The 113,360-nt window shown below is 45.3% G+C and carries 124 protein-coding genes, 1 other RNA gene, 2 pseudogenes and 1 riboswitch (1 of these 128 cut by a window edge); of the genes and pseudogenes, 89 read left to right on the top strand and 38 right to left on the bottom strand.

The features are described from left to right. Positions 1–88, bottom strand: the beginning of a protein-coding gene (gene metA, locus ABDB98_RS10195; protein WP_060962495.1) for a homoserine O-acetyltransferase MetA. The gene continues 818 nt to the left of window position 1, outside the view; only the first 88 of its 906 coding nucleotides appear in the window; it begins with the start codon at positions 86–88; the stop codon falls past the left edge of the window. Between the two features lie 282 nt (positions 89–370). On the opposite strand from metA, the gene ABDB98_RS10190 reads away from it, so the two are divergent. The 11 genes and pseudogenes from ABDB98_RS10190 to ABDB98_RS10140 all read left to right on the top strand — a co-directional run bounded on the left by ABDB98_RS10190 (position 371) and on the right by ABDB98_RS10140 (position 9,955). Next, entirely contained in the window at positions 371–853 is a 483-nt protein-coding gene (locus ABDB98_RS10190; RefSeq protein WP_016936690.1) for a glutathione peroxidase, read from the top strand. Then, positions 850–1,330: pseudogene (locus ABDB98_RS10185) on the top strand (HD domain-containing protein). The gene ABDB98_RS10190 and the pseudogene ABDB98_RS10185 overlap by 4 nt, the downstream one beginning before the upstream one ends. 68 nt (positions 1,331–1,398) lie before the next feature. Further along, positions 1,399–2,532, top strand: a complete 1,134-nt coding sequence (locus ABDB98_RS10180; protein WP_438420091.1) for a conserved virulence factor C family protein — start codon at positions 1,399–1,401, stop codon at positions 2,530–2,532. Between the two features lie 258 nt (positions 2,533–2,790). Then, positions 2,791–4,467: a dihydroxy-acid dehydratase gene (gene ilvD, locus ABDB98_RS10175; protein ID WP_016936688.1), complete on the top strand. Its 1,677-nt coding sequence runs from the start codon at positions 2,791–2,793 to the stop codon at positions 4,465–4,467. Positions 4,468–4,549: 82 nt separating this feature from the next. Then, positions 4,550–4,984, top strand: a complete 435-nt coding sequence (locus ABDB98_RS10170; RefSeq protein WP_060962498.1) for a BrxA/BrxB family bacilliredoxin — start codon at positions 4,550–4,552, stop codon at positions 4,982–4,984. Positions 4,985–5,023: 39 nt separating this feature from the next. Beyond that, complete coding sequence (locus ABDB98_RS10165; protein ID WP_438420090.1) at positions 5,024–5,794, top strand: class I SAM-dependent methyltransferase; 771 nt, start codon at positions 5,024–5,026, stop codon at positions 5,792–5,794. 264 nt (positions 5,795–6,058) lie between these two features. Then, positions 6,059–6,667: a YpjP family protein gene (locus ABDB98_RS10160; RefSeq protein ID WP_060962500.1), complete on the top strand. Its 609-nt coding sequence runs from the start codon at positions 6,059–6,061 to the stop codon at positions 6,665–6,667. Between the two features lie 100 nt (positions 6,668–6,767). Next, a complete protein-coding gene (locus tag ABDB98_RS10155; protein WP_438420089.1) occupies positions 6,768–7,562 on the top strand; it encodes a thymidylate synthase in 795 nt (264 codons plus the stop codon). Continuing rightward, positions 7,559–8,044, top strand: a complete 486-nt coding sequence (locus ABDB98_RS10150) for a dihydrofolate reductase (RefSeq protein ID WP_016936684.1) — start codon at positions 7,559–7,561, stop codon at positions 8,042–8,044. The genes ABDB98_RS10155 and ABDB98_RS10150 overlap by 4 nt, the downstream gene beginning before the upstream one ends. Positions 8,045–8,065: 21 nt before the next feature. After that, positions 8,066–8,686 carry a lysophospholipid acyltransferase family protein gene (locus ABDB98_RS10145; RefSeq protein WP_438420088.1) on the top strand — a complete coding sequence of 207 codons (621 nt, stop codon included), beginning with the start codon at positions 8,066–8,068 and terminating at the stop codon, positions 8,684–8,686. A gap of 118 nt (positions 8,687–8,804) precedes the next feature. Then, positions 8,805–9,955 (top strand): IS3 family transposase gene (locus tag ABDB98_RS10140; protein ID WP_438420087.1). Its coding sequence is split into 2 segments (ribosomal slippage): positions 8,805–9,078 and positions 9,078–9,955, totalling 1,152 coding nucleotides; the frame shifts between segments, so codons are not numbered across the junction. Between the two features lie 60 nt (positions 9,956–10,015). Here the strand turns inward: ABDB98_RS10140 and trhA are convergent. Both trhA and ABDB98_RS10130 read right to left on the bottom strand, forming a co-directional pair. Continuing rightward, positions 10,016–10,654 (bottom strand): PAQR family membrane homeostasis protein TrhA, encoded by a 639-nt coding sequence (gene trhA, locus ABDB98_RS10135; protein ID WP_016936682.1) that lies wholly within the window; start codon positions 10,652–10,654, stop codon positions 10,016–10,018. Positions 10,655–10,669: 15 nt separating this feature from the next. Next, the gene (locus ABDB98_RS10130) at positions 10,670–11,656 is read right to left on the bottom strand and encodes a sigma 54-interacting transcriptional regulator (RefSeq protein WP_438420086.1); all 987 of its coding nucleotides are present in this window, start codon (positions 11,654–11,656) and stop codon (positions 10,670–10,672) included. Between the two features lie 184 nt (positions 11,657–11,840). On the opposite strand from ABDB98_RS10130, the gene ilvA reads away from it, so the two are divergent. The 5 genes from ilvA to ABDB98_RS10105 all read left to right on the top strand — a co-directional run bounded on the left by ilvA (position 11,841) and on the right by ABDB98_RS10105 (position 15,539). Next, positions 11,841–13,109 (top strand): threonine ammonia-lyase IlvA, encoded by a 1,269-nt coding sequence (gene ilvA, locus ABDB98_RS10125; RefSeq protein ID WP_438420085.1) that lies wholly within the window; start codon positions 11,841–11,843, stop codon positions 13,107–13,109. A gap of 92 nt (positions 13,110–13,201) precedes the next feature. After that, the gene (locus tag ABDB98_RS10120; RefSeq protein WP_016936679.1) at positions 13,202–13,453 is read left to right on the top strand and encodes a DUF2535 family protein; all 252 of its coding nucleotides are present in this window, start codon (positions 13,202–13,204) and stop codon (positions 13,451–13,453) included. 98 nt (positions 13,454–13,551) lie between these two features. After that, complete coding sequence (locus tag ABDB98_RS10115) at positions 13,552–14,133, top strand: SCO family protein (RefSeq protein WP_438420084.1); 582 nt, start codon at positions 13,552–13,554, stop codon at positions 14,131–14,133. Positions 14,134–14,210: 77 nt separating this feature from the next. Then, a complete protein-coding gene (locus tag ABDB98_RS10110; protein ID WP_438420083.1) occupies positions 14,211–14,966 on the top strand; it encodes an SGNH/GDSL hydrolase family protein in 756 nt (251 codons plus the stop codon). A 9-nt stretch (positions 14,967–14,975) separates the two neighbouring features. Then, positions 14,976–15,539 (top strand): YpmS family protein, encoded by a 564-nt coding sequence (locus ABDB98_RS10105; RefSeq protein WP_016936676.1) that lies wholly within the window; start codon positions 14,976–14,978, stop codon positions 15,537–15,539. Between the two features lie 51 nt (positions 15,540–15,590). On the opposite strand, the gene ABDB98_RS10100 is transcribed toward ABDB98_RS10105, so the two are convergent. After that, positions 15,591–16,016 (bottom strand): MarR family transcriptional regulator, encoded by a 426-nt coding sequence (locus tag ABDB98_RS10100; protein ID WP_060962506.1) that lies wholly within the window; start codon positions 16,014–16,016, stop codon positions 15,591–15,593. Positions 16,017–16,144: 128 nt separating this feature from the next. On the opposite strand from ABDB98_RS10100, the gene msrA reads away from it, so the two are divergent. Together msrA and msrB are read left to right on the top strand one after the other, a co-directional pair. Then, positions 16,145–16,678: a peptide-methionine (S)-S-oxide reductase MsrA gene (gene msrA / locus ABDB98_RS10095; protein ID WP_047474523.1), complete on the top strand. Its 534-nt coding sequence runs from the start codon at positions 16,145–16,147 to the stop codon at positions 16,676–16,678. A 1-nt stretch (position 16,679) separates the two neighbouring features. Then, entirely contained in the window at positions 16,680–17,114 is a 435-nt protein-coding gene (gene msrB, locus ABDB98_RS10090) for a peptide-methionine (R)-S-oxide reductase MsrB (RefSeq protein WP_060962507.1), read from the top strand. A gap of 40 nt (positions 17,115–17,154) precedes the next feature. On the opposite strand, the gene ABDB98_RS10085 is transcribed toward msrB, so the two are convergent. After that, on the bottom strand, positions 17,155–18,180 hold the full coding sequence (locus ABDB98_RS10085) for an SDR family NAD(P)-dependent oxidoreductase (RefSeq protein ID WP_438420082.1): 1,026 nt from the start codon (positions 18,178–18,180) through the stop codon (positions 17,155–17,157). Between the two features lie 319 nt (positions 18,181–18,499). Here ABDB98_RS10085 and phyC point away from each other — a divergent pair, with 319 nt between their 5' ends. Continuing rightward, positions 18,500–19,651, top strand: a complete 1,152-nt coding sequence (phyC, locus tag ABDB98_RS10080) for a 3-phytase (RefSeq protein WP_438420081.1) — start codon at positions 18,500–18,502, stop codon at positions 19,649–19,651. Positions 19,652–19,700: 49 nt separating this feature from the next. Here the strand turns inward: phyC and ABDB98_RS10075 are convergent, their stop codons facing one another. Continuing rightward, the gene (locus ABDB98_RS10075; RefSeq protein ID WP_438420080.1) at positions 19,701–20,657 is read right to left on the bottom strand and encodes a CgeB family protein; all 957 of its coding nucleotides are present in this window, start codon (positions 20,655–20,657) and stop codon (positions 19,701–19,703) included. A gap of 6 nt (positions 20,658–20,663) precedes the next feature. After that, on the bottom strand, positions 20,664–21,095 hold the full coding sequence (locus ABDB98_RS10070) for a hypothetical protein (protein ID WP_438420079.1): 432 nt from the start codon (positions 21,093–21,095) through the stop codon (positions 20,664–20,666). A 208-nt stretch (positions 21,096–21,303) separates the two neighbouring features. Here ABDB98_RS10070 and cgeC point away from each other — a divergent pair, with 208 nt between their 5' ends. The 14 genes from cgeC (at position 21,304) to ABDB98_RS10000 (ending at position 32,406) form a co-directional block, all read left to right on the top strand. After that, the gene (gene cgeC / locus ABDB98_RS10065) at positions 21,304–21,603 is read left to right on the top strand and encodes a spore maturation protein CgeC (RefSeq protein ID WP_366969253.1); all 300 of its coding nucleotides are present in this window, start codon (positions 21,304–21,306) and stop codon (positions 21,601–21,603) included. A 63-nt stretch (positions 21,604–21,666) separates the two neighbouring features. Continuing rightward, on the top strand, positions 21,667–22,938 hold the full coding sequence (locus ABDB98_RS10060; protein WP_438420078.1) for a glycosyltransferase family 2 protein: 1,272 nt from the start codon (positions 21,667–21,669) through the stop codon (positions 22,936–22,938). A gap of 38 nt (positions 22,939–22,976) precedes the next feature. Beyond that, a complete protein-coding gene (locus tag ABDB98_RS10055; RefSeq protein ID WP_438420077.1) occupies positions 22,977–23,756 on the top strand; it encodes a GNAT family N-acetyltransferase in 780 nt (259 codons plus the stop codon). A gap of 76 nt (positions 23,757–23,832) precedes the next feature. Next, entirely contained in the window at positions 23,833–23,970 is a 138-nt protein-coding gene (locus ABDB98_RS10050) for a YjcZ family sporulation protein (RefSeq protein WP_016936649.1), read from the top strand. Positions 23,971–24,099: 129 nt separating this feature from the next. Then, the gene (locus tag ABDB98_RS10045) at positions 24,100–24,546 is read left to right on the top strand and encodes an AraC family transcriptional regulator (RefSeq protein WP_438420076.1); all 447 of its coding nucleotides are present in this window, start codon (positions 24,100–24,102) and stop codon (positions 24,544–24,546) included. Positions 24,547–24,778: 232 nt separating this feature from the next. After that, on the top strand, positions 24,779–26,110 hold the full coding sequence (locus ABDB98_RS10040) for an aspartate aminotransferase family protein (protein ID WP_438420075.1): 1,332 nt from the start codon (positions 24,779–24,781) through the stop codon (positions 26,108–26,110). A gap of 6 nt (positions 26,111–26,116) precedes the next feature. Beyond that, positions 26,117–26,806 carry a CoA transferase subunit A gene (locus tag ABDB98_RS10035; protein WP_016936646.1) on the top strand — a complete coding sequence of 230 codons (690 nt, stop codon included), beginning with the start codon at positions 26,117–26,119 and terminating at the stop codon, positions 26,804–26,806. Continuing rightward, positions 26,791–27,486, top strand: coding sequence for a 3-oxoacid CoA-transferase subunit B (locus ABDB98_RS10030; protein ID WP_438420074.1), 696 nt, complete (start codon positions 26,791–26,793; stop codon positions 27,484–27,486). Before ABDB98_RS10035 ends, ABDB98_RS10030 begins: the two co-directional genes overlap by 16 nt. Further along, positions 27,458–28,759, top strand: a complete 1,302-nt coding sequence (locus ABDB98_RS10025) for a peptidase (RefSeq protein ID WP_438420073.1) — start codon at positions 27,458–27,460, stop codon at positions 28,757–28,759. The genes ABDB98_RS10030 and ABDB98_RS10025 overlap by 29 nt, the downstream gene beginning before the upstream one ends. Continuing rightward, the gene (gene ablB, locus ABDB98_RS10020) at positions 28,737–29,579 is read left to right on the top strand and encodes a putative beta-lysine N-acetyltransferase (protein WP_438422132.1); all 843 of its coding nucleotides are present in this window, start codon (positions 28,737–28,739) and stop codon (positions 29,577–29,579) included. Before ABDB98_RS10025 ends, ablB begins: the two co-directional genes overlap by 23 nt. Before the next feature lie 12 nt (positions 29,580–29,591). After that, positions 29,592–31,004 (top strand): lysine 2,3-aminomutase, encoded by a 1,413-nt coding sequence (ablA, locus tag ABDB98_RS10015; RefSeq protein ID WP_438420072.1) that lies wholly within the window; start codon positions 29,592–29,594, stop codon positions 31,002–31,004. After that, positions 31,001–31,279 (top strand): YokU family protein, encoded by a 279-nt coding sequence (locus ABDB98_RS10010; protein ID WP_016936641.1) that lies wholly within the window; start codon positions 31,001–31,003, stop codon positions 31,277–31,279. The genes ablA and ABDB98_RS10010 overlap by 4 nt, the downstream gene beginning before the upstream one ends. Positions 31,280–31,353: 74 nt before the next feature. Next, on the top strand, positions 31,354–31,578 hold the full coding sequence (locus ABDB98_RS10005) for a YozE family protein (protein WP_016936640.1): 225 nt from the start codon (positions 31,354–31,356) through the stop codon (positions 31,576–31,578). A 147-nt stretch (positions 31,579–31,725) separates the two neighbouring features. Beyond that, positions 31,726–32,406, top strand: a complete 681-nt coding sequence (locus ABDB98_RS10000) for a hypothetical protein (protein ID WP_016936639.1) — start codon at positions 31,726–31,728, stop codon at positions 32,404–32,406. On the opposite strand, the gene ABDB98_RS09995 is transcribed toward ABDB98_RS10000, so the two are convergent. Continuing rightward, positions 32,403–32,546 carry a hypothetical protein gene (locus ABDB98_RS09995; protein WP_014418137.1) on the bottom strand — a complete coding sequence of 48 codons (144 nt, stop codon included), beginning with the start codon at positions 32,544–32,546 and terminating at the stop codon, positions 32,403–32,405. The genes ABDB98_RS10000 and ABDB98_RS09995 overlap by 4 nt on opposite strands. A 119-nt stretch (positions 32,547–32,665) precedes the next feature. On the opposite strand from ABDB98_RS09995, the gene ABDB98_RS09990 reads away from it, so the two are divergent. The 3 genes from ABDB98_RS09990 (at position 32,666) to ABDB98_RS09980 (ending at position 33,905) form a co-directional block, all read left to right on the top strand. Beyond that, a complete protein-coding gene (locus ABDB98_RS09990) occupies positions 32,666–32,839 on the top strand; it encodes a YozD family protein (RefSeq protein WP_013352563.1) in 174 nt (57 codons plus the stop codon). A gap of 74 nt (positions 32,840–32,913) precedes the next feature. Then, complete coding sequence (locus ABDB98_RS09985) at positions 32,914–33,525, top strand: phosphatase PAP2 family protein (RefSeq protein ID WP_438420071.1); 612 nt, start codon at positions 32,914–32,916, stop codon at positions 33,523–33,525. Positions 33,526–33,584: 59 nt separating this feature from the next. Then, on the top strand, positions 33,585–33,905 hold the full coding sequence (locus ABDB98_RS09980; protein ID WP_003153700.1) for a YodL domain-containing protein: 321 nt from the start codon (positions 33,585–33,587) through the stop codon (positions 33,903–33,905). Positions 33,906–33,945: 40 nt separating this feature from the next. Here ABDB98_RS09980 and ABDB98_RS09975 read toward each other — a convergent pair whose 3' ends face one another. Continuing rightward, positions 33,946–34,071 (bottom strand): hypothetical protein, encoded by a 126-nt coding sequence (locus tag ABDB98_RS09975; RefSeq protein WP_003153701.1) that lies wholly within the window; start codon positions 34,069–34,071, stop codon positions 33,946–33,948. A 136-nt stretch (positions 34,072–34,207) separates the two neighbouring features. Between ABDB98_RS09975 and deoD the strand changes: the two genes are divergently transcribed. Further along, on the top strand, positions 34,208–34,906 hold the full coding sequence (gene deoD / locus ABDB98_RS09970; RefSeq protein ID WP_047474591.1) for a purine-nucleoside phosphorylase: 699 nt from the start codon (positions 34,208–34,210) through the stop codon (positions 34,904–34,906). Between the two features lie 83 nt (positions 34,907–34,989). Beyond that, positions 34,990–35,808: a M15 family metallopeptidase gene (locus ABDB98_RS09965; RefSeq protein WP_438420070.1), complete on the top strand. Its 819-nt coding sequence runs from the start codon at positions 34,990–34,992 to the stop codon at positions 35,806–35,808. 45 nt (positions 35,809–35,853) lie between these two features. On the opposite strand, the gene ABDB98_RS09960 is transcribed toward ABDB98_RS09965, so the two are convergent. After that, positions 35,854–36,108 (bottom strand): hypothetical protein, encoded by a 255-nt coding sequence (locus ABDB98_RS09960; protein WP_060962537.1) that lies wholly within the window; start codon positions 36,106–36,108, stop codon positions 35,854–35,856. 92 nt (positions 36,109–36,200) lie between these two features. Beyond that, complete coding sequence (locus tag ABDB98_RS09955; RefSeq protein WP_438420069.1) at positions 36,201–36,902, bottom strand: class I SAM-dependent methyltransferase; 702 nt, start codon at positions 36,900–36,902, stop codon at positions 36,201–36,203. A gap of 146 nt (positions 36,903–37,048) precedes the next feature. Between ABDB98_RS09955 and ctpA the strand changes: the two genes are divergently transcribed. Further along, entirely contained in the window at positions 37,049–38,455 is a 1,407-nt protein-coding gene (gene ctpA / locus ABDB98_RS09950) for a carboxy-terminal processing protease CtpA (RefSeq protein WP_438420068.1), read from the top strand. Positions 38,456–38,510: 55 nt separating this feature from the next. Here ctpA and ABDB98_RS09945 read toward each other — a convergent pair whose 3' ends face one another. Continuing rightward, positions 38,511–39,236, bottom strand: a complete 726-nt coding sequence (locus ABDB98_RS09945) for a GntR family transcriptional regulator (protein ID WP_438420067.1) — start codon at positions 39,234–39,236, stop codon at positions 38,511–38,513. Between the two features lie 241 nt (positions 39,237–39,477). Here ABDB98_RS09945 and bglA point away from each other — a divergent pair, with 241 nt between their 5' ends. Further along, positions 39,478–40,920, top strand: a complete 1,443-nt coding sequence (bglA, locus tag ABDB98_RS09940) for a 6-phospho-beta-glucosidase BglA (protein WP_438420066.1) — start codon at positions 39,478–39,480, stop codon at positions 40,918–40,920. Positions 40,921–41,019: 99 nt separating this feature from the next. Further along, positions 41,020–42,498, top strand: a complete 1,479-nt coding sequence (locus ABDB98_RS09935) for a glycoside hydrolase family 30 protein (protein ID WP_438420065.1) — start codon at positions 41,020–41,022, stop codon at positions 42,496–42,498. A 32-nt stretch (positions 42,499–42,530) separates the two neighbouring features. Here ABDB98_RS09935 and ABDB98_RS09930 read toward each other — a convergent pair whose 3' ends face one another. Then, positions 42,531–44,021, bottom strand: coding sequence for a sodium:solute symporter family protein (locus ABDB98_RS09930; protein WP_438420064.1), 1,491 nt, complete (start codon positions 44,019–44,021; stop codon positions 42,531–42,533). Continuing rightward, positions 44,021–44,221 carry a DUF3311 domain-containing protein gene (locus ABDB98_RS09925; protein ID WP_003153716.1) on the bottom strand — a complete coding sequence of 67 codons (201 nt, stop codon included), beginning with the start codon at positions 44,219–44,221 and terminating at the stop codon, positions 44,021–44,023. Before ABDB98_RS09925 ends, ABDB98_RS09930 begins: the two co-directional genes overlap by 1 nt. 185 nt (positions 44,222–44,406) lie before the next feature. On the opposite strand from ABDB98_RS09925, the gene ABDB98_RS09920 reads away from it, so the two are divergent. After that, positions 44,407–45,330, top strand: a complete 924-nt coding sequence (locus ABDB98_RS09920) for a ring-cleaving dioxygenase (protein ID WP_438420063.1) — start codon at positions 44,407–44,409, stop codon at positions 45,328–45,330. Positions 45,331–45,332: 2 nt separating this feature from the next. Next, positions 45,333–45,935, top strand: a complete 603-nt coding sequence (locus ABDB98_RS09915; RefSeq protein WP_438420062.1) for an alpha/beta hydrolase — start codon at positions 45,333–45,335, stop codon at positions 45,933–45,935. 45 nt (positions 45,936–45,980) lie between these two features. Here ABDB98_RS09915 and ABDB98_RS09910 read toward each other — a convergent pair whose 3' ends face one another. After that, on the bottom strand, positions 45,981–46,589 hold the full coding sequence (locus ABDB98_RS09910) for a nitroreductase family protein (RefSeq protein ID WP_060962545.1): 609 nt from the start codon (positions 46,587–46,589) through the stop codon (positions 45,981–45,983). Positions 46,590–46,718: 129 nt separating this feature from the next. On the opposite strand from ABDB98_RS09910, the gene ABDB98_RS09905 reads away from it, so the two are divergent. Then, the gene (locus tag ABDB98_RS09905) at positions 46,719–47,063 is read left to right on the top strand and encodes a winged helix-turn-helix transcriptional regulator (protein ID WP_060962546.1); all 345 of its coding nucleotides are present in this window, start codon (positions 46,719–46,721) and stop codon (positions 47,061–47,063) included. A 25-nt stretch (positions 47,064–47,088) separates the two neighbouring features. Here ABDB98_RS09905 and ABDB98_RS09900 read toward each other — a convergent pair. After that, positions 47,089–47,247, bottom strand: a pseudogene (locus tag ABDB98_RS09900) (hypothetical protein); the annotation flags it as partial. 102 nt (positions 47,248–47,349) lie between these two features. On the opposite strand from ABDB98_RS09900, the gene ABDB98_RS09895 reads away from it, so the two are divergent. Beyond that, positions 47,350–47,586 (top strand): hypothetical protein, encoded by a 237-nt coding sequence (locus tag ABDB98_RS09895; RefSeq protein WP_049628635.1) that lies wholly within the window; start codon positions 47,350–47,352, stop codon positions 47,584–47,586. 34 nt (positions 47,587–47,620) lie between these two features. On the opposite strand, the gene ABDB98_RS09890 is transcribed toward ABDB98_RS09895, so the two are convergent. After that, the gene (locus ABDB98_RS09890) at positions 47,621–48,085 is read right to left on the bottom strand and encodes a hypothetical protein (RefSeq protein WP_016936621.1); all 465 of its coding nucleotides are present in this window, start codon (positions 48,083–48,085) and stop codon (positions 47,621–47,623) included. Between the two features lie 97 nt (positions 48,086–48,182). On the opposite strand from ABDB98_RS09890, the gene rarD reads away from it, so the two are divergent. The 4 genes from rarD (at position 48,183) to bshB2 (ending at position 50,455) form a co-directional block, all read left to right on the top strand. Next, on the top strand, positions 48,183–49,079 hold the full coding sequence (gene rarD, locus ABDB98_RS09885; protein WP_438420061.1) for an EamA family transporter RarD: 897 nt from the start codon (positions 48,183–48,185) through the stop codon (positions 49,077–49,079). Between the two features lie 67 nt (positions 49,080–49,146). Next, a complete protein-coding gene (locus ABDB98_RS09880; protein WP_060962547.1) occupies positions 49,147–49,425 on the top strand; it encodes a hypothetical protein in 279 nt (92 codons plus the stop codon). Continuing rightward, the gene (locus ABDB98_RS09875) at positions 49,422–49,772 is read left to right on the top strand and encodes a YojF family protein (RefSeq protein ID WP_016936618.1); all 351 of its coding nucleotides are present in this window, start codon (positions 49,422–49,424) and stop codon (positions 49,770–49,772) included. Before ABDB98_RS09880 ends, ABDB98_RS09875 begins: the two co-directional genes overlap by 4 nt. 17 nt (positions 49,773–49,789) lie before the next feature. Then, positions 49,790–50,455, top strand: coding sequence for a bacillithiol biosynthesis deacetylase BshB2 (gene bshB2, locus ABDB98_RS09870; RefSeq protein ID WP_015417637.1), 666 nt, complete (start codon positions 49,790–49,792; stop codon positions 50,453–50,455). Between the two features lie 38 nt (positions 50,456–50,493). Here the strand turns inward: bshB2 and ABDB98_RS09865 are convergent, their stop codons facing one another. Both ABDB98_RS09865 and ABDB98_RS09860 read right to left on the bottom strand, forming a co-directional pair. Then, positions 50,494–51,330, bottom strand: a complete 837-nt coding sequence (locus ABDB98_RS09865; protein WP_438420060.1) for an STAS domain-containing protein — start codon at positions 51,328–51,330, stop codon at positions 50,494–50,496. 13 nt (positions 51,331–51,343) lie between these two features. Continuing rightward, entirely contained in the window at positions 51,344–52,705 is a 1,362-nt protein-coding gene (locus ABDB98_RS09860) for an MATE family efflux transporter (RefSeq protein WP_438420059.1), read from the bottom strand. 277 nt (positions 52,706–52,982) lie between these two features. Between ABDB98_RS09860 and cdaS the strand changes: the two genes are divergently transcribed. The 9 genes from cdaS to ABDB98_RS09815 all read left to right on the top strand — a co-directional run bounded on the left by cdaS (position 52,983) and on the right by ABDB98_RS09815 (position 65,215). Next, entirely contained in the window at positions 52,983–53,609 is a 627-nt protein-coding gene (gene cdaS, locus ABDB98_RS09855; protein ID WP_060962550.1) for a sporulation-specific diadenylate cyclase CdaS, read from the top strand. Between the two features lie 118 nt (positions 53,610–53,727). Continuing rightward, positions 53,728–54,939, top strand: coding sequence for a macrolide family glycosyltransferase (locus tag ABDB98_RS09850; RefSeq protein WP_438420058.1), 1,212 nt, complete (start codon positions 53,728–53,730; stop codon positions 54,937–54,939). 323 nt (positions 54,940–55,262) lie between these two features. Further along, entirely contained in the window at positions 55,263–56,504 is a 1,242-nt protein-coding gene (locus ABDB98_RS09845; RefSeq protein WP_438420057.1) for a LysM peptidoglycan-binding domain-containing protein, read from the top strand. 80 nt (positions 56,505–56,584) lie between these two features. Further along, complete coding sequence (locus ABDB98_RS09840) at positions 56,585–57,175, top strand: superoxide dismutase family protein (protein WP_438420056.1); 591 nt, start codon at positions 56,585–56,587, stop codon at positions 57,173–57,175. A 77-nt stretch (positions 57,176–57,252) separates the two neighbouring features. After that, on the top strand, positions 57,253–58,143 hold the full coding sequence (locus ABDB98_RS09835) for an AAA family ATPase (RefSeq protein WP_060962554.1): 891 nt from the start codon (positions 57,253–57,255) through the stop codon (positions 58,141–58,143). Between the two features lie 10 nt (positions 58,144–58,153). Continuing rightward, positions 58,154–60,070, top strand: a complete 1,917-nt coding sequence (locus ABDB98_RS09830) for a vWA domain-containing protein (protein WP_438420055.1) — start codon at positions 58,154–58,156, stop codon at positions 60,068–60,070. Between the two features lie 227 nt (positions 60,071–60,297). Further along, positions 60,298–63,132, top strand: coding sequence for a 2-oxoglutarate dehydrogenase E1 component (sucA, locus tag ABDB98_RS09825; protein WP_438420054.1), 2,835 nt, complete (start codon positions 60,298–60,300; stop codon positions 63,130–63,132). Positions 63,133–63,147: 15 nt separating this feature from the next. Beyond that, positions 63,148–64,395 carry a 2-oxoglutarate dehydrogenase complex dihydrolipoyllysine-residue succinyltransferase gene (gene odhB, locus ABDB98_RS09820; RefSeq protein WP_047474626.1) on the top strand — a complete coding sequence of 416 codons (1,248 nt, stop codon included), beginning with the start codon at positions 63,148–63,150 and terminating at the stop codon, positions 64,393–64,395. 73 nt (positions 64,396–64,468) lie between these two features. Then, positions 64,469–65,215, top strand: a complete 747-nt coding sequence (locus tag ABDB98_RS09815) for an MBL fold metallo-hydrolase (protein ID WP_438420053.1) — start codon at positions 64,469–64,471, stop codon at positions 65,213–65,215. Positions 65,216–65,242: 27 nt separating this feature from the next. On the opposite strand, the gene ABDB98_RS09810 is transcribed toward ABDB98_RS09815, so the two are convergent. Then, positions 65,243–66,214, bottom strand: a complete 972-nt coding sequence (locus ABDB98_RS09810; protein ID WP_438420052.1) for a bile acid:sodium symporter family transporter — start codon at positions 66,212–66,214, stop codon at positions 65,243–65,245. A gap of 204 nt (positions 66,215–66,418) precedes the next feature. Between ABDB98_RS09810 and ABDB98_RS09805 the strand changes: the two genes are divergently transcribed. Continuing rightward, positions 66,419–67,756: a sodium-dependent transporter gene (locus ABDB98_RS09805; RefSeq protein WP_060962558.1), complete on the top strand. Its 1,338-nt coding sequence runs from the start codon at positions 66,419–66,421 to the stop codon at positions 67,754–67,756. 39 nt (positions 67,757–67,795) lie between these two features. Here ABDB98_RS09805 and ABDB98_RS09800 read toward each other — a convergent pair whose 3' ends face one another. The 3 genes from ABDB98_RS09800 to ABDB98_RS09790 all read right to left on the bottom strand — a co-directional run bounded on the left by ABDB98_RS09800 (position 67,796) and on the right by ABDB98_RS09790 (position 72,104). Next, on the bottom strand, positions 67,796–68,641 hold the full coding sequence (locus ABDB98_RS09800) for a superoxide dismutase (RefSeq protein WP_060962559.1): 846 nt from the start codon (positions 68,639–68,641) through the stop codon (positions 67,796–67,798). Next, positions 68,638–70,521: a terpene cyclase/mutase family protein gene (locus tag ABDB98_RS09795; protein WP_438420051.1), complete on the bottom strand. Its 1,884-nt coding sequence runs from the start codon at positions 70,519–70,521 to the stop codon at positions 68,638–68,640. The genes ABDB98_RS09800 and ABDB98_RS09795 overlap by 4 nt, the downstream gene beginning before the upstream one ends. Before the next feature lie 95 nt (positions 70,522–70,616). Continuing rightward, positions 70,617–72,104 (bottom strand): aldehyde dehydrogenase family protein, encoded by a 1,488-nt coding sequence (locus tag ABDB98_RS09790; RefSeq protein ID WP_045926171.1) that lies wholly within the window; start codon positions 72,102–72,104, stop codon positions 70,617–70,619. A 182-nt stretch (positions 72,105–72,286) separates the two neighbouring features. Between ABDB98_RS09790 and ABDB98_RS09785 the strand changes: the two genes are divergently transcribed. Further along, complete coding sequence (locus tag ABDB98_RS09785) at positions 72,287–72,490, top strand: DUF6501 family protein (protein WP_007407979.1); 204 nt, start codon at positions 72,287–72,289, stop codon at positions 72,488–72,490. Between the two features lie 373 nt (positions 72,491–72,863). After that, positions 72,864–73,208 carry a PH domain-containing protein gene (locus ABDB98_RS09780; protein ID WP_003153783.1) on the top strand — a complete coding sequence of 115 codons (345 nt, stop codon included), beginning with the start codon at positions 72,864–72,866 and terminating at the stop codon, positions 73,206–73,208. A gap of 44 nt (positions 73,209–73,252) precedes the next feature. On the opposite strand, the gene ABDB98_RS09775 is transcribed toward ABDB98_RS09780, so the two are convergent. Both ABDB98_RS09775 and ABDB98_RS09770 read right to left on the bottom strand, forming a co-directional pair. Next, on the bottom strand, positions 73,253–73,486 hold the full coding sequence (locus ABDB98_RS09775; RefSeq protein WP_003153785.1) for a hypothetical protein: 234 nt from the start codon (positions 73,484–73,486) through the stop codon (positions 73,253–73,255). After that, a complete protein-coding gene (locus ABDB98_RS09770; protein WP_060962562.1) occupies positions 73,483–73,755 on the bottom strand; it encodes a hypothetical protein in 273 nt (90 codons plus the stop codon). The genes ABDB98_RS09775 and ABDB98_RS09770 overlap by 4 nt, the downstream gene beginning before the upstream one ends. A gap of 73 nt (positions 73,756–73,828) precedes the next feature. On the opposite strand from ABDB98_RS09770, the gene ABDB98_RS09765 reads away from it, so the two are divergent. After that, positions 73,829–74,311: an Hsp20/alpha crystallin family protein gene (locus ABDB98_RS09765; protein WP_060962563.1), complete on the top strand. Its 483-nt coding sequence runs from the start codon at positions 73,829–73,831 to the stop codon at positions 74,309–74,311. On the opposite strand, the gene ABDB98_RS09760 is transcribed toward ABDB98_RS09765, so the two are convergent. After that, positions 74,298–74,531 carry a hypothetical protein gene (locus tag ABDB98_RS09760; protein WP_438420050.1) on the bottom strand — a complete coding sequence of 78 codons (234 nt, stop codon included), beginning with the start codon at positions 74,529–74,531 and terminating at the stop codon, positions 74,298–74,300. The genes ABDB98_RS09765 and ABDB98_RS09760 overlap by 14 nt on opposite strands. A 92-nt stretch (positions 74,532–74,623) precedes the next feature. On the opposite strand from ABDB98_RS09760, the gene ABDB98_RS09755 reads away from it, so the two are divergent. From ABDB98_RS09755 to ABDB98_RS09725, 7 genes are all read left to right on the top strand, one after another. After that, on the top strand, positions 74,624–75,004 hold the full coding sequence (locus tag ABDB98_RS09755) for a hypothetical protein (protein WP_438420049.1): 381 nt from the start codon (positions 74,624–74,626) through the stop codon (positions 75,002–75,004). 83 nt (positions 75,005–75,087) lie between these two features. Then, entirely contained in the window at positions 75,088–75,579 is a 492-nt protein-coding gene (locus tag ABDB98_RS09750; protein ID WP_438420048.1) for a TraR/DksA family transcriptional regulator, read from the top strand. Between the two features lie 144 nt (positions 75,580–75,723). Further along, on the top strand, positions 75,724–76,350 hold the full coding sequence (locus ABDB98_RS09745) for an FMN-dependent NADH-azoreductase (RefSeq protein WP_003153791.1): 627 nt from the start codon (positions 75,724–75,726) through the stop codon (positions 76,348–76,350). Positions 76,351–76,574: 224 nt separating this feature from the next. Beyond that, positions 76,575–76,760, top strand: a non-coding RNA gene (gene ssrS, locus ABDB98_RS09740) — 6S RNA. A gap of 107 nt (positions 76,761–76,867) precedes the next feature. Next, on the top strand, positions 76,868–78,646 hold the full coding sequence (recQ, locus tag ABDB98_RS09735; RefSeq protein ID WP_438420047.1) for a DNA helicase RecQ: 1,779 nt from the start codon (positions 76,868–76,870) through the stop codon (positions 78,644–78,646). 236 nt (positions 78,647–78,882) lie between these two features. Then, complete coding sequence (locus tag ABDB98_RS09730) at positions 78,883–79,749, top strand: 3D domain-containing protein (protein WP_060962567.1); 867 nt, start codon at positions 78,883–78,885, stop codon at positions 79,747–79,749. A 163-nt stretch (positions 79,750–79,912) separates the two neighbouring features. Further along, complete coding sequence (locus ABDB98_RS09725; RefSeq protein WP_438420046.1) at positions 79,913–80,305, top strand: hypothetical protein; 393 nt, start codon at positions 79,913–79,915, stop codon at positions 80,303–80,305. Positions 80,306–80,338: 33 nt separating this feature from the next. Here the strand turns inward: ABDB98_RS09725 and ABDB98_RS09720 are convergent, their stop codons facing one another. Both ABDB98_RS09720 and ABDB98_RS09715 read right to left on the bottom strand, forming a co-directional pair. Continuing rightward, positions 80,339–81,316, bottom strand: a complete 978-nt coding sequence (locus ABDB98_RS09720; protein ID WP_438420045.1) for a S66 family peptidase — start codon at positions 81,314–81,316, stop codon at positions 80,339–80,341. Between the two features lie 64 nt (positions 81,317–81,380). After that, the gene (locus ABDB98_RS09715; RefSeq protein ID WP_438420044.1) at positions 81,381–81,884 is read right to left on the bottom strand and encodes a hypothetical protein; all 504 of its coding nucleotides are present in this window, start codon (positions 81,882–81,884) and stop codon (positions 81,381–81,383) included. Between the two features lie 189 nt (positions 81,885–82,073). On the opposite strand from ABDB98_RS09715, the gene ABDB98_RS09710 reads away from it, so the two are divergent. Further along, on the top strand, positions 82,074–82,856 hold the full coding sequence (locus ABDB98_RS09710) for a VLRF1 family aeRF1-type release factor (protein WP_269774959.1): 783 nt from the start codon (positions 82,074–82,076) through the stop codon (positions 82,854–82,856). A 144-nt stretch (positions 82,857–83,000) separates the two neighbouring features. Continuing rightward, a complete protein-coding gene (locus ABDB98_RS09705) occupies positions 83,001–83,537 on the top strand; it encodes a DUF420 domain-containing protein (protein WP_438420043.1) in 537 nt (178 codons plus the stop codon). 62 nt (positions 83,538–83,599) lie between these two features. Here the strand turns inward: ABDB98_RS09705 and ABDB98_RS09700 are convergent, their stop codons facing one another. Beyond that, entirely contained in the window at positions 83,600–84,265 is a 666-nt protein-coding gene (locus ABDB98_RS09700; protein ID WP_060962571.1) for a lysozyme family protein, read from the bottom strand. 191 nt (positions 84,266–84,456) lie between these two features. Between ABDB98_RS09700 and czrA the strand changes: the two genes are divergently transcribed. Next, positions 84,457–84,789: a Zn(II)-responsive metalloregulatory transcriptional repressor CzrA gene (gene czrA / locus ABDB98_RS09695; RefSeq protein WP_438420042.1), complete on the top strand. Its 333-nt coding sequence runs from the start codon at positions 84,457–84,459 to the stop codon at positions 84,787–84,789. A 29-nt stretch (positions 84,790–84,818) separates the two neighbouring features. On the opposite strand, the gene ABDB98_RS09690 is transcribed toward czrA, so the two are convergent. Then, complete coding sequence (locus ABDB98_RS09690; RefSeq protein ID WP_060962573.1) at positions 84,819–85,340, bottom strand: hypothetical protein; 522 nt, start codon at positions 85,338–85,340, stop codon at positions 84,819–84,821. 224 nt (positions 85,341–85,564) lie between these two features. On the opposite strand from ABDB98_RS09690, the gene ABDB98_RS09685 reads away from it, so the two are divergent. From ABDB98_RS09685 to yobK, 6 genes are all read left to right on the top strand, one after another. Then, a complete protein-coding gene (locus ABDB98_RS09685) occupies positions 85,565–86,284 on the top strand; it encodes an MBL fold metallo-hydrolase (protein WP_438420041.1) in 720 nt (239 codons plus the stop codon). Continuing rightward, the gene (locus ABDB98_RS09680) at positions 86,284–86,850 is read left to right on the top strand and encodes a TetR/AcrR family transcriptional regulator (protein ID WP_438420040.1); all 567 of its coding nucleotides are present in this window, start codon (positions 86,284–86,286) and stop codon (positions 86,848–86,850) included. The genes ABDB98_RS09685 and ABDB98_RS09680 overlap by 1 nt, the downstream gene beginning before the upstream one ends. A gap of 51 nt (positions 86,851–86,901) precedes the next feature. Next, a complete protein-coding gene (locus ABDB98_RS09675; protein ID WP_438420039.1) occupies positions 86,902–87,612 on the top strand; it encodes an AraC family transcriptional regulator in 711 nt (236 codons plus the stop codon). 69 nt (positions 87,613–87,681) lie between these two features. Then, a complete protein-coding gene (gene csaA, locus ABDB98_RS09670) occupies positions 87,682–88,014 on the top strand; it encodes a chaperone CsaA (protein WP_060962577.1) in 333 nt (110 codons plus the stop codon). 331 nt (positions 88,015–88,345) lie between these two features. Next, complete coding sequence (locus tag ABDB98_RS09665) at positions 88,346–90,148, top strand: T7SS effector LXG polymorphic toxin (protein WP_438420038.1); 1,803 nt, start codon at positions 88,346–88,348, stop codon at positions 90,146–90,148. Positions 90,149–90,162: 14 nt separating this feature from the next. Then, positions 90,163–90,621 (top strand): type VII secretion system immunity protein YobK, encoded by a 459-nt coding sequence (yobK, locus tag ABDB98_RS09660; RefSeq protein ID WP_438420037.1) that lies wholly within the window; start codon positions 90,163–90,165, stop codon positions 90,619–90,621. Positions 90,622–90,658: 37 nt separating this feature from the next. On the opposite strand, the gene ABDB98_RS09655 is transcribed toward yobK, so the two are convergent. Both ABDB98_RS09655 and ABDB98_RS09650 read right to left on the bottom strand, forming a co-directional pair. Further along, positions 90,659–90,940 (bottom strand): hypothetical protein, encoded by a 282-nt coding sequence (locus ABDB98_RS09655; protein ID WP_438420036.1) that lies wholly within the window; start codon positions 90,938–90,940, stop codon positions 90,659–90,661. Continuing rightward, positions 90,933–91,511 carry a MarR family winged helix-turn-helix transcriptional regulator gene (locus ABDB98_RS09650; RefSeq protein ID WP_438420035.1) on the bottom strand — a complete coding sequence of 193 codons (579 nt, stop codon included), beginning with the start codon at positions 91,509–91,511 and terminating at the stop codon, positions 90,933–90,935. Before ABDB98_RS09650 ends, ABDB98_RS09655 begins: the two co-directional genes overlap by 8 nt. A 173-nt stretch (positions 91,512–91,684) precedes the next feature. Here ABDB98_RS09650 and ABDB98_RS09645 point away from each other — a divergent pair, with 173 nt between their 5' ends. Continuing rightward, positions 91,685–91,909 carry a hypothetical protein gene (locus ABDB98_RS09645; RefSeq protein ID WP_438420034.1) on the top strand — a complete coding sequence of 75 codons (225 nt, stop codon included), beginning with the start codon at positions 91,685–91,687 and terminating at the stop codon, positions 91,907–91,909. 45 nt (positions 91,910–91,954) lie between these two features. Here the strand turns inward: ABDB98_RS09645 and ABDB98_RS09640 are convergent, their stop codons facing one another. Both ABDB98_RS09640 and ABDB98_RS09635 read right to left on the bottom strand, forming a co-directional pair. After that, positions 91,955–92,239, bottom strand: coding sequence for a hypothetical protein (locus ABDB98_RS09640; RefSeq protein WP_438420033.1), 285 nt, complete (start codon positions 92,237–92,239; stop codon positions 91,955–91,957). 83 nt (positions 92,240–92,322) lie between these two features. Then, positions 92,323–94,377 carry a molybdopterin oxidoreductase family protein gene (locus ABDB98_RS09635; RefSeq protein ID WP_438420032.1) on the bottom strand — a complete coding sequence of 685 codons (2,055 nt, stop codon included), beginning with the start codon at positions 94,375–94,377 and terminating at the stop codon, positions 92,323–92,325. A 146-nt stretch (positions 94,378–94,523) separates the two neighbouring features. Continuing rightward, positions 94,524–94,616, top strand: a riboswitch (SAM riboswitch). A 121-nt stretch (positions 94,617–94,737) separates the two neighbouring features. On the opposite strand from ABDB98_RS09635, the gene ABDB98_RS09630 reads away from it, so the two are divergent. From ABDB98_RS09630 to ABDB98_RS09620, 3 genes are read left to right on the top strand one after another with little or no spacing between them, the layout of a single operon-like run. After that, positions 94,738–95,754 (top strand): 2-hydroxyacid dehydrogenase, encoded by a 1,017-nt coding sequence (locus ABDB98_RS09630; RefSeq protein ID WP_438420031.1) that lies wholly within the window; start codon positions 94,738–94,740, stop codon positions 95,752–95,754. Further along, entirely contained in the window at positions 95,747–97,225 is a 1,479-nt protein-coding gene (locus ABDB98_RS09625; RefSeq protein WP_438420030.1) for an FGGY-family carbohydrate kinase, read from the top strand. Before ABDB98_RS09630 ends, ABDB98_RS09625 begins: the two co-directional genes overlap by 8 nt. Positions 97,226–97,262: 37 nt before the next feature. After that, entirely contained in the window at positions 97,263–98,510 is a 1,248-nt protein-coding gene (locus tag ABDB98_RS09620; protein WP_060962622.1) for an RbtT/DalT/CsbX family MFS transporter, read from the top strand. A 30-nt stretch (positions 98,511–98,540) separates the two neighbouring features. Here ABDB98_RS09620 and ABDB98_RS09615 read toward each other — a convergent pair whose 3' ends face one another. Together ABDB98_RS09615 and ABDB98_RS09610 are read right to left on the bottom strand one after the other, a co-directional pair. After that, positions 98,541–99,302 (bottom strand): hypothetical protein, encoded by a 762-nt coding sequence (locus ABDB98_RS09615; RefSeq protein WP_438420029.1) that lies wholly within the window; start codon positions 99,300–99,302, stop codon positions 98,541–98,543. Between the two features lie 64 nt (positions 99,303–99,366). Beyond that, entirely contained in the window at positions 99,367–99,672 is a 306-nt protein-coding gene (locus ABDB98_RS09610; RefSeq protein WP_438420028.1) for a DUF948 domain-containing protein, read from the bottom strand. 128 nt (positions 99,673–99,800) lie between these two features. Between ABDB98_RS09610 and ABDB98_RS09605 the strand changes: the two genes are divergently transcribed. The 4 genes from ABDB98_RS09605 to proB all read left to right on the top strand — a co-directional run bounded on the left by ABDB98_RS09605 (position 99,801) and on the right by proB (position 103,334). Next, positions 99,801–100,517 carry a 3-ketoacyl-ACP reductase gene (locus tag ABDB98_RS09605; protein WP_438420027.1) on the top strand — a complete coding sequence of 239 codons (717 nt, stop codon included), beginning with the start codon at positions 99,801–99,803 and terminating at the stop codon, positions 100,515–100,517. A gap of 284 nt (positions 100,518–100,801) precedes the next feature. Continuing rightward, positions 100,802–101,170, top strand: coding sequence for a replication termination protein (rtp, locus tag ABDB98_RS09600; RefSeq protein ID WP_016936568.1), 369 nt, complete (start codon positions 100,802–100,804; stop codon positions 101,168–101,170). Between the two features lie 175 nt (positions 101,171–101,345). Then, a complete protein-coding gene (gene proC, locus ABDB98_RS09595; protein ID WP_438420026.1) occupies positions 101,346–102,194 on the top strand; it encodes a pyrroline-5-carboxylate reductase in 849 nt (282 codons plus the stop codon). Between the two features lie 21 nt (positions 102,195–102,215). Beyond that, on the top strand, positions 102,216–103,334 hold the full coding sequence (proB, locus tag ABDB98_RS09590) for a glutamate 5-kinase (protein ID WP_438420025.1): 1,119 nt from the start codon (positions 102,216–102,218) through the stop codon (positions 103,332–103,334). Between the two features lie 58 nt (positions 103,335–103,392). Here proB and ABDB98_RS09585 read toward each other — a convergent pair whose 3' ends face one another. Next, on the bottom strand, positions 103,393–104,295 hold the full coding sequence (locus tag ABDB98_RS09585) for a LysR family transcriptional regulator (protein WP_016936565.1): 903 nt from the start codon (positions 104,293–104,295) through the stop codon (positions 103,393–103,395). A gap of 145 nt (positions 104,296–104,440) precedes the next feature. Between ABDB98_RS09585 and gltB the strand changes: the two genes are divergently transcribed. Together gltB and gltD are read left to right on the top strand one after the other, a co-directional pair. Continuing rightward, a complete protein-coding gene (gene gltB / locus ABDB98_RS09580; RefSeq protein ID WP_438420024.1) occupies positions 104,441–109,000 on the top strand; it encodes a glutamate synthase large subunit in 4,560 nt (1,519 codons plus the stop codon). 16 nt (positions 109,001–109,016) lie between these two features. Continuing rightward, a complete protein-coding gene (gltD, locus tag ABDB98_RS09575; RefSeq protein WP_438420023.1) occupies positions 109,017–110,498 on the top strand; it encodes a glutamate synthase small subunit in 1,482 nt (493 codons plus the stop codon). Between the two features lie 419 nt (positions 110,499–110,917). Here the strand turns inward: gltD and ABDB98_RS09570 are convergent, their stop codons facing one another. Then, a complete protein-coding gene (locus tag ABDB98_RS09570) occupies positions 110,918–111,898 on the bottom strand; it encodes a zinc-binding dehydrogenase (RefSeq protein WP_438420021.1) in 981 nt (326 codons plus the stop codon). A 118-nt stretch (positions 111,899–112,016) separates the two neighbouring features. Here ABDB98_RS09570 and ABDB98_RS09565 point away from each other — a divergent pair, with 118 nt between their 5' ends. Beyond that, positions 112,017–112,883, top strand: coding sequence for a LysR family transcriptional regulator (locus tag ABDB98_RS09565; RefSeq protein ID WP_438420020.1), 867 nt, complete (start codon positions 112,017–112,019; stop codon positions 112,881–112,883). Positions 112,884–113,360 lie beyond the last annotated feature (477 nt).

Here is a 113,360-nt window from a genome sequence, read left to right as displayed (position 1 = left end):
AAAAAGCCCGGCTTTCATCCATTACAAAGATGTGTTCACTTTCAAGCACCTGCTTAGCGGGCAGGTGATTTGGTATATTAATAGGCAACATGCCACCTCCGTTATTCCCCGTTAATTTTCTTCATTATAGAAATTTTTAAGCCATTTTTCAATCCATCCCGGCGTAATAAGCCGCAATTAATACATAAAGACAAGATGAAAACGGCAAATGGGCATAAATTCGGGGCGGCTCTTTATTATGACGGGCAAAGAGCCGTTTGGTTCCTCGAAAAAAATGTTTACCGGTAAATGGAAGGGAAAAGCGGTTTCCGTTTGTTTTGCATTGTAAAACAGTTAAAATAAATGAAGAATGAAAGAAGGAGGGGCGCAGATGACAATCTACGACATAAACGTACGGACCATAACCGGCGAAGACATGACGCTATCGGCTTACAGGGGCAAGGTGTTGATCATTGTGAATACAGCGAGCAAATGCGGGTTCACGTCCCAGCTCAAGCAGCTTCAGGAGCTCTATGATACATACCGGGAGGAAGGGCTTGAAATATTAGGATTTCCCTGCAATCAATTTATGAACCAAGAGCCCGGAAACGAGGCGGAAATTCAGGAATTCTGTGTGAAAAATTACGGCGTCACATTCCCGATGTTTGCGAAAGTGGATGTCAATGGAGCAGACGCTCATCCTCTTTTCACATATTTGACGGAGAAGGCGAAGGGGATGCTCGGCACAAAGGCGGTCAAATGGAATTTCACTAAGTTTATTGTGGACCGAAACGGCGAGGTCACCGGGCGTTTTTCTCCAAACGTCAACCCGAAGGAGCTTGAAGATACAGTACAGAGGCTTTTGGCTCTATAAGAGGTGTCACGGTGAACGGAAAAGAACAGCTTATCAATGAACGAACGGGCCATGACTGGCTTCATATTTCCCGGATCGCAACACTTTCTGTTTGCATTGCAAAAGAAGAAGGCGCACCGAGGCGGCCGCGCTGGTTCATGATCTAATTGATGATAAGCCCGAAGAAAGGCTGACGGCGGGCGGAGTGACAGAACGGCTGGCTGCTCTTTCAACATCGCGCATGACTCCGTTCGGGAGATTGCGGATATGATCACAGGGATGTCATTTTTGCACAGGGAACCGCTGAAAAAACAGCCGCTTTCATTGGAAGGAAAAGTTGTTTCAGGATGCAGACATGCTTGATGCGATCGGCGCTGCGGGTATCGGCTCGGCTTAATGAATACAAAAACAGGGGCCGGATTGGCAGGGGAGCGGCATCAATTTCTATTGCAGTTTGCCGCCAGCATTCAAAAAGAGGCCGGCATGATAAAAAGCTAAGCGGGGCAATAGAACGCTTGTGCAGGCTGTGTTAGAATAAGTGTCAGATTGTGCATAGGAGGACCAAAATGAAGATTAAATCAATAGAACCGACGCCGAGTCCGAACACGATGAAAGTGATCTTGACCGAAGAGCTTCCGGCAGGCAAAAGCAACAATTACAAGCCGGATCAGGCAGAAGATGCTCCGGCCGTCGTACGTGATATTTTAAAGATTGAGGGAGTAAAAGGCGTTTATCATGTTGCAGATTTTTTGGCTGTGGAGAGAAACGCCCGTTTTGACTGGAAGGAAATTCTGCCGCAAGTCCGATCAGCCTTCGGAATGGAACAGACAGAGCAGTCTGAGAGCCGTTCTGAACAGGAATCATTCGGAGAAGTGAAGGTTTTCGTCCAAATGTTCAGCGGAATCCCGATGCAGGTCAAATTGACGGACGGCGAACGTGAAGAACGGTTCGGCCTTCCGGAACGTTTTCAAGAAGCCATATTAAAGCTGCGTTCGGAAGCCTCAAATGTCGTATTTGAGCGCTCCTGGAAAGAACAAGGCGTCCGCTTCGGGGATTTTACCGAAATCGGACACGATGTCACAGAAGAGCTTCAGGCTGCTTACAGTGATGAGCGGCTCAAACGCCTGACCGAAGCGGCCGTACAGCAAAAGGGTGAGGCCAAGCCGGCAGTGCAGCGGAAAGCTTATAAAGTGACTCCGGACATGCTCGATGATGAAGACTGGAAACAGCGCTATGCCCATCTTGAGCAAATGGACCCGGATGAAGACGATTTACCTGTATTGGAAAAAGCGCTTCATGATCCGAAGACCTCGATCCGAAGACAAGCCGTCGTCTATTTAGGAATGATCGAAAAGCCGTCTGTGCTTCCGCTTTTATACAAAGCGCTTGAAGACAAAACGGTGACGGTCAGAAGGACGGCGGGTGACTGCCTGTCAGATATCGGCGATGCGAGCGCAATTCCGGCAATGATAAAATCGCTCAGTGACTCAAGCAAGCTCGTGCGCTGGCGCGCGGCCATGTTTTTATATGAAGTCGGCGATGAAACGGCGCTGGAAGCATTAAAAGCGGCGGAAGACGATCCGGAATTCGAAGTCAGCCTGCAGGTCAAAATGGCGATTGAACGGATTGAGCACGGAGAAGAGGCAAAAGGTTCAGTCTGGAAACAAATGACTGAAAGCAGAAAAAAAGAACAGCAGTAATAAAAAGGTGCGCCATGCACCTTTTTTATTTGAATTCACTTTTTATAAAAATTATTTAGAATATTGTTGAAAAATGATTCAAAACTCTATATAGTAAGTACAATATTAATTGTTGGAGGGTTTTTATCGATATACAAAAAGAATACGAAAGCGGACAGGGCGGAAACGCTGTAACTGGAGATATATACAGAATGCGCCCTTAAATAAACTGAAAATTTTAAAAATATCGCACAGTCTAAAAACAGTAGGGGGATCACCATGGCAGAATTACGCAGCAACATGATCACACAGGGAATTGACAGAGCGCCGCACCGCAGCCTGCTTCGCGCTGCCGGCGTAAAAGAAGAAGACTTCGGCAAGCCGTTTATCGCGGTCTGCAATTCATACATCGATATCGTTCCCGGACATGTTCATCTGCAGGAATTTGGAAAAATCGTAAAAGAAGCAATCAGGGAAGCGGGCGGAGTCCCTTTTGAATTTAACACAATCGGAGTAGATGACGGAATCGCAATGGGGCATATTGGAATGAGATATTCGCTGCCGAGCCGTGAAATCATTGCCGATTCAGTTGAAACGGTCGTCTCGGCGCACTGGTTTGACGGAATGGTCTGCATTCCGAACTGTGACAAAATTACGCCGGGAATGCTGATGGCGGCTATGCGGATTAATATCCCGACCATTTTCGTCAGCGGAGGGCCGATGGCAGCCGGCCGCACAAGCGATGGCCGCAAGATCTCGCTTTCTTCAGTATTTGAAGGCGTCGGCGCCTATCAAGCCGGGAAAATCGGTGAAGGCGAACTGCAGGAGCTGGAACAGTTCGGCTGTCCGACGTGCGGATCTTGTTCAGGCATGTTTACGGCAAACTCGATGAACTGTCTGTCTGAAGCGCTCGGTCTGGCGCTTCCGGGCAACGGAACAATTCTTGCGGCTTCTCCGGAAAGAAGAGAGTTTGTGAGAAAATCAGCAGCCCAATTGATGGAAACCATTAAAAAGGACATTAAGCCGCGCGATATCGTCACAGAAAAAGCGATTGACAACGCGTTTGCGTTAGATATGGCTCTCGGCGGCTCAACCAACACAGTGCTTCATACGCTTGCGCTTGCCAATGAAGCGGGAGTCGAGTACTCATTAGAACGCATTAACGAAGTGGCTGAACGAGTACCTCACTTATCGAAATTGGCGCCAGCCTCGGATGTCTTCATTGAAGATCTGCACGAAGCGGGCGGAGTCTCTGCGGCCCTTAATGAATTGGCGAAAAAAGAAGGCGCGCTTCATCTTGACGCGCTGACTGTAACAGGCCGGACACTCGGAGAAACAATAGCAGGTCATGAAGTAAAGGATTATGACGTGATTCATCCGCTTGACAATCCGTTTACCGAAAAAGGCGGTTTGGCCGTGCTGTTTGGGAATCTGGCTCCGGACGGCGCTATAATCAAAACAGGCGGCGTACAAGACGGGATTACAAGACACGAAGGCCCCGCTGTCGTCTTTGATTCACAGGATGCCGCGCTTGAAGGCATTATAAACCGCAAAGTAAAAGAAGGAGACGTTGTCATTATCCGTTATGAAGGTCCAAAAGGAGGCCCTGGCATGCCGGAGATGCTCGCTCCGACTTCTCAGATTGTCGGAATGGGGCTCGGCCCGAAAGTGGCGCTTATTACAGACGGACGCTTTTCAGGGGCGTCCCGCGGCCTTTCAATCGGCCACGTATCCCCTGAAGCGGCTGAGGGCGGCCCGCTCGCATTCGTCGAAAACGGAGACCATGTCATCGTTGACATAGAAAAACGGATTTTGGATGTGCAAGTGCCTGAAGAAGAATGGGAAAAACGTAAGGCGAATTGGAAAGGCTTTGAGCCGAAAGTCAAAACAGGATATCTTGCACGGTATTCCAAACTCGTGACAAGCGCCAATACGGGCGGAATCATGAAAATTTAAATCAGCGGCCTGAACAATTGAATTCCGGCTCCCTCTATAGTATCCTTGACATCATATCAGGATTTTAGAGGGGGCTGTTTTTATGTCAATGGCTTATGAAGAATATATGCGCCAGCTGGTCGTGCCGATGCGCCGCGAGCTGACGGGCGCGGGTTTTCAGGAATTAACGACGGCGGAAGAAGTGGAAAGCTTTATGGAACAAGCTGAGGGCACGACATTGGTCGTTGTCAACTCCGTGTGCGGCTGTGCCGCGGGTCTTGCCCGTCCGGCTGCGACTCAGGCTGTTTTACAGCATGAAAAAGCGCCTGATCATACGGTTACCGTATTTGCCGGTCAAGATAAAGATGCGACTGCAAAAATGCGTGAATATTTTACGGGGCAGGAACCTTCCTCGCCATCAATGGCGCTGTTAAAAGGGAAAGAGGTCGTTCACTTTATTCCCCGCCACGAAATCGAAGGGCATGACATGGAGGAAATTATGAAAAATCTGACGAATGCCTTCGATGCACACTGCTGAAATGCCCGAATTCCGGGCATTTTCTTTTTGGAGAAATAAATGATCACAACCAGTTACAGACCTAGTGAATATACGATACACACAGCACAGTCACTCAGTGACAGGCTGGGTGACACCTATTGCAGCCGCAATAAACAGCCCATTGAAAAAATGCTAGAACGAGCGGCAAACGATCTTTTGGTCATCGGAAAGGAACGGTTCGAACTTTACACGAAGCAAGGGGAAAAGTTCTTTTTTCACCCGAATACAGCGATGTTCCGGGCAAAGCGGTTTTTGAGAGGGGAAGCCGAGCCGATGTTAAAAGCAGCCGGTTTACGCGAAGGGGACTCCTTTTTAGATTGCACGCTCGGCCTGGCATCCGATGCGATTTTGGCAAGCATGGCTGTCGGAAAAAGCGGACAAGTAATCGGCCTGGAGAAAAATGAGCTTGTCTCATTGCTCGTTAAAACAGGCCTTCAAACGTGGGAAACCGGTATTGAACCGCTGCAAGCCGCCATGAATCGCATTCAAGTCAAGCATGCCGACTGCGCCGATTATTTGCGGGAGCTTCCTGATTCATCGGTAGATGTCATCTATTTTGACCCGATGTTTCACGAACCTGTTGAAACGTCAGACGGCATTGCGCCGCTCCGTGCGCTGGCAGAAGAAGGTTTTAATGAAGAGTGCATCACGCAAGCCGTTCGGGCGGCGAAAAAATCCGTAGTGCTTAAAGACCATTGGAAAAGCCCGCGGTTTGAACGATACGGCTTCAAGGTGCTGACAAGAAAAACGGCGCTTTTCCACTTCGGTGTCATTCATGTAAGCTCATGATATCATGAGCTTTTCTTTCGTTAATCAGTGATTTCCATCACGATAAAATAAAGCAGCGTGAGAAGTGATACAGTCGCAAATAAAGCGTTAATCATCTCATCCCCTCCTTTTTTCTCTATCTTATTGTAAGCGGTTTAGCCGCTCGGTCACAGTTACCAATTTCCCATATTGTATGATCAGGCGCTTCCGGACATGACGCCGCGCTTTGATCTATGCTAGAATATAGGGACAAGAGGACAATAAAACAGAGGGGAACTATCTATCATGAAATTGTGGATGAAAAAGACCCTTGTGGTTCTGTTTACCATTGTAACGTTCGGGCTCGTGTCTCCTCCGGCTGCTTTGATGACAGACAAGCCTTCAGGACAGTCGAGCAGTCTTGAGCAGAATGATTACACCGCTTTTTATGATGAACACTCCCTGCCGGGGGAAGAGAAGGCAGGGCGGGAGCCTGAATTACAGTTTCAATCGTATCAGCAGCAGCTTCTCGGTGATGCTGAAAATCAATCACTTCTAAAATTCGGCAGCAAAATCTCTCCGGTCATTGAAGATGATTACAGAAGTGAAATTCTGCCGAAAATCGAAGATGTGATCACAGGGCATTTAGCCAAGTTTCAAGATGATGAAGCGTATCAGGATGTGGTCATTTCCAGCAAGCCGTCAGCCGGAAAAACCGAAAAAATTTTTCATGTGTATAACAGGCTGACGGGTGAAGATCTTTTAAGATTCCACGTCCGCCGGGATCATCCTCCGCAAGACGGCTACTGGTTTAATTTTCATTACCATACCGCTGAAGACGGATTCCAATCACACCATGAACTCGGCAGCATTTATTGGGACCGGAATACGCCGCCTGACTGGATGAGCGTGTAATAACGTGAAGAAATAAAAAAATCATTTCTGAGAAATTTTGCAGAAATGATTTTTTATTGTGTTACACTACTAAAAGACTACGTTAAAAGGATGAAAAAAGATGAAACAATATAAAGATTTGTGCCGTCATGTGTTAGAAAACGGAGAAAGAAAAGGAGACCGTACGGGAACGGGGACGATCAGCACGTTCGGCTACCAAATGCGGTTTAATCTTCAGGAAGGTTTCCCGATGCTTACGACGAAAAAGCTCCATTTTAAATCAATCGCGCACGAGCTGCTTTGGTTTTTAAAAGGAGACACGAATGTCCGCTACCTTCAGGAAAACGGAGTACGCATCTGGAACGAATGGGCCGATGAAAACGGAGAGCTCGGACCGGTTTACGGCTCTCAATGGCGCTCATGGCGCGGAGCGGACGGCGAGACGATTGATCAAATCTCCCGGCTGGTTCATGACATCAAGACCAATCCGAATTCCCGGCGGTTAATCGTCAGCGCGTGGAATGTCGGCGAAATTGATCATATGGCGCTTCCTCCTTGCCACTGCCTGTTTCAGTTTTATGTCGCAGATGGAAAACTGTCGTGCCAGCTTTACCAGCGGTCGGCGGATGTTTTTCTCGGCGTGCCGTTTAATATCGCGTCTTATGCGCTTTTAACAATGATGATCGCGCATGTGACGGGTCTTGAACCGGGTGAGTTTGTTCATACGTTCGGAGACGTCCACATTTATCAAAACCATGTGGAACAGGTGAATTTGCAGCTGACAAGAGATGTCCGCCCGCTGCCGAAACTGCGGTTTGCGCGCAACGTTGATTCTATTTTTGATTTTACGTTTGAAGACTTTATCATTGAGGATTATGACCCGCATCCGCATATAAAAGGAGCTGTCAGCGTATGATTTCGTTTATTTTTGCGATGGATGAAAACCGGCTGATCGGAAAAGATAACGATCTGCCTTGGCACCTTCCGGATGATCTCGCATATTTCAAAAAAGTGACGACTGGACATACCATTGTGATGGGGCGGAAAACGTTTGAATCAATCGGACGTCCGCTTCCGAATCGGCGTAACATCGTTGTAACTTCACGGGACGAATCCTTATTTCAAGGCTGTACTGTCGCTTCCTCGGCTGAGGAAGTGCTCAAACTGATCCCGGGGAATGAAGAATGCTTTGTAATCGGCGGCGCCCAGCTGTACAGTGCGCTCTTTCCATATGCGGACAGACTCTACATGACTAAAATTCATCATGTCTTTGAAGGTGACCGTTTTTTTCCGGAGTTTAATGAAGCTGAATGGGAATTGACATCCCGCAGACAGGGAGTAAAAGATGAAAAAAACCCTTACGATTATGAGTACCTTGTATACGAGAAAAAGAATTAAGATCGAGCAGGGGGACAAGAATTGATTCGTTACGGCTGCCTTGTCATGTACGTTGTATTTATGTTCATGAAAAATATTCAGGAATATATCAATCAAAAAGAGCTTGACCCGCGGCTTTCTTTTCAAAAACAGATGAAACGGGTGTACGAACAGCCCAAAGCGTTTATGAGGGGATGCATTGACGTGTCGGGATCGGTAATCAGCATTCATCATGATCGGCCGATACCGGACGGACCTGTATTGTATGTGCATCCCAGATTAGGTCCGGGTGATCTTGTGCTGCTTGCGGGACATCTTGAAGATCCGGCTGGTTTTATCGCCGGCAAGAAAGCTTTCCGGATGCCGTTTCTCGGGAATTGGCTGAGACTGATGGGTGTCATTTGTGACGGAGACAGCCGGGACGTGCGTCAGGAGGCGGAAGTCCGCCTGCAAAAAGGACAAAGCCTGATTCTTTCTGAAGACGGCAAAATCAATCCGGAGGAACTGGCCCTGCGGTTTGATCTTCCGATTGTTCCGGTCAGCACAACGGGAACAGACCGGCTGCTTCGGGGCAGATTATTGAAACGGCTGAAACCGGCTGACATTGAATTGCATGTCAAGCCCGCTTATTATCCGGCCGTTCAAAAACGGCTCCGTGCATAAAAAAAGCACAGTCTCTTTACGAGAGGGACTGACCCCATAATATGAGACAAACAAAAAACACCTTCAAGTTTGAAAACGGATCGTTGTTATCCGAAATTAGACTTGGAGGTGTTTTTCTATGAGGGCAAGAGTGAGTTATCCGGTTGAAGTCAAACAGAAGGCTGTAGAAATGAGATTGGCGGGCGTGCCTGTGAAGGAGATCATGCAGGAATTGAATATCAAGAATAAGACGCAGGTGCAGACATGGGTCAGGTGGTATAAAGCTGGGGATACACATCGATTCGAACAACCTGTCGGAAAGCAATATTCTTATGGAAAAGGTCCAGAGTATTCTTCCGAATTAGAGAAACTGCAGGCAGAAAATCGTTATCTGAGACAACAGAATGAAGTGTTAAAAAAGTACAACGAATTGGAAAGGAAGCTGATAGCGAAACGCCAGTCGAGCTTGTAGAAGGATTGCGCGGCACAATGACCATAAAGGATATCTGTATTCATTTAGGTATCTCACGAGCATCTTATTATCGTTGGAAGAAGAAGTTGATGAAAGATAACCCTAAATACCATTTAGAAAAACAAATCGGCACGTTGTGCCGAGAACACAAGTATCGATATGGCTATCGGAAAATCACAGCCATATTAAAAAAGGGAATGCGTATGAATCATAAAACGGTTCAGCGCATTATGCAGAAGAATCAGTGGCAATGCCGGGTTAAGGTGAAAAAGCGCAAGAAGAATGGGCAGCCATATGCCGTGGCCGAGAATATATTGGATCGGAACTTTAAGTCTGATCGCCCTCTGGAAAAGCTAGTAACGGATATCACATATTTGCCTTATGGGCAGAAACAATTGTATCTTTCCAGTATATTGGATTTATACAATGGAGAAGTGATTGCTTTTACGATTAGCGATAGACAGGACACAGATTTTGTCTTACACACACTTGATCAGCTGCCCGCACTGCCAGATAACTGCGTGTTACATAGTGACCAAGGTTCTGTTTATACATCTTATGAGTATCAGAAAGCTGTTAAAACAAAAGGCATTACCATGAGCATGTCCCGCAAAGGGACGCCCGCTGATAATGCCTCCATCGAATCGTTTCATTCCTCACTAAAGTCTGAAACGTTCTACCTCGACAGGTTGGAAAGCACTACGACGACCATCGTAGAACAAACTGTCGAAACCTATATACACTATTATAACAACATTCGTATTCAAACGAAACTAAACAGCCAGCCGCCGGTCACATACCGACAGCTGGCTGCTTAAAGGTGTTTTGATCCCTGTCTCAAAAACGGGGGTCAGTCCCAGAGGCTGTGCTTTTTTATTTCAGATAAAGGGAACTTTGACACAATAAAATAAAATACAGAAAAACATTGAGGCGCTGCCTCCTAAAACAAAGCTGTGCCAAATGGCGTGATGAAACGGGATCTTTCTCCAAATATAAAAAACGGTGCCGGCGGAATATAATAAGCCGCCGAGAAGAAGAAGGCCGAATCCAGGGCCTGACAGCGAAGCGTACAGCGGTTTAATGGCGACAATAATCAGCCACCCCATCATTAAATAAACAAGCGTTGAAAAAATGATAAACCGCTTCACGAAAAAGATTTTAAACACGATGCCTCCGAGGGCAAGCGACCAAACGATAATTAAAAGAGTCAGGCCGAGTGCGCCTTTAAGCGGTCCTAATAAAAATGGCGTATATGTCCCCGCTATTAAGACGTAAATCGCGGAGTGATCCACAATCTCAAGAATGTCTTTCGTTTTTTTATGCTGAATGCTGTGCAGAAGAGTCGAGCTGAGATACAGAAGCAGCATTGAGGCGCCGAAAATCGAGAAGCTGGCGATGTCTGTCGGCGATCCGTATTTCACCGCGAAGATAATGAGAAAAATCAGCGCCGGAATCGACAGCAATACACCGATTCCGTGTGTGATGGCATTTGCGATTTCTTCTTTAATCGTGAACAATCAAATGTCCTCCTTTTAAAGGATTTGTTTTTGCAGTGACTGCAAAAAGCCTAACCCTTCTATTGTGATTTTTGTTCCTGCGCGTCCCCGGCCTTTTGTGACATAGTTCATCTTTTCTAAGTAATCAAGCCTGTTTCTGACCTGCTGAGGCGTCAATGTCATTGTGCCGTTTTCGCTTAATTCAGATATGCTCCGTCTGCTGGCGGGTACGCCTTTGGCATTTAAGTCTTTGATTGATTCCAAAATAAACAAAAATTCTTCTTTCTCCATCAATGTCAGGCGCTTTTCTTTTTTCTTGGCGGTTTTCGCTTTCTGGCTGTTTTTGATATACGGCGGGACATCCTCGGGATAAATCGTACTGCCGGAGGCTGCCGCAGCCATATAATGCGCCGCGTTTTGAAGCTCTCTGATGTTGCCGTTAAAGGTGTGCCGCTCAAACAGCGGATAAACGGACGGATCGAGATGCAAATGCTGCCCAGAGGCTGCCAGAATATGCTGAAGAAGGAGCGGTATATCGCCTTTTCGTTCAGATAAAGCAGGGAGCGGAAGGCATAACACGTGAAGCCTGTAAAATAAATCTTTGCTGAACGTGTTTTCCGCATCGGCAAGATCCGCCGTGCTGCTTGCAATGATGCGGGCGGAAAGCCCGGCATCCAGCTCCGAAAGAAGGCGGGCCTGTACCGAAAGCGGCATGTCTCCGATTTCATATAAGAATAATGTTCCGCGGCGGGCCCTATTTAATGCACCTTCAGCACAGAACAGTTCATGATTGAGCCGCTCTTCGCTTTGGCTGCAGTGAACGGTAATAAATAGTTCGCTGTTTCTGCGGGATTTATGATGGATCGCTGCGGCCATTTGTTTTTTTCCTGTTCCGACTTCACCCGTGATGAAGACCGGCTGATCCGATAAGGCGAATTTGGCGGCCAATCGTTTCGTTTCTAAAAAGGATTTATGTTCGCCGGCTAGCTGATGAAAGGGATCAGATTGTACAATTACAGTCATGAATTGGCTCCTTTTGGTTCTAATTGGTTTAAGTATAACATGTTTTCACCTTTGAAAATATCTTTTTCTCGTGAATCGGTTTATTTAATTTTATTTACGAAATTCAAATAATTATCTTATTATTTGAATATTCATGTTATAATGGCATATTAAATAGGGATTTAAATAAGAAAGGACTCTGTAAATGAAACCGTTGCTTAAAGAAGACTCTCTCATTCAGGTAAAAGACATTTTAAAAGCGCACCAAAACGTAAAGGACGTTGTGATACATACGCCTTTGCAGAGGAATGACAGACTTTCTGAGAGATATGACTGCAATATCTATTTGAAAAGAGAAGACCTTCAGGTGGTCAGATCATTTAAGCTCAGAGGGGCTTATAATAAAATGAGACAGCTCTCAAAAGAGCAGACTGAAAACGGAATTGTCTGCGCCAGTGCGGGAAACCACGCACAGGGGGTTGCGTTCTCATGCAAACATCTCGGCATTCACGGCAAGATTTTTATGCCGTCAACCACACCGAGACAAAAGGTATCTCAAGTGGAGCTGTTCGGAAAAGAATTTGTTGAAATCATATTGACGGGTGACACTTTCGATGATGCATATAAGAGTTCTGCGGAATGCTGTGAAAAGGAAAACCGCACGTTTATTCATCCGTTTGATGATCCGGACGTCATGGCCGGGCAGGGAACGGCTGCCATTGAAATTTTAAATGACATTGACGTTGAGCCGCATTTCCTTTTTGCGAGTGTAGGGGGAGGAGGACTCCTTTCCGGCCTCGGCACGTACATGAAAAACATTTCGCCGGAAACAAAAATCATAGCGGTGGAGCCGAAGGGCGCAGCTTCCTATTTTGAATCGAAAAAAGCCGGACAAGTCGTTGAACTTGAGAAAATCGAGAAATTTGTCGACGGGGCGGCTGTAAAAAAAATCGGCGCGAAAACTTTTCAGACGCTTGAAACAGTAGTTGATGACATTCTTCTTGTCCCGGAAGGAAAAGTGTGCAGCACAATTCTCGAATTATACAATCAATGCGCCATCGTAGCTGAGCCGGCGGGTGCATTGTCCGTGTCGGCACTTGATCTGTACAAGGAAGAGATTAAAGGAAAAAACGTCATCTGTGTGGTCAGCGGAGGGAATAACGACATCGGCAGAATGCAGGAGATGAAGGAACGCTCCATGATTTATGAGGGGCTGCAGCACTATTTTATCGTTAATTTCCCGCAAAGGGCGGGAGCGCTTCGCGAATACCTTGATGAAGTGCTCGGGCCTGATGATGACATCACCCGGTTTGAATATACGAAAAAAAATAACAAAAGCAGCGGACCTGCATTGGTCGGCATTGAGCTGAAACATCGGGAAGATTACGGCGCGCTCATTGCCCGGATGGACCGAAAAGGATTTCATTACGTAGAAGTGAATAAAGATCAGGACCTGTTCCACCTGTTAATCTGACTTTTTTTAGAACGGCCGCGCAAAATGACAGACACGCTTTCTCAGATTGTATATAATAAAAAGAAAACAATCGAAAAAGAAGGATTGATATCTTGTTACTCAAAAGCCTAGAGTTCAAACGACAGGACGGGATTCAGGTGAAAGTGACAGAAATACCGGTTGTCACGAAAGGTGAACATTATTTTTTTCAAATTCATCGGCACCTTGAGCTTTATTTGAGAGAAGTTTTTGCTTCACGAAGTGTGAGAACAGTGTATTCATTCCGACAATATGTTAAGCGCCGTATGAAGTGGAAAGATTACGAGGCCGTTTTCAACCAAGAGATATTAAAACATAACGCATGACGGCGCGCATTCCTTAGCGCCCTCCTTTTGATAAGGGAGGGTGCGGGGATTTTTTTATGATGAATGCTGTAAGCGTTTTATCCATGGGGGGAATGGAAATGAAAAAAATGAAAAGCTTCGCTGCCGTCATCTGTTTGCTGCTCTTGTGCGCCTGCGGGGGAAAGACGATAAAAGACCCGCTGAACTATCAGATTGAGCCGTTTTCCTATCAGAACCAAGACAGAAAAACAGTGTCACTGAAAAGCCTGAAGGGGCATGTCTGGATTGCGGATTTTATGTTTACAAATTGTAATTCCGTCTGTCCGCCGATGACAGCCCATATGACTGAACTGCAAAAAAGACTGAAGGCTGAGAACCTGGATGTGCGGATTGTGTCGTTCAGTGTAGATCCTGAAAATGATACGCCTAAACAGCTGAAAGCATTTGCTTCCAAATATCCGCTCTCACTTCGGAACTGGGATTTTCTGACCGGTTACAGCCAAAAGGACATTGAAGATTTTGCGCTGAACAGCTTTAAAGCAATTGTCAACAAGCCGAAGGGGGAAGATCAGGTCATACATAAAACTTCTTTTTATTTAGTCGGACCTGACGGCAAGGTGCTTAAAGATTATGACGGCGTGCAGAAAGTTCCGTATGATGACATCCTCTCAGATGTCAAAGCGGCTGAGGAGCTCAAGTAAACTGGCAGATTAGACATTTTCAAATCTGAAAAAACATGTTACACTTTCCACTAGTAGACGTGGAAGGAGCAACCAGATTGAAGCTGCGAATGTTCTCATTGATCGCCGGACTGGCCTTGCTTTTATCAGCTTGTTCTGTCCAGCGCACCGGTTCTGATGCTGAAGAACCGAAAACGAAAGATCATATTGTCATAGCTGCGGTCGGAGATTCATTAACTGAAGGAGTAGGAGATTCTGACGGTTCAGGATACGTCGGCAAGGTGGCGGATTCCCTTAAGAAAAAGGGACATGTGAAAACGGTAGATATTAAAAATTATGCGGTGCAGGGCGACAAGACGTCTGACCTGCTTAAAAAGCTTGATGATAAAAAAGTGCAGAAATCATTGAAGGGCGCCGACTATATCTTTTTTACCATCGGCGGTAATGATTTAATGAAGGTGCTCCGCCAGAACGTTATGCAGCTGACGGTTCAGCCGTTCCAAAAGGAAGAGAAACCTTTTGAAAAACGGTTCAAGGCGATCATTTCAAAAATACGCAAATACAATCAAAACGCTGAGCTGGTGTATGTCAGCATGTACAATCCGTTCACATTTACGCTGCCTGAGTTAAAAGAGATTAACGGGGTTGTGACTGATTGGAACCAGATCGCCGCAAAAGAGCTGAAAAAAGATCCTCACGCCGCTGCGGTGAATGTGGAAGACTTGTTCAGTCAAAAAAGCGGCAGCAGCCGGATTTCAAAGGATGATGATTTTCATCCGAATGCAAAAGGGTATACACTCATCGCCGATCGATTGTACGGCACTATTGAAAAACAAGGGTTACCAGCAGAATAGGGTGAAATGATGAAGAAATGGAAATCGCTGTTTTTTATTCTTCTTGCACTCAATGTGATTGCCGCCGCGGTCATCGTGACATTGATGGTTATGCCGGGAGAACAGGCGAAAATACAAGATGAGACAAAAAGCGAGTACGGCTTTCACATTACCAGCTCCAAAGAATCACTTGCCAGGTTTGTGAATTCGTACTTAAAAGAGAAGGCATCGAATCAGCTTGACTACAAAGTGGACATCAATAACGACGTGCACGTAGCCGGTAAAATCAAGGCGTTCTCAACATCTATTAATGCGGTTGTCACATTTGAACCGTCCGTACAAAAGAACGGAGATGTGGTTCTGAAAGTGACGAAGTTTTCATTAGGTGAATTAAGCCTTCCGATCAGCTTTGTACTGAATTATATGGACAGCTTTTACGAACTGCCGTCATTTGTGCACGTTCATCCAAGTGATAAAAGCATTGAGGTCCGTCTGTCGGAAATGCCATTAGACAACGGTATGTATGTTAAGGCTGATAAAATCAATCTCGACACGGATGAAATTGAATTTTCCTATTATCATCCGAAGCAATAAGTTTTCATAAAAAAAACACAGATCCTTTCTGGGATTTGTGTTTTTTACGTTTCAGCGTTTTTTATCCAGCTTGCTGAACAGTTTGATTAACGTTGCAAGCTCTTCATCAGAGTAGCAGTCAAACCGTTTAAAAAAGTATTCTGTTTTTTTCTGGTTGAAATGATCGACAATTTTCTCCCCGTCTTCCGTAATATGGATTCTGATAATTCGTCTGTCCTCTTTAGAACGGATGCGGGTGATCCATTCCTTTTCTACTAAAGCGTCAGTCACTGCGGTAATGTGGCTTGCGGAGACCTCAAGAATGGGAGCGAATTCCGTTACTTTTTTAGGTCCTTGTTCACTGAGAATCCACAAAATGGTGAATTCGTTCCTGGACAGCTCTTTATCTAGAATTTCATTAACTTCATTTCTGATTTGTTTAAACACTTTTCGAAGCAAAGCTTCCATATCATACATCATTTGTGTTCTTACTTTCAAAACATGAACCTCCAATATGTAGTCAGCGCGGCATTCATTTAGCTTCCCCTGAAAGCAGAATTATTTTTATTCTGTTTATACATGCTATAATATAATAATACCACGTATGAACAAAGGAGGGCACCCGTATGTCAGAAAAAAAAGAAATCGCCACATTTGCAGGCGGCTGTTTTTGGTGCATGGTGAAGCCGTTTGACGAACAGCCCGGAATTGAAAGAGTGGTGTCCGGTTATACAGGAGGCCATACTGAGAATCCGACTTACGAAGAAGTGTGCAGTGAAACGACCGGTCACAGGGAAGCCGTTCAAATCACATTTCAACCAGACATTTTCCCGTATGAAAAGCTTGTTGAGCTGTTTTGGCAGCAGATCGACCCGACTGACGCAGGAGGCCAGTTTGCGGACCGCGGAAGTTCATATCGGGCGGCGATTTATTACCATAATGATGAACAAAAAGAGATTGCTGAAGCCTCAAAAAAACAGCTTGAAGACAGCGGCATTTTTAAAAAGCCGATCGTGACAGACATTTTAAAGGCTGAGCCTTTTTATGAAGCGGAAGGCTATCATCAGCATTTTTATAAGAAAAATCCTGATCACTACGGGCGCTACCGTGTAGGCTCCGGACGTCAAGGATTTCTGGATGAACATTGGAGGGACAGATAGGATGGCTCTAAATAAAGAAGAAAAAATCAAATCATTAAACCGCATGCAATACGAAGTCACGCAAAACAACGGAACAGAGCCGCCATTTCAAAATGAATTCTGGGATCACAAAGAAGAGGGGCTTTATGTTGATATCATCTCAGGAAAACCCCTGTTTACTTCTCTGGATAAATTCGATTCTCATTGCGGCTGGCCGAGTTTTACCAAACCGATTGAGGAAGAAGAGGTTGACGAAAAACTGGATACAAGCCACGGGATGATCCGGACGGAAGTGAGAAGCAAAACAGCGGACTCCCACTTGGGCCACGTATTTAATGACGGCCCGGGGCCGACCGGTCTCCGTTATTGCATTAACTCTGCGGCACTCCGTTTTATTCCGAAGGACAAGCTGAAGGAAGAAGGCTATGAAACCTATCAGCATTTATTTGAGAAATAGAGCTCAGCAATGAGGCCTGCCGATTTGGACAGGCCTTTTTCTATGCTTTTTTTTCTTCATGTAATCGTTCAATAATCTTTACGACTGTGTCTGTTGTGATGAGCGGCGCTTGATCGGATTGATATCTGGGGAGATTGACCTTCCGGAATTCAGGGTGTTTAGCGGGGTCCGGCAATATCGCGTAAAGATTGCCCCATTCATATAAAGATTCCGTTTCATGAGGAGAGGTCAGTTCTTCGTGAAGTTTCTCCCCGGGGCGTTTTCCTACTTCAACAGCGGCGGGGCGCGGCAGTCCGTGCCGGATCGCATATTCCTCAAACCCGTGAAGCAGTTCTTTAAGCCTCAGGGACTCCATTTTAAAAATAAACGTTTCTCCGCCCTTTGTAATCGCTGCAGATTGCAGGGTAAGCATTGCTGCGTCATCAATCGACATAAAAAACCTCGTCATATTTTTATCCGTAATGGTGAGCGGGCCGCCATCCATCATCTGTTCAAATAATATAGGAATAACAGAACCGCGTGAACCGAGGACATTGCCGAAGCGGACCGAACAAAACAACGTACCGCGGTTTTGAACATGATGATTAGCCTGATGAAACAGCTTCTCGGACAACAGCTTCGTAGCTCCCATTGTGTTCACCGGAGAAACGGCTTTATCGGTACTGATATTAATCACATGCGCCACCTCTTGCAGCAAAGCGGCTTCTGCGACATTTTGTCCGCCGATAAGGTTGGTTTGAATGGCTTCAAACGGATGATCCTCACAAGTCGGAACCTGCTTCAGCGCAGCGGCGTGAAAGACAATATCAACACCTTTCATCACTTGGTTTACTCTTCTGTAGTCACGTACATCGCCGAGCACAAATGACAGTCTTTGTTCATCCGCGTATTTTTGTTTCATCACATATTGTTTGCTGTCATCTTTGCTGAATACAATGACTTCTTTAGGCGTTAAGAGCAAAAGGCGTTTAACAATTTGGCTTCCGATTGACCCTGTCCCGCCGGTGACGAGAACAGTTTTATCGTGAAAAAATGGTTTTAGCTCTACTGCTTGCTGTTTAGGCATGGCTTATCCTCCAACTCTCGTTTCTCTACCATGCATCATATGTTGAACAATTTCAGCGAGTTAATGAAAGCAACCAATAAATCAAAAATTAGAGGAAATCATTAATCTGATGCGCTTTCATTTCGCTTGATCCGATTAATAGAAAAAGAATTACTAACAAATCATTGTACTAAATATTCACTTTTAATTCTGCTCCCGTCTTTTTTTCTTCTCTCACCACGAATTTTCACTTTCTTACATTTTTCACAGAAACTTAACACTGATGGTTCTGTATGTATTTTACAATTGAAGTGCAGGTTTAAAAAAAGGAGGAAGTAAAATGAATCATTCAAAAACACTTTTGTTAACCGCGGCCGCCGGACTGATGCTCACATGCGGTGCCGTTTCTTCTCAGGCCAAGCATAAGCTGTCTGATCCTTATCATTTTACCGTCAATGCGGCGGCGGAAACGGAACCTGTTGATACAGCCGGTGATGCGGCGGACGATCCTGCGATTTGGCTGGACCCCAAAACTCCTCAGAACAGCAAATTGATTACGACCAATAAAAAATCAGGCTTAGTCGTTTACAGCCTTGATGGTAAGATGCTTCATGCCTATAATACCGGGAAACTGAACAATGTTGATATCCGCTATGATTTTCAGTTGAACGGAAAAAAAGTTGATATTGCGGCAGCATCCAACCGGTCTGAAGGGAAAAATACAGTTGAGATCTACGCCATTGACGGAAAGAACGGCACATTGCAAAGCATTACAGATCCAAAAAATCCAATTGCATCAGCAATTGATGAAGTATACGGTTTCAGCTTGTACCACAGTCAAAAAACGGGAAAATATTACGCGATGGTGACAGGAAAAGAGGGCGAATTTGAGCAATATGAATTAAAGGCGGACAAAAATGGATACATATCCGGCAAGAAGGTAAGGGCATTTAAAATGAATTCTCAGACGGAAGGGATGGCAGCAGACGATGAATACGGCAGTCTTTATATCGCGGAAGAAGATGAAGCCATTTGGAAGTTCAGCGCCGAACCGCACGGCGGCAGTAACGGAACGGTTATCGACCGAGCCGACGGCAGGCATTTAACGCCTGATATTGAAGGATTGACGATTTACTACGCTGCTGACGGTAAAGGCTATCTGCTGGCATCAAGTCAGGGAAACAGCAGCTATGCCATTTATGACAGACAAGGACAGAACAAATATGTGGCGGATTTTCGCATTACAGACGGGCCTGAAACAGACGGCACAAGCGATACGGACGGAATTGATGTGCTGGGCTTCGGGCTTGGGCCAAAATATCCGTTCGGTCTTTTTGTCGCACAGGATGGGGAAAATATAGATCACGGTCAAAAGGCAAATCAAAATTTTAAAATAGTGCCATGGGAAAGAATTGCTGATAAAATCGGCTTCCGCCCGCAGGTCAATAAACAGGTTGACCCGCGAAAACTGACCGACAGAAGCGGAAAATAAACATACAAAAAGCAGCTTGGATAAGCTGCTTTTTCATGTGAAGAGCGTTTCATGAGAAAGTATCGGAGCGAATAGCCGTAAGCACGGCCGGAAGCTGGTCATACGTGTAAGCCGGCACTGTCTCTTGATAATTAAGCGCCGCAATTCGTTCACGTTCAGTTGGGTTTGTCATATAAAAATGGATCTTATCCGCAAAATCCGCAAGCCCGCTGTAAGAAACAAAGGATGAAAAAGGGGGCGCGGGAGATAGATCTGTCAGCTGAAATGTCTGACAGGCCGCAATGTCAAAGCTTCTCGTATTTAAACTGATATTTTGGATGCCGTGTCCATTCTGATTGAGCGCAAACCGGTAAGAACGGTGCGGGTTTAAGACCACGTCTGCGCTGTTGTAATACAATGCGGCATGTTCAGGTTCAATCCATTCATCCATTATGAGCACATTTTTCTGTCTGGCGATTGTTTTAGGCAGATGTCTGCGCCATCCCTTCCCGATGATACGAAGCGTATACGGAAGCTTCGCCGCTGCTTTCACGAGCTCAACGCGATTCGGATACGGATATCCGATCAGAAGCAGATTGGTGTGAAGAGAAGCGTCAGGCGCTTGTTTCGTAAAAATCCGCTGATTAACGGGAATCGGGACATAATATACGTGCTGTAAGCCCATTTGCCGGTAAGCATCAAGAGCGTTTTGTTCTATGGTCAAAACGGCATCGGCGAGCGGGGCGATTTTCGCGCTCACATCAAAATAAAAAGGGTCCTCCGTCAGCCATAGATAGACGGGAATCTGCTCTGTTCTCAGCCATTGAAGCCATTCTGACGGAATACGGTCGCCCGCCATCATCAGACTGATGTCGGGTTTGAATGCCCGTATGCTGCTGATTGTATCTTCCTGAAGCTCAGAAACAGAAAAAAAGCGGACGGAGGACTGTAAAAAACTTTCCTCAATCCAGCGGTCAAAATACGTGTAAATGCCTTTATATCCTGAACGGATATATAGAACGTTCATCTGCTGTTACGAAGTGAAGGTGACACTTTCGACTTTGTCAACATCAAGCAATGTTGTAGCAGAGCCTGCCGGTGTAACGGAATTTTCCTGCGTAACATAAACAATTCCGTGAACTTCGTCAAAGAAAACAAATTGAACCGGACCGATCATGTCTCCTGAATCCATCACAATGCTGATAACAGTGCCGGGCTGAACTCTCGCAAAAATCCATCTCGCCGCTAATGAAATGCCGCTTCCTAAAACAGATTGAGCGCTGAGACTGTCTTGCGCAGCTGCTTCATCCACTTTTGCATCAATTGCAGATTCTAATAAATCTTTTATATTGTTTTCCACGTTATCTCCTCCATCTGTGCCGCTAGATATAGCGCTGTTGTCAAATATAGGGTTCAAAAGAGTTTTCAATAGCTTCTTTTTAAGCTCTAAACGATCCTCGCTCATGGGATCATACACCTCCTTTAACGATTTCAACCTCACGTTTATTCATATTCCTGATTGATGTGATTGGTATAAGTCGAATGCCGTTTTGCCGTATTTTTTTCATATTTAATAAAATCGCTGAATTTAGAATCAGGCTTTATCTGTCTATGCAGATTGCAAGCGTGCGACATACGTTGTATAGATGAAAAAAAGAAGGAGAGGAATTATTTTGGATTCAGAAGAAACTGTAAAACACGGGGGTTTTGATGAGGAATTTCATCTTTTACTGCTGCTTCTTCTTTTGGTATCGCGTCAGCCGTCCGGAGATCAATCAGATTTGCGGCGTCAGCTTGTGATGGCAAAAGAGCTTGGAGTTCCTGTTTCACGTGTCAATCTGGTTAACGGCAGCACATTGCAGAACGTGATTGTCAAAGAAGTGCTGTCAGATTTGGCCGTTTTTCAAAATCCTCTCAATAATACGAGATCAAATGTCGCGATTTCAAGCATCGTCAGCTGGGGGGCTTTTTAATAACAGATATCAGGCTCTGTCATTTTCGGAGCCGTTTTTTATGTGTTCAGAAGGGGTGATGGGATGGAAAAGAAGATCTCGATTATCTTAACGAGTTACAACAAACCGGATCTCGTGAAACAGGCGATTGAAAGTGTGTTGCAACAGACCTACAGCAATTGGGAGCTGTTTGTAATGGATGATCATTCAAATGAAGAAACCTCGGCGGCCATCAGTACGTATATAAAAGATCACCGCATATACTATTACAACAGTTTTATCAATCCGGCTGAACGGCTGAAATCGACCCGGTATGCCGTTTTGATTAATGATGCGCTTTCACGGATTAAAGGTGAATACGTCACTTATCTGACGGATGACACCGTATATCATCCGGATAGACTCAGCCGCATGGCGGAAACGCTTAATCAATGCACCGAATTTGATGCCGTCTATTCCAGTCAGAAGGTGGTGCATGTAAACGAGCGCGGAACAGAGCAATTCCACTTTTATCGTTTTGCTGATGACGTGCTTGACCAGGCTGCTTTTATCGTTGATCACTGTTCAGTGATGCACAGGAAGTCATTGCTTCGGCGTGTGAAGGAGAAGTACGGCAGTTTTTGGGACGAAGATGTCATGCATTGGAATCACGGAGACTCTGTTTTTTGGAGCAGGCTCAACACATTTACATCATTTCTGCCGATAAAAGAAGTGTTGGATACGACCTATAAAACACCCCACTCATTCCAGAACACGTATCAATCGCTTCCGTCAGAGCTGGTTGACGGGTCTTTTGTAAAGGGGACGGATCAGAAAGTATACCAGCTTGACCGGAATAAAAGAAAGCTTGTCAATGAGCGCTGGCGACCGCTATATGAAGGAAGAGCCGTCGTCATTCCGGATCCTTTTTTATTTCAATACGAGGAAGAGAACGCTGCCGGTATTCCGAATTTTCAGCTCGTCACGGATCAGTGTCATATCTATTTTGTAGAAGACGGAACGAAAAGGCTGATTGATCTTAATGCCTTACGCTTTTACCAATTTAAACGCCGCGGCATCCTGGCTTTAGAACAGGATGAAATCCAAGCGCTGCCGGACGGTCCGCCGATCAGATGGGAGAGATCGGGCTGTGTTCAGCATCTTCCCGGAAGAATGCTGTTTCGCATTGAACGTGAATTTTATGTTTATTTGAGAGGGGTTCTCCATCCGATCAGTCAGGATGTAGTGAAACGCTTTTTTGCAAATCAGAAGGCGCTACCCATTTCCTTTCAGCAAATTAAACAATTACCAATTGGAAAGCCGTTCTATCCGATGTACGATGAAATTATAAGAAATCTTAATATAACAAAAGGATGAGAGATGCAGTTGGATGTGTAAGGAAAAGGAGAGCTTTTATGACCGATCAATTTGCTAAAACCGAGAAACAATATATTGAGCTTACTTCCGGCATGCAGAGGTTCGAGCATTACAGTGTGTATAGAGACCCTTTGCTGCCGCAGATTTTTTCACATAACTTTGTTCAGCTGCACCGTACATTTCCGTTAGACGGACTGCTTCCGTTTTTTGCGTCTGTTCCGAACATGCTTCAAACCAATTATATTCATGTGAAAGCGTCACCGGAGCACACATTTCCGCTTCTTCTGAAACAAACATTGGTAAAGCAGGGATACGTAGTGGAGGATGAACTGTTTTTCGCAAGGAAGCTGGAAAATGGGGACCGGCAGGCCGGACATCCTCTCACCGCTTGGGGAACGGACAAAAGTCTTGCTGACGGGTCATCTATTATGAACATTTATGATGCCCTTTACATTGGCGAGGCGGCGGCCGAACAAAAGCTTGAGCGGAAATATCCTTTGTATAAGGACGGGACGGTTTTGCTTGTTGTGTGTTACAGCGATGCCTCCAGAACGATTCCGATCGGCTGCGGAGAGCTTTTCATCAACAAAGCGGATAAAACCGCCAAAATTGAAGAAGTTGCAATTCTGGATCAATTTCAGCGGAAAGGCTACGGAACGATATTGATGAACGAGCTGATGGCTGCGGCGAAGCTGAACGGCATGGAAACCGTATACCTTGTGGCGTCCGGGATGGACGGTGTAAACCGCTTTTATGAGAAACTCGGCTTCAAAAGATTTCGGCGTGTGCATACAATTTTTCATTATTTTCTTACATAGATGGGCATTCGCATAAAACAATTGGGAGTTGGCCCGCATACAATGCCGTATATCGTAAGAAGAAAGGGTGATTCGTATGTACGGATACGGATATGGGGGATGCGGCAGTTATGGCTTTGGATACGGCGGCTGCGGAGGCGGAACCAGTACATTCGTGCTGATCGTGGTATTGTTTATTTTATTAATCATTGTCGGTGCGGCTTTTATTTGTTAGACTGAAAAAATCCTATCATGCAAATCAGCCTGCAGAGAACATCACTTCCTGCAGGCTTTTTGTTATGTTCAAAGTCAGCTTGAAAAACATTTTAATACATATTACCTTTCTGAAGAAGGGGGCGAAAATGTGAAAATAACAATTGAAGAATTGCCTGAATCAAGAATTGCTTATTTCCGAAACGTCGGGGAGTATGGCGGAAAGCAAAATAAAGAACTTATGGAGTCTTTTAAAAATTGGGCGCAATTGAATGGCCTGCTTGATCATTCTGTCATTTTAGGAATTCCGCAAGATCATCCGAATCGTACGCCTAAAGAGAAATGCCGCTATGATGTTTGTGCTGTTATTCATCTAGATCATGTGCCTGAACCAGCTCGGATCGGTACATTTTCCGGAGGCAGGTACGCTGTTTTCTTGCTTGATCATACGAAAGAGGCAGTCAGTGGATTTTGGAAAACTGTTTTTTCAGAGATCGAAAAAAATAATCTAATCGTAAGAGATCAGCCCATTATCGAAAGGTACACCTTACAAAAGGTGAATGATCATTTGTGTGAAATATTGGTTCCCATACAGTAAAGAAGACGGGAATTTTCGCCTTCTGCTTATGCCGATTCCGATCAAAATTGCTGTGATGATGAGCTGAGCAGATAAATAGCAGAACTGAGAACGCTCTTCAGGCTGTCGGGACATCTCCGGCAGCCTGTTTTACAAAAAGGTATTTTCTGCAAAAAAAACTTTCTGAAGGATAAGAATGCCGTTATTCATCTGTTCATACAATGAAGCAAATGGGTTTTTGAGGTGGAAAGATATGGGGAGTTATTTAATCAAACCGGAGCTTGACGGGATCTATCCGACAGTCAGCCATGGAAAAGGATCATATGTGTATGATCTGGAGGGGAACAAGTATCTTGACGGGGCATCGGGAGCGGTCACTTGCAATATCGGCCACGGGACGGAGGATATTATACAAGCTTTAAAAGAGCAGCTTGACTCCGTTTCGTTTGTGTATCGCTCGCAATTCACCAGTGCGCCGGCAGAGGAGCTGGCTTTATTTCTGGCTGATCATCTGCCGGGCGGGCTGAATTGGTCATTTTTTGTAAACAGCGGCTCAGAGGCAGTTGAAACAGCGATGAAAATGGCCGTTCAATATTGGCAGGAAAAAGGCCAATACCAAAAATCCGTCTTTTTATCAAGATGGGGCAGTTACCACGGAATTACTTTGGGAGCGCTTTCATTATCAGGGTTTTATGAACGGAGATACCGTTTCACCCAGATGCTTGAACGGTTTCCTGCCGTTTCAGCGCCGAATATGTACCGTTCTGAGCTGCAGGGAGAGGAATTTGTAAAAGCTGCGGCAGATGAGCTGGAAACGGCTGTTAAACGGATCGGCGCCTCATTTATCGCCGGTTTTGTCGCAGAACCGATTGTCGGAGCAGCCGGGGCTGCCATCACTCCGCCGGCAGGCTACTATGAAGCGCTTGAGGATGTCTGCCGCAGGCACCGTATTTTGTTTATCGCGGATGAAGTCATGACGGGGCTCGGAAGAACAGGACGGATGCTTGCTTCTGAGCATTGGGGAATCGTGCCTGATATCGCGGTGCTCGGAAAAGGGTTAGGCGCCGGTTACGCTCCGATTGCGGCAGCCGTTGCCTCTGATGACATCATTGATACGATCAAGCGGGGCTCCGGGGTCATTATGAGCGGGCATACGTACAGCGCCAATCCATACTGTGCAAGAGCGGCGCTTGAGGTGCTTCGCTATGTCAAGAAACATGGGCTGCTTCAGCAGGCAGAGGAAAAAGGCGCAATACTGAGGCGGAAATTAGAACATATCAAAGAACGCAGCGGAGTGATTGGGGATGTCCGCGGTAAAGGCCTTCTGATCGGGGTGGAGTTCGTCAAAGATAAAACGACAAAGGAAGTTTTTTCGAAAAAACAGGCGTTTACAGAAAAAATGATAACAGAAGCAAAAAAACGGGGGCTGCTGATTTATCCTGCAAAGCCCGGCATTGACAGCGGAGAAGGAGATGCCGTTATCATCGCGCCGCCGTTGACGGCTTCCCATGCTGAGCTGGATGAACTGTCAGATCTATTTTCACTAGCTGCAGAAGAAGCAGAAAAAATGATGAAGAGGGATTGAACTGACATGTCTATTTTTCATAAAAAAATCGATATTCATGAAGCAATTGCCGATGTCAAAGACGAATCTGTCATCATGTTCGGCGGTTTCGGGGGTGTGGGGTCTCCTCCGTCATTAATCGAAGCGATTTTAGAAAGCGGCGTTAAAGAGCTGACTGTCATCTGCAACGATGCCGGCTTTCCGGAAATCGGTATTGGCCCGCTTATCGTTCATAAACGGGTGAAACGGCTGATCGCTTCCCATATCGGCTCAAACCCAGTAGCGGGCAGACAAATGACTGACGGAACGCTGGAGGTGGAATTTTCGCCTCAAGGGACGCTTGCCGAACGGATTCGCGCAGGCGGAGCGGGGCTTGGCGGTATTTTAACGGATATCGGGATTGATAACGCAACCGTTTGCGAGAACAAAGAAACTGTAACGATTGACGGAAAACCCTATTTAGTTGAAAAAGCGCTGACGGCTGATTTTGCTTTTGTGTCGGCACATACTGCTGATGAATTCGGGAATTTGACGTATGACAAAACGGCGCGCAACATGAACCCTCTGATGGCGGCTGCGGCCGAAAGAACCTTTGCTGAGGCGGCGGAAATTGTGCAGGCCGGCGAACTTGACAGCGAGCATATTGTAACACCGGGCGTTTTTGTGGAGGGTGTCGTGCAAAGTGAAGGAGTGAAATGGAAATGGGCTTGGGAATAGCGGAAAGAGAGAGTATCGCAAGGCGGGCCGCCAGTGAAATTACCTCAGGTATGATTGTCAACCTGGGGATCGGCATTCCTTCTTTAGTGCCGAACTTTCTGCCGGCCGGCATGGAGGTGATGCTGCAGGCGGAAAACGGCGTTCTTGGGATAGGAGGAAGTCCTGAGCCCGGAGCGGAGGATGAACTCTTATGCAATGCCGCCGGATTTCCCGTCAGTACGGTAAAGGGAGCCTCATATTTTGATTCAGCGCTGTCTTTTGCCATGATCAGAAAAGGGCTGATTGATATTACCATTTTAGGCGCATTGCAGGTCAGCCGGACAGGTGATCTCGCCAACTGGCTCGTCCCGGGGAAAAAAGTGCCGGGAATGGGCGGGGCGATGGAGCTTGCCCAAGGTGCGAAAAAAGTGGTTGTCGTCATGAGCCACACCGATCAGAAGGGCCGGCCGAAATTAGTCGAAAGCTGTTCATTGCCGCTTACGGCCTCGGGCTGTGCAGACCTCATTATTACAGAGAAAGCCGTCATCAGTATAGAGGATGGGACTTTCGTTCTTGAGGAACTGCTGAATGGCTCGACGATAGACGATGTCATCCAAACAACGGATGCCGAAATCAGATTGGGAGAATGTTTTCTGAAAAGGGGGCCTGTCCATGGATCAATTAGAAAAGAAAATAACTGAGTGGGCGGAAGAAAACGCGGCAAAAGCGGTAAGTCTGCTGAAACGGCTGATCGGGGAAAAAAGCACGTTTGGACATGAATTTAACGCACAGGCAGTCGTTTTAGAAAAACTGAGACAGTTTGACATGGATATTGATGTGTGGGAACCGAATGTCAAACAATTGAAAGAGCATCCTTATTTTGTATCGGAACGTAAAGACTTTCATGAAAGCCCGAATATTACCGCCATAAAGAAAGGAGCCGGCGGCGGGAGATCACTGATACTGAACGGACATATTGATGTTGTCCCGGAAGGAAATCCCGCCGCATGGACGTATGAACCGTTTACCGCTGTTGAAAAGGACGGCAAAATTTACGGCCGCGGTTCAACGGATATGAAAGGCGGAAATACAGCTCTCTTGTTTGCATTAGAAGCACTTGAAGCCTGCGGGGTTACGTTAAAAGGAGATGTTCTGTTTCAAAGTGTCGTAGATGAAGAGTGCGGCGGCGCAGGAACGCTTTCGACGGTTATGAGAGGCTATAAGGCTGACGGGGCGCTTATTCCGGAACCGACTAATTTAAAGCTGTTTGTGAAGCAGCAAGGGTCTATGTGGTTCCGCATTACGGTAAGAGGATTGTCCGCACACGGCGGCACCCGCTATGAAGGGGTGAGCGCGATTGAAAAAAGCCTGCATGTCATCACAGCGCTCAAAGAGCTGGAACACGTTCGCAACGCCCGCATCACGGACCCGCTCTACCGGGATGTTCCGATTCCGGTTCCCATTAATATCGGCACCGTCCAAGGCGGAACGTGGCCATCTTCGGTAGCTGACCGTGTCGTGATAGAAGGCAGGTGCGGGATAGCTCCGGATGAAACGCCTGAAGCCGTAAAAGAAGAGCTCGCAAGCTGGCTCAAAGATTTGGAATACCGGGATGAGTGGTTTAAACACCATCCGGCGGAAGTTGAATGGTTTGGAGCTCAGTGGCTTCCGAACGATCTCCCGGATGACCATCCGCTGATTTCCGCTTTGGAATCTTCTTTTGAGAAAATGAAAGGGGCAAAACCGATACGTGAAGCGTCTCCGTGGGGAACGGACGGGGGGCTTTTGCATCATGCGGGGCAGACGCCTGTCATTGTCTTCGGGCCGGGAGAAGTCAAAGCGGCGCACCAGGCAAATGAATATATTGAAGTCCGGGCGTTAATTGATGCCATCAAAATCATTTCTCTTTTTATGATGGAATGGTGCGGGGTGGCAGATGGAGGTGGCAGAGCTGAAAAAGGAACTGAGGGCTGAAAGCGGATCGGCCGAGATTGATGCAGACCGTTTCAACGAGCGGCTCAGGGTCATTCGTTATGACGGGCAGCCCGAGGCGCTTATTCCGGCTGTTTTGGCAGAAGCGAAGCAAGAAGGGGCCCAAAAGGTGATTTTCTTTGCCAAGCGCGGCGATGAGCCGGAACTTGTCAAGCATCTCTTTATTCATGAGGGGGTTATAGACGGATATTACAATGGACATGAGGCTGCTGTGATGGTGCGTTATTTATCAGAGAAACGGAGACAGTCAGATTCATATGTATCGGAAGATTCGACTGTTGACCGTTTATATGAGACACCGCGGCGGGAACTGACCCAGACAGAAAGCAAGCTCATATTCAGAAAAGCGGATGAAGATGATGCAGACAGCTTATCGCACTTATATAAACATGTTTTTCTCACCTATCCTACTCCTGTCTTTAACCCCCTTTATATAAAAAAAACAATGAGAGAAAACACCATCTATTATGCCGCCTTCGATCAGGAACGTCTTATCGGCGCGGCAAGCGCGGATCTCAATCCCGTATTGGGGCACGCTGAAATGACCGATTGCGCAGTTCTGTCAGATTACAGAGGAAATTCCGTAACGGCACACCTGTTCAAAGCCTTGGAGCAGGAACTTTCGGGCCGGGGAACCATTCATCTTTTTTCCTTGGCCCGTGCAGCCTCTTACGGGATGAATGCCGTTTTGTATCATGCGGGATACGGCTACAGAGGCAGGCTTGTGAACAACTGCCGGATTTCAGAAGGGCTCGAAAATATGAATATATGGTGCAAGACATTACGTTTCAGCCATTCATAAGGAGGAATTCGTTTGACAAATAAATGGTTTCAGCCGAAGCGTCATTGGAAGGAGATTGAATTATGGAAGGATGTGCCGGAAGAAAAGTGGAATGATTGGCTGTGGCAGCTCACTCATACTGTAAGAACCGTCGATGACCTGAAAAAAGTCATTCATTTGACAGAGGAGGAAGAAGAAGGCGTCAGAATGTCTGTAAAAACGATTCCTCTGAACATTACGCCTTATTATGCTTCCTTAATGGATCCCGATAACCCGAGATGTCCGATCCGCATGCAGTCCGTGCCGCTGTCAGAAGAAATGCACAAAACGAAATATGACCTCGAAGATCCGCTGTTTGAAGATGAAGATTCGCCAGTGCCCGGCCTTACGCACCGCTATCCCGACCGCGTTCTTTTTCTCGTGACAAACCAATGCTCGATGTACTGCCGGTACTGCACCAGAAGGCGCTTTTCCGGGCAGATCGGGATGGGCGTGCCGAAAAAACAGCTTGATGCGGCGATCGCTTATATTCGGGAAACGCCTGAAATACGTGACTGTCTCATTTCCGGCGGTGACGGGCTTTTAATTAACGATCAGATTCTCGAATATATTTTGAAAAACCTTCGCGACATTCCTCACCTCGAAATTATCCGGATCGGAACGAGAGCGCCTGTCGTTTTTCCGCAGCGGATAACGGATAACCTTTGTCAGATTCTGAAAAAATATCATCCGGTCTGGCTGAACACCCATTTTAATACGAGCATCGAACTGACGGAAGAATCGGTTGAGGCGTGTGAAAAGCTTGTCAACGCAGGTGTTCCGGTCGGAAACCAGGCCGTTATTTTGGCGGGCATTAACGATTCGGTGCCGATTATGAAAAAGCTCATGCATGATTTAGTGAAAATCCGCGTCCGCCCGTACTATATTTATCAATGTGATTTGTCAGAGGGAATCGGTCATTTCAGAGCGCCCGTGTCAAAAGGTCTGGAAATCATTGAAGGGCTGAGGGGGCATACGACGGGTTTTGCCGTGCCGACTTTTGTCGTCGATGCCCCAGGCGGAGGCGGAAAAATTGCCCTGCAGCCGAACTATTTGCTCTCCCAAAGTCCGGAGAAAGTTGTGATCAGAAACTTTGAAGGGGTGATTACATCTTATCCCGAACCGGAAAACTATATCCCGAATCAAGCCGACGACTATTTTGAATCTGTTTTTCCGGGAACGATGGCCAAACGCGAACCGGTCGGACTAAGCGCTATTTTCGCGGATAAAGAGGTCTCTTTTACACCGGAAAATGTATCGAGAATCAGCAGGAGGAAAGCGTTTACTTCTAACCCTGATCATGAAACGCTGAAAGACCGGAGGGAAAAGAGAGATGAATTAAAAGAAAAGAAATTTATAGCACAGCAGAAAAAAGAAGGCTCGGAAGTCGGAGGTGAATCGCCGTGAAGCCATGCGAGTGGTGCGGCAATCAGAAGGCGTCAGCTTGTCAGTCGGCTGTATACTGGGAGCTTCCTGACGGTACGAGGGCCATAGAAATTACAGACACACCCGCGTTCGCTTGTTCTTCCTGCGGCATGACGTATCAGGAGGAAGCGGTCATAGGCGAAATCGAAAATCAGCTTTTTTTAGTCGACGCCAAAAAATTACCGGAAACACTCACATATCAAGAGCTGATGCAGACAGAACGGATATTGAAACGGAATTATTTTGACTTCTCCTAGTCTTCTTTTGTTGTAATTTCACTTTTGAAATGTATAATAGTACAACAAAAGACAGTCATCAGGAGGGGAAACCCATGAAATCCTTTTACCACTATTTAATGAAATACAGGCATCCTAAGCCGCAGGACGCAATCAGCCGATTTGCGAATCAGGCATACGAAGACCATGGCTTTCCGAAAACGTCAAGCGATTATCATGAGCTCAGTTCGTATTTAGAACTGAGCGCCGATTATTTAGAAACGATGTCGACATTTGATGAGGCTTGGGAAAAATATGAGACCGAGGTGCATCACGCCTGACGAAAAACCGCACATGACATTGTGCGGTTTTTTTGACATGTTGAACAGGTGCAGAAATGGATATTTCCTGTAGTTTTCATGCCCATGCGAAATAATGACGGCCGGCATACGATAGCGTATGACAGTCCGCGGCAAGGGGGAGACAGCATGAAGCCAAATAAACCGAAATTTCAAGTGGGAGATATCGTGGTCGTCGTGATGTACGGAACCGTCGGCACCATTACGAAGGTTCATCAAATTGATAAACATTATCTTTACGAAGTCAACCATAATGAAGTGCTTTATTTTGAATCGTCCATCCAGCTTTATAAAGATTATGAGGGTGTAATCGTCGATATGGAAAAATTGGATATTGAATATGAGTTTCTGATCGGCGACGTCGTATATGTAAAGGACTACGGAAAAGAATTATTCCGTATCATCGGCCACAGAACTGAAATATGGAGATATTTAGAGGATGGCTGGGAGGATATTATTTATGAGCTGACTCGGCTGAAAGACGGAGAGTGGCTTGAAACGGAGGAAGAGGATCTCACGCTGGTTCTGAGAAAATATGAAATGGATCAGTTTGTGCATCAGCTGCTGTTTGTCCACTATGTTGGGGAAGCATCTCATGAGATCGGCGAGGATACCGCCGCGTCCGCTCTTCTTCAGTTTGAAGGCGATGCTGATGATCTTGATACCCTGCATGTGCTGGCGGTATCGATTGTAGATGAGCTCCTTGATATTTATAACGATTATAAGATTCTTTATGATATGTTCGGTGACGAAGAATATAAAGATATGATGAATTTTGTGCTGGAAAGCCTGCGGGAGCATTTCAGCTAGCCGGCAAAAAAACGGACGGTGACATATAAAAACCAGGGCAGACAGCCGGCAAAGATGACAAACGACATTCCTTTCAGCACTTTTTCCAATACGATATCAAATCCATCTCCGTCCAAAAAAGCCATCATTTTCGTCATCATCTTTTCTCCCTCCGGGGGCTTGTTTTTTAAAAAGTATATGAGCGGACAAAGCGATTAGAACTTTCGGGTATAATTTGAAGGGTTTTTTCATAAAACATAAAAAAGGAGGCGGTGTTTGCATGAAAGAAATAGATCTTGTGATTGACACAGAAGAGATAGCCGATTTTTTTTACAGTCAGCTTGCTATGCGCGGGTACATACCGAGTGAAGAGGAGATCTTTGAAATAGCCGACATCACCTTTGATTATTTATTAGAAAAATGTATGATAGACGAAGAGCTTGATGAAGACTGAAACTGCGGAACCGAAGTGAAAAAAGCTTCGGTTTTTTCAATCGGCTCGGGAGAATGAAAAATGGGGGGAAAACGTTGTACAAGCCAGCAGGTCTTTTCGCATTGTTTATTCTGCTCGCAGCAGCCATCCGGATCGATGCTGTCCGGGTTTTTGACGAGAGGGTGATAGAAGCGGCGGTCAGCATCAGGGCTGCCTGGCTGAATGAATGGATGTTATGGATAACAGAGCTCGGCACGACCGCGGTGCTTTTACCGCTTCTTCTATTGACGGGAGCAGCCCTGTATATGTACAAAAAAACGCCGGATGTTGTGTTTTTGCCGCTTCTCTTCCTCATTGAACGAATAATAAACATAAAAATAAAAGAATTGATCGAAAGAGCCAGACCCGCTTTTGAGCCGCTCGTCCATGAAACCTCATACAGCTTTCCGAGCGGCCACTCCATGAATTCGGCAGTGATATATCCCGTCATCGCCTACTTTTTAATCAAGCACGTTCCTTTCTTCACGAGAAGAAAGCGGGCCGTCTCCGTCTTTACCGGAGTTCTCGTCATCCTGATCGGGTTCAGCAGAATTTATTTAGGCGCTCATTTTCCGACGGATGTTCTTGCCGGATTCAGTCTCGGACTTTGCCTCGTCTCTCTATTTGCGCTCTTTGACGAAAAGTATCACCCGTTTCGACAAAAATAGAGACAGGAAAAATGAGAAAAAACGCTAATACTATTAAGAAATAAGAGGGAGGGATCTTGATGCTGTTATCGCTGCCCGTGTTTAAAAAAAAGACTTGTGCCTATGATGTGACGATTTTTCAAACACCCCGCTACGGCGAGAAAAAGGGATACAGGGTCGTCTATCGGACAGAGCTGGCCGCTGACAATCATCAAGACGCACTGGAAAGGGCATTTTCTGTATTTAATGTGCCTGATACGGTTCCAAACGACTATCAAGCCAGATTCATAGCGACCGGAGATGTCATACTTATAGACGAAGGAAGAAAAGGAAAGACCTATTACAGGCTTAACCCTGCGGGATGGAGCAAAATCAACCGTTTGCTCGTCCAGCCGAGGTAAGACGGGGCCGGCTGAATGTTCAGCCGGCTTCCGTTTTGTTTTAAGGCTTCCGTTTAGCGGCGGAATGCTCTTTTCCATGCGCTTCATCAGCCGCAATCACGTCTGAAACGGGTACGTGATTGTTCTTTTTCTGACCGGTCACCCGGTTGCGCTGTTTTTTGCCCATTTATGCTCACTCCTTTTTCTTAGGCTGTCATCCCGCATATTCTGCCCAAGATCGCTCTGATCAATGCTGATGATTGTCTCTTACCGTTATTCAGTGTACAATGGGTGGGAGTTTGAATAGGCAGGAGGAAATGGAAATGAGTGTACATATAAACGCAGAAAAAGGTCAGATTGCGGATACAGTGCTTTTGCCGGGAGATCCGCTGAGAGCGAAATTTATTGCGGAAACTTACCTTGAAAATGTGGAATGCTATAATGAAGTCAGAGGAATGTACGGATTTACGGGTACATATAACGGTAAAAAAATATCAGTGCAAGGCACCGGCATGGGTGTTCCGTCTATCTCTATATATGTGAATGAACTGATTCAAAGCTATGATGTTCAAAACCTGATCAGAGTCGGTTCATGCGGAGCCATCCGTAATGACGTGAAGGTGCGGGACGTAATTTTGGCTATGACGTCTTCAACCGATTCACAGATGAACCGTGTCGCTTTCGGAAGTGTAGATTATGCGCCTTGCGCAGATTTCGACCTTCTTCATAAAGCGTACCAGGAAGCGCAAAAAAATAACCTTCCTGTAGCCGTCGGAAGCGTATTCACCGCCGATCAGTTTTACAATGAAGACTCGCAAATCGAAAAGCTTGCGAGATACGGCGTCCTCGGCGTAGAAATGGAAACGACTGCTTTATATACGCTTGCCGCAAAATACGGCAAAAAAGCGCTGTCTATCCTGACTGTAAGCGATCACGTGTTAACCGGAGAAGAGACAACGGCAGAAGAGCGTCAAACGACTTTTCATGATATGATAAAACTGGCGCTGCATACTGTATCGTAAACTTGAGATGAGGGTCATGCTGATAAAAGCAGCCCTCTTCTTTATGCAACGCTCTGATTCAAAAAAAGAAAGGTACGGGTAAAATGAAGAAATCCACTAAATGGTTCTCGCTTGCTGCTGCTCTCAGCGTAACCGCAATCGTGGGCACCGGCTGCAGCATTTCAGGCGGCGACAGCCATAAGGACACAAAAACAACGGCTCAAACAAAACAATCAGATGACACATCAAACAAAAAAACAACGAAGACAGAAGACAGCGATTTTGTATTGGAGAGCAAATATTTTAATGACATTAAAGAAGTGAACGGGCTTGAAACCATTCAAAACCCGACAAATACACTTGCGCTCGTGAATAAGACATACACGCTGCCGGGAGATTATAAACCGAAGGATCTCGTCATCCCGAAAGTTGAATTTTCTTTCACTGAGAAAATTGAGAAACGATATATCCGCAAACCTGCTGCCGATGCTTTGGCGGAATTGTTCAACGCGGGGAAAAAAGAAGGCTATGACCTGGTTGCCGTTTCTGGATATCGCTCTTATGACAGACAAAAAGTTATTTTCGATAATGAAGTCAGTCTGAAAGGTGAAAAGAAAGCGAAAGAAGCCGTCGCATACCCCGGGCAAAGTGAACACCAGACGGGGCTTGCCATGGATATTTCCAGCAAAAGCAACGGATATGAGCTGAATGAAGCCTTCGGAAACACGGCTGACGGCAAATGGGTGAAAGACCATGCGTATGAATACGGCTTTATCATCCGCTATCCTAAAGGCAAAGAAAATGTAACAAAGTATGAGTATGAGCCATGGCATTTGCGTTATGTAGGCAAAAAAGCGGCAAAAGCCATCCATGACCATCAGTTAACACTTGAAGAATATTTTAATGAAGTAAAGAAAGTATAATAAGAAAAAGCCCGCTTTTAAAAAAGATTTAGCGGGCTTTCTTTATTACCAGAAGAGCAAACCTCCAAGCGCAAATCCGGTAATTAAACCAAGGCCGATACCGTAGGCTGCTCCCCAGCCTCCCCAGCCTCCACCCCAATAACCGAATCCGTACCCTCTGTGACGGCCGCCGACAGGGGCGATATACACTTTAGTGTTTGTCACCCGTACGATTCTACCGACGTGGACTCTGCCGTTTCGTTCTGTAATTCTTGCTACTTTTCCATGGTGCTGCCGGCAAAGATGATAATAGTTTTGCATCTTTTCTCCTCCTATCCAACCTATCTTTCTATGTCAGCTTATGATAGAGTGCGCAAAAAAGGTTGGACGAAAACAGGAGGACAATCGCCGTTTTACTTGTAAGCGATAAAAGCGCAGTGTCCCATATATTCACCGTACTTCTGCATAAGATCGTAATGAGCCGTCAGCGTATCGTAGTGAGCAGGCTGGATAACGGGCGATAAATCCATTTCTGTAGTCGGTTCCTGCGCATTGTTTTCATAGAAAGCGGGAATGAAATCCGCTTTTTGAAAGCCTTGCTGAAGCAATCTCTGCTTCCATGCCGCTTCATCCTGCAATACAGTAAAACCGTAGAAGTCTTTTAACTGCGTGACAGCGTTTTCCGGCAGGGGTTTTTTCAAAGCTGCCTCAATGCCGATCAGCATGCCCCCGGGTTTAAGGACCCGCAGTATTTCAGACAGCGCTGAATCAAGCTTTGAAAAGGTGAGAACTGATTCAGAGAGAACGGCAGAAAACTGATTTTCAGTAAACGGAAGCCGCTCAAGCTCAGCCAAATAGCTTTGAATGGTTAAGCCTTCAGCGGCAAATCGCTTTGCTGCCTTTTCAAGCATAAGGGGATCTTTATCAACACAGGTGACGGGATACAGCAGGTGGCTGAGATAAGCGGCCGTCTGTCCCGTTCCGCAGCCGGCGTCAAGGATCGGTTCGCCAGAAGGAGGAGCCGCTTTTGCGAGAACGGCTTTAGAAAAAGCGAGTCCGCCGGGGTGAGCCCCTCCGACTCCGAATAAGGACAGCATTTCTAAATATTTGCTCAAAGTCCGAATCCTCCTTTCTTCCTCAGCATATGTTGGGAGAAAAGCATAGGTTTGGGTAAACGGGAAAGAAGGGCGCCTCACGTTTGAAGTTGACGAATGAGCGTTCGTCTATGATAATAATGTAAGAATAAAAAGGTGGTGTTTTCTTGAAGCGGCAATTTAAACTGTTTTTTATCATATTGATCACTGCGGTCGCAGCCTCGGCGCTTACGCTGTTTATTACGGGCAATACGACCATTTTCGGACAAGGCTCGGCTGCTTTGACGAACAGCAAATTTGAGAAATTCAATAAAGCCTATGAGCAGATTAAAAGTGATTACTATCAAAAAACAGATGACAGCAAATTAGTAGACGGAGCGATAAAAGGCATGATCAGTTCCCTGGATGATCCGTATTCTTCTTATATGGACCCTCAGGAAGGAAAGTCGTTTGAAGAAACAATTTCCGCTTCGTTTGAAGGTATCGGCGCACAAGTGGAAGAAAAGGACGGCAGCATTCTGATCGTATCACCGATCAAAGGGTCTCCTGCGGAAAAAGCGGGGATTAAACCGAATGATCAGATCTTGAAGGTTGACGGCAAAAGCGTCAAAGGCTTGAATGTAAACGAAGCCGTCGCGTTAATCCGCGGCAAAAAGGGGACAAGTGTCAAGCTTGTGCTGCACAGAGCGGGTGTCGGCGATCTGAACCTGTCGATCAAACGTGACACCATTCCGGTTGAAACGGTGTACTCTGAAATGAAAAAAGGAGACATCGGCGAAATCCAAATCACATCTTTCTCCGAATCGACGGCAAAAGAGCTGAATTCAGCCATTGACAAACTCGAAAAACAAGGAGCAAAAGGATACATTCTGGATTTAAGAGGCAACCCGGGCGGCCTGATGGACGAAGCCATCAAAATGAGCAACATGTTTATCGATAAAGGGAAAAATATTATGCAGGTCGAATACAAAGACGGCACGAAAGAGGTCATGAAAGCAACGAAAGAGCGCAAAGTGACAAAACCGACAGTCGTCCTCGTCAATGACGGCACCGCGAGCGCCGCGGAAATCATGTCAGCTGCGCTGCATGAATCATCAGGGATTCCGCTGATCGGAGAGAAAACGTTCGGAAAAGGGACCGTTCAGACGGCAAAAGATTACAGCGACGGTTCAACCGTTAAACTGACAATCGCAAAATGGCTGACAGCGGACGGAGAGTGGATTCATAAAAAAGGCATTAAACCGCAATATCAGGTTAAGCTGCCTGATTATGCGAACCTGCCGTTTTTAGATGCGAAAAAAACGTACAAATACGGCGATTCCGGAACGGACGTCACCAATGCGCAAAAAATGCTGAAAGCGCTGGGATACAGCGTGAATGTAAACGGCACATATGACAAAGCATTTGAACAGGCCGTCAAACAATTTCAGGCAAAAAAGAAACTGAAAGAAACAGGCATTTTAACAGGAGATACAACGGCAAAATTGATGACAGATCTGCAAAAACAGCTTGCAGACAACGATACACAAATGAAAAAAGCCGTTGAAACATTAAATCAGAACATGAAGAAGTAAAAAAAACACCCAGTGCGTCTGTCACGCATTGGGTGTTTTCTGTTTGCAATCCTGCTTACGTCGTTTCCTGTTCAAAAAGGTAGCTGTTCGCCTGGATGAAAAACTGTGATTGTTCATAGTGATAGGTGACTTTTGAAAAGTCGAACGGCTGGCCGTTAGTTAAATGAAAAATCGTTTCAACGCAAAGTTTAGGCGCTCCTGTAAACAGTCCTAAGTACTCCGCTTCTTCATCATTTAACATCCCCGCATACAAGTATAGATCCGCAAACCCGCGCTTCAATCCGAGACCTTCCCTAATATAATCAAATATTGATTCTGATACGATCTCTTTATTCAAATACGGAATAATCGATTTGTTGTAAAATGACTCCTCGATACATAATGTCTTCCCGTCAATATACCGGATACGTTTGACATAATACACCTCGCCGTCAGACGGCATATTCAGATTTTGCGCAGCCTCAGGTGTGGGCTTTCTCACTTCCAGCGCCAATAATTTGGAGGTGACATTAAAATCTTCAAGCGATTCTTTAAATCCCTGATTAGAAAGCAGGCTGATATACCCTTTTCTTTTATTCCGCCTGACAAAAATGCCGCTTCCTCTGACTTGAAACACAATTCCCTTTTTTTCTAATAGATCCAAGGACTTTGTGATCGTGCTTTTGCTCACGTTAAACTGGGTCATTAAGGTTTGCAGCACAGGCAGTTTATCCCCTTGCTGAAGCTGATGCTCTTCTATGTATTTTTCAATATCCATCGCGATTTGCTGGTATTTTAACATATACATTCCTCATTCATTTATTGTCCCGCTTCTTTCAGAATTATAGCATAATCGTTTTGAAAAGCCATTTTGTGAAATAAATATGATTGTTTATGCATTGATAAATTGTGCCGGTACAATTATAATGTTTATGTATAATAAGAAAACTGACTTTTCATGTAAATGCAAAGCATTCTTCCAATCTTGCAAAGCGGATTCATTCGGTTTGACAAGCGGCGGTCAAAAAAGGAGGACATGAACGATGGGAACATTGCCAAAAGACTTTTTATGGGGAGGCGCTCTAGCCGCCCATCAATTCGAAGGTGGCTGGAACAAAGGCGGCAAAGGGCCGAGTGTAGTGGACGTTATGACGGCGGGCGCGCATGGTGTGCCCCGGAAAATAACAGATACAATTGAAGAGCGGGAATTTTATCCGAATCATGAAGCCATCGATTTTTATCATCGTTATAAAGAGGACATCGCATTATTCAGCGAGCTGGGACTGAAATGTTTAAGAACCTCTATCGGCTGGAGCAGAATTTTTCCTAAAGGTGATGAAACGGAGCCTAACGAGGAAGGATTGGCTTTTTACGACCGGGTGTTTGATGAATTGCTGAAGTATGGGATTGAACCCGTGATTACGTTGTCTCATTTTGAGATGCCGCTGCATTTGGCGAGGGAATACGGGGGTTTCAGAAGCAGAAACACAATCGGCTTTTTTGTAAAGTTCGCTGAAGTGTGTTTTGAACGCTATAAACATAAAGTGAAGTATTGGATGACGTTTAACGAAATCAACAACAAGATGGATGTGAATAATCCGATCTTTTTATGGACGAACTCAGGTGTCGCCGTCAAAGAAAACGAAAACGCAAAAGAAGTCATGTACCAAGCCGGCCACCACGAATTGCTGGCAAGCGCATTGGCTGTTTCAAAGGGAAAGGAAATCAACCCCGATTTCAGGATCGGAGCCATGGTATCACATGTCCCGATTTATCCTTACTCATCCAATCCGGAAGATGTGATGCTGGCTGAGGAAACGATGAGGCAGCGCTTTTTCTTCCCGGATGTGCAGGTTCGCGGATATTATCCGAGCTATGCGTTAAAAGAGTTTGAAAGAGAGGGCTACCGGATCCGCTTTGAAGACGGTGATGAAGAGATTTTGAAAAACGGCAGGGTGGATTATCTCGGATTCAGTTATTACATGTCCACTACCGTAAAAAGTGACGTGATAAACGATAATACCGGGGATGTCGTAAACGGAGGATTGCCAAACGGTGTGGAAAATCCCTATATTAAAGCGAGTGATTGGGGATGGGCGATTGATCCGACCGGTTTACGGTACACATTAAACCGCTTATACGACCGCTATCAGATTCCGTTATTTATCGTGGAAAACGGATTCGGCGCTATTGACACGTTAGAAGAGGACGGTTCAATCCATGACACAGCGAGAATAGAATATTTAGCGTCACATATAAAAGCTTTGGAAAAAGCGGTCACATATGATGGTGTGGATGTAATGGGATATACACCATGGGGAATTATCGATATCGTATCATTTACAACCGGTGAAATGAAAAAACGCTACGGTATGATTTATGTTGATCGGGATAATGAAGGCAATGGGTCAATGAAGCGATTCAAGAAAGACTCATTTGAATGGTATAAAAAAGTGATTGAAACAAACGGCTCATTTGTATCCTAAAGGTGTATGTTAAAAGAGAAGGCTTCACAACTGTGTAAAGCCTTCTTTTTAACAGTATATTTGAAAGCGCATTCATAAACCAGGAAGGGAATGACGATAATGTTTATTAAAAAAGGTCTGTCCATTACGGTTGCTTTTCTTTTGCTTTCCTTTCTATTTTCAAGCAGCTTGGAAACCGAAGCACATGCGGCTGATCGGAAGGCTCCGGACAAAAATAAAGTCAGGGTGTGGTACAGCTCGGAAAAAGATCCGGCTTCCCGTACGTGGTATGACGGGCCGCTAGAAGTGAAATACGCCTTAGACGAACAAAAATCCCTGACATTGACAAAAAAGAAGCCTTCTGACTCCGCTGCCGTGTATATTGATCCATCGCACCGTTATCAAAGTGTGTTAGGCATAGGATCATCTTTGGAAGAATCGACCATTCATAATTTATCGAAAATGTCTCCCGGAAAAAGAAAAGAAGTGTTGAAAAAACTGGTTGATCCCAATGAAGGCATCGGCATGGACGTCATGCGCATAACGATAGGGACATCAGATTTTACGGCACAGGAATTTTACACATATGACGATATGCCTGAGGGCCAAAAAGATCCACAACTCAAAAATTTCTCGATTCAAAAGGATATTGATTTACACATTACATCAACCATCAAGGAAGCGCTGGCGATCAATCCGAAGCTGAAAATCATTGCCTCACCGTGGAGCCCGCCGGCATGGATGAAAACGAATGAAAACCTCAAGAGGGGAAAGCTGAAAGATCAATATATCGGTGAGCTGGCCGTTTATTTCCGCAAATTTATTGAAGCATACGAAAAGCAGGGAATCCCGATTTATGCGATGACCCTTCAAAATGAACCTTTGCTGGAAATCGACTATCCGAGCATGTACATGCCGCCGTCTCAGCAGCGCAAACTGGCGATAGCCGTGAAAAAGGAATTGAAAAAACACGTAATTGACACGAAAATTTGGATTTATGATCACAATGCAAGCGGGGCGTGGAACTACATTCCGCCGATTTTAGATGATAAAAAAGGAAATAAGGCGGCAGACGGCATTGCTTTCCATGATTATGACGGAGACCTTTCCGTTATGTCGGAAATCGGAAGAAGATACCCCGATAAATCAATTCACTTAACGGAGCGGTCCGTCTGGGGGACGGCAGGGGCGGACCGGATCGCGCAGTATTTCCGCAATGGCACGTCCAGCTACAATGCGTGGGTGACGATGCTCGACAGTCAAATCAAGACGCACCATTGGATAGGCACCCCGGACCCGACGCTATTTATTCAGGATGCTAAAAACCCCGACCGCTATTGGAATATCCCGATCTATCATATGACGGGCAATTTTTCAAAATTTGTCGAGCGCGGAGCCAAACGGATAGAAAGTAATTACGGCTCCAAAAACACCGTCACGAATGTCTCGTTCCTTAATCCTGATCAATCTATTGTAACAGTCGTCATCAACCAGACATCCGCCGACCAAAAATTCCACGTTGTTTCAGGGAACCGGCAGTTCGAAGCCGTCATCCCGGCAAAAACCGTCGCCACCTACAAATGGCAGCACAAAAAGTAAAAAAGCCGGCACATCGATGTGCCGGCTTTTGGTTAAGCGCCTTTTTGATTCAGTTTATCAGAGGGCGTTTTTTTGAATAAACCGTCTTTGACGGCGTTTGAGGCTGCTTTGTTTACAAAAAACGGGTTAAGGATAATAACGGCTGCCATGTTAGCGGTCAAACCCCAAAAGCCTTCATATATACCGTGGGCGGATTGGGTGATATTTACCGTGAATGTTACGATAAGACCGACGAGAAGGCCGATAATTGTCGCTTCTTTCGTTTGATTCTTCCAAAACAGACTGACGGCGATCGCCGGAAAGATCTGCACCATGCCGGAAACGCCGAGAAGCTGAAGCGTAACGAGCGCAGTCGGGAACAGCATACCGAATAAAAGCGCGAGACCGATGACGACAAATACCATTGAACGGGTGATCATCGTCAGCTTGTTTGGTGACACATTCGGGTGAATCAAATCCCGATATAAGTTATTCGCAAATAAGTTTGATGCTCCGATCGCCATAATAGAGCAGGGAATCAAAGACGCAAGAGCGATCGTGGAATAAGCAAAGCCTTGGGCGACCCCGCCGTATGACGTTTGAATCAGCTTCAATAAAGCGAGCCGCGGGTTAGTATCTTCCGGCAGGACAAGAAATGCGATAAAGCCGAGAAAAATAACAAGAATCAAAACAATATTATAAAGCGGAAGAAACATGCTGTTTTTGCGGACGGCATCCGCGCTTTTTGCCGTGAATACACCAGTTGCCGCATGCGCCCACATAAAGAGCGCCAAGGCAGATACGATGGAAGCGGTGATAAACCAAGGAATTCCTTTCGGCCCCGAGTCTGGGATCGTCAGCATTTGCGGCGCTTTTTCCGCCAAGGTGTGAATCATCGGTGTCCACCCGTGAAAATGGATCAGCGGGAGCGACACGACCATAAACAGCATAATCACCCATACCAGAATGTCTTTAATAATTGCTGTAAACGTCGGCCCTTTAATTCCGCTGAAAAAGGTATACAGCGCTACAAGAATAAAGGAGATGATAACGACCATATTAACATTAATGACACCCGTTCCGGCCACCTGAAGCGTATCCTGAATGCCGCTCAGCTGGAGACAGATATAAGGAATGAGCATAAGAACGCCGACAATGGCGACAAGACTGGCCAAAAGCTTACTGTCAAAACGCTCACGGGCATAATCGGCAAGCGTCGTTAATTTATGGATTTTTGCCACTTTCCACAGCTTCGGCAGAAAGAAATAAGCAATAAAATACGCCAAAACAGAATACGGAATTGCAAAAAAAGCTACGCTTCCCCCTGTGTAGGCGGTGCTTGTCAAGCCTAAAAACGTATAAGCCGTATAGAGGTCTGCGCCGACTAAAAACCAGACGAGCAGCCCGCCGAACCGTCTGCCCCCGACAGACCATTCTTCAACAGAAGTGCGTGATGATTTGTCTCTCCCGGCTATAAAGCCGATGCAGACAACGGTTAAAACGATGACGGCTGTAATGATCAATGCTGTTATATTTGCGGGCATCAGTCCAGTCCTCCTTGTTTCTTCTGCAGTCTATAAATAAGAAACGAACATAATGGAGTGACTGCGATCCATAAAAGCAGCCAGAAATGAAAAAACGGCAGCCCGATGATGATCGGATGAACCCGATTAGCGACTGACAAAAGGGCCAGCTGGCTGAAAGGGATTAAAATAAGAACGAAAATTAGTGCTTTTCTGACCATTTACTTTCCTCCTGAAACCTGATAATGCTCCTTATCATAGCAGTTGTCAGATAAGATCACAAGATATTTTTCAGAAAAAAAAGAATTCTATTACTTTTTTAACCGAAACACTTTAGTTGCAACTTCTTTCATAGTAAATTAGAATAGTTAATATCTCGAAATCAAGATATTTAGGAGTGAATACAATGAATACTCAAGGATTGCACCATGTTACCGCATTTGCGAAAGATCCTGCTGAAAATCTGCGGTTTTATACTGAAGTATTGGGCTTGCGGCTCGTTAAAAAAACCGTTAATTTTGATGACCCGGCCACATATCATTTTTATTTCGGCAACCAAAACGGAGAACCCGGCACGATTATTACATTTTTCCCTTTTCAGGGCAGCCGCCCGGGAACCGTGGGAAAAGGGCAGGCCGGAAGAATTTATTTCTCTGTGCCGAAAGGGGCACTCGCGTTTTGGCAGCGCCGGCTTGAAGAAAACGGCATACCTGTAAAAGAGCAGACTGTGCTTTCTGAACAAGTGCTTCTCTTTGATGATACAGAAGACCTGCCGCTTGCCATAATGGAAGATGAAAGAAGCGGACAGAGTGAATGGACTCCTTCGGGCATTACTGAAAAAGAAGCGATTACAGGCATGAGAGGTGTTCTTTTGTACTCGTACCGTCCTGAAGCAACCATTCAATTTCTAATGGAACGCTTCGGCTATTCAAAGACAGGGGAAGAAAATCAGATTGTCAGACTGCAATCGGAGGCACGGATCGGACATATCATTGATGTTGACCTTGCGCCGAAAGAAGCAGGTGTCGGCGGTTACGGGACAGTTCATCATGTCGCATTCCGCACTACTAAGAATGAGCAGGCGGAATGGAAGAATATTCTTGCTGACTCTCATCTTGCTTCATCTGACATTCTTGACAGATCTTACTTTACATCAATCTATTTCAGAGAAAGCGGCGGCATTTTATTTGAAATGGCAACCGATGAACCGGGATTTATGACGGATGAATCCTTTGAAAATCTCGGTACAGAGCTGAAACTTCCGGAATGGCTGGAAGAGCACCGCGGTCAAATTACCGCTATTCTTCCCAAAATGGAGAAAGGAGAATGATGATGAAACATGTATTTGAACAGGGAACGTCAGAAAATGTTCTGCTGCTTTTGCACGGAACGGGGGGGAATGAACACGATCTTCTGTCGCTCGGACGTTTTATCGATCCGAAAGCAAGTTTGCTCGGGGTCAGAGGATCAGTGCTTGAAAACGGCATGCCCCGTTTTTTTAAGCGGCTGAAAGAAGGCGTATTTGATGAGAAAGATTTAATTGAACGGACGGAAGAATTAAAGAATTTTATTGATGAAGCGGCGCAAATGTACGGATTCAGCAGAGAAAACGTGATTGCTGCCGGCTATTCAAACGGTGCCAACATTGCGGCAAGTCTTTTGTTTCATTATAAAGACGTACTGAAAGGGGCGGTTCTTCATCATCCGATGGTGCCGATTCGCGGAGTGAAGCTCCCAGATATGGCAGGGCTGCCTGTTTTTATCGGTGCAGGGAAGCGGGACCCGCTTTGTACAAAAGAAGAATCGGAGGAGCTTTATCAGTGTCTGACTGCTGCTGATGCATCTGTTTCTCTTGTTTGGCAGGAGGGCGGCCATCAGCTCACACAGCAGGAAGCCGAGCAGGCACGAACCTGGTACAGTGAGCGATTCCTATAAAAAAAACCCTTAGTCTGCTTAAGCGGACTAAGGGTTTCTTTCATCTTACAGCCAAGTTGACACTTGTGATACAGGGATCCGGTTGCTTTTGTGCGCAGGCTTAACGGCTTTACCGATTGAAATCAGCATGACGGGAACGAAACGTTCGCTCACGTCGAATTCCTTCACGAATTGCTCTTTATTAAATCCGCCGATCGCGCAAGTGTCATAGCCTTTAGCTTTTGCAGCAATCATCAGCTGCATCGCCGCTAAAGAAGCGTTTAAAAATGCTGAATCACGGGCAAACTGTTCATTTTGGTATGCACCGTTAATCTGGCTTAACAGCGTCTGTTTGATCTCTTCTGTAATATTGCCTTGCTCAGTCAGTTCAGCATAAACGTCTTCACCATTTTCGTTTGCTTTTAAGTCGCCTAATACGGCAATGACAGCTGAAGATTCAATAATCTGTTTTTGATTAAAGGCAACCGGAAGAAGGGCAGCTTTTGCTTCATCACTGTGGAATACTTGGAAATGCCAATGCTGAAGGTTCCAGGCAGAAGGGGCTTGCGTCGTAATGTCCAGAAGTTCTGTTAATTCCTCTTTAGTAATAACCGCATCTTTATCGTATTCTTTAACGGATGCGCGTTCTTTCAAAACGTCTAATACGGATGTCATCTTGTTTCCTCCTTCGGATAAACGTGTTATTATAATAGAAAAGTTAGAAGCTTACTAAATGTAACTCGGGAACTAATTTTAATGGATTACAGCAAACTTGTCAATTCATAGATGAAGGGATGAACTCACGTGGGATATACAATGTGTCCTAAAATGGAATCCGCTTTTTCTCTTTTGGGAAAGCGCTGGAACGGCCTCATTATCCATGTACTGATGGACGGGCCGAAACGTTTTAAAGATATGACCGAAACCATACCGACGATCAGCCAAAAAATGCTCGCGGAGCGGCTCAAAGAGCTGGAACAAAATGAAATCGTCGAGCGCCAGGTGCTGCCTGAAACGCCTGTCAAAGTCATTTATAAGCTGACTGATAAAGGCATGGCCCTACAAGCCGTTTTTCAGGAAATGCAAAAATGGGCAGACAGTTTTTGCGAGCCCGGGGGGCCTGTCAAAGACGAATCATGTCATGAATAACAAAGGCTGCCCAAGGCAGCCTTTTCTTAATGAAATGGTCAATCTTTGTCAAAACCATAAACCCTAATCTTACATCATGGTCCTCACTGTAGCCGAACTCAAACCCGCAGCAGGAGCAAATATCAAATGTTTTATGATATTCGCTATTGCAAACAGGATTTTTATCTAATCCTTTAAATCCGCATTACAACTCACTAACCAACATCCATCACTTTTACTATCGCCCAATCAATTTCTGCGCTTTATGAATACCTTTAAGAATAGGCAGACATAAAGGAGGAAAAACATGTACCCTCGTCATGCGTTGTATCGCGGGAATTTCGGACCTGCCGGATTTCCGGTGAGAAGTCCTTTTCTGTTCGGCGCTCCTTTATTCGGCGGTTTTTTAGGCGGTCTTCTCGGAGGCGTCATTGCCACAGGTTTTACGAGACCCCGGTATCCGTACGGTTTCGCCGGTTACGGATACGGAGGCCCATATGGCGGTTTCGGGCCGGGAGTCGGCGGTTACCCGCCATTTTATTAAAGAAAAAACGGCCTGCATCACGCGGGCCGTTTTTTTATCTTAAAATCTCCACTTCCGATAAATTGTAGTCTTCCAGTTTTGAAAACATGACTTCAATCATCCCGTCTTTATAGACTGCTTTTGTTCCTTTCCGTTTGACGAGGCTCGGAAGAACAATTTCTTTTTTTCCTTCCGCCAGACTGCTGTTCTCTACCACGAGGCTGTGTGACGTATGCTTAATCCTGATCCGGTCGAGTTCATCCTGCTCAGCGGGAATTTTTGCAAAAACATGATCGGATGTTTCAAACAGGTCAATTTCCGGCTTGGGCGGTTCTGCTTCGACCGGCTCGGCCTTTTGGGACATCGGGTCGCGAAAAGGGAACTGCCCGGCATAACCGGCGCCGAATACGCTTTCCATTACTCGGTTGACATATGTCTCGACATCTTTCGGATCTGCATTTTTAAACGTTTCTTTAGAGAACTGATTTTGGAAGGGAAAATATCTGTTCCAATCAAACACGGCATCTCACCCTTTCTTAACGGACAACATAGTATATGCCCGCCATAACCTTCCCGTGATATAATATAATCTGTTTACAGAAAGGAAGGGGAAGGCCGTGCAAGGGAATACCGCAAGAAAAGGAATCATTTATACCGCTTGTTCATTTGCCATGTGGGGGCTGTTTCCGGTCTATTGGAAGCTGCTTGAACATATACCCGCATTGGACATTTTAGCTCACAGGATTTTATGGTCGTTTGTTTTCATGTGTGTGCTTTTAACTGTGCTAAAAAAGTGGAAAACCGGATGGCGTGAACTGTGTCTTTTAAAATCTGAAGGGGGCCTGCTGGCGCTTTTTTTCGCTTCTGTTTTAATATCCATTAATTGGTTTGTGTACATATGGGCAGTTAACCACGGCTTTTTGCTTGAAGCAAGTCTCGGTTACTATATTAATCCGCTCGTTTCCGTTCTTTTGGGCATCCTATTTTTAAAAGAAAAGCTGAACAGACTGCAAACAGCAGCCGTTTCGATTGCCGGAGCGGCCGTGATCATATCGGCGTTTCAGTATGGCGCAGTTCCTTATATCGCGTTGCTGCTTGCGTTCAGTTTCGGCCTGTACGGCCTATGCAAAAAAAGAACCCGCATGTCCAGTACAATCGGTCTGACATTGGAAACGCTTCTGATTACTCCGGCTGCTCTTATTTACTTAGGTTATGCGTCTGACGGGAGCGCTTCCGGGTCCTTGGGTGCAGAAACATGGGCGCTCCTTTTTTTCGCAGGCGTATTTACAGCCCTGCCGCTGTTACTGTTTGCAGAGGGGGCAAAGCGACTGCCGCTGTATCAAGTCGGCATTTTGCAATATATATCGCCCACCATTACCCTTATGCTCGGCGTGTTTGTATATCATGAGCCGTTTTCCGGGCAAAAAGCGTTTACCTTCATTTGTATATGGGCAGCGTTGCTCTTGTTTACCTTTTCACAGATAAAATGGAAACGGCCGTTAAAAAGCCGCTAAGCCTTTCGCTTTCCAGTGATAGCTTAAATTATGTATAATCATTACGAGTATGTAAAGGAGCTGTACAATGGGCACTGATAAAGACATCGCAAAAGCCTATCAGGCGCTGTGGAACAATCGCACACTCCCGGCTTCAACCCTTGAAGAAGCGGAGAAGGCAATTGATCTGGAACTGCTTGATCAAAGAACACATCCGAGGCTCCGAAAGACGCCTGAGGAAAAGTTTGCTCTGGCGGTGCAGCGAATTGTAGATTCCCGGCTGCAGCCGATTGAGAAATATGAATTGGTTGAACTACATACGAAGCGATTGCAATTTTTAAAAGAAGAAAGAGGGGAGCAGCTATGAAAGCGATCATAAAAGAAGATGTGCAAACTTCTTTAGAACGATTTGCCGATCGTCCTGTATATATCCATTTGGAAACAACGACCGGTTCTTATTCAGCGCATCTGAATGAGAAAAACATGACGGTTGTAGCCTATATACGCAATGCAAAAGTGACGTACCATCAGGCGAAAATCAAAGGGAACGGCCCGTACCGCGTCGGTTTGAAAACTGAAGAGGGCTGGATTTATGCAGAAGGCCTGACTGAATATACAGTAGATGACGAAGACCGTCTGTTAATGGCAGGGCATCTGCCGGGCGGAAAATTGGCGATTTCGCTTCAAATCAGCGAAAAGCCGTTTACAGTTTAAAGAAAAGGGTGAAAATCATGAAAGAACACGTACTCGTCATCCTGCCTCACCCTGATGATGAATCATACGGAGTGGCAGGGCTGATTGCTTTACACAGACAAAAAGATATTCCCGTTACGTATGCATGCGCAACGCTTGGAGAAATGGGCAGAAACATGGGGGATCCTTTTTTCGCAAACCGTGAAACACTGCCGCTGTTAAGAAAGCAAGAGCTGATTGACGCATGTAAAGCAATGGACATCACTGACCTGAGAATGCTCGGGCTTCGTGATAAAACACTTGAATTTGAAGATGACGAGTGGCTCGCGGATATGATGGAAGAGATTATCGACGATGTAAAACCGAGTCTGATTGTCACATTCTATCCGGGACACGGCGTCCATCCGGATCATGATGCATGCGGCGAAGCGGTCATCAGAGCGCTTTACAGAAAGAAAAAAGAGGACCGCCCGCGCACGCTTTGCATGGCAATCACCCGCAACAGGGAGGAAGCCGTCGGCAAGCCTGATGTCATTCTTGATATTAAAGAGGTCGCCGATATTAAAATGAATGCCTTAAAAGCGCATCGCACTCAAACAGAAGGTATGCTGAGAGAGCTGGAAGAAAAAATAAAAAATAACGAGCCGGTTCTCCAAACCTGGTTTGAAGAAGAAGTGTATTGGACATATCCGTGGAAAGACTGATAAAAAAAGGGATAAGGCGTTTCAGCCTTATCCTTTTTTTATGTCAGATCGGAAGCGATCGCTTCCGCAAGCGAAGACCGTATTGATAAATTTGAAAAACTCAGGCCGAGCTGCACCGCGGTTTGGGCAATTTCAGGCCGGATTCCGGATAATGTCGCTTTCACGCCGAGCATTCCGAGTGATTCAATTAAAGTGAAAAGCTGTTGGGCAACCATCGTATCAATCATGGCCACACCTGATAAATCGATGTACAGCTGCGTGATCCGTTTCTCTGAACATCGGTGCAGCGTATTTTCTAAGATCATTTTGGCTCTTGCCGTGTCAATATCCCCGATCAGCGGCAGCAGTCCGACATTGTCAAAAAGCACTATGACAGGCGAACTCAGCTCGGTGATCAACTCCTTTTGCGCTTCAAGCTGAATGTGTGTGTTTTTATACATCTCTTCTATGAAAATATGGATGACCACATCAAATGATTTAATCAGCGTATGGAATATATCTTCAGCATCTTCTTCTGTGACGGTGTCTGAATGCAGTTTGGTAAACTGCTTTACATGGCCGACATACAAATCACGAACTCTGATAAACTCGCGAATGATGTAATGGATAGGAGTTTTTAAATGTTCTTTATCCTGTGCGGCTTCGAACGCCCACTTCTCCAATGCCGCTGTATAAACTTCCTTCTTCTCAGAAAAAATCCGATTGATTTGATAATTAAACGTCAGATTTTGTTTTTTCAGATTCATGATTACCGCCGGGTCAGAAGAAGCATAAACAGAATCAGGATCCGTATCATGAAGGGTATCAAACCATGTCTGACTGATTTCTTCCGCCCGTTCTGTTAAATAATCGTACAGCAGTTTATGTGTTGGCATTTCTGTTCCTCCTCTATGAAATCATCATTTTTTTCACATCACGCTTTTGCAGCTTGAGCAGTCTGAAGAATAATCCGACAGCTCCTGCGGCGAGTCCCGCAATTAAACCGATCCAGTAGCCGTAGGCCCCGAGGCTCGTATAAGTGCCGACTGCGTAACCGAGAGGAAGCCCGATGATCCAATACGAAACAAAAGCCGCACCGAGTGTATAATTGACATCCTTATATCCTCTCAGAGCGCCTTGTATCGGAGCTGCCACGGCATCAGAAAGCTGGAAAAACAAAGCATAGATTAAAAAGTGCTGCGTCAACATAAGCACGTCCGGTTCTGATGTATACATTCCGGCGATTTGCGGTCTGAACAGCAAAATGAAAGCAGCCGTGCATAAAGAAAAACAAAGGGCCATCACAATGCCGATATAGCTGTATGACCGGGCATCCCTGTAGCGCTTTGCCCCTGCTTCAAAGCCGACTAATATGGTCAGCGCCATGGATACGCTGAGCGGCAGCATATACAAGAGGGAAGCAAAATTCATTGCCGCTTGGTGGGCTGCAATCGTCACCGTCTGGAAATGGCTCATAAGCAGTGTGACAGCCGCAAAAATGCTCGTTTCAAAAAATACGGCAAAACCGATAGGCAAACCGATTTTCAAAAGCTTTCTGCATTCAGACGGAGAAAACCGGTACAGTTTCCGAAATACAGAGTACCCGGCAAACGGCTCATATCTTGAGACGATAAAAAAGCTGATAGCGCAAATACACCAGTAAGTCAGGGCGGAAGCAAGCCCCGCACCGACTCCGCCCAATGCCGGCATGTTGAATTTCCCGAAAATAAACACATAATTCAAGACAAAATTGATGGGCAGTGAGCAGAGCGTAATAAGCATAGTGACTCTCGTTTTGCCCAGTGCATCAATAAACGAGCGCAAAACGGCGTACACAAACAAAGGAAAAATGCCAAGGGATAAAAACCCTAAAAAGTGTTTGGCGATCGTCCGGACACGAGGCTCCAGGCCCAAATGTCCCAAAATCACATCAACAGTGAAAAAGCCGATAAGGATGACCGCCGCACTGAGAATGGCCGCTACGTAAACGGCCTGAATGACGGAAAACGGCGCTTCCTTTTGTCTGCCTGCTCCTAACAGCTGCGACACAACGGGCGTAACGGCCATCAAAATTCCTGCCAGTCCCGTATAAACCGGTGTCCACAGGCTTGAACCGATTGCAACGCCGGCTAAATCCGCGGCGCTCACTTTCCCTGACATCACTGTGTCCAAAAAGGTAATCAAAGAAAGACCGGCCTGTGTAATCAAAATCGGAATGAAGATATGTAACAGCTGTCTGACCTTTTGGCCGATCGTGTTCGTTTCTCTCAAGTTAGGTTCCCCGTTTCTTTATTTTAACGAGAGAAATTATAACATTTTATGTATAAAAAGCAATGAAACCCGGCCTACTCTTTTTTATCCGGCTTCGGCTTTTTAAACATTTTTGCGTAAATAAATGAAAGTGAAATGACACCTAAAAAGGTGCAGATATACTGCAACAGCCTTGTGAGTTCCATACAAATCCCGCCTCCTTTCTTGATTATCGTGCGCATTGCGGCGCATATCCATGCGCGCGATGCAGAAAATAAGGAAAAGGAGCTGATGTGACATGCGCCACACTCAAATGACGGAAAGTGCGTTTACCGCTGCCGTTCAAACGTATCTGAAACAAATTACGGAGGATGCCGCAATGATACTGCGGACATTGGATGAAAAAGATCAATGCCTGCTTTGCGAACTAGATGAACTTGGACATACGTTTCAGGAAATGCAGGCTGTCGCTTCGTCATTTTACCTGCAGACATATATCGAACATTTTACACCTTCTTATACAGAGCTGGCGAGAGCCGTGCAGCATCTGGCAGAAGAGAAGCACGGAGCGCTGATTGTGATTGAACGGGCAGATCCGCTGGACGGAATGATACAAAAAGGGACAAGTCTTCATGCTGAAATCAGTTCAGCTTTAATTGAGAGTATTTTTTACCCCGGCAATCCGCTTCACGACGGAGCCGTATTGGTCAGAGAAAACCGGGTTGTATCGGCGGCCAATGTGCTTCCGCTCACAACAAAAAATGTCGGCGTCAAATACGGGACGCGCCACAGAGCCGCGATGGGTCTTTCGGCCGTGACTGATGCGCTCGTGCTCGTTGTTTCAGAAGAAACGGGGAAAATGTCCTTTGCTAAAGACGGCGGGCTGTATCCGCTTGTTTCGCCGCGGGCGCTTCATACGAAATAATAAGAAAATGGGAATATTGTACCCATTTAATATTAATAAGGTGAACATCTTTACCTTTTTCTGTATCGATGTTATTGTTTAAATATACATAAAATTTAAAAGAACAGGGAGTGGGAAGATGGCAAATGTATTGATGATCGGCTTTCCGGGAGAAGGCCATATCAATCCCTCTTTAGGCGTTGTAAAGGAATTAAAGGCGAAGGGCGAACATGTCGTATATTACGGCGTGAAGGAATATGAGAATAAAATCGCGTCAAGCGGAGCGGAATTCCGTGAATACGAAGATTTCCGAAAAGATGAATTCGGAAAAAACGCAACGGGTGATGAACATCGGGACGCTACAGAGTTTTTACTATTAATGATTGAGACCTCTAAAAAAGCCGCGCTCCGCATTCTTGAGGATGTAAAAGATGAATCCTACGACTACATCATGTACGATCATCATTTTCTGGCAGGCAGGCTTGTGAGAAACATGCTGAAACTGCCGGCATATTCACTTTGTACGACATTTGCGATGAATGAAGCATTTATTAAAGAAGTCTTCTCAAATACAAACCTTGTATCAGAAGAATCATCCCATTATCCGGCTTATACTGAAGCGGTCAGCCAGCTCAATGAAGAATTCAGTGCAGACATTAAAACGCCGTATGATATTTTCTCAAATGACGGCAGAAAAACCATCGTGTTTACTTCAAGAGCGTTTCAGCCGAAAGAAGAAGAGTTCGGAGATTCCTATCTCTTTGTCGGTCCGTCCATTACCGACAGGGCGGCGTCCCATGATTTCCCGTTTGAACAGCTAGAAGGGGAAAACGTCCTGTTTATTTCAATGGGAACGATTTTTAACAACCAGAAGGAATTGTTTAATAAATGCTTAAAAGCAGCCAGAAGCTTTAACGGGAAAGCCGTCATGTCAATCGGCAAACATCTTGACCCGGCTGAACTGGATGAAATTCCGGAGAATGTCATTGTAAAGCCTTATGTTCCGCAGCTTGAGATTTTAAAGAGAGCGGACTTATTTATCACGCACGGCGGAATGAACAGTACGAGCGAAGGGCTTTATTACAAAACCCCGATGATCGTCATTCCGATGGGCGCAGATCAGTTCGCCGTCGGAAGCCAAGTGGAAAACACGGGAGCGGGCAAGATGTTTAAAAAAGAAAATGTGACAGTGGAATTGCTTACTGAAGCAATAAAAGAATTGAGTGAAAATCCTGAATATCAGAAAAAAGCTGATGAGATCGGAGAATCCTTGAAAGCGGCCGGCGGAGCACAGCGTGCAGCGGAATTGATATTAGAAGACGTGAAAACTGCCGTGACCCGGGTGCTGTAATCGCCCATTACCTGCTTCCTTTAAAGGAAGCGGGCTTTTTTTTGCTTGTTTTTCGGGAAGGATTTTTCCTGCCGCAAAGAGAATTGTATGAAAAACAGACAAGAAAGGTGGAATGTCGCGGAAAAAAGCTATGTTATGAAAATGATTCCAAAGTCTTTTGTGAAATGGTCTCTATTTATGTAAAATGTGTGGCATTAGTGATGATTTAGGGTGTAAATGAAACGGAAATGATGTCGACTTCTGCATGAATCCTGTATAACAGGCGGCGTTTGAAGAAAAGGAACGCCCCTTTCAGCAATGATAAATAGGAGGTTTTTCGTTATATGAAGAAAAAAATCGCAGCCGGTCTGGCTGTATCTGCAGTAATGACTTCAACCTTCGCGGTGCATCCCGCTGAAGCAAAAACCATTCAAGTAAAAAACGGCGATTCTCTTTGGAAGCTTTCCCGACAATATCATACAAGCATTTCAGCCCTCCAGGCGGAAAACAAATTGAAATCAACGATCCTTTACCCCGGACAGCGGCTGAACATTCCTGACGGCAGCAGCACACATAAAACAAATCAAAAGGAAAAACGAAGCACGGGCGCTTACACGGTTACATACGGAGATTCCTTATGGGTGATCGCAAAAAAATACCGCATGAGTGTTTCGGAGCTGAGAAGCCTGAACCGTTTGAGCTCAGATGTCATCTATCCGGGCCAAAAACTGAAAATTAAAGGGTCTGCCCCCGGCACGGACAGAGGCGGCAAACAGACAAAACCTGATAAAGCCGCATCAGGGACTTACACTGTAAAACCGGGTGATTCGCTTTGGAAAATCGCCAATCAAATCGGCATCACCATCGCTGAACTGAAAAAGCTGAATCAATTAACGTCAGACTTGCTGTATCCGAACCAAGTGTTAAAAACCAAAGGCTCTCCACATAACGGAAACAGCGGCACAACACCGCCATCTCATCCAAACCCTTCTGAGAAGCCGTCCACATACAAAGTAAAAGCAGGCGATTCCCTCTGGAAAATTGCCAATCGGTTCGGCATCACCGCCCAGCTCATCAGAGAAAAAAATAAACTGACAACTGATGTGCTGCAAATCGGACAAGTTCTCGTGATAAACGGGACGGAAAAAACAGAAGACCCTGTGCGCCAGCCGGAAAACAACCCGGCAAAGCCAAACAAACCTCATACTCCAGAACCTCCGGTGACAGGGTCAAAGATTGACAGAATGATAGGCGAAGCAAAAAAATACGTCGGCGTGCCTTACCGATGGGGGGGCAATACGCCTGCGGGATTCGATTGCAGCGGCTATATCTATTACCTTTTAAATAAGGTAAGCTCTGTTTCACGTCTGAGCACCGCCGGATACTGGAATACAATGAAACAAATCAGCCAGCCGTCAGCAGGCGACTTCGTCTTCTTTACGACATATAAAGCGGGCCCTTCTCATATGGGAATATATTTGGGCGGAGGAGATTTCATTCACGCAAGTTCCTCCGGGGTTGAAATTTCAAACTTAAGCAATCCATATTGGAAAAAAGCTTATTTAGGAGCGCGCAGTTATTTTTAAAAAAAGCCTTTCGGGGCTTTTTTTGTTTACTATATTTATGTTTTGACAAGACTGATGGGTAAAAATAAGGGGGAGAAAGCATGAACCGTCTCTTGCTTTTTCTCATGCTCGCATCAATCACGCTTGGCGGCTGCGGAGGCAGGACCGATCCAGTTCCTCCCAAAAAACATGAAGAAAGCCGCGCATTGGAAGCGTCAGCATACCGCGAGCATGCCGGACTCATCAATCAAAAAGGTAAAAACATCGGATATATTGAAGTGAGAGATTCTGATGAGGAAGGGTCAGACATCCATATATCAGCAGGACATCTGCCGCCGGGCGCTTCTCTCGGGTTTCATATTTATGAAAAAGGGGTATGCCAGACACCTGATTTCGAATCAGCCGGCGGTCCGTTCAACCCTTTGAACAAAGAGCACGGCTTCAACAATCCGATGGGGCATCACGCCGGGGATCTCCCCAATCTTGAAGTGGGGGCTGACGGTAAAGTGGATGTCATTATGAACGCGCCGCAGACTTCTTTAAAAGAAGGAAGCAGACTCAGCCTGCTTGACCGGGACGGGAGCGCGTTCGTCATTCATGAACATACGGATGATTATTTAACAAACCCGAGCGGAAATTCCGGAGCCAGAATCGCCTGCGCTCCTCTGACAAAAAGCGCCCGCAGGGAATAAGCCCTTTTGTATTGAGTATACAAGGGCTTTTTTAGTATACTCGGTTATGGAATATGAATGGAAAGGAAACATCACCTATGACTTCAGAATTACAGCACTTATCACTGCCCCAAGATATACAAAACAAACTGCAAGCTTATCAGAATCATCCCGTTTCCCAAGAATTTCAGGAGTTAATCGGATCATCGGGCTATGAGGCCGAAGATAAAGCAATTATATTTGATGCGATCATCGCTTTGACAATGGGAAAAAATATCTTATTAAAAGGACCTACAGGTTCAGGGAAAACAAAATTGGCGGAAACGCTTTCGAACTATTTTCATAAACCGATGCACAGCGTCAACTGCTCTGTAGACCTTGATGCAGAAGCGCTTGTCGGTTATAAAACGATTGAAAATGAACACGGGCAGGCGACAATTGAATTCGTTCCCGGACCGGTAACAAAGGCAATGAACGAGGGGCATTTTCTATACATTGACGAAATCAATATGGCAAAGCCTGAAACCCTTCCGATTTTAAACGGCGTGCTTGATTACAGAAAAATGATGACGAATCCGTTTACAGGAGAAGTGATTAAGGCGAGCGAAGGATTCGGTGTAATCGCCGCCATTAATGAAGGCTACGTCGGCACCGTGCCGCTGAACGAAGCCCTTAAAAACCGCTTTGTCATTATTGATGTTCCGTATATTAAAGGAAGCCTTCTGAAGCAGGTTCTTACCTCTCAGTCTGTCTTAAAAGATGAGAAATTAATTGAGCGTTTCATGACATTGTCTTCTGATTTAATCGCACAAGCGCATAACGGACAAGTGTCAGAGGAAGCGGCGTCAATCAGGGCTCTCATTGATACGTGCGACTTGGCTGCGTATATTCCGCCGAAACGGGCGATTGAAAGAGGCATCGTGGAAAAGCTTGATGATGACAGAGAGAAAGCCGCTGTCAGAAATATTGCAGAAACGCTGTTCGAATGAGGGATATACAATGAAGTTTATCAAATTTAACGACAGCACGATCGATTCATTTTTGTTCATGATGCTGACTGATCTGGCCAAAACACTGACCAGGAGCAGTGAAGTGGAAGTGGAATACGGCGTGCAGTCTTACTACAATCCCTTTGAAAAGAAAATTTACATGAGCCACTTTTGGAAAGACAGATCAGCCGGGGATATGGAAGCCGGCTTGAAAAGCGATGTGTATTTGCGCGCTGTCGGAACACGCAGCAGCTCATTCCGTGAATTTGCCGGGTTTTTAAATGACGTCCGCCGGCACTTCACCCGCCAAAGCTTTGCAAAGCAGCTGTTCATGCTGCTTGAAGATATCAGAATTGAAGAGCTGATCAAGAAAGAGCGGCCGGGAACGAAACGTGTATTTCAGAAGCGGAGAGAAATGTACAGGAAATACTTCACAACACAGCTGACATTGAACTTGGAACGGAGTATTTTCACCGACGCTTTGTATTGCGCGATGTTTGTCAAACTGACGGCTGAGTCTCCGCTTGAAGGCATTCCCTCCATGCAGGAAGATATTGATATGATGATACCGTATATTGAACGCCAGCTCATCCGGGTGTATGAGGCCGAATCTACGCAACAGATCGCAAAAATAACAGAAGACCTCATGGAAGGCCTTGATGAAGTGCTGGAGAAAGATATGCTGAACACCTACTTCTTTCTGCCTGAACTTGATTACGAGAAAGCGGCTGAAGAGCCTTTATTCGAGAGCATCAAAAGAGCGCCGTCATTAAGCGACGATATCACGCTCCCTGAGTCTTCCGACGGAGATGAAGATATCCATGAAGAGAAAATGAATACGTGGCACCGGGAAACTGAAGCGCCGTCAAAAAGTTTCCTTCAATTTGATATTGAACACGGCGCGAAATCAGACCTTGGGAATGACGCCGCCAGAGAAGGCGATGACGGTGATCAGGCGCTCGGCTCCGTTCAAGGCTCAGCACGCCAGACAAAAAGAGAGGATTATTCCCAGCTGGAAGCGCTTGAATCCAGGCAGGATGAACACAGGGGAGCGGGACTGGCTGACGGAAAAGAAAACAAATTTGCCTTCCCGGTTTACCAAACACCGCACAAAGCGTCTCTGGAAGATGAACAGTCTTATAAAGAGCAGGCGAAAACGATAGAATCATATCAAAAGCGCCTGAAGCAGATGATACAAAAAACACTTGAGCACAAAAAAACGCTCCCGCGGACCGATCTTCATGCAGGCAGGCTGAATCGCAAGCTGCTCCGCTACTTTACGGAACGGAATCCGCGCCTTTTCTATAAAAAGCAGGACCCGTCTTCAGAAATTGACGCTGTGTTTACACTGCTTGTCGATTGTTCGGCCAGCATGTTCGACAAAATGGATGAAACAAAGAGAGGAATCGTCCTTTTTCATGAAGCATTGAAATCAGTGTCCGTTCCGCACCAGATCGTCGGTTTTTGGGAGGATACAAACGAAGCGACCGAAACGAGCCAGCCGAACTTCTTCAATACGGTGATTCCGTTTGAAGAGTCGCTGCTGCAGGCGGCGGGTCCTTTGATCATGCAGCTTGCGCCGGAGGAAGATAACAGAGACGGATATGCCATCAGACAAATGACAAAACAGCTGATGAGGCGGAGTGAGGCACAAAAGTTTTTAATCGTGTTTTCAGATGGGGAGCCCGCAGCGTTCGGCTACGAACAAAACGGCATCGTCGATACGAGCGAGGCTGTCATCGAAGCGAGAAAAAGAGGGATAGAAGTCATAAATGTTTTTCTGTCCAATACCGCGATAGAAGAATCCCAGATGAAAACCATTCAGGATATGTACGGAAAGTACAGTATTTTTGTTCCGGACGTCGATCAGCTCCCCGATGTGCTGTATCCGCTCTTGAAAAAACTGCTTCATAAAAGCATAGGATAAGCTTTTTCCTATGCTTTTTCGCTTTTTATTTTAAAATGATTTAATTTTTTCGTTATGGATCTGTTTTTTTTACTATTTTGTGAACAATCAAGGTAGAATCCAAACGCAATCAGTGGTAAAATATCCTTGGAAGCGTTTTTATTACATAATTTTGGGCACAGCGTTCAAAAGTTATTTCAAGATAGTGAAATGATCACTTGATTATCTAGGTTGGGGGTAATATTCAAATGTTTCAAAATAATATGAAACAAAGAATGAATTGGGAAGATTTTTACGGACCGAACCTCGGCTACGCACTGGAGCTGTACGACCAATATGCTGAAGATCCAGACAGCATTGATCCGGATCTGAAAGACATGTTTGACGAACTCGGCGCTCCGCCAAGCCAGATAAAAGAGGCATCGGGAACAAAGGAACAGGGACGCATCACCGCAGATCTGATTCAAAAGATCGCAGCAGCAGTTAAACTTGCAGAAGATATTCGAACCTATGGCCATCTGAACGCTTCCGTCAATCCGCTCAGAAAGGATCAAATAAAGAGCGAGCTCTTTCCGTTATCCGAGTACGGGCTTACAGAAGAAGAACTGAAAGCAATACCCGCGTCTGTCATCTGTAAAGACGCACCTGCCAATATAACGAACGGCTTAGAAGCCATCCAGCATTTACGCAATACGTATAAAAGAACCATCTCCTTTGAATTTGACCATGTGCATGATTTCGAAGAGCGCGCATGGATTACAAAAATGGTCGAATCCGGAGAACTGTTCCGGAAAAATTCACCGGAAAAACTGTCAGCCGTTTTAGAAAGACTGACGGAAGTAGAAGGATTTGAACAATTTTTACACCGGACATTCGTCGGTCAGAAACGTTTCTCAATTGAGGGATTAGACGCGCTTGTGCCGGTTCTTGACGACATTATCGCCCAGTCTGTGAAAGCAGGCACAACCAATGTCAATATCGGAATGGCGCACAGAGGCCGTTTAAATGTCCTCGCGCATGTGCTCGGAAAACCATATGAAATTATTTTCTCAGAATTCCAGCACGCGCCGAATAAAGATCTTGTACCGTCTGAAGGCTCAACCGGAATCAGCTACGGCTGGACGGGAGATGTAAAATACCACCTCGGTGCAGACAGACAGCTTCAGGATGCTGAAACCAAAAGCGCGCGGATTACGCTCGCGAATAACCCGAGCCACCTGGAATTCATCAATCCGATTATTGAAGGAAGCACGCGGGCGGCACAGGAAACAAGAACGCAAAAGGGGTACCCGGTTCAAGAAGAAACAAAATCGCTCGCCATTTTAATTCACGGTGACGCAGCGTTCCCGGGAGAAGGAATTGTCGCTGAGACGCTGAACTTAAGCTCTCTGAAAGGCTATCAGGTCGGGGGGGCCATTCATATCATCGCCAATAATATGATCGGCTTTACAACTGAAAGCGATGAATCCCGTTCTACTAAATATGCCAGTGATTTGGCGAAGGGCTATGAAATCCCGATCGTTCATGTCAACGCGGATGATCCTGAAGCATGCCTGTCAGCCGTTAAGTTTGCGGTCGAATACCGGAAGCGTTTCAATAAAGATTTCTTAATCGATTTAATCGGTTACAGACGGTACGGTCACAATGAAATGGATGAGCCGTCCACGACACAGCCGATGCTGTATGACGCCGTCAGAAAACACCCGACTGTCAAGCGGATCTTTGCGGAAAAACTCGTAAGTGAAGGCCTGATCAGCGAGGAAAAAGCGCAAAACATTGAAACGGCAGTGACAAAACGAATCGAAGACGCCTATAAAAAGGTGCCCGCCAAAAAAGAAGACGCCGTACGGGAAATCGAATTGCCGGAACCGGTGTCCAACGGTTTTCCTGACGTTGACACAGCCATTGATTTTGATGTTCTCCGCAAGCTGAACGGCGAACTCATCAACTGGCCGGAATCCTTTAACGTGTTCGGCAAGCTGAAAAGAATTTTGGAAAGACGCGCCAAAGCGTTTGATGATGATCGTAAAGTGGAATGGTCATTGGCTGAATCGCTTGCGTTTGCTTCCATTTTGAAAGACGGCACGCCGATCCGGCTGACCGGACAGGATTCAGAGCGCGGAACGTTCGCTCAGCGAAACCTTGTTTTGCATGACAGCGAAACAGGAGAAGAATTTGTTGCGCTCCATCATTTAGACGACTGTGCTTCTTCATTTACGGTGCATAACAGCCCGCTTTCTGAAGGGTCGGTTCTCGGCTTTGAATATGGGTACAACGTGTATTCGCCTGAAACGCTTGTGATGTGGGAGGCGCAGTACGGGGACTTTGCCAATGCGGCTCAAGTCTATTTTGACCAATTCATCTCTGCAGGACGGGCAAAATGGGGACAAAAATCAGGATTAGTCATGCTGCTCCCTCACGGTTACGAAGGACAGGGGCCTGAACACTCCAGCTCCCGCGTCGAGCGGTTCCTGCAGCTGGCGGCAGAAAACAACTGGACGGTGGCCAACCTGACAAGTGCGGCTCAATATTTCCATATTTTAAGAAGACAAGCGAAAATGCTGCTTCGTGAGGAAATCCGTCCGCTTGTGATCATGACGCCGAAGAGCCTGCTGCGCAATCCGAATACGGTATCTGAAGTGCAGGAACTGAGCGAAAGCAGATTCAAGCCGGTCTATGAGCAATCCGGTCTTTCCCACGCTTACGAAAAAGTGACTCGCGTCGTGTTATCAAGCGGAAAAGTGTCAATTGACATCAGCGATCACTTTAACAAAATGGAAGGCGATAAAGATTGGCTTCATATTGCCAGAATCGAACAGCTGTATCCGTTCCCGGCAAAAGACGCGAAAGAACTTTTCGCCAAACTGCCGAACCTGCAAGAGATCGTTTGGGTTCAGGAAGAGCCGCAGAACATGGGGGCTTGGAGTTATATCAGCCCATATCTGACGGAAATCGCGCCGAAAGGAGTAAATGTTCAATACATCGGCCGAAGAAGACGATCCAGTCCCGCAGAAGGAGATCCGACAATCCACAAAAAAGAACAGGAACGCATTGTATCTGATAGCTTGACTCGCAAAAACTAAGGGGGAAATGTAAAAATGGCGGAAATTAAGGTACCTGAATTAGCAGAATCAATCTCAGAAGGAACGATAGCCCAATGGTTAAAGCAGCCCGGTGACTATGTAGAACAGGGTGAGTATTTGCTTGAACTGGAGACGGACAAAGTAAATGTTGAATTGACAGCAGAAGAATCGGGTGTTCTAAAAGAGGTATTGAAAGATTCGGGTGATACCGTCCAAGTAGGAGAAATTATCGGCACCATTACAGAAGGCGCTGGCGAAAGTTCTGCACCTGCCCCTTCAGAAAGTGCTCCAGCCAATGAACAAACGAAAGAGGAAGCAAAAGCTGAACCGGCTGCTCAAGAAGTCAGCCAGGAAGCACAATCAGAAACAAAATCAAAAACGGTTGCGTCTCCGGCTGCACGCAAGCTGGCAAGGGAAAAAGGAATTGACCTTTCACAAATTCCGACGGGGGACCCGCTCGGCCGCGTACGCAAACATGATGTGGAAGCTTATGAAAAGCCGGCTCCAAAACCTGCGGCACAGCCGAAACAGCAGGCTCAAAAAACACAGCAAAGCTTTGACAAACCTGTCGAAGTGCAAAAAATGTCCCGCCGCCGACAAACGATCGCGAAACGATTGGTTGAAGTGCAGCAGACTTCTGCGATGCTGACGACGTTTAATGAAGTGGATATGACGGCGGTTATGAATTTAAGAAAACGCCGTAAAGACCAATTTCTTGAGCAAAATGAAGTAAAACTCGGTTTCATGTCGTTCTTCACAAAAGCCGTCGTGGCAGCATTGAAAAAATATCCGCTCCTTAACGCTGAAATTCAAGGCGATGAGCTGATCGTGAAAAAGTTTTATGATATCGGTATCGCTGTCGCGGCTGAAGAAGGGCTTGTCGTCCCAGTCGTGCGTGACGCTGATCGTCTGACATTCGCCGGCATAGAAAGAGAAATCGGCGAACTCGCGAAGAAAGCGCGAAACAATAAATTAACATTAGGTGAGCTGCAAGGAGGCTCCTTCACGATCACAAACGGAGGTACATTCGGCTCGCTTATGTCAACACCAATCCTAAACAGCCCTCAGGTTGGGATCTTAGGTATGCATAAAATTCAGCTGCGCCCTGTAGCGATTGATGCCGAGCGCTCTGAAAACCGTCCGATGATGTACATCGCTTTATCATATGATCACAGAATTGTAGATGGCAAAGAAGCGGTCGGATTCCTTGTCACCATTAAAAACCTGCTTGAAGATCCGGAACAGCTGTTGCTGGAAGGGTAATTTGTGTCAGATGAAAAGTACACTGCTTTTACAAGCGGTGTACTTTTTTTATTGAGGAAAGGGAGAAATGCAGATGAAAAACTGTTATCCGCTTGAGATTAAATTTGAACATAATGGAGAATGGCATTCTATCACGCCGGTTCTTCTGCAAGACGAACATGACACGATTTTAATAGACTGCGGATATCCCGGCTTTACAAAACACCTTCAACATGCTGCTGCCCGGCGCGGTATGCCGCTTCATTCATTGACGAAAATCATTGTAACGCATCACGACATAGACCATATCGGCTCACTCGCTGCATTGCACCGTTTGTATCCGGATATCAGCGTGACAGCACACGAACATGAAGCGCCGTATATTGACGGCTCCAAAAAATCTTTACGGCTTGAGCAGGCTGAATCAACGTTTTGTTCATTGCCAGAGGAAGCAAAACCTCATGCAAAACAGTTCATCCGCTCGCTTCAATCAGCCGAATTCGCTCCGATTCACCGGACAGTTACTGACGGCGAGCTGCTGCCTTGGTGCGGAGGCATTCGCATTGTGGCCACGCCGGGTCATACACCCGGCCATATCAGCCTTTATCTGCCTGCCGAAAAAATAATGATCACAGGCGATGCGGTCGTTATTGAAGACGGAAAGCTGAATCTTGCTCATCCCGGCTATACGTTACATATGGGAGATGCGGTCCGTTCCGTAGAGCGGCTGCTCGATTACGATATCCGCCAATTGATTTGTTATCATGGAGGTTTATTTCAGGGGAATGTAAAAAAAGCGCTTTTGCGCCTGTTTCGTGATCTGCAGAAAAAACAAGGATAGAGCGGCAGCCGCCCTATCCTTGTTCAGTTATGAAAGCGGAATCTTTGCCGTTTCATCCTCTTCTGCGCTGTTTTTTCCTTTTTTCTTAGACCAATAGGTGGCAAGAGCAGATCCTGACAAATTGTGCCATATGCTGAAAATCGCACTAGGTACGGCTGACAGAGGGGAGAAGTGTGCTGTCGCAAGCGCCGCGCCCAGTCCGGAGTTTTGCATCCCGACTTCGATCGCAATCGCTTTTTGCGAAGCATAATCCATTTTGAACAGCTTTGCAGTCAGGAATCCTAACAAATATCCGATTCCGTTATGTAAGATGACGACTGTCACAATCAGCAGTCCTGATTGAAGCAGATGTTCACGATTTACGCTTACAACAGAGGAAACAATCGCTACGATGCCGATTACCGACACGAGAGGAAGCGCGTGAACGGCTTGGCCGACTTGTTTTTTGAAGAGCAGCTTCACAATTATACCGAGGATGATCGGTAAAAGCACGGCTTGCATAATGGAAACAAAAAGTGAGCCGAAAGAAACAGGGAGCCATTCTTTTGCAAACAGCATAATAAGTGCCGGCGTTACAATAGGAGCAAGCAATGTTGAGATTGTAGTGACCGCAACTGAAAGCGCCGTATTGCCTTTTGCCAAAAAGGTCATGACATTTGAGGCGGTACCGCCCGGACAGCATCCGACCAAAATGACGCCCGCTGCAATTTCTGCGGGGAGGCGGAGCCCGGCTGATAAACAGAAAGCCGTAAGCGGCATAATCGTAAACTGAGCAACGACTCCGATGATGACATGCCAAGGTTTTCTGATTAATTCCTTAAAATCGTCTGTTTGAAGAGTAAGCCCCATTCCAAACATAATAATACCTAGAAAAACCGTCATATAAGAACTGATCCAAGAAAACAAATCAGGATAGGCAAATCCTAAACCAGCAAAGACGATCACCCATAAGCCGAAAGTTTGTCCCGCAAACCCGCTTATTTTTTTCATCCATTCCATAAACACAGCTCCTTTTTCATCCAATCAATCAAGTCAGAAAATCTGACTGACTTTTCTGTATTCCATTATAAATAATATTCTGAATAATTCAATATTAAATATAAGTTTTTTATAATTATATTATGTCAACTAATATCTTCTTGACTATTCAGACATATATTCTTACAATTGATTTTTATACTGAAATGAATTGGGAGTGCTGAAGTGAAAGAAGCTAATCAATGGTCATCTAAGCTGGGATTTATTTTAGCTACTGCCGGCTCTGCAATCGGGCTCGGCGCAATATGGAAGTTCCCTTACGTAGCGGGAACCAGCGGAGGCGGCGCTTTTCTGCTCGTTTTTATTTTATTTACGGTTTTAATCGGACTGCCGCTTCTGCTTGCTGAATTTATTATCGGCAGAAAAACGCAAAAAAACGCCGTTGAATCTTATAAGGCGCTTGCGCCGGGGAAAAAGTGGCATTGGATCGGATATCTCGGAATCATTACGTGTTTTATTCTATTATCCTTCTACAGCGTAGTGGGGGGATGGATATTAATCTACATTATAAAGGGCTTTACAGGCGGTTTATCGCTCACATCCGGATTTGATACGTTATTTATCGATACCATTTCAAACCCTTATGCAGCGGTTTTTGGCCAGCTGCTGTTTATCGTGCTGACGATTTTAGTTGTTGCAAAGGGGGTAAGCAGCGGCATCGAAAAAGTAAGCCAGGTGCTGATGCCGGCTCTGTTTATTCTCTTTATTCTTCTAATGATTCGCTCAGTTACGCTTCATGATGCAGCGAAGGGATTAAAATTCTTCTTCATGCCCGATTTCGGCGCGATGGACGCCAATACCATTTTATATGCGATGGGACAGTCATTTTTCTCGTTAAGCGTCGGAGTATCCGTAATGGTTACATACAGTGCGTATTTAGAAAAAGAAGAAAATATTGTTCAATCCGCTGTATCAGTGACGGTATTAAATGTCCTTGTTGCCGTGATGGCGGGCGTGGCGATTTTTCCGGCGGTGTTTTCATTCGGCCTAAAGCCGGATCAGGGCCCGCAGCTTTTGTTTAACGTGCTTCCGACCGTCTTTAACCATATGCCGTTCGGCATCGTGTTTTTACTCGCCTTTTTGCTGCTGTTTTTATTTGCGACGCTGACATCGGCTTTTTCAATGCTTGAGATTTTGGTTGCCGTTTTGTCAAAAGGCGATTCGGCAAAACGAAAGCGGTATGCATGGATTGGGGGACTTGCCATCTTTATTGTCGGGGTGCCTTCTGCGCTGTCGTACGGAATATTGAGTGATGTTTCAATTTTTCACCGCAGTATTTTTGACGCCGCGGACTTTCTCGTCAGCAATGTCTTAATGCCGCTGGGCGCGCTTTTAATTGCCGTTTTCGTCCCGCTGAAAATTCCGAAACAGGCGCTGTTTGATGAACTGAAAAGCGGTTCAGGGATTAAACGGAAATGGTTTGCAGTCTGGCTCCTGTTAATTCGTTATGTGTCTCCTGTAGCCATTATTATCGTTTTTCTGCACGTGCTCGGTATTTTTTAAATGAAAAGAAGCAAGCCCCCGTTCAAAACGGGGGCTTTTTTAATAAAGCGGCCACATTACGCGGTGCGCTTGCTCGAACCGTTTCTCCGCCTCCCGCCAATCAACGACATTCCACCATTGATCCACGTAAGCCGCTCGGTCGTTTTTATATTGTAAGTAATAAGCGTGTTCCCACACATCCAGCGGAAGCAAAGGAATGACGTCCCACTGGCTGTAGAGCTGATGCTTCTCAGCGGCCAAAATCTCCAGCCGCCCGGCGCGCGGCGCCCAGACTAGGATAGCCCAGCCGACTCCTTCGACTTTTTTCGCCGCTTGAGAAAATTGCTCTTTAAAAGCGGAGTAGCTTCCGAATGACACATCAATCATTTGAAAGAGCGCCCCCGTCGGCCGTCTTTTTCCGTTTGGGTTCATGGAAAACCAGAAAATACTGTGCAAATAATGGCCGGCGCCGTGAAACGCCAATTGCCGCTCCCAATGCGCCACTAAGTCGTACTGTTTCATCTGCCGCGCTTTTTTCAGCTCCAGTTCAGCATGATTCAGGCCGTCAACATAGGTCTGATGGTGTTTTGTATGGTGAAGTTTCATGATTTCCCTTGAAATATACGGTTCTAGTGCGGAATAACTGTAAGGCAGTTTAGGCAGTACATGCTTGCCGATCGGCACAAAAGCTCTGCGCTCATCCGGCTCTTCCGATTGGGTAATGTCCCGGTAAAGTCCTGATGCCTGTTCGTACCATTCCGCCTCCGTTAATCCATCATCCTGAAGAGTGTGAAAAATCCGGTCGATTTGTGCCGCGAAGCGATCGAACCGGCCTTGCTGAATGACTTGTTCCTTCAAGGTTTCACACCAATTCAGCATCTCGGTTTGATAAGCGTGCCGTTTCATTTTTCTTCCTCCTTTTCACTCACTTTCATAAAAGTGCTGAGCGCAAGCAAAGAAAAGACATACGGGTAGCTGTGATACTTGATGTAAAATTGTTTCGGAAGGCCGATTCCAGTCGGATAGCTGAAAGGAGCTCCCTCGTAATGCCGGTTTTCAATAAGAAAAGATATGCCTTTTGTGATGGCCTGGTGATGCGGTTTTTCGTATTGCAGCAAAGCTTCCGCAGCCCATGCCGTCTGTATAACCGTTCCGTAAGAAAGGGGGACATACGTTTTGATTTCTGCGCTTTTACAGGATTCTCCCCAGCTTCCGTCCTCGTTTTGAATAGACTTCAGCCAGCGGATCGCTTTTTTTACGGCCGGGTGGTTTTGGCTGACACCGCAAGCTTTCATGCCCGTCAGCGCAGCCCATGTTCCGTAAATATAACAGACACCCCATCTGCCGTACCATGAACCGTCCTCTTCTTGATGGCGGAACAGCCATTGGATGGCTTTTTCAATCTGGGGGTGATCAGAAGAAAGCCCCGCTTCCCCTAAACAGTGAAGCACCCGTCCGGTTAAGTCGCTTGTTGAAGGATCAATGGCAGCTTCCTCAGCCGATTCAAGCGGGAGCAGGCGGATCAGCGGATGATTGACATTTTTCTCAAAAGCAGAGAAGCCCCCGTCACTGTTTTGCATGGACAAAAGCCAGCTCAGTCCGCGTTCCCACGAGCCGGGATAAAGTTTTCGCGGGATGGCTTTGAGCACTGCTGCTGTGTCATCACAATCAGGATTATTCGTATTGATGTTTGAAAAACCCCATCCTCCCGGTTCTGCATGCGGGTTGTGGACGGCCCAATCCGCCACTTTCGTCTGCTGCCGTTCACGCAGAAAGCGGGCGGCGCTGGTTATCATCTGATCGTTATCTGAAATGCCGCTTTTCATGAGCGCATAGTTGAGAAGCGCCGTATCCCAAACGGTCGACGTTGAATTTTCCAGATACGGTATATTGCCGCAAGACGTGAGTAAAGCTTTCGTGCCGGCAAGCGCTTTTCTGATAACGGGGGAGTGGCGTGATACACCAAGAGCAAGCAGGCTGTACACCATAAAAATAGTGGCGCTCGCATAGCTGTACAATGTGCCGTCTGCTTCAATCCGGTCAAGCATATACGTTTTGGCCGTACGGAGACCAAGCTGATGAAAAGCGGCGGGAATCTGCAAAAGCCGTTTCCAATGCGCAAATAGAGAAGAGAGATCTCTGTCCTCTTCCTGATCGGAACGAAGCCATGTAAACGGATTTTTGGTCATATGCCGATCTAAGTGCGCGAGAGACGGGACGTTTGGATTTTTCAGTGAAAATCTTTTATTAAGCGTCACAGCCATCGGCACAAAATGGATCCGCGCGTATGTACTGAACTGATAAAAATGCAGCGGAAAAGAGGGGGGAATCACTAAGAAAGATAATGGCAGGTGCAGTGCGGGCCACGGATAAAGGCCGTTTGCCGCAAGCATCCACTTTGTCATGAAATGTACGTTCCGCAAGCCGCCGTTAGAGATGATAAAACGTTCGGCCTGAATCATATGCGCCTCAGAACGGTTATATAAGCCGGAAGCCAGCAAGCCGACATAGCCCTGTACAGTGGCGGTCACATTTCCCTTCCGTTCATCGGGATAATTGGCAAATGTTCCGTCCGGACGCTGCTTTGCGCGGATGCCTTTTGCAAGCTCAGCGATCAGTTCTTTATCATTGTCTCCGAGAGAAGTGAGAAGGAGGATCAGAAAGGCGTTTGTCAAAATCGGACCTTCAAAACAAAATGACCATGAGCCGTCAGCATTTTGCTTTTCTCTTAATAGGGAGATGGTTTTCTTTTGACGGCTTCTGACTTTTTCACGAATTGTGCTCACACTCGCTCAACTCCTTCAGAAGCATATATATTCATATGCAAAAGGCGGCATGACACAAAAAAGAAACTGCTGGCAGGCAGCAGTTTCTCGTTTTATTAATCTTCCAGACTGATCCAGACGCTTTTCACTTCTGTATAATTATCCAGTGCGTAAGAGCCCATTTCCCGTCCGAGGCCGGATTGCTTATAGCCGCCGAAAGGAGAGGCCGCGTCGAATACATTGTAGCAGTTGACCCAGATGGTGCCGGCCTGGAGACGGTCAGCAATGTAATGGGCGTTTTTCACATTCTCAGTCCAAAGTCCGGCTGCAAGGCCGTATTCCGAGCGGTTCGCACGCTCAATGACTTCATCTACTGTATCATACGGAATAGCGGCTAAAACCGGGCCGAAAATTTCTTCTTTTGCGATGGCCATGCTGTCATCCACGTCCGCAAATACTGTCGGGGAGACAAAATACCCTTCTTCAAACGGACAGCTTCCGCCTGTAACAGCTTTGGCGCCTTCTGCTTTTCCTTTTTCAATATAAGAAAGCACGCGTTCATGCTGTTCCTTACTGACGAGCGGACCGATTTGCGTATCTTGGTGAAGACCGGCTCCCTGCCGAAGCGATTTCGCATATGAAACCATTTCGCTTACGACCTCATCATATTTATCTTTGTGAATGAAGACACGGGAGCCGGCACAGCATACCTGCCCCTGATTAAACATGACCCCGTTTAAAGCGCCGGGAATGGCTTTTTTCAAGTTGGCGTCAGGCAAAATGATGTTAGGTGACTTACCGCCAAGCTCCAGCGTTACGCGCTTGATACTTTTCGCGGCTTTCTCCATAATTTTTTTGCCGATTTCTGTAGAACCGGTAAAAGCGAGTTTATCGACATCGTCATGGTTGGTCAGCGCTTCCCCGGCCGTCTCGCCGAACCCGGGAACAATATTGATAACGCCGTCAGGGAAGCCCGCCTGATCAATTAATTCAGCTAAATAGAGGGCGGTCAGCGGTGTCTGCTCCGCCGGTTTCAAAACGATTGTACATCCTGTGGCAAGGGCGGCGCCCATTTTCCACATCGCCATAAGGAGCGGGAAGTTCCAAGGGATGATTTGCCCCACGACGCCGACAGGCTCATGGCGGGTGTAATTAAAATATGAGCCGGCGACCGGAATCGTTTGTCCGGTTATCTTTGTGGACCACCCGGCATAATAACGCATATGCTCAATTGCCAGCGGAATATCTCCATTCGTCGTTTCATTAATCGGTTTTCCGTTATCAAGTGTTTCAAGCTGCGCGAGTTCAGTTTTGTGCTCTTCCATTAAATCGGCAAGCTTATACATCAGCCTGCTTCTGGAAGCGGCCGGCATAGTGCGCCATTCGCCGTGATCAAAGGCTTTGCGTGCCGCTTTCACTGCACTGTCAATGTCTTCTGCCTGTGCCTCGTAAAGCGTCATCAAAGTTTCTCCGGTTGCCGGGTTCGGTGTGACAAAGGTTGATCCTGAAGCGCTCGGAACAAATTTTCCGTCAATATAAAGCTTCTTCGTGCCTTGCAAAAATGTTTCCAGCCTTTTTGTGATCTGCATCGTTAAAGAACTCATTCGTAACAAACCTCCCGAATTTTTTTATGGTCTGTTTTGAGCATCTTGATGTCCGCGCAAAGTAAGCGCATACAGTCATTCTATAATACAGACCCAGGTAAAATCAATTGATAACCGTTATTGCAATTCACAAGAAAAAACGGCTACAATAAGCTTATCGATGAAGAAAAGGAGTTTTACAGATGATTCATAATAATTGGCAGACAAAAGAAAGCGTTAAAAAGGTAAAATGCGTACATACAGATGCGAAAAAATACATTGTCAAAAACGTACTGACGCCCGGCAAAGAGTATGAAGTCAAAAATGAAACAGAAGAATTTATTTTTGTCGTGGACAATACAAATAAAGTCGGCGGCTTCTACAAAGAGTATTTTGAAGAAGTCTAAAGCTGAATGAATTTATTTTGCTTCAGCATGTTCGGAAAAAGCCACGGACAAATAAGGAACAATTGAAGATACGGATCGTTGATGTTTTGTTGAAACCGCGGCATTCAGAGGCCGCGGTTTTTTACAGCGGTAAGAAAAAACTGACTTTTCGAAAAAAATATGGTTTTCTTGAAACCTTTTCTTCTGCAAAACCGTATTACTTCATAACAGAGCACCTTTCGCGAAAAGGCTTATCCGATGAACGTTCTGAAAATGTAATCTGTTCGTAATGGTTTAAATGCTGTCTATGTCGTATTCTTATATAGGGATAAAGAACTTATTTTTTTAAGTATTTGATAAAATATAGTATAGAAGCAGAAAGTGGGGTTCTTCATTGGGAATTTTTTCTGTCAGCAGATCAACCGACACAAAAAAGCTGGAGGCTTTGCTCGTTGAGGGAGAACGGATTGAAACGATTTATAAACTGCGGGTTGACCAAATATGCTTTACAAATAAACGAGTGATTTTCTTTGATAATAAAATGTTCTCCAAAAAGAAAGTGCGCGTCTTCCTTCCATATAAAACAATTGAAAGCTTCGCCATTCAAGAAGCAGGGATGTTTGATCCTGATACGGGCCTCGTATTAATGACAAGGGGAAAAACATTCGAATTGGAATTTGCAAAAGAAACGGACTTGACCGAGGTTCAAGCCATTTTAACAAAATACTTATGCAGCTAAATATGACATAAAAGCCATCCGAATGCAGGCGGATGGCTTTTTTATTAGATAATGCTTGTTTTTCCGGAGTTCGAATCAATGAGATCCGGATCAGCAATAGAACTGATGGGGATATAAATCGGCGCCAAATCACCATTTTCTTCACCGAATCCATAGTTAATCTTATTTGATAAAAAATAATCGATTTGCTGATACGGGCCGATCGTAATGGAAGAGCCCCGGTCGACCGCATTCACTTTAAAGCCTCCTACATTGACCAAAACCGGCGAAAACATCATAATGGGTCTCCTTTCCCGGCGGGGATTTTGCCGCATGCTGACTCGAAGGCAGACGGAGAATCAATTTGATCTCTGTCATCCACTTTGCCGTTCGTGCCGATGAAGCCGCTTGCATCCCCGAAGTTCTGTCCGTATCCTTGATTCTTTTTATCGGAATTCTGCCATTCCGCCAGTAAATTCTGTCCGACATTCACCGCTGAAGCATTTTCAAAGGAATTAATTTTCAACATGAAAATATTAATATTGATATATGGAGTTGGTTGAACCACAGGCAAACCTCCTTTAATACAGGTGTATGCCGGCTGTTATGACCGTATGCTTAGACAGGAGGGCGATAAAAAAATGGATTTCGATAAGATGAAGCAATGGATGGAAATGGCGCAAAACATGTCCGGCGGTGATTTTTGGAAAAACATTTTTGATGATGAGCAATTGAAAACATTTCAAAACGGTCATTCTCATTTTCCCTTTCAACAGGGAGATGGGCAAATGAGAAGAAATGAGGATGCTTTTCCTCTTATAGATATAGTGGAAACCCATGATGAACTCCAATTTTTGCTGTATCTGCCCGGCTATCGGAAACAAGATGTTCAGCTTTTGTCCTACGGAGAATACATTGTCGTAAAAGGCACGAGAAAATCCTACTTCAATGAACAGGATTTTAAACAGAAGGCTGGAAAATACGGCGATTTCGAAAAAAAACTCGATCTTCCTCATTCCGCTCAGGGAACGAAGGGGATGCAGGCGGTATTCAAAGACGGAATTTTATATATATCAATTGCTAAACATTTGGGGGATGCAAACCATATTATTATCGAAGGCTGACCTTATTTGCGGTGCCGTCTATCAGATCTGAATCATCAATACTCATGATGGGGATAGCGACCACAGTGAAATCTCCGCTTTGTTCACCATATCCTTCATTTCTTTTATTAGCGGCAGTGCGCCTCAGTATAACGGAAGAACCGGTGTTAAAAGTCGCTCCGCTGCTGATTCCGTTCATTTTTATATGCTCAAAGTTAATAACGGATGGAAAAAACATCATCATTCACCTCCTTTTTGTATACCATGTTTATATATTCGCAATACGGGACGCCTAGAACTTTCCAAGAGTGACGGGGAAAGAAGTGATTTTCTTTGAAAAAAATAATGAAAGAGCTTTTCAAAAAAGTATGTGAAGAAGAATTAGACAGGCTTCAGAAAGTGGAACAGCAGCTTGATGAGCTTCAGAATAAATGTCATTCTGAACCCCAAACGGCTGAAGGGGAAAAAACGTATGTCCATATCGAGAGCGTCAAAGTGGACAAAGTGGAATACAACATTGACTTTGAAAAGCTGAGTATAACAGAGATGAGCGGTGTGCTGAATATCGGCGCCACATACCATACGCCGGAGCACCAGCTTAAAAAAGCCGGCGCTGAAGAATTTAGGGACAACCAGGATAATGATCCTGTGAGAGAAAAAAGACAGACAAAACAGCAGACACCGAGTGTCAACATCAGGGGGAGAACACATTGAGACCCATTGTTTCAGCGGTCTTTTTCGAGGGTATGTAATAACTGAAAGCAACAGGAATACAGACGAAAAAGGAGATGCTGAATATGTCATTATCAAAAGAACAGCGGGACAGCCTTTACCATAAATTAATCGATTTAAAGGACGGTCTTCAAGGAGAATCAAAAGAAAAACATTCAATGAGCGAAGACACGGGAGAACTGTCAAACGGAGTAGATAATCACTTAGCTGATCACGGAAGCATTTATTTGGACAGGGTTACGAATCAGACTTTGGATGAAGTCGATCAGAATCTTTTAGATGAGGTGAATGCCGCACTTGAGCGGATGGATAAGGGAACATACGGGATATGCGAAAAAACGGGAAAAGAAATCCCTTATGAAAGGCTTGAAGCCGTTCCGTACGCCAGAATGACCGTTGAAGCGCAGCGGGAAGCAGAGGGGGATGTGGAAACAGACGCCCCTTCATATGAAAGGGAATTTCACGAGCAGGTGAAAGACCTCTCAAATAAAGAAACCGTTGATCAAAAAAGCTCACAAACTTACGAAATCCTGGATCGCGAGCAGGATTCACAATAATATCAGCAGGTACATTCATATGTACCTGTTTTTTTATTCCATAAAGAATCTCAGAATCGAAATAAAATCATTGACTTTATATAAAAAAGAAAGTAACATACTATTTGTAAGTAAATATTAAAAGTTTACCGGGAGGAATTTAGAATGTCTCAAGTATTATTTGTAAAATCAAGTGACCGTACGGCTGAAGAAGGCGTATCCGTAAAATTATACGAAGCGTTTCTCGCTGCTTATAAAGAAAACAATCCGAATGATGAAGTGATCGAACTTGATCTTCATAAAGAAAACCTTCCTTACCTCGGAAGAGATATGATTAACGGAACATTCAAAGCTTCAAAAGGAATTGAAATGACAGACGAAGAGAAAAAACAAGCGTCAACGGCTGACATTTACTTAAACCAATTTGTCAAAGCTGACAAAGTCGTGTTTGCATTCCCGCTTTGGAACTTCACAGTGCCTGCTGTGCTTCATACTTATGTTGATTACCTGTCTCGCGCAGGGGTTACTTTCACATACACGCCTGAAGGCCCTAAAGGTCTGATGGGAGATAAAAAAGTAGCGCTCTTAAACGCACGCGGCGGCGTATATTCTGAAGGACCGATGGCTTCTCTTGAAATGTCATTAAACTTCATGAAAACTGTTCTCGGCTTCTGGGGAGTTCAAGATCTTCACACTGTTGTCGTTGAAGGCCACAATGCTGCGCCTGATAACGCTCAAGCGATCATTGAAAAAGGACTGCAAGAAGCGAAAGATCTGGCTGCAAAATTCTAATCTAATTGCCGAAAACTCTTGCACCCCTATAGGGTGTGAGAGTTTTTTCTATTATATATAGAAGAAACTGGTGACAGCTTTCGCAGCAATCTTATATTGATATATTGATATTTTGTCGAAAAAACAACTTTTATGGAGAAAAAAGCATTTTTTGCACAGAAAAAAGGTTTTCTGTAAAAGAATTAACCCCCTTGCCAAAATACGACTGATGGTGTAGGATATAAGAGAAGCTACATTGTTCGTATTGTTAATTAAGTTTTAACCTTTAAGCTGTAATAGGGAGTTTTATATCGAAGCCGGAATGTCATGCCTCCATTGCAGAGGACGACAGGAACGCTTCTGCAAACACCCACTTTGAGGAGTGGTGGTTTAAAACTTTCTTACTTGCGTACGGCATACGTAGCGAAAGCCATTTCCCTTGCGGAGATGGCTTTTTATTTTGGTCTGCCTATGAGCAGAATTTTTTATCAGTATGATAAAATAAAAGAATCAAAGACAAAGTGAGGTTTTACGACATATGCTGGATCAAGCCGAATCCCTTCTGGCGCATTATTTTGGCTACGACAGTCTTCGCGCGGGGCAAAAACAGGCGATACAATCAGTTGCAGAGGAGAGAAAAAACACGGTCTGCATTATGCCGACAGGGGGCGGAAAATCAATCTGCTATCAGATTCCCGCACTGCTGTTTGAAGGAACCACAATCGTTATTTCCCCTCTTATTTCCTTAATGAAAGATCAAGTCGACGCGCTTGAAGAAGCGGGTATCGCGGCAGCTTATATTAACAGCTCTCAGACAAGCCGTGACATTCATGAGCGCCTGAACGGTTTGAAGGAAGGGGCTTACCGGCTCTTTTACATCACGCCGGAGCGTTTGACTTCTCCTGAATTCATTCACATCCTGCAGAATATTACGGTTCCTCTTGTCGCCATTGACGAAGCTCACTGTATATCGCAATGGGGGCATGATTTCAGGCCGAGTTACCGGAATATCGAAATTCTTTTTAATGAATTAAAAGAACCGCCCGTCATCATCGCGCTAACGGCGACGGCTACGCCTGAGGTTCATGATGACATCTGCAAGCAGCTTCACATCAATAAAGAACAAACTGTGTATACCGGTTTTGCCAGAGAGAATTTAACATTCAAAGTCGTAAAGGGCGAAAACAAAGACCGGTTTATCGAGCAGTACCTCGAAAGAAATAAACACGAAGCCGGCATTATTTATACAGCGACCAGAAAAGAAACGGACCGTTTATATGAGAAATTAAAACGCAGCGGCATCAATGCCGGCCGTTATCACGGCGGATTGGCGGATGGTGACAGAAAAGATCAGCAGGAGCGGTTTCTTAACGATCAGATACAAGTGATGGTTGCTACGTCCGCTTTCGGAATGGGAATCGATAAGAGCAACATCAGGTTCGTTCTGCACGCCCAGATTCCGAAAGATATGGAGAGCTATTACCAGGAAGCCGGACGAGCCGGGCGCGACGGCCTCAATAGCGAGTGCGTGCTCTTGTTTTCGGCGCAGGATATTATGGTGCAGCGTTTTTTGATAGATCAATCGGCTGCCGGAGAAGAAAAACAAAAGCAGGATCTCAAAAAACTGAGGCAGATGGTGGATTACTGTCATACCGAAGATTGCCTGCAGCGGTTTATTCTGAAATATTTCGGCGAGAATGAGGCGGAAGCTTGCGGAGCATGCGGCAATTGCACTGATACAAGAAGCGCGCATGACGTCACTAAAGAAGCGCAGATGGTATTGTCATGCATCATCAGAATGAATGAGCGTTTCGGAAAAACGATGGTGGCGCAGGTGCTTAGCGGGTCAAAAAATAAAAAAGTGCTGGAAAACGGCTTCAGCAGCCTGTCCACTTACGGCATTATGAAGCATCAAACCGCATCTGAAATCAGTGATTTTATCGAATTCCTTATTTCAGATGAATACATCAGAATGGCAGACGGGACTTTTCCGACGCTTATGGTCACCCAAAAAGGAAGGGACGTTCTGCTTGGAAAGAGCGCAGTCGCGAGAAAAGAAGCCTTACAGGCCGCCGCCGTCACCGAAAATGATGAATTATTTGAGATTCTCCGGCGTCTCCGCAAAGAGATCGCAGCGGAACAGGGCGTGCCTCCATTTGTCGTGTTCTCAGATCAGACGTTAAAAGATATGTCGGCGAAACTTCCGAAAACGGATCATGATCTTCTTTCTGTAAAAGGGGTAGGGGAACAAAAACGATTGAAATACGGAGCGCTTTTTTTAGAAGAAATCCGAAATTATGTAAGAGAAACAGAGTGAAACAAATGTTTTTATAGAAATTTGCACATTGTGTTTTACAGCCGCGCCGGAAAAATCAGAAGCTTGAAAACCCTTGCTGTATCAAGGTTTCAGCAAGACTTACCAAGTGAGAGAAATGTTTCATGTAAAGGAACTGTAATCTAATTCAAATCGTTTTGTTATTGAACTGACATTTTCATATGTTACGATATCACCTGTTAGCCGCCAATAAAAAGCTAACAAGGGAGGATTTACTTATGAAGAAGACGATTATGTCCTTTGTCGCAGTTGCAGCAATTTCAACAACTGCATTCGGAGCTCACGCTTCTGCTAAAGAAATCACGGTGCAAAAGGGTGACACGCTCTGGGGGATCTCGCAAAAAAACGGAGTGAACCTAAAGGACTTAAAAGAATGGAATCAGTTATCTTCTGATTTAATCATTGAAGGAGAGAAACTGACTATTTCTTCAGTAGAAACAACCACATCTGGGCAGTACACAGTGAAGCAGGGCGACAGCCTCTGGAAAATTGCTCAGCAATTCGGAACATCAGTCGGTAATCTGAAAAGCTTGAATAACTTGCAATCAGATATCATTTACGCAGGCACAACATTAAAGGTGAAAGGTCAGGCGCAGGCTGCACAGCCGGCTCAAGCCAGCCAGCCGCAACCTGAACAAAAACCAGCTGCCGAGACAGAACAGCCGAAACAAGAAGCTGTCCAAAAAGAGCAGCCTAAACAAGAACCTGTTCAAGAACAACAACCTAAACAAGAAGTGAAGGCTGTCGAAGCAAAACAGCAGCCTGTTCAATCAAATACAAACCAACAAGAGCCTAAAAAGCAGCTGACAATGACTGCAACTGCTTACTCCGCTAACGACGGCGGCATTTCCGGTGTAACGGCAACCGGTGTTGACTTAAACAAAAACCCTGATGCAAAAGTCATCGCGGTAGACCCTAGTGTCATTCCGCTTGGCTCTAAGGTTTATGTTGAAGGTTACGGAGTGGCAACAGCAGCAGATACAGGCGGCGCAATTAAAGGAAATAAAATTGACGTATTTGTTGCAAAGAAAAGTGACGCTAACAACTGGGGCGTCAGAACAGTAAATGTTAAAGTGTTAGACTAGTTTCATATAGAGAGTAAAGGACACAAGGCTAAATGCTTTGTGTTCTTTTTTTCTTCCCTTTTTTGTCTGTGCATAATCGTTATATGCTGAAAAAGAAAAAGCGTTCCCCGAATATGATATAGAGAGAATGAGTTTGAAAGCGGCATCTGAAGGGATGAATTGAATGGAGCCCGAACTTATATTTTTATGGAATACCTTCACAGAATCACCGGTATTTCAAGCAGGGATGTACACCGCTTGTGCCATTGTGCTGGTCATCGGATTGTCTATGCCGGCTGTCAGGCTGTTTCAGGCGCTTGAAAGAGGGAAGGGAAGGCCCGCCGTTATTGAAAAGGTGAGACGTACTGGCGTGATGAAGAATGGCAGATACGAGCTTGTACTTATTTTAAACGTAAAAAACCAAGACGGAACGCATGATAAACGTGAACTGTCAACTGCCGTATATAATGAAGAGATCAGCCGTTTTTATGAAGGAGCTTCCGTATGGGTGACGGCAGCGGCTGACGGCCGGTTCATGATCGCTCCGCGCACGTCGGGGCATAAGACACCGAAATAATAAAAGACGGGGCTGTTTTCCCGTCTTTTTGTGTTAATGCCGGCCGATCCATATTCGTCCGCCTTCTGAGCCGGCTTCTATTCTGCATGTTCCTCCGATCGGGAAAGTCATCAGAGGAGAAGTATGGCCGAAGTCAGCATTTGCGATAACGGGCATAGACGACAGTTCTTTTTTTGTACGGATGACGGCGCAGAGAGCCTCTTCAGACACATTTGAAGCATGCTGGAACCGTCCGATGACAATTCCTTTCACGGCTGAAAAAGCGGGAAGATGAATGAGTGACTGCAAATCCCGATCAAACATATGAATGTCAGACATATGATCATCTTCTATAAACAGAATCACTTGTTCCATCTCCGGAAAGTATTCCGTGCCTTGCAGAAGATTCAGGGTGCATAGGTTTCCTCCGATCAGTGTTCCTTCAGCATAACCGGGTTGAATAACGAGCGGACCCGGATTCGGATAAAAACGTCTGTCCTCCTGGTTCATATACCATTTATCATCACTCCACTCGGCCGAAGGCTTTACTTCATACGGCTTATCAGAAGCGCAGCAGGCTAAGAAAGAGTCAATCGTATAGTCCAATCCTTTTTTCATGGCGAATGAAGAAAAATGGGGGCCGGAATATGTGACAAGCCCGGTTTTTTGATAAATGGCATGGCCAAGAGCGGTAATATCTGAATAGCCGCAAAGGATTTTCGGGTGCCGCTTGATGTTTTCATAATCAAGATAACGGAGCAGCTGATTTGATTGGAACCCGCCGAGTGTCGTCAAAATCGCTTTGATGTCAGGGTCAGCGAAAGCTTCGTGCAGATCCCGGACACGCGATTCAATGGATGATGAATCAAATTCATTTATTTCTTTCGCATGCTCTGAAAAAGAGACACAAAAACCCAGCTCCTCCAATTTTGTCTTCGCGGCATTTATATTTTCATCTGTCATAACGGACATGCTCGTTGCCGGAGAAACAATACGAATGCCGTCACCTTTTTTCAGTTTTTCCGGATACAAAAAAACCCTCCTTCTATGGTTTTATCTATTACACCATAGAAAAGGGGGTTTTTCTATCACTTTTTTACAGGTCGACCCATTTAATGCCGCCTGATTGTGTATCCTTGTCAATCCAGACATCAAATTGATGCTTTTCATAAAAATGAATGAGTCTGTCGACATGATCCCAATCACGCTTAGCGATGTCGCCCGTCACTTTCGGGATATTCTGCTCCCTGGCGATATGTTTTAAAAATTTCATGCAGATCGAGCCGTAGCCGTGGTTCGGCGGGCCTTTAATGTCCCCGATATGAATGGCATTTTCATAATAGGAAGCAATCAGTGAAAAACATCCTCTTCCCCGGTAGGCTGATTCACAGTCAGTCAGCATAATCTTACATGTTTGGCCATCATCAATCGAGGAAACAATGATCCAATCGTCATTGTTCGATTGATCAATACCAAGCACTCGCGCGTCTTTTGATACATCTGTCAGATTCTCCCGCATTCTGAAAATCTGAAATTCAAGCTTATGAAGCTCTTTTTCCAGCTCTTTCTGATCTCTTTCTTCTGCAGTAAACAAAATCATACTCCTTTCACAGCGAAAAACGTCTTAGTCAAACACAAGTATCCATTGTAGTAAATGATGTCTTGGTTTGTAAATGGGTTTTGCAAAAACTTTTTTAGAAAAGTCTGCCGTATATATGCAGATTGACGTTTTTAAGGAGGCCGGGATAGGGAAAGGAACAGGGAACAGCGGAAAAAGGAGGAATCTATGATGGCAATTGACTCACTCATCGGCAAATTGAAGTACGTAATGACGGAATCTCCTGATAAAATGCTTTCCTTATATGTAAATACGGATATGAGAAATCCGGATCAGCAGGGGGGAGAGTGGAAAATCGCTTTAAAAACCGGTTTTCGGAGATTAAAGGAGTATCTGTCTGTCAGTGATCCAAAAGAAGAAAAATCCCTCGTCCGCATCATGGAACGTGTCTATCAATATATCGATGGGCTCGGTAAAGAAATGCCGCGAAGTCTCGTATTTTTTGCATCGGGAGAAAGCGGTATCTGGGAGACGATTGAGCTGCAGGTGCCTGTCGAAACACGGTTTTATTGGGAAGAAACGGCCGTCCTTGACCAATTGGAACTTCTCCGTGAACAATATCCGAGCACGGCTTTTATTCTCACCCAGCAAAATGAAGTGAAGATTATCGAAACCGTACTCGGAAAAATTGAAGGTGTAGAGCATTATCAATACGACGTCATCAATGAATCCTGGAAACCGCAGGATGTAAGCGAGAGCTCCGCATCAATGGCCGAAGATGCTGCTAAAGCCCACGTCGAAGAAAACCAAAACAGGCTGTATAAACGATTGGCTTCAAACCTTGATCAAAAGGCCGCATCACATAAATGGGAGCGCCTCGTAATCGCGGGGGATAAGGAAACAGCCGATATTCTCGATCAGCATATGAACAAACCGATTGATCGGATCATTCCAAAAAATCTGTTGAATGAAAACGAACATAAGGTGATAGAAGAACTGTTGAAGGAAGCTTAATATGACGAAAGGCCGGGTCTCAAACACCCGGTCTTTTTAGGGCTTAAGTTTGTCTAATTTCTGACGAAGCGGGCGAAACCGTTGACATCAAAGCTGAATTCTCATACCATTTGGATAGTCAGTAAAATTGAGAGAGGTCATAAGATGAATCAGACAGAAAACAAACCTAAAAGTTATACCGGTATCGTGCTGACATTGACCGTTTTGATCAACGGGTTAATTGCGGTGCTGTTTTTTATGCCGAAATCAGGTCAGATCAGCATTGCCAATATTCATATTCTGCCAATGTTAAATGCCATTTTTAACAGCTTTACTTTTATCTTTTTGCTGGCAGCGCTCTTTATGATTAAGCAAAAAAATATTCAAGCGCATAAACGCTTTATTTTGGCGGCGTTTACGACGACTCTGCTGTTTTTGATCTGCTATGTCGTGTATCACTCGATAGCTGAGAATACTTTATTCGGCGGCCACGGCATCATTCGGGGGATTTATTTCTTTATTTTGATTACGCATATTTGCCTTTCCGCCATCATCGTGCCGCTTGCGCTGTTTACGCTGATCAGAGGTTTCAGCATGCAGGTGGAGCGCCACAAAAAAATCGCCAGATGGACGATGCCGCTCTGGCTGTATGTCAGTCTGACGGGTGTCATTGTATACTTAATGATATCGCCGTATTATTAAAAAAAGCCGTGCTCCGCGCGGTTTTTTTCTATTGAAAAAAGGCGCCTCATACAGGGCGCCTTTTATTCTTCAAGCGTTTCAAGTGTTGTTACATTTAAGGATTGTTCAACGGTTTTTGTTTTTGCTTTTACTTTTTCTGCGTACGTGTAATCACCATAGCAGTAGGGATAACGGAAATTGCCTTTGTTCCCTCCGCAAGTGTAAAGTTTCGGATTTTTTTTGACCTGCTGCTCGGAGTATTGTTTTGCCAGTTCCTCAGTATGCGATCCTCCATGTTCAGCCACAAAATCAATATAGCCGGCTCCCATGTTGTAGCTTTGTATAATCGTATCCAAGTCTACGCCTTTTTTCTTGCCTGTTTGGTACATGAGAGTGAATTGTTTGATTCCCTGTTTGATACTGGTTTGAGGGTTTTTGATTTGATTTCGCTTTAAACCCAGAGATTCTGAAGACTGCATGGGATCATTTCCTCTTCCTTTTGACTCCTGATATATCATGCCGAGTACCAGCGATGTATATCTAGTGAGCCCTTTTTCATCCAGCTCGTCCTCCACAAGCGGTTTGTAATCCGTCAGCCGTTCAAGCACGATCGGTTTGACATCAAACGGAAGACTTTTGAGCCATTCATTATTTGAAAATAACAGGATGAGAAAGAAGGACACCATGACAAAAACACATATCATCATAAGACCCGCAGCAGCGAAACAGCCTTTTTTCTTTTTCTCCACTGTGTTTCACCCTCAATTTCAGGAGCATTATGACTTTTTCATTATGACACAGATGAATGCGCGAAACCAAGCAGAAACCCGTATTTGAAACATAAATTTAAAATAACGGTTCTTTTGTCAGGCGCAGGATGTATCTGCATCAATTGACATTTGGTATAATTGGGCTACTTGAGAAAAGAAGGGTGAGGTATATGACTGAATTTCACGAATCCGGAAACACGAATGACCCCGCTGTCGATTTAGATGAGGAAACATTATTTTTGGTTGCTCAGACTTTTAAGGCGCTGTCTGATCCGACCAGAATCAGAATTCTCCATTTGCTGTCACTGGGTGAGCACGCGGTAAATGATATCGCAGAAAAGCTGAATTTACTGCAGTCTACCGTTTCTCATCAGCTGCGTTTTCTTAAAAATCTGCGCCTCGTCAAATCACGCAGAGAAGGAACATCCATCTATTATTCTCCTGAGGATGAACATGTGTTAGATGTGCTTCAGCAAATGATTCATCATACGCGGCACGATTAAAAAACATCCCTGCTTTTTAGGCAGGGATGTCAGCCATATTGACTGTTATTTGTCTGGTCTCTGCTCGTTTTTAAAACATAAAAAGAGAAGCCGCTGTAATAAACAGCGATGAAATAAAAGACACTGATGGTCAGCGGATCGGCGCCGACCGTTTGGCTGTATGCCTCCGGATGGGTAAAATCCGCTGTGACCCGGTAAATTTCAATAACCCGATAAACAAATCTCGATAGGAATAACGTTAATAGAATAAGTTCAATCCACAGATGAGTCCGAAAATACATTTTTCCGCGGCGCTCTTCAAAAGAAATGTTTCGTTTGGCAAACAGAACCAGAAGCCAGCCGCAAAAAGTGCCGGATATAAGATACCCGTATAAAGCCGGGTGTGTGATGCTGAAAAACGCCAGAGCGGCGGCCAGCAATGAAAATAAAATCATTCTTGTATAAAGCCAGCGGGGTTTCAAAGGCTGAAAGCCGACGGACCGTTTCACCTTTTTATACAGAAAAAAGGCAATCATTAAGACAGGGCAGATGCTTTGAAGTGTGATATGCATGATGCGGAACTCCCCCTCCGTTGAGTAGTGTATGCTTATCCGGCTGGTTTTAGTAGTCTGAATTATTCGCAGGCTGAAAGCATCTTTTATCACAGTATGCGTGTTTCTTTTTTTGGCATGAGAGAAGCGCCCGCGCCTTTTTCAAGATTTAAACGGAAAATGCTTGATAAACTAATGGTATTAGTTATAATGAAACTAATAACATTAGTTTTGGGGGGATATTGATGAGAATTTTACAATACGGAAACGTTTGGCAACTGACCTTTTTTCCGGTGCTTTTCCCGGTGAATTGTTATTTGGTTGAGGAGGAAGAAGGGGTAACCCTGATTGACGCCGGCCTTCCCAACAGCCATAAAGGAATCAAACAAGCTTTGCAGCAGCTTGGGAAACCGCTGAATACCATATTGCTCACTCACGCGCATGGAGATCACATCGGTTCGCTTGACTCATTATCTGCGGAATTTCCGGATGCTGATGTCTGTATTTCTGAACGTGATTCTTTCTTGCTGAAAGGTGACACTTCATTATTTGAGCATGAAGCACAAACGCCGATAAAGGGAGGAGTGCCGAAAAATATTCAGACCGAACCTGATCGCCTGTTGAAAGGCGGCGAGCGGATCGGATCTTTGCTTGTCATTCCCGCTCCCGGTCATACGCCGGGGAGTCTTGCTTTTAAAGATTTGAGAGATGATATGCTGATCGTCGGAGATGCCTTTCAAGTACGGGGCGGCCTTGCGGTTTCAGGAAAGCTGAAATGGAGATTTCCGTTTCCCGCCTTTGCCACTTGGAATAAAGAAGTTGCTGTAAAAACAGCAAGAACGCTTATCGCTCATCAACCAAGCTGTCTGGCCGCCGGTCATGGAAATGTTCTCTATCATCCTGCTGAAATGATGGCTGAGGCTGCTGATGAAGCCGAACGAAGCCTGCCGGGAGGCCGATTATAATGTCACCGAGAGTCGGAATGAGCCTGGACATGATATTGAGAGCCGCAGCAGGCATCGCTGACGAAAAAGGGCTGAATGAAGTGACGCTTGCGGCCGTTGCAAAGTCCTTAAACGTAAAACCGCCTTCCCTATATAATTTTGTCAATGGTCTTCAAGGAATTAAGACAGAGCTGGCCGTCTCCGGTTTAACCATGTTATATGAAAACATGGCGGCATCCTCAGAAGGACTGACAGATGAAAGGGCCATGCTTTCACTTGCTGATGCCTATATCAATTTCGCTGAAGCCAATCCCGGATTATATGAAGCAACATTTCAAAAAATAAAAGACGGCCGAATGGAGAATCTGTCCAGCCAGCTTGTGAATCTTGTTGTCAGGCTGCTGACAGAAAACGGTTATGCACGTCCCGAAAACGCAATCCATGCCGCAAGAGGACTGAGAAGCCTGCTTCACGGTTTTGCTGCGCTGAGGAAACAGAGTGCATTTGAATTGACTGAATCAATTAAGGAAAGCCGGAAGTTTGCCGTTGTTGCTTTTTTAAGAGGTTTACAACTAGATAAACAATAATATTATTATGTAAACTAAAAAACAAAACGGATCATCCAAAAGGAGGGGCAAATGGATTCATTACAGAACATCGTTTGTGAGCGGCGCACTTATTCACATATTTTTGATTCCCATGTTCACACATACTGTCAAATGCTCTTTCCTCTCGAAGGACAGCTGGACTTGGAGACAGAAAGACGTGAGGTGAGATTAAAACCGGATCAAATGCTGTATATTCCGCCAGGACATGAACACCGGTTCCGTTCTTTGGAGCGAAATGAATGTCTCGTTCTTGACATGCCGGCATACTTTTTAAAAGGCCCATTTGACCCCGGTGTGATCAATAAGCTTGATCCCTTTTGGACTTCGATTCGGTTTCTGCTGACAGAAGAGGCAAAGCGGCAGTCGTCTCATTCATTGAGTCTGCTCGCAGAATATATTGCTGAAAAGATACAAGAAAGCCGTACAAATGATTCAATCACATATATCCGCCGAAATCTCTCAAAGACTTTTACTATTAAAGAGCTTGCCGCAATCGAACATTACCACCCGGCTTACTATTCAGACTGGTTTAAAAGGCAGACGGGGAAAAGCCCGCAAGCTTATATTTCCGAGCTCCGTCTGAAGAAAGCGGAACAATTGCTTATTGAAACAAAATGCCGGCTGACAGACATCAGTCATGAGGTCGGCTTTCAAAATTTGTCTTCTTTTACCAGGTGGTTTGTCAGACATAAGGGAATAACACCGCGCGCCTATCGAAACACCTTTCAAACAGATAAATAAGCCCAAAGGTCGGTTAAATAAACTATGTCTTTTTTTTGGTATCATGATTGTAAAAAAGGAGTTTTTGATATGGCAGTCATCGAAGATTTTATGAAGCTTGATCTCAGAATAGGAACGGTCGTAAAAGCAGAAGTATTTCCGGAAGCAAAGGTCCCGGCCATTAAGATGACAATAGATTTCGGCGGAGAAATCGGCATAAAGCAATCAAGCGCCCAAATTACAAAACGGTATGAACCAGGTGATTTAACAGGCAGGCAGGTTACCGCTATTGTCAACTTTCCGCCGCGGCGGATCGCCGGATTCAAGTCAGAGGTGCTCGTTCTCGGCGGCATCCCGGAAAAAGGAGACGTCGTCCTGCTTACGCCCGAGCAGACCGTACCAAACGGAACGAAAATCGGATAATAAAAAAAGACGTTTGCAGAAGCAAACGTCTTTTGCGTATTGAGGCGATACACCACACGCCACATTCGTGTGCGCCGCAAGGGCATGTGCATCGGCTTACACAATTCAGCTCATCGCTATATGAATATAGCATGGCGGCTGTAGAAATGCAAGAGATATTTTAATATATGTTATATCTGGCTTTGTTTTGCTAATCATCATGACTACTTGGTGTAAGGTTTTGTTCAAATTCTATGATCTTGCATAAGACAGTGCGACAAATGAAAGAGGTTCAGCTTATCTTATATCCTATGGTAAAATTTAGACGGAAAGAAGCGGAAAGGAGACGTAAATGAAGATATTTGAAGCAGACTCGTTCATTTCAGCCGCAGAAAAGCGGGCAAAACAATACAATCAGATTAGAGAACAATTTATCAATCTCAAGAAAGCTTTTCAGGGAATGGCTGACTTAGATGTCAGTGAGTTTTCAGGCAAAGGCGCTGACAACATTAAAGCTTTTTTCCAAGATCACGCTGGTGTCACAGACAGCTGGCTTGATCTGATCGATATGAAGATTGCTTTTCTTAACAGTATTTCTGGAAAAGTATCTGATGCCGGATTGGCCGATTCGTTTGTGGAAGAGTCATTTTTAGAACATGAGCTGATTCATGCGAAGAATAAATCAAAAGCTATCATGCAGGAGCAACGCAATGAAATGAAAGGTATCCTTGATGAAATCAGCGATATCATTCATCTTGAAGTTTTTTCGACAGAGGATGTCGATCAAAAGCTTGAGTCGGCAGATAAAAAAAGGAACGATACCATACATAAACTCGGAAAGCTTGATCATGATCTAATGAAAGAATACGCAGAAACCGAGGCAAATGAACATTTCATTCAAGCAGATTTTCAACAGCTCCAAAATGCCACGGGAAAAGGGAAAAACGCAACACCACTTCACTATAACGCTAAGGCGTACAGAGAAAGCGATATACATAAGAAAAAAGGCGAGATTGCAAGACATTCAGATGCTTATTTGACAATGAAGAAGGAAGAAGCGAAAGAGCGGGAAATCAAGGATCTAAAGAAAAAGCTTGCTGATGGAGTAACTGATCCGGATGAATACTTAGAGATTGCGAAGAAGATCGGGTACGAGAATCTTGAATCGTCCAAGCAACAATATGTCATTCAGCTTGAACAAGCAAAACAGGTGGAAGAAGCCGGAGAAGTGACTTGGGCTATTTTAAAAGGGGCTGGCGTTGGTCTTTATGATGTTGGGAAAGACACGGTAACCGGTTTATGGCAGCTGATCAGCAAGCCTGATGAAGTTGTTGAAGGTATCATAGGGGCAGTTGCTCATCCAATTAACACGTATAATGCCATTTCAACAGCTATTGAGGAATCGTATCAAAAAGATATGGTAAATGGAGATGCGTATTCCCGATCAAGATGGGTGACATATGCGGTCGGTTCAGTGGCTGTGGCCGTCGTCGGAACCAAAGGCGCAGGAGCCGTTAACAAAGCTGATGCGGCGGGGAAGGTCATAAACAAGGCAGGACAGGCAGGGAAGAAATTTAAGGATGTAAACCTTCCAGATCTGCTTCCCTATAACCCGAAGTATAAACTTGCTCTAGCTGATAACGTACCATACAATGTGGTTGACAGCCAAAACCTTAAAAATGAACTTTTGACCAATGCAAAGAAAATCCCGGATGGAACGAGAAAGCCGTTTACCGGTCAAGAAATAAACCTTCCTTGGTTAAATAAAGAAAAGTATGGTGCCTTTGAGGTTAAGGGCAAAGTAAAAGCAAAGGGAAAAGTTAAAGACATAAGCCGCAGAGTGTATACTATGAAAGATATTGATATTAACCAAAAAACAGAATTTGGCGTAACAAATCTTCAGCTTATGAAAAACGGTAATTCTCCTTATGCAAAAGATGGCACACAGATTAATTTACATCACTTGATTCAAGAAGAACCTGGCCCAATGCTTGAAATCCCAAACAGTTTACATACAAAATATAGTGATGTTATTCATAAGCTTAAGACTTATGGTGAAAGTTTTAGAAATGATAAGGTTTTAAAAGCACAGTATGAAAGCTTTCGAAAGAGATATTGGAAGTGGAGAGCGAAACAATTTGAGTATGAGAATTGAGGTGTTTAAATTAAATGATTTATTCGAAGGTTGAAAACTTTATTAATGAAAATAAACAAAATGCTATATTCACAGAGGGTGCAAGCCATGAAAACATAACTCGCATTGAAGAAAAACTTCAATGCCAACTTTCTATTAGTTATAAATGGTTTTTAGAAAAATACGGTGCTGGCGGTTTATTCGGTGTTTTAGTTTTAGGCTACAACTTTGATCATGCATCAGTTGTAAATAGAACTAATGAATATAAAGAACACTATGGCCTTACTGATGGACTTGTGGTTATTGAAGATGTTGATTACTTTGCTTACTGTCTAGATACGAATAAAATGAAAGACGGAGAATGTCCTGTAGTTGAATGGGATAGGGTAATTGGTTATCAAGATACTGTTGCAGAAAGCTTTATTGAATTTTTTTATAATAAGATTCAGGAAGCGAAAGATGACTGGGAAGAAGATGAAGACTGGGACGATTAATAAAAGAAAGCTCTCTTTTAGAGAGCTTTTTTCAGGCTTATTCTTTAACAGGATTTACAATGAGCAAACAGGCATTGCTCAAAATACTCGCGGCACCTATCCAAAGCAGCCATTGTGTTTCGGTCAGCCACGAGGCAGTTAGGATAAAGAGTCCAATGGCAATTGATATATAATTGCCGGCTCGGTCCAGTTTGCGTTTGCAATGAATTTTATATTTGGCATGAGAAATAAATTGATCAATTTTATCTTTCAGCTCATAGCTTTTTTCCTTTATCTTATTCTCTGCCTCTTTTACTTTTCGATAAAGCATATTATTCATCGTCTGCACTCCCGTATCGCCGTTTTGAAAATTCAGCCATGATTTTTTCCTCATAGTTATCTGAGATGAATTGAGCCTGGTCTTCAACTTTCAAATGTGCTTGTTCTTCAAAACCATCCTGTTTTTCACCATCAAAACGATAAAGTTTTTGCAATAGCCTCCAGAATGTTTCAACTTCTTCAGTTGTGAACTCATGAAACATATCCGCTAAAAAATAGGTGGATTTTTCTGAACAGGAAATTAACGCTTTTTTTCCTTCAGGGGTAATCTCAATATTGATTGAACGTTTATCCTGTTTACTTGATACAGTGCGAACATATCCTTTTTTCGCGAGGCTTGAAATTAATTTGTTAGCGGTTTGTTTTGTTGTGCCCAGCTTTTTAGCGATATTCATAAGTGTGGTATCTTCCGTCGGTAAATGGGCAATAGCGATAAGAGTCATGTGCTGTCGGGAAGTCAACATGTCTAAGTATTCGTCTCCGCGAGTTTGCACCTTATTGACGACCGAAAACAGTGATGCGTAACTTTGTTGCATAAAATGCAGTTCTTTCAATAGTAAATTAATGTCCATAAGTGATCTCCAATCTAAATTGTCACCATGTTGACAATTATAATATACATTGAAATGGGGAATAAGTCAACATGGTGACTAAAAGGGGGTATGGCTGTTTTACAAATGTCACAGGCAGTCGGAGTGTTTTCAAAAGGTGAAATAAGTATAATAAATGCGAGAAGGTGTTTGACATGCAGAAAGTGAACTGGTCAGAACAGTATGAATGGTTCAATAAACAGGATGAAAAAGACGGGCGTATAATGGCGCTCCTTCGTCATGAGCTTGCATACGATGAAGTCATACGGTTATATACGAAAGGGTTTTATTTGAAATCCAAAGAAGGGGATGTTTCGTTAAGTAAGAACGATATCTTTCGTATGTTTGGGGTTGAAGAGAGGCAGGGCGGCAAATCTTAATGAACGGGAAGAGAAGAACTCTCTTCCCGCTATTCACGGCAGCTGTTATTCTTTTTCCAGCATGGAAGTCAGCCATTCTCTTAATGCAGTTTTCTGTACATACCGCTTTCCGTTTCTGGTGATATGCGGAATGTCGGAAGTGTCAGGCACGATTTGTTTTGCTTCTTCCTTAGTCACGCCTAAATAATAGCCAATATAATAGTGTAAGTCTTTTTCTTTGATGAGAATTTGGTCAGTGTGTTCATGAGGATCAGGTGATTTAAAGTTTTTTAATCCGTCTCCTATGAAATATCCGGCTAAAGCGATGCCAATGCCGGTAATGATATCCATACAGCAAACCTCCAATAAAAGTCATTATGTTTTATACGGTCAAATCCGCCGAAAGGATTCACCTTCAGTAAGACCGGGGGAGCTTATTTTTGCTTTCCGATCTTTTCCACCTGCACCTTTCCGGAGAAGAAAACAGCGCCTCCGCCCATATCTGCAAGCCGATCGGGAGTGAGTGAATTGACCAGCTGTTTTTTATCATCCGCGTCGGCCCAAAGACCTTGGCTGACTGCAACGCCGGGAAGCACCTGTTCGCCGACTGAAGCTGTCAATTCACATTCGCCGCGGTTGTTCCAAATTCTCACGGTTTCTCCGTCTTCGATGTTCCGGCGCTCAGCATCTTTTGTATGAATAAAAAGCTTTGGCGCTTTTTCCAGTTTTACGTGTTTTTCATTATTCGAAAATGTCGAGTTTAAAAAGTTATGATTCGGTCCCGGGACAAATAACAGCGGGAAATCATCATCGCTTTCAAGAGGGATGTGCGTCGGCAGCGCCGGATAACCGTCTTGTTTCATCTTTTCAGAATATAACTCAATTTTTCCGCTCGGCGTCTTGAGCTTGCCCGGAAAAAGCGTTTTTTTCCGGTTGGCTCTCATGAAAGAATGGGATGAAAGCGAATCGTAATCAATATCCTCGATATACGGATTGGCGGGAAAGTCCAGCGCCTGTCTGATTAATTTTTCATCGGAATCCTGAAGCTCCTGCTCGGTAAAGCCCATCGCCCCGGCAAGCAAACGGAACACTTCCGTATTCGATTTGCTGTCCCCATATGGTTCGATCACCGGTTTTTGCAGCTGAATAAAATGGTGCCAGTAAGACGTGTAAAAATCCGTGTTTTCAAAAGCGGATGCAGCAGGGAGCACGATATCCGCATATTTGGCGGTTTCCGTTAAAAACAGATCGTGAACGACTGTAAATAAATCGTCCCGCTGCAGGCCTTTTCTGACTTTATTCGCTTCCGGCGCAACTACCGCGGGATTGGTTCCGTAAATAAACAAGGAACGCACGGGCGGTTTTGTTTCTAAAAGAACGCTTCCGAGCCTGTTCATATTAAATGATCTTGGCTTCCTGCCGTAAAGCAGATCAGGCCGCTGGAGCGCTTGTCTGTTATAGTTTAATACCGCGCTGTTGTGCTTGATTGCGCCTCCCCCGGTGCGGAGCCACTGTCCTGTCACAGCCGGAAGGCAGGCGACGGTGCGGACGATCATACCGCCATTGTCATGGTGCTGAATGCCGTTTCCGATTCTGATAAGGGAAGGGGAGGTTTCCCCGTACATTCTCGCAAGGCGTCTGATATCGTCTGCTTTAACGCCTGTCATAACAGAAACCGTTTCCGGATCATACTGTTTGACATGCGCTTTTAATTCTTCACTGCCTTCGGTGTATTCTGTGAGAAATGCTTCATCGTGAAGGTTCTCGGCAAATAAAACATGCATGATACCGAGAGCGAGTGCGGCATCTGTGCCGGGGCGAATGGGAATAAACCAATCGGCAAGCCGGCCTATTTGGTTCTTATGTACATCGATAACGACAATTTTAGCTCCTTTTTTCCGGGCTTTTTGAGCAATCATGACCTGATGCATATTCGTGCTGACGGCATTGATTCCCCAAAAAATAAAGAGCTTTGCATGTATGGTCTCTTCCGGATCAGTACCTGCGCCTTCTCCCATTGTATAGTTATAGCCCTCAGATCCGGCTTTGCTGCAGATCGTCCGTTCGAGCTGGCTCGCCCCGAGTCGGTGGAAAAAACGGCGGTCCATTCCCTCTGCCGCCAGTTTTCCCATATTACCGTAAAAGCTGTACGGGAGAATGCTTTCCGCTCCTTCTTCGGCAATAAGCTCTTTCCAGCGCGCACTGATCGTATTGATTGCTTCGTCCCATGAAATAGGCGCAAACACGGCTTCACCTTTTTCGCCGATCCGTTTTAACGGGACGGTTAAACGTTTTTCATCATAAATGCGCTCAGCCATGTGTCTGACTTTGTTGCAAATATTCCCTGATGTGACGGGGTGATCCGGGTCTCCCTGAATGTTAACGATTTTTCCGTCCTTTTTTGTCACAAGTAAGCCGCATTGATCGGGACAGTCCAGTGAGCACACCGACTTAAAGACCCCGTTTGGCTGTTTTGCAGCAGAATTCATAGCCCATTTCTCCTCTTTTTTTATATTGTAAGCATTATAACATTTCGAAATAGATCGTCAATTCAGAAAAAAAGTGTTGACATCACGGAAAGACTTATCTATGATGAGTTTATTCTTTTAAAAGCCTGACAATTTCATCATTTTATTTTCTATCAAGAGAGGTGGAGGGACTGGCCCTATGAAACCTCGGCAACATTTATTGTGCCAATTCCAGCAAGCGTATGCTTGAAAGATAGGAAAGAATGGTCTATACATATTTGTGCGCTTCAAGCGGATAAAGACGGTATATGAATCTCTTTCCTTCTTCGGGGAAAGAGATTTTTTTGTGAAAAAATTTATGTGAAAAGGATGTTTTGCACCATGACGGTTTTAATTACCGCACCCTATCACGACGAGGGGCTGAAGGAGCTGACAGATCTGTTCGGGCGGACTGTGCACCTGCCGTGGAAGAAGCACGGCCGGGCCTATCGGGAAGATGAATTAATCCAGATGATTCAAGAGACAAACGCGTCGGGGCTTATTACCGAACTTGATGAGGTATCAGAGCGAGTGATTGATATATTGCCGGATTCCGCTTTTATCGGCGTCTGCAGAGGGATGCCGTCTAATGTGGATATCACGGCGGCGACTAAAAGAAAAATCCCTGTCTTTTATACACCGGCCCGCAATGCCCAGGCTGTTGCTGAAATGTTTATCGGAAATGTCATTTCGTTTTTGCGCCACACGTATTCTTCTCATCAGTGGCTGAAGGACGGGAAGTGGAATGGTGATTATTTGCAGGCTTACGTCAAATTCAGGGGAAATGAGCTGACGGGGAAAACAGTCGGCCTTATCGGTTTCGGAGCTGTCGGACAGAGAATCGCCCGGCTATTGACGGCTTTTGACTGCAAGGTGCTGTACTATGACCCCTTTGTCAATCATGAGAACCGGGAGTATGAAAAAACGACGATTGAACGGGTATTTTCTGAAAGTGATATTGTCTCCGTTCATTTGCCGCGCATCGAAGAAACCATCGGCCTGATCGGCGCCCGGCATTTTCAATTGATGAAGCAAGAAGCTGTTTTTGTCAATACATCAAGAGCGGCGGTTACAGACAGAAAAGAGCTGCTGCGGGTGCTGAAAGAACGGCGGATTAAAGGAGCGATTCTTGACGTGTTTTATCATGAACCGCCTGAATCTTCTGATTATGAATTGATCTCTTTGCCGAATGTGTTAGCGACTCCCCATTTAGCGGGCGCAACATTTGAAGTGGAAGATCATCATGTGAAGATTTTAAATGAAGCGCTTTTCAAATGGAAACAAGATCAAACCTGCTCAATACGTGAACTTTATAACAAAAGAGAACTTGAAACGGAAGGAGGAGGCTGTAATGGCTGAACAAAAAGGCTACCTTGTATTTGACATCGGGACGGGGAATGCGCGAGTCGCGGTCGTGACTGCCGGCGGCGAAGTGATCGCGCTTGAAAGGGAAGACATTGAATATGTGACGGATCCGCTTTATCCGGACGGACGATATTTCTCACCGGAAGGGTTATGGAAGCAAATCAGCGCTATGGCAAGGAAGGTTATTGCCAAAAGCCCACATATTACATTAATCGGAATCACCTCTACAAGCCAGAGGCAGGGAATTGTTCTAATCAATAAAGGTAAAAAGGCATTTCTCGGTTTGCCCAACATTGATAACAGAGGCCGTGAATGGGAAGACGGGATTGAGACAAAAGAAGAAGTGCAGCAGCAAACCGGACGTCTTCCGAGCGCTTTATTTTCCGCCATGAAACTTGTCGGATTAAAAGCTAGACAGCCGTCTTTATGGAAAGAAGTGAAGTACATCACAAGCATCAGTGACTGGGTGACATTTGAGCTGAGCGGTATTTTAAGCTATGAACCGTCACAGGCCGCTGAAACACTGCTGTTTGACGTAAGGAAAAAGGCGTGGTCAGAGAAATTATGCAGCATCTTCGGGGTGCCTTCTGCCATTCTTCCTTCACTCGTCCGATCTGGGACGGTTGTCGGAATGTTAACGTTTAAGAAAGCGGCGGTTCTCGGTCTTTCTGAAAGAGTGCCTGTAATTGCAGGCGGGGGAGACACACAGCTTGCCATCAAAAGTGCAGATGCAAAGCCCGGAGATATCGTCATCGTATCCGGCACAACGACGCCGATTACAAAGATAACAGCGGAGACCGGAACCGAAAGTTTAGAGAATGCATGGCTGAATTGCCATACAGAAGAAGGTCAATGGCTTCTTGAAACGAATCCGGGTGTAACGGGACTCAATTATCAAAAATTAAAATCCATTTTTTATCCGAATGAATCCTACAGCGTCATGGAACGGGAAATCGCCAGTCTGCCGAAACATGATCAAGCTTGTGTTTCAGCGTTAGGCTCCTATTTATCGTCTGAGAAAAACGCACTCGCAAAAGGCGGATTTATTTTTGATGCCCCGCTGTCCCAAAGTTTAAGCCGAGCGCATTTTGTCAAAGCCGCTCTGATGGAAATCGCTTTTTCAATCAAATGGAACTATGAGGCGTTAACAGAGGTGACTTCCTTTTCACAAAATGAAGTGAAGGTGTGCGGCGGCGGTTTCCAAAGTGATGCGTTGACACAGTTTCTTGCTAACCTTCTGCAAAAGAAGATTTATAAGAGAGAAGGCTTCAGCCAGGCATCCGTAATGGGGGCGGCGATGATCTGCAACGAAGCTCTCGGTGTGAAAGAAGAACTTTCGAACCGCATAAAGGTAATTGAACCGGAATCAGATCAGACGGATCTCTTCCTATATGAAGAATGGAAACAGACGCAAAAATTATTTGCGCATTTTCAGCCCAGCGGTGAAAGCCTGACTTGGGGATGAGATGACAACATGAAAGATTGCTGAGGAGGAACAAAAAATGCTTAATAAAATAGGAATTCCGAAACAGCTTGCCTGGGGATTTTTAGGGGTCGTGCTGTTTATGATGGGGGACGGCCTTGAACAAGGCTGGCTCAGCCCGTTTTTAGTTGAAAACGGCTTGACGGTACAGCAATCAGCATCCCTGTTTACGGTTTACGGTATTGCTCTCGCTGTGGCGTCTTGGTTTTCAGGCGTCTGTCTCGAAGCCTTCGGCGCAAAGCGGACGATGTTTATGGGGCTGTTATTTTATGTTATCGGAACAGCCGCGTTTATCGCATACGGATTTGAAAATCTTAATTTGCCGGTGATGTATGTCACGTATTTTATTAAAGGGCTGGGCTATCCGCTGTTTGCCTATTCTTTTTTGACATGGGTGATTTACCGGTCGCCGAAAAGCAAGCTCAGTACGGCGGTCGGCTGGTTCTGGATTGCTTATTGCTGCGGCATGTTTGTATTCGGAGCCTGGTATTCTAGCTGGGCCATCAAATCTTTCGGCTATTTGAATACGCTGTGGAGTTCGATTTTTTGGGTATGCCTCGGCGCGTTTTTTGCTTTGATTTTAAATAGGGACCGCTTTGAAAAGAAAAAAGCAAGTAAACAGGAAAAGGTGCAGGAATTAATGAAAGGAATCACCATCCTTGCTGAAAATCCGCGTGTGCTTTCAGGGGGGATTGTTCGGATCATCAACAGTATCGGAACATACGGATTTCCGGTATTTCTCCCAATGCATATGGCGCAGCACGGCATTTCTACAAATGTATGGCTGCAGATTTGGGGCACGATCTTTCTTGGCAATATCGTCTTTAACTTAATCTTCGGTGCAGTCGGCGATGCGTTCGGCTGGAAAAAGACTGTCATGTGGTTTGGGGGAGCGGGCTGCGGCATTTTTACCCTTTTATTATATTATGCTCCTGTTGTATCACATGGGAACTTGCTTTTCGTCAGCATTGTCGGCTTTATTTGGGGAGGGCTTCTGGCCGGATTCGTTCCGATCGGAGCTATCGTGCCGACAGCGGCGGGCAGCGATAAAGGTGCTGCCATGTCTGTGTTAAATCTGGCCGCGGGCCTGTCGGCATTTGTCGGACCCGCGCTTGCCTGGGCGTTTATCGGGCTTGTCGGCGCACAAGGCGTAGTATGGATTTTCGCAGCGCTCTATTTCGCAAGTGCAATCCTGACAAATCAAATTAAAATACCTGAAGAGAAAACGGCAAAACACGATAAATCATTGCCTGAATATGCTTCTTAACAGAAACGCCCTGAAGGCTCGGGGCGTTTTTTACAGCTTCTGAAGAAACCCGGCAAAGCGCTGAATTTGTTCACGTAACGATTGTTTGTTTTCGTGAAATTGTTTGAAACGATGTCCGTTTGCGCCGGACGGATGGGGGAAGCCTTCCAAAATGAATGCATGATTCATCCTCCCCTTCTTCTTCAGCATGCAGCAGGCGGATTCTGCTGCTTTACCGAGAGGGACGAGCAGAATGTCCTTTTTCATCATTTCTATTTCGTCCGGAAAATATTTCAGCGCATAACGGCTGAGAAGGCCTGACCTGCTGATGGGCGGCCGATGTCCCGTATAGTTTTTCTGTTGATAAAAAACAGGGTGTTTGATAACGGATGTCGTATGAAGCAGCTCCCGTTTTGAACCAAATAAACTGGATGAATTCTCAACTCGGAGGGCGGCCGGCAGACCGCATTCATTAAGCATTTCGATCATGTGCTGCCTCATGGAACCGGAAAGCCCGGCCGCTTTTTTTGTCTCATATGCTATCATCTCAAGAGATTCGCCGTTTTTTAAAAGCTGTGCCGCTGCTTTGTAAGCACGCTGCATCTGAAAAAAACCGGGTGTAATTCCGGAGATGACAACTGCAGCATGAGGGTTGATATACTCATTATGAGGCGAATAATACATATCCAGATCTCCGTCCTTTGCTAAATGGAACTCCGGAGTCAGCAAATCCGATTTTGTAAATTCTCCCGAAGATGATAATGCTTTAAGCTGGCGCAAAAAATGTGCAAGCCGCTCATGATTGCAAATCATATTATGCCTCCTTGAACCCGCTCATTCTCTTAGTGTCAGCAAAAACGGCGGATGGCATGCAGGCTCATAAATCGCTTTTACCGGCGTTCCAGAGCATCTTCAGAACATGAGGCGTTCCTTTTGCTTCGGCAGCCGTCGTTTGCACGGCTGTTTTTTTAGTGAGAAAGTCTTCCTGCAGTTCTTTCTGCTTTTGTGATAACAGACGGGTTTCTGTTTTGATTTCTTCAACGGACGTCTGCATGGACGCTGCCGTGACGTTAATCTTCTTTATATCAGGCGCTGTGTTTCTTTTAAAACGCACGGCTGATACGGCTAAATAAACCAAGGCGGCGGCCGCAACGGCAGCACTGATATACAAAATGATAATCATCTGCTTTTCACTCCTTTTTTCAGTTGATACCCTTTATGGAGACCGTTGAATCGTTTTATTTGCTAATTGTTTTTTTTCTGCTTATAATGTGAAATCGTACATAAGGACATTCAGAAAGGGTGAAAGACATGGAAAGCATACAGAACAAAACGGCTCTTATCACGGGTGCGGGCAGAGGAATCGGCCGCGCCGCCGCTATTGCTTTAGCGAAAGAAGGAGTCAATATCGGTTTAATCGGCCGCACTGAAGCAAATGTTAAAAAGGTTGCAGAAGAAGTGGAAGCCCTTGGTGTAAAGGCATCATTCGCTTCTGCCGATGTAAAAAGTCAAAAAGAGGTCGAACAAGCCGTCGCTTCTATTAAAGAAGATCTCGGTGAGATTGACATCCTGATTAACAATGCCGGAATCAGCAAATTCGGCGGATTTTTAGATCTTACGCCAGAAGAGTGGGAAGACATCATTCAAGTGAATGTAATGGGTGTGTACCATGTGACACGCGCCGTTCTTCCTGAAATGATTGAAAGAAAATCAGGAGATATCATTAATATTTCCTCTACGGCTGGCCAAAGAGGCGCCGCGGCGACAAGTGCGTACAGCGCTTCGAAATTTGCCGTTCTCGGTCTGACTGAATCTCTCATGCAGGAAGTGAGAAAACACAATATCCGTGTCAGCGCAATGACTCCGAGCACGGTTGCCAGCGATATGTCAATTGAATTAAATCTGACAGACGGCAATCCGGAAAAAGTCATGCAGCCTGAGGATCTTGCAGAATATATGGTTGCTCAATTGAAATTACATCCGCGCATTTTCGTCAAAACCGCCGGTTTATGGTCAACCAATCCTTAAAAAAACGGGATCTGTCTTTTTAGACAGGTCTTTTTTTGTTTCCTTAAAACTGAATGAGCAGATATAAAGGATTTGTGCGAAAAAAGGAATGAAAAAGAAACCGATATCAGTTATAATTTAAACTAAATAAACTATGTACCAAATGTTCAATTATATTTTTTCTCCGCCGTTCAAAAAAACAAATCAATACAAATTAAACTGTTCGCACAATAAAAGGGGAAACGGAATATAAAGAGAATATTTAGTACATGGAATAATTTGTTAGAGGAAAGGGTGTGCACATATTGAAAGAAGAAAAAAGAAGTTCAACCGGTTTTTTAGTGAAACAAAGGGCTTTTTTAAAGCTTTACATGATTACAATGACAGAGCAGGAACGGCTTTACGGACTGAAGCTTCTCGAGGTGCTGCGCTCCGAATTTAAACCCATCGGTTTCAAGCCGAATCATACTGAGGTATACCGTTCACTCCACGAACTCTTGGATGACGGGATCTTAAAACAGGTAAAGGTCAAAAAAGAAGGAGCCAAACTCCAGGAAGTCGTTCTCTATCAATTTAAAGACTATGAAGCTGCGAAGCTTTACAAAAAACAGCTGAAGACAGAGCTTGACCGCTGCAAAAAGCTGATAGAAAAAGCCCTTTCCGATAATTTTTAAATCTGTCCGGAACACACCCCGCCGCCCGGGCTCAGGCGGGGTGTTCTGTGATTCATTATACATAATAACAGGATCGGAACAATACATATCAATAAAACCTTCAAACTTGACATTGACTCCTGACATGATAACATAAAAAACGTGTGAAAATGCGAACAAAATACGAACAAGGGAGATGTTACCGATCTTAGATCAAAAGAAAGTTGCTTTTATAGGAGCAGGATCAATGGCTGAAGGAATGATATCAGGCATGGTCCGCGCAAAAAAAATTCCCAATCAAAACATCTGCGTGACAAACCGCCGAAATACAGAGCGACTCGCTGAATTGGAACATCAATACGGAATTCAAGGCACGGCTTTTGACAGCATGAAAACCGAAGACATTGATATCTTTATTTTAGCTATGAAACCGAAGGATGCTGAAATCGCTCTGGAGACGCTGAAACGGCGTATTCAACCTCATCAAATCATCCTGTCTGTCTTGGCAGGCATAACAACCTCATTTATACAACAATCATTACATGAGAATCAGCCGGTTGTAAGAGTCATGCCGAACACATCCAGCATGATCGGCGAATCGGCAACAGCTGCGGCTTTCGGAGACCATGTCTCTCAAAGTTCAGCACAGACTGCGGTATCCCTTCTGGAATGTCTCGGTGAAGTATATGTGATCAAGGAAGATCAGATGGACATTTTCACCGGCATCGCAGGCAGCGGACCGGCGTACTTTTATTATTTAATGGAGTTTATCGAAAAAGCAGGTGAAGAAGCCGGCTTAGAAAAACAACTGTCCCGCAAAATCGGCGTGCAAACATTATTAGGCGCAGCCAAAATGCTGATGGAGACGGGGGAAAAACCGGATGTGCTTCGAGAAAACATCACCTCTCCAAACGGCACGACTGCAGCCGGCCTTGATGCGCTCAGGTCTGAAGGCGGCGGGGAAGCCATTGCCAAAGCCATTAAACATGCGACCGAACGTTCTATTGAGATCAGCAAAACAATTGAAAAAACAGCAGCACTATAAAATAAAAACAGGAGTGATACAGTGACGTCTCGGACGGAGATCAAAAGAATCGCGGTGAAAATCGGCAGCAGCTCACTGACGAGCCTGCACGGAGAAATCAGCAGAAGAAAACTGGAGACATTGGTGGATCAAATCGCACAGCTGAAAGACAGCGGCTATGAAGTGATTTTAGTATCTTCCGGCGCAGTGGCGGCAGGTTATCGGAAGCTCGGCTTTATTCAGAAACCGGAAAGCCTCCCTGAAAAACAGGCTTCTGCTTCCATCGGGCAGGGATTATTAATGGAAGCTTATTCAAAGCTGTTTTTAGCGCACGGTTATGTCGCGTCACAAATTTTAATTACAAGAAGCGACTTTTCTGATGAATACCGCTATCATAATGTCCGCAATACAATGAACGTCCTTTTGGAACGAGGCATTATTCCGATTATTAATGAAAATGACACCGTCACAGTCAATCGGCTGAAATTCGGTGATAATGATACACTCGCGGCAAAGGTCGCAGGCTTAATTGATGCCGATATGCTTGTGATTTTATCAGATATCGACGGATTATATGATGATAATCCGCGCAGCAACCCGGAAGCGGCACGAATCAGACATGTAAGTGACATCACCCCGGAAATAGAAGCAAGCGCGGGAGATGCCGGGAGTGAGATGGGAACCGGCGGAATGCGTTCAAAGCTGGATGCTTTTAAAATTGTGATGGCCTCCGGTATTAAAGGCTTTCTCGGGCAGGCTAATACCCCGGACATTCTGCTTCAAGCGGTAGAAGAGGCGGCTGAAGGAACTTATTTTGAAGCGGAAGGAACCCTCCCGTTAAACCACAAAGAACAATGGCTTGCATTTAATTCCGGCCCCGAAGGCGAGATTGTGATGGAGAAGAAAAGCAGCCGCGATATAGCGAACGGAAATGTGGCGCTCTCACCGCAGGATATCGAACAGATTAACGGCAGATTCAGCAGCGGGGCGGTTGTCAGACTGCTTGATCAGCAGGGAGAAGAGCTTGGGCTCGGCATCGTCAATTATTCCTCAGCTCAGCTGAAGACATATAAAGAAACGCCGCATAAACAGACCGGTCAATCAGTCATCGATCCGGAAGCGTTTGTCTGCCACGTTGAACTGTCCATCCCGATCGGCTGAGAAAAATCAATAAAACATGGCAAAGCCCGAGGCTTCGTTTTGAAGCTCGGGTTTGTTTTTATTGATATTGTTCAAGTTTGGAGAAAAATTGAATGACAAAATGATAGAAATCATTCGCAGACGGAGCCAGTTCTCTGCCTTTTGGCTTAATAATGCCTACGGTGCGCTTCACTTGAGGGAATTCAATCGGAATTTTGACCGTGAACCGAGGTGTGGTTTCCGCAAAGGTGCTTTCAGGTAATAAAGTAACGCCCATGCCTGCGGAGACTAATCCTTTAATGGCATCTAAATCCTCGCCCTCCGTTGATACAAGCGGCGCAAAGCCAGCCTGTCTGCAAGCGTCAATCGCCATATTGCGGAGAATAAATCCTTCAGGAAATAAAACAAATTGGTCGCCGCGCAGATCAATTAAATGAATATTTTTTTGTTTGGCAAGCGGATGATGCAGCGGAACAAGCGCGTAAATCTTTTCTGTGAATAAGATATTGCCTGTTATGTCGGGAAATTCCGTCGGAACGGGGCCGAGAAGCGCCGCATCTATGTCCCTGTTTCTAACGGCTTCAATTAAAAACTTATAAGATCCTTGGCGGAGCAAAAACTCAACGTTCGGGTGCTCCTCTTTAAATGCTGAAATCACTGTCGGCAAAAGCTGACTTGCAAGGCTCGTCGGAAATCCTATTTTGACGGTTCCGCGATTAGGATCAAGATATTCATCGATTTGTTCCTTCGCGTAATCAATTGCTTTCATCGCTGTTTTAACATGTTCTAAAAATTGTTTGCCGATCGGCGTTAACTTAATATTTCTGCCTTCCCGTTCAAATAAAGTGACCTTCAGCTCTTCTTCAAGATTTGCAATCTGCCTGCTGATGGCGGATTGGGCGACATGCAGATGATCAGCCGCTTCTGACACATGCTCCCGTTCTGCTACCTCCATAAAATACCGAAGCTGGCGTAATTCCATTGCGTTCACACCTATCTATCTCATTTTGAGATGTATTTGATCTAAATTATATATTGTTTATATTGTTTTGAAAACTTACAATTAATTTAAAGTTGTCAGATTTTATGACCGATAATTAACGGAAACTGATCGGGGGAGAGGAATTATGACTTACAATCAAATGCCGAAAGCACAAGGTCTCTACCGTCCGGAATTTGAGCATGATGCATGCGGAATCGGCTTGTATGCCCATTTAAAAGGGAAACCTTCACATGACATTGTCAAAAAAGGACTGCAGATGCTTTGCCAGCTGGATCACAGAGGAGGACAGGGCAGTGACCCGAATACGGGAGACGGCGCCGGCCTGATGGTTCAGATCCCTGATGCATTTTTTAAGAAAGAGTGCGGAGAAATGAAGCTGCCTGAAAAAGGCCGTTACGGGGTAGGAATGGTCTTTTTCTCGCAAAATGAAGAGGAAAGAAAAAAGATCGAAAAACAGGTAAATGCATTCATTGAGCAGGAAGGGCAGACCGTTCTCGGCTGGAGAACCGTCCCTGTTAATGTCGGAAAAATCGGAACAGTGGCACAAAGTACTTGCCCGTACGTGCGCCAAGTATTTATCGGTGCCGCAAACGATTTGAAAGACAGCCTTGCATTTGAACGCAAACTGTATGTCATCCGGAAGCAGGCGGAAAATTGGGGCGTTCAAGAACAGCTTGATTTTTACTTCGCAAGCCTGTCAAGCGAGACTATCGTTTATAAAGGTTTGTTAACGCCTGAGCAGGTTGACGCGTTTTATTTGGATTTGCAGGATGAAACCTTCGTATCTGCATTTTCACTCGTACATTCACGGTTCAGCACAAATACCTTTCCTACTTGGGAACGTGCCCATCCGAACCGCTATCTGATCCATAACGGAGAAATCAATACGCTCCGGGGCAATATCAATTGGATGCGGGCGAGAGAGCAGCAGTTCGTTTCAGAAAGCTTCGGAGACGATCTTCATAAAGTGCTGCCGATTTTAAATGCTGAGGGCAGTGACTCATCCATTCTTGATAATGCGTTTGAATTTTTCGTGATGGCGGGACGGAAGCCGGCACATACGGCAATGATGCTGATCCCGGAACCATGGACCGAAAACACTCACATGTCTAAAGCGAAACGGGCTTTTTACGAATATCACAGCTCTTTAATGGAGCCGTGGGACGGACCGACCGCCATTTCGTTTACGGACGGTAAACAAATCGGCGCCATCCTTGACCGTAACGGTCTGCGTCCGGCACGTTACTATGTGACAAAAGATGACCATATTATTTTCTCATCTGAGGTGGGCGTTATTGAAGTGGAACAGGAAAACATTCTTCATAAAAAACGCCTGGAACCCGGAAAAATGCTGCTCATTGACTTAGAGGAAGGCCGGATTATTTCAGATGAAGAAGTAAAAACGGAAATCGCCAATGAATTCCCGTATCAAAAATGGCTTGAAGAGGAATTGGTTCAAGTGAATCCTGATCCGGAAATCCGGGAAGAGGAACAATTCGATGATCTTCTCGTCCGGCAAAAAGCGTTTGGCTATACGTATGAAGATATTCAGAAATATTTAATTCCTGTTATTAAAGAAGGCAAAGACCCGCTCGGCTCCATGGGAAATGACTCGCCGCTCGCCGTTTTATCCGATCGTGCCCAATCACTGTTTCATTATTTTAAACAGCTGTTTGCGCAAGTCACAAACCCGCCGATTGACGCGATTCGCGAGCAGCTGGTGACCTCCACGGTGACATGGCTCGGAGCTGAAGGCGATCTGCTGCATCCGAGTGAAAGAAATGCCCGCCGCATTAAACTGTACACTCCTGTATTATCTAACGAACAGTTTTATGCGCTGAAAACACTTGTGCATCCTGACATTAAGAGCCAGCACATCCGGACGCTGTTTTCCGATGACCTAGAAAAAGGCCTGAAAGATTTGTTTCAGCAGGCGGAAAAAGCGATTAAGGAAGGCGTATCTCTGTTAATTTTATCTGACAGGGCAATGAGTAAAGAATTGACGCCGATTCCGCCGCTTTTGGCCGTCAGTGCGCTGCATCAGCATTTGATCCGTCAAGGTCTGCGCACTAAAGCAAGCATTATCGTTGAATCAGGCGAAGCGCGTGAAGTTCATCACTTTGCGGCTCTCATCGGATATGGGGCCGACGCTGTCAATCCGTATTTGACTTATGCTACGTATAAGCAGGAAATCGATGAAGGACGGCTTGATATTCCGTATGAAGAAGCTGTCAGCAAATACGGAAAGAGCGTGACAGAAGGCGTCGTGAAAGTGATGTCAAAAATGGGAATTTCAACTGTGCAAAGTTACAGGGGCGCCCAAATTTTTGAAGCGGTCGGCATCGGTGAAGACGTCATTTCCAAATACTTTACGGGAACTGCATCACAGCTTGGCGGAATTGATATCGAAACGATCGCGCAAGAAGCGAAACAGCGTCATCAAGCCGCTTACAAGGAGGATTACAGCCAAACTCTTGAGCCGGGTAGTGAATTCCAATGGCGAAACGGGGGAGAGCACCACGCTTTCAATCCGAAAACCATCCATACCCTGCAATGGGCGTGCCGCAAGAATGATTACAGCCTGTTTAAGCAATATTCTCATGCAGCGGATGAAGAACGAATCGGATTTTTACGCAATCTGTTCGCCTTCAAAGAAGACCGTAAGCCTTTAAAATTAGAGGAAGTTGAATCAGCTGCGTCCATCGTGAAACGTTTTAAAACAGGGGCGATGTCATTCGGTTCATTAAGCAAGGAAGCGCATGAAGCTTTGGCAATAGCGATGAACCGGCTCGGCGGAAAAAGCAACAGCGGAGAAGGCGGCGAAGACCCGAAACGTTTTATTCCGGATGAAAATGGTGACGACAGAAGAAGTGCAATTAAACAGATCGCATCCGGCCGTTTCGGCGTAAAAAGCCATTATCTCGTCAATGCGGATGAATTGCAGATCAAAATGGCGCAAGGGGCGAAGCCGGGAGAAGGCGGCCAGCTTCCGGGCAACAAAGTATATCCTTGGGTCGCGGATGTCCGCGGTTCTACACCAGGTGTGGGGCTGATTTCACCGCCTCCTCATCATGACATTTATTCAATTGAAGATCTGGCTCAGCTGATCCATGATTTGAAAAATGCAAATCGAAACGCGCGAATCAGCGTTAAGCTCGTGTCAAAAGCCGGCGTCGGCACGATTGCGGCCGGTGTGGCAAAAGGTACGGCAGATGTCATCGTCATCAGCGGGTACGACGGCGGAACGGGTGCTTCACCGAAAACGAGTATTAAACATACAGGTCTTCCGTGGGAGCTTGGTCTTGCAGAAGCTCACCAAACGCTGATGCTGAACGGTTTACGGGATCGCGTGGTATTGGAGACGGACGGTAAGCTGATGACAGGGCGCGATGTTGTGATGGCCGCCTTGCTAGGCGCGGAAGAATTCGGCTTTGCCACAGCGCCGCTCGTCGTTCTAGGCTGCGTCATGATGCGCGCCTGCCACTTAGATACATGTCCTGTAGGTGTCGCGACGCAAAATCCGGAGCTTCGCAAAAAGTTTATGGGCGATCCTGATCATATCGTAAACTACATGCTGTTTGTCGCGGAAGAAGTGCGTGAATATATGGCGCAGTTAGGTTTTAAAACGCTGGATGAAATGATCGGCCGTACGGACGTTCTTCATGTCAGCGAACGTGCAAAAGCGCATTGGAAAGCGGGACAGCTTGATTTATCCACGCTGCTGTATCAGCCTGAAGGCGTGCGCACTTTCCGGACTGCGCAAAATCATAAAATCAGCCAGTCACTTGATATGACGGAAATTCTTCCGGCGGTGCAGGCTGCAATTGAAGCCGGTCAGGAAGCGGAAGCGGAAATCAAGATCAATAATACAAATCGCGTAGCCGGAACCGTGACGGGAAGTGAAATTTCCAAACGCTACGGAGCGGAAGGACTGCCGGATGATACGATCAGGCTTCATTTCACCGGATCAGCCGGACAGAGTTTCGGTGCATTTGTCCCTAAAGGAATGACGCTTCATTTGACCGGGGATTCAAATGACTACGTAGGAAAAGGGCTGTCAGGCGGAAAAATCATCGTGAAAGCGCCTGATGCCTTCAATTGCGAAACGCATGAGAACGTTATTATCGGAAACGTTGCCTTTTACGGAGCAACAAGCGGGGAAGCGTACATTAACGGGCGAGCCGGTGAACGTTTTGCGGTCCGCAACAGCGGAGTCAATGTCGTTGTAGAAGGTATCGGAGATCACGGCTGTGAATACATGACAGGCGGCCGGGTTGTCGTCCTCGGTGAAGTCGGCAAAAACTTCGGAGCGGGGATGTCAGGCGGTATCGCATACGTCCTGAGCGATGATGCCAAAGCATTTAAACGCAAATGCAACATGGAAATGATTTCATTTGAAAAACTGACGGATGAAACGGAGATCAAAGAAGTAAAAGAAATGGTCAAACGGCATGCGGCGCTGACAAACAGCAAAAAAGCCGCAGACCTCCTGGACAATTGGGAAAAAGCCGCAGAGACCTTTATCAAAGTCATTCCGAAAAACTATAAACAAATGCTCCTCAGCATCGAAGAACAAAAAGCGGCGGGTTTATCAGAAGAAGACGCCATTATGTATGCTTTTGAAGCCAACACAAAGGCTCACAAAACGCCGGCCAAAGATCAAAAACAAGCGGTAGTGCAGTAAGAAAGGGGAGAGGAACATGGGGAAACCAACTGGATTCATGGAAGAAAAACGAGAAAAACCGGCTGAGCGGGACCCTCTCACTCGCTTAAAAGATTGGAAAGAGTATTCGGCTCCATTTTCAGATGAAGCGTCAAGGCGGCAGGGGGCACGGTGTATGGATTGCGGCACACCGTTTTGCCAAATCGGCGCTGATATTAACGGTTTTACATCCGGATGTCCGATTTATAATTTAATACCGGAATGGAATGACCTCGTCTATCGGGGGCGCTGGAAAGAAGCACTGGAGCGCCTTCTGAAAACGAATAACTTTCCTGAATTCACAGGGCGGGTCTGTCCCGCTCCTTGTGAAGGATCTTGTACACTGGCCATTTCAGATCCGGCTGTTTCAATTAAAAACATCGAGCGGACGATCATTGACAAAGGTTTTGAGAACGGATGGATTCAGCCGAGAATTCCAGCGAAACGCACAGGTAAGAAAGTCGCTGTCGTCGGTTCAGGCCCGGCAGGTCTGGCAAGCGCTGATCAGCTGAACCAAGCCGGTCATTCCGTAACGGTCTATGAACGTGCTGACAGAGCCGGCGGCCTGCTGATGTACGGCATTCCGAGCATGAAGCTTGAGAAAAATGTCGTCGAACGCCGTATTAAGCTTTTGACGCAGGAAGGTATAGATTTTGTGACAAATACCGAAATCGGCGTTGACATAACGGCTGATGAGCTCAAAGAACAATTTGATGCCGTCATTTTGTGCACAGGCGCCCAAAAGCAGCGCAATCTGCTGATTGAAGGCCGGGAAGCAAAAGGCGTCCATTACGCAATGGATTATTTAACACTGGCGACGAAAAGCTATTTAGATTCCAACTTCAAAGATAAACAATTTATAGACGCTAAAGGAAAAGACGTCATCGTGATCGGCGGGGGAGACACAGGAGCTGACTGCGTGGCAACTGCACTGCGCCAAAAAGCGCGCAGCGTGCATCAGTTCGGAAAACATCCTAAACTTCCTCAGACGCGCACGAATGACAATATGTGGCCTGAACAGCCGCACGTCTTCACCCTTGAATACGCCTATGAAGAAGCGCAGGCAAAGTTCGGCAAAGATCCGAGAGAATATTCAATTCAGACGACAAAAATGGTGGCCGATAAACAAGGCCGCTTAAAAGAGATCCACACCATCCAAATGGAAAAAGTCAGAAATGAATTCGGTAAGTATGAATTTCATGAACTGCCCGGAACGGAGAAAGTATGGCCTGCTCAGCTGGTGTTTATCGCCATCGGTTTTGAAGGAACTGAACAGCCATTATTGAAGCAGTTTGGTGTCGATTCGGCAAATCATAAAATTCAGGCGGCATATGGGGATTATAAAACGAATGTTGACGGTGTTTTCGCCGCAGGGGATGCGAGAAGAGGCCAAAGCCTGATTGTATGGGCGATTAATGAAGGCCGGGAAGCAGCGCGCGAAGTCGACAGTTATTTAATGGGGAGCACTGTTTTACCGTAAATAAAGGGGATTAATTATAGAACCGGCTGGGCTCAGCCGGTTTTTTCATATGTCATGGAACTGAACTGTTAACATGATCTGCTTTCTGAAACAGAGCGCCGTATTATTGGTTCTTCTGTTCAGCAGTTTCAAATCGGCGAAAGTTCTGAAGGCCTGTTTTTGATAGCTGCCGCAAAACGTTACGTAAAGGATTGTGCTGACAAAAGATATCTGGAAGCGCTGTGCAAGCATCGGACGGCGCCGTTTAAAGGCACATTTGCTGTGCTTTCCCATTTTATTTTATTGACGGGCACTTTACCCGTCGTGTGGCTGTATCATCGAAAAGTTTTAAAAACCGGGAAAACACTTTTTTATTTGAAAGAAATAATATCAAGAGTATGTCAGAGCGGAAAGGCTCCTGGAAGGGTCCGCTCCTCTTTTTAGACATCTATATGAAAGCCGATATTGCCGAACTGCCGTCCTTCCTGCATTCTCTTAATGGCATCGGCTGCTTCTCTTAGAGGGTACATACGGTCGATAATGGGGCGGATGCCGCAGCGTTTTATCAATTCCAGCATTTGCGCGAATTCCTCATTGCTTCCCATTGATGTACCGAGAATATGAATCTGCGGAAAAAACAGCGAGCGAATAGGAAATCCGAGCTGATCACCTGAACTGGCACCGAATGTTACGATCCGGCCATTCGGTTTCATAATGTCAAGGTAGTGTTGATATAAAGCGGGACCGACACCGTCAAGTATGATATCTGCTTTTTGGCCATTCAGCGCTTCATTCCAGTCGCCGTAACTGTCAATTGCCCGGTCTGCACCGTATGACAGTGCGGTTTGTTTTTTGTTTTCGCTGCGGGAGGTGACGCTGACTGTCGCTCCGATTGCTTTTGCCATTCGTAAGGCGTATGTTGCCACGCCGCTCCCGATGCCCGGAAGGATAAGGTGTTCGCCCTTTTTCAATTGTCCTTTTGTAAATAAGGCGCGATAAGCGGTTAATGCTGATAATGGCAGCACGCCCGCTTCCTCCCATGTCAGATGATCGGGTTTTACAATGGCATTTTCCGCAGGAACGATGACATAAGGTGAAAAAGTTCCGTCGCTTGGACCGCCTAAAATATCAGGGACGGCTGGTACATCCTTAACAGTCTTCCAATTCAGCACCGGGTTGATGATGACTTCCGCATGCAGTAAATGAGAACAGACGCCGTGTCCTATTTCAGTTACGATTCCCGCGCCATCTGAACCGAGAATGAATTTTTGGTTTCCGATTTCGTGGCTTTTCATTAAAAACAAATCGCGATGGTTTAATCCGGCTGTTTTCAGCTTTATTTTGACTTCTCCGTTCCCCGGATGTTTGTCAGGTGTCTGCCTGAAATGAAAGCTATTTTCGTGTATGATAATGGCATCCATTATTTTTCTCTCCTTTATGGTTGATGAGAAAAATTTTACAGGCTGTAACAGCTGCAGTAAATGAAGGAAAATTGATAGCCGGCTATCAATAAAAATCATAGCAAGAAGGTGTCCTTACATGGAAAGCGGAGACTTAAAGATTTTTCAGACTGTCGCCCGCAAAGGCAGTATTTCAAAGGCGGCCGAAAGTCTGCATTATGTTCAATCAAATGTGACAAACCGGATTCAGCAGCTGGAACGGCAATTGCAAACACAGCTGTTTTACCGGACGAATCGGGGAATGACGCTGACGCCAGCAGGTGAAAGCTTATTGAAAGATGCAGACAGAATTCTGCAGCTGCTATATGAGGCGCAAAAAAACACGCAAGAGGCAGGACATCCGAACGGTCCGCTCCGCATCGGTTCTTTAGAAACGGCTGCAGCCGTCCATCTCCCTCAATTTTTCACGGAGTATTGCAGACGATATCCGAAAGTACAGCTGTCACTGTCGACCGGTGATACACATACCTTAGTGCAGCGCGTCCTGCAGTATGAGCTGGACGGGGCTTTTGTTTATGGGCCGGTTGAACACGAAGACCTTAAACAATTCGCCGTATTCCAAGAAGAAATGATCGTGGTTTCAAATGTGCGGGAAGGCGGATTGCAAAGCCTGCTGCGAGAGCCGATTCTGTTTTTTGCCGCCGGCTGTTCGCATCGCCGAAAAATAAAAAATATATTGAAAGAGGAAGCAGTGCCTGAACATAAAATCATTGAATTCGGAACGCTGGAAGCCATTATTGGAGCGGTGCAGGCAGGGTTGGGTGTTTCCTTTTTGCCTGCGTCAGCCGCCCGTTATTTTCAAAACCGGGAAAATCTTTTTCATCATCAGCTCCCTGAACGTTTTCGGGATATGAATATATCATTCATCTACCGGCGTGATTTATTTTTGACATCGGCGTTTGAAGAACTGCTGAATGGATTAAAAGCGTTACCGAATGGAAGATGACGTAACAGGACAGCTGAATATGCCGAATTTTTTACCGATTTTTTTAAAAAAACTTTCTTTTCGCGGAAATTTATGTATAATAAAAGAAAGTTTTTTCGGATAAAGAATCTGCAATGATAAGGACATGAGTCATTTTAACCGGCCATACAGAGAGGGGAGGCAAGGCTGAGATCTTCCCGGCACGAAGAATGGGCTTACCGCCTTTTGAGCTGTATCGGTGAACGAAAGCAGCCGATACCGTACAGCCGCGTTACGGCAACAATGAGCCGCCGCTTGAAGTGGCGGGAATTTGGGTGGAACCGCGGGTCTGACACACACTCGTCCCTTCTTTTGGGATGAGTGTGTTTTTATGTTGATATAAGAAAAATGGCAATGATAAGGACATGAGTCATTCGAACCGGCCATACAGAGAGGGGGGGCAAGGCTGAGACCTTCCCGGCACGAAGAATGGGCTTACCGCCTTTTGAGCTGTATCGG

Origin of the sequence: Bacillus siamensis (assembly GCF_051628075.1) — a bacterium.
Classification (GTDB): domain Bacteria; phylum Bacillota; class Bacilli; order Bacillales; family Bacillaceae; genus Bacillus; species Bacillus siamensis.
This window is presented reverse-complemented; position numbering and strand designations above follow the sequence as displayed.

Coding starts and splice junctions, on each gene's coding strand:
- ABDB98_RS09620 (WP_060962622.1), top strand. CDS start 97,263: ATGCTTAATAAAATAGGAATTCCGAAACAGCTTGCCTGGGGATTTTTA.
- ABDB98_RS09790 (WP_045926171.1), bottom strand. CDS start 72,104: ATGAGTTCTTTAACGATGCAGATCACAAAAAGGCTGGAAACATTTTTG.
- ABDB98_RS09710 (WP_269774959.1), top strand. CDS start 82,074: ATGGCAATTGACTCACTCATCGGCAAATTGAAGTACGTAATGACGGAA.
- ABDB98_RS09800 (WP_060962559.1), bottom strand. CDS start 68,641: ATGAAACGGCACGCTTATCAAACCGAGATGCTGAATTGGTGTGAAACC.
- ABDB98_RS09640 (WP_438420033.1), bottom strand. CDS start 92,239: ATGGATATCATTACCGGCATTGGCATCGCTTTAGCCGGATATTTCATA.
- ABDB98_RS09865 (WP_438420060.1), bottom strand. CDS start 51,330: ATGCCAACACATAAACTGCTGTACGATTATTTAACAGAACGGGCGGAA.
- ABDB98_RS09850 (WP_438420058.1), top strand. CDS start 53,728: ATGGCAAATGTATTGATGATCGGCTTTCCGGGAGAAGGCCATATCAAT.
- ABDB98_RS09830 (WP_438420055.1), top strand. CDS start 58,154: ATGAAGTTTATCAAATTTAACGACAGCACGATCGATTCATTTTTGTTC.
- ABDB98_RS10030 (WP_438420074.1), top strand. CDS start 26,791: ATGGGCTTGGGAATAGCGGAAAGAGAGAGTATCGCAAGGCGGGCCGCC.
- ABDB98_RS10160 (WP_060962500.1), top strand. CDS start 6,059: ATGAAATTGTGGATGAAAAAGACCCTTGTGGTTCTGTTTACCATTGTA.
- ABDB98_RS09760 (WP_438420050.1), bottom strand. CDS start 74,531: ATGATGTTTTTTCCATCCGTTATTAACTTTGAGCATATAAAAATGAAC.
- ABDB98_RS09880 (WP_060962547.1), top strand. CDS start 49,147: ATGGGCACTGATAAAGACATCGCAAAAGCCTATCAGGCGCTGTGGAAC.
- ABDB98_RS09835 (WP_060962554.1), top strand. CDS start 57,253: ATGACTTCAGAATTACAGCACTTATCACTGCCCCAAGATATACAAAAC.
- ABDB98_RS09965 (WP_438420070.1), top strand. CDS start 34,990: ATGAAGAAATCCACTAAATGGTTCTCGCTTGCTGCTGCTCTCAGCGTA.
- ABDB98_RS09895 (WP_049628635.1), top strand. CDS start 47,350: ATGTACCCTCGTCATGCGTTGTATCGCGGGAATTTCGGACCTGCCGGA.
- ABDB98_RS09715 (WP_438420044.1), bottom strand. CDS start 81,884: ATGATTTTGTTTACTGCAGAAGAAAGAGATCAGAAAGAGCTGGAAAAA.
- ABDB98_RS09680 (WP_438420040.1), top strand. CDS start 86,284: ATGTCACCGAGAGTCGGAATGAGCCTGGACATGATATTGAGAGCCGCA.
- ABDB98_RS09565 (WP_438420020.1), top strand. CDS start 112,017: ATGGAAAGCGGAGACTTAAAGATTTTTCAGACTGTCGCCCGCAAAGGC.
- ABDB98_RS09875 (WP_016936618.1), top strand. CDS start 49,422: ATGAAAGCGATCATAAAAGAAGATGTGCAAACTTCTTTAGAACGATTT.
- ABDB98_RS09745 (WP_003153791.1), top strand. CDS start 75,724: ATGTCTCAAGTATTATTTGTAAAATCAAGTGACCGTACGGCTGAAGAA.
- msrB (WP_060962507.1), top strand. CDS start 16,680: ATGGCTCTAAATAAAGAAGAAAAAATCAAATCATTAAACCGCATGCAA.
- gltD (WP_438420023.1), top strand. CDS start 109,017: ATGGGGAAACCAACTGGATTCATGGAAGAAAAACGAGAAAAACCGGCT.
- ABDB98_RS10115 (WP_438420084.1), top strand. CDS start 13,552: ATGAAAAAAATGAAAAGCTTCGCTGCCGTCATCTGTTTGCTGCTCTTG.
- proC (WP_438420026.1), top strand. CDS start 101,346: ATGTTACCGATCTTAGATCAAAAGAAAGTTGCTTTTATAGGAGCAGGA.
- ABDB98_RS09675 (WP_438420039.1), top strand. CDS start 86,902: ATGGATTCATTACAGAACATCGTTTGTGAGCGGCGCACTTATTCACAT.
- ilvD (WP_016936688.1), top strand. CDS start 2,791: ATGGCAGAATTACGCAGCAACATGATCACACAGGGAATTGACAGAGCG.
- ABDB98_RS09775 (WP_003153785.1), bottom strand. CDS start 73,486: ATGATGTTTTCGCCGGTTTTGGTCAATGTAGGAGGCTTTAAAGTGAAT.
- ABDB98_RS09650 (WP_438420035.1), bottom strand. CDS start 91,511: ATGGACATTAATTTACTATTGAAAGAACTGCATTTTATGCAACAAAGT.
- ABDB98_RS10060 (WP_438420078.1), top strand. CDS start 21,667: ATGGAAAAGAAGATCTCGATTATCTTAACGAGTTACAACAAACCGGAT.
- ABDB98_RS10025 (WP_438420073.1), top strand. CDS start 27,458: ATGGATCAATTAGAAAAGAAAATAACTGAGTGGGCGGAAGAAAACGCG.
- ABDB98_RS10075 (WP_438420080.1), bottom strand. CDS start 20,657: ATGAACGTTCTATATATCCGTTCAGGATATAAAGGCATTTACACGTAT.
- ABDB98_RS10005 (WP_016936640.1), top strand. CDS start 31,354: ATGAAATCCTTTTACCACTATTTAATGAAATACAGGCATCCTAAGCCG.
- ABDB98_RS09690 (WP_060962573.1), bottom strand. CDS start 85,340: ATGCATATCACACTTCAAAGCATCTGCCCTGTCTTAATGATTGCCTTT.
- recQ (WP_438420047.1), top strand. CDS start 76,868: ATGCTGGATCAAGCCGAATCCCTTCTGGCGCATTATTTTGGCTACGAC.
- ABDB98_RS10070 (WP_438420079.1), bottom strand. CDS start 21,095: ATGAGCGAGGATCGTTTAGAGCTTAAAAAGAAGCTATTGAAAACTCTT.
- ABDB98_RS10050 (WP_016936649.1), top strand. CDS start 23,833: ATGTACGGATACGGATATGGGGGATGCGGCAGTTATGGCTTTGGATAC.
- ABDB98_RS09630 (WP_438420031.1), top strand. CDS start 94,738: ATGACGGTTTTAATTACCGCACCCTATCACGACGAGGGGCTGAAGGAG.
- ABDB98_RS09665 (WP_438420038.1), top strand. CDS start 88,346: ATGAAGATATTTGAAGCAGACTCGTTCATTTCAGCCGCAGAAAAGCGG.
- ABDB98_RS09645 (WP_438420034.1), top strand. CDS start 91,685: ATGCAGAAAGTGAACTGGTCAGAACAGTATGAATGGTTCAATAAACAG.
- ABDB98_RS09815 (WP_438420053.1), top strand. CDS start 64,469: ATGAAAAACTGTTATCCGCTTGAGATTAAATTTGAACATAATGGAGAA.
- bglA (WP_438420066.1), top strand. CDS start 39,478: ATGGGAACATTGCCAAAAGACTTTTTATGGGGAGGCGCTCTAGCCGCC.
- sucA (WP_438420054.1), top strand. CDS start 60,298: ATGTTTCAAAATAATATGAAACAAAGAATGAATTGGGAAGATTTTTAC.
- ABDB98_RS10040 (WP_438420075.1), top strand. CDS start 24,779: ATGGGGAGTTATTTAATCAAACCGGAGCTTGACGGGATCTATCCGACA.
- bshB2 (WP_015417637.1), top strand. CDS start 49,790: ATGAAAGAACACGTACTCGTCATCCTGCCTCACCCTGATGATGAATCA.
- ABDB98_RS10105 (WP_016936676.1), top strand. CDS start 14,976: ATGAAGAAATGGAAATCGCTGTTTTTTATTCTTCTTGCACTCAATGTG.
- ABDB98_RS09980 (WP_003153700.1), top strand. CDS start 33,585: ATGCTGTTATCGCTGCCCGTGTTTAAAAAAAAGACTTGTGCCTATGAT.
- ABDB98_RS09585 (WP_016936565.1), bottom strand. CDS start 104,295: ATGGAATTACGCCAGCTTCGGTATTTTATGGAGGTAGCAGAACGGGAG.
- ABDB98_RS10190 (WP_016936690.1), top strand. CDS start 371: ATGACAATCTACGACATAAACGTACGGACCATAACCGGCGAAGACATG.
- ABDB98_RS09810 (WP_438420052.1), bottom strand. CDS start 66,214: ATGGAATGGATGAAAAAAATAAGCGGGTTTGCGGGACAAACTTTCGGC.
- ABDB98_RS09910 (WP_060962545.1), bottom strand. CDS start 46,589: ATGACATCCGTATTAGACGTTTTGAAAGAACGCGCATCCGTTAAAGAA.
- ABDB98_RS09915 (WP_438420062.1), top strand. CDS start 45,333: ATGAAACATGTATTTGAACAGGGAACGTCAGAAAATGTTCTGCTGCTT.
- ABDB98_RS09925 (WP_003153716.1), bottom strand. CDS start 44,221: ATGGTCAGAAAAGCACTAATTTTCGTTCTTATTTTAATCCCTTTCAGC.
- ABDB98_RS09765 (WP_060962563.1), top strand. CDS start 73,829: ATGGATTTCGATAAGATGAAGCAATGGATGGAAATGGCGCAAAACATG.
- ABDB98_RS09785 (WP_007407979.1), top strand. CDS start 72,287: ATGATTCATAATAATTGGCAGACAAAAGAAAGCGTTAAAAAGGTAAAA.
- ilvA (WP_438420085.1), top strand. CDS start 11,841: ATGAAACCGTTGCTTAAAGAAGACTCTCTCATTCAGGTAAAAGACATT.
- odhB (WP_047474626.1), top strand. CDS start 63,148: ATGGCGGAAATTAAGGTACCTGAATTAGCAGAATCAATCTCAGAAGGA.
- ABDB98_RS10000 (WP_016936639.1), top strand. CDS start 31,726: ATGAAGCCAAATAAACCGAAATTTCAAGTGGGAGATATCGTGGTCGTC.
- ABDB98_RS09750 (WP_438420048.1), top strand. CDS start 75,088: ATGTCATTATCAAAAGAACAGCGGGACAGCCTTTACCATAAATTAATC.
- ABDB98_RS09570 (WP_438420021.1), bottom strand. CDS start 111,898: ATGGATGCCATTATCATACACGAAAATAGCTTTCATTTCAGGCAGACA.
- ABDB98_RS10180 (WP_438420091.1), top strand. CDS start 1,399: ATGAAGATTAAATCAATAGAACCGACGCCGAGTCCGAACACGATGAAA.
- ABDB98_RS10035 (WP_016936646.1), top strand. CDS start 26,117: ATGTCTATTTTTCATAAAAAAATCGATATTCATGAAGCAATTGCCGAT.
- phyC (WP_438420081.1), top strand. CDS start 18,500: ATGAATCATTCAAAAACACTTTTGTTAACCGCGGCCGCCGGACTGATG.
- ABDB98_RS09615 (WP_438420029.1), bottom strand. CDS start 99,302: ATGATTTGCAATCATGAGCGGCTTGCACATTTTTTGCGCCAGCTTAAA.
- ABDB98_RS09610 (WP_438420028.1), bottom strand. CDS start 99,672: ATGATTATCATTTTGTATATCAGTGCTGCCGTTGCGGCCGCCGCCTTG.
- ABDB98_RS09920 (WP_438420063.1), top strand. CDS start 44,407: ATGAATACTCAAGGATTGCACCATGTTACCGCATTTGCGAAAGATCCT.
- ABDB98_RS09725 (WP_438420046.1), top strand. CDS start 79,913: ATGGAGCCCGAACTTATATTTTTATGGAATACCTTCACAGAATCACCG.
- ABDB98_RS09705 (WP_438420043.1), top strand. CDS start 83,001: ATGAATCAGACAGAAAACAAACCTAAAAGTTATACCGGTATCGTGCTG.
- ABDB98_RS09975 (WP_003153701.1), bottom strand. CDS start 34,071: ATGGGCAAAAAACAGCGCAACCGGGTGACCGGTCAGAAAAAGAACAAT.
- ABDB98_RS09605 (WP_438420027.1), top strand. CDS start 99,801: ATGGAAAGCATACAGAACAAAACGGCTCTTATCACGGGTGCGGGCAGA.
- ABDB98_RS10155 (WP_438420089.1), top strand. CDS start 6,768: ATGAAACAATATAAAGATTTGTGCCGTCATGTGTTAGAAAACGGAGAA.
- ABDB98_RS09845 (WP_438420057.1), top strand. CDS start 55,263: ATGAAGAAAAAAATCGCAGCCGGTCTGGCTGTATCTGCAGTAATGACT.
- ABDB98_RS09945 (WP_438420067.1), bottom strand. CDS start 39,236: ATGTTAAAATACCAGCAAATCGCGATGGATATTGAAAAATACATAGAA.
- ABDB98_RS09930 (WP_438420064.1), bottom strand. CDS start 44,021: ATGCCCGCAAATATAACAGCATTGATCATTACAGCCGTCATCGTTTTA.
- ABDB98_RS09685 (WP_438420041.1), top strand. CDS start 85,565: ATGAGAATTTTACAATACGGAAACGTTTGGCAACTGACCTTTTTTCCG.
- ABDB98_RS09625 (WP_438420030.1), top strand. CDS start 95,747: ATGGCTGAACAAAAAGGCTACCTTGTATTTGACATCGGGACGGGGAAT.
- ABDB98_RS09935 (WP_438420065.1), top strand. CDS start 41,020: ATGTTTATTAAAAAAGGTCTGTCCATTACGGTTGCTTTTCTTTTGCTT.
- ABDB98_RS10055 (WP_438420077.1), top strand. CDS start 22,977: ATGACCGATCAATTTGCTAAAACCGAGAAACAATATATTGAGCTTACT.
- ABDB98_RS10165 (WP_438420090.1), top strand. CDS start 5,024: ATGATCACAACCAGTTACAGACCTAGTGAATATACGATACACACAGCA.
- ABDB98_RS09990 (WP_013352563.1), top strand. CDS start 32,666: ATGAAAGAAATAGATCTTGTGATTGACACAGAAGAGATAGCCGATTTT.
- ABDB98_RS09635 (WP_438420032.1), bottom strand. CDS start 94,377: ATGAATTCTGCTGCAAAACAGCCAAACGGGGTCTTTAAGTCGGTGTGC.
- gltB (WP_438420024.1), top strand. CDS start 104,441: ATGACTTACAATCAAATGCCGAAAGCACAAGGTCTCTACCGTCCGGAA.
- ABDB98_RS09995 (WP_014418137.1), bottom strand. CDS start 32,546: ATGATGACGAAAATGATGGCTTTTTTGGACGGAGATGGATTTGATATC.
- czrA (WP_438420042.1), top strand. CDS start 84,457: ATGACTGAATTTCACGAATCCGGAAACACGAATGACCCCGCTGTCGAT.
- ABDB98_RS09840 (WP_438420056.1), top strand. CDS start 56,585: ATGAACCGTCTCTTGCTTTTTCTCATGCTCGCATCAATCACGCTTGGC.
- ABDB98_RS09655 (WP_438420036.1), bottom strand. CDS start 90,940: ATGAATAATATGCTTTATCGAAAAGTAAAAGAGGCAGAGAATAAGATA.
- deoD (WP_047474591.1), top strand. CDS start 34,208: ATGAGTGTACATATAAACGCAGAAAAAGGTCAGATTGCGGATACAGTG.
- ABDB98_RS10150 (WP_016936684.1), top strand. CDS start 7,559: ATGATTTCGTTTATTTTTGCGATGGATGAAAACCGGCTGATCGGAAAA.
- msrA (WP_047474523.1), top strand. CDS start 16,145: ATGTCAGAAAAAAAAGAAATCGCCACATTTGCAGGCGGCTGTTTTTGG.
- cdaS (WP_060962550.1), top strand. CDS start 52,983: ATGCGCCACACTCAAATGACGGAAAGTGCGTTTACCGCTGCCGTTCAA.
- ABDB98_RS10170 (WP_060962498.1), top strand. CDS start 4,550: ATGTCAATGGCTTATGAAGAATATATGCGCCAGCTGGTCGTGCCGATG.
- ABDB98_RS09730 (WP_060962567.1), top strand. CDS start 78,883: ATGAAGAAGACGATTATGTCCTTTGTCGCAGTTGCAGCAATTTCAACA.
- ABDB98_RS10130 (WP_438420086.1), bottom strand. CDS start 11,656: ATGACTGTAATTGTACAATCTGATCCCTTTCATCAGCTAGCCGGCGAA.
- ABDB98_RS09960 (WP_060962537.1), bottom strand. CDS start 36,108: ATGCAAAACTATTATCATCTTTGCCGGCAGCACCATGGAAAAGTAGCA.
- ABDB98_RS10085 (WP_438420082.1), bottom strand. CDS start 18,180: ATGCCTAAACAGCAAGCAGTAGAGCTAAAACCATTTTTTCACGATAAA.
- yobK (WP_438420037.1), top strand. CDS start 90,163: ATGATTTATTCGAAGGTTGAAAACTTTATTAATGAAAATAAACAAAAT.
- csaA (WP_060962577.1), top strand. CDS start 87,682: ATGGCAGTCATCGAAGATTTTATGAAGCTTGATCTCAGAATAGGAACG.